The sequence below is a fragment of the Streptomyces sp. NPDC058157 genome (assembly GCF_042884105.1).
Taxonomy (GTDB): domain Bacteria; phylum Actinomycetota; class Actinomycetes; order Streptomycetales; family Streptomycetaceae; genus Streptomyces.
The window spans coordinates 1-102,302 of sequence record NZ_JBHVUQ010000006.1 but is presented as its reverse complement, the minus strand read 5'-3'; the positions used below and the strand labels follow the sequence as shown (position 1 = coordinate 102,302).

General features: G+C 73.2%; 89 protein-coding genes, 1 tRNA gene and 1 pseudogene. 30 read left to right on the top strand and 61 right to left on the bottom strand.

The annotated features are described in order from the left end of the window. The 6 genes and pseudogenes from ACFVXK_RS03235 to ACFVXK_RS03210 form a co-directional block, all read left to right on the top strand. A pseudogene (locus ACFVXK_RS03235) lies at positions 1–1,888 on the top strand (hypothetical protein); the annotation flags it as partial. Positions 1,889–2,082: 194 nt separating this feature from the next. After that, on the top strand, positions 2,083–3,021 hold the full coding sequence (locus ACFVXK_RS03230; protein WP_042811317.1) for a cellulose-binding protein: 939 nt from the start codon (positions 2,083–2,085) through the stop codon (positions 3,019–3,021). A gap of 138 nt (positions 3,022–3,159) precedes the next feature. Further along, positions 3,160–4,086 carry an ABC transporter ATP-binding protein gene (locus ACFVXK_RS03225; protein ID WP_389609835.1) on the top strand — a complete coding sequence of 309 codons (927 nt, stop codon included), beginning with the start codon at positions 3,160–3,162 and terminating at the stop codon, positions 4,084–4,086. Between the two features lie 2 nt (positions 4,087–4,088). Next, on the top strand, positions 4,089–4,868 hold the full coding sequence (locus ACFVXK_RS03220) for an ABC transporter permease subunit (RefSeq protein ID WP_389609838.1): 780 nt from the start codon (positions 4,089–4,091) through the stop codon (positions 4,866–4,868). Between the two features lie 166 nt (positions 4,869–5,034). Then, on the top strand, positions 5,035–6,156 hold the full coding sequence (locus ACFVXK_RS03215) for an ABC transporter ATP-binding protein (RefSeq protein WP_389609834.1): 1,122 nt from the start codon (positions 5,035–5,037) through the stop codon (positions 6,154–6,156). Beyond that, entirely contained in the window at positions 6,153–7,031 is an 879-nt protein-coding gene (locus tag ACFVXK_RS03210; protein WP_389609833.1) for an ABC transporter permease, read from the top strand. Before ACFVXK_RS03215 ends, ACFVXK_RS03210 begins: the two co-directional genes overlap by 4 nt. Positions 7,032–7,050: 19 nt before the next feature. Here the strand turns inward: ACFVXK_RS03210 and ACFVXK_RS03205 are convergent, their stop codons facing one another. Further along, positions 7,051–7,377 carry an ATP/GTP-binding protein gene (locus ACFVXK_RS03205; protein ID WP_389609832.1) on the bottom strand — a complete coding sequence of 109 codons (327 nt, stop codon included), beginning with the start codon at positions 7,375–7,377 and terminating at the stop codon, positions 7,051–7,053. A 251-nt stretch (positions 7,378–7,628) separates the two neighbouring features. Between ACFVXK_RS03205 and ACFVXK_RS03200 the strand changes: the two genes are divergently transcribed. Beyond that, positions 7,629–8,660, top strand: a complete 1,032-nt coding sequence (locus ACFVXK_RS03200) for an LLM class flavin-dependent oxidoreductase (protein ID WP_389609831.1) — start codon at positions 7,629–7,631, stop codon at positions 8,658–8,660. An 80-nt stretch (positions 8,661–8,740) separates the two neighbouring features. Here ACFVXK_RS03200 and ACFVXK_RS03195 read toward each other — a convergent pair whose 3' ends face one another. Beyond that, a complete protein-coding gene (locus ACFVXK_RS03195) occupies positions 8,741–9,133 on the bottom strand; it encodes an SCO5389 family protein (protein ID WP_030235830.1) in 393 nt (130 codons plus the stop codon). A 220-nt stretch (positions 9,134–9,353) separates the two neighbouring features. Between ACFVXK_RS03195 and nucS the strand changes: the two genes are divergently transcribed. Further along, the gene (nucS, locus tag ACFVXK_RS03190) at positions 9,354–10,025 is read left to right on the top strand and encodes an endonuclease NucS (protein WP_389609830.1); all 672 of its coding nucleotides are present in this window, start codon (positions 9,354–9,356) and stop codon (positions 10,023–10,025) included. 284 nt (positions 10,026–10,309) lie between these two features. Here nucS and ACFVXK_RS03185 read toward each other — a convergent pair whose 3' ends face one another. The 4 genes from ACFVXK_RS03185 to ACFVXK_RS03170 all read right to left on the bottom strand — a co-directional run bounded on the left by ACFVXK_RS03185 (position 10,310) and on the right by ACFVXK_RS03170 (position 16,281). Next, positions 10,310–13,384, bottom strand: coding sequence for an ATP-binding protein (locus tag ACFVXK_RS03185; protein WP_389609829.1), 3,075 nt, complete (start codon positions 13,382–13,384; stop codon positions 10,310–10,312). 837 nt (positions 13,385–14,221) lie between these two features. Next, entirely contained in the window at positions 14,222–14,863 is a 642-nt protein-coding gene (locus tag ACFVXK_RS03180) for a LysE family translocator (protein ID WP_389609828.1), read from the bottom strand. A gap of 62 nt (positions 14,864–14,925) precedes the next feature. Further along, positions 14,926–15,249: an STAS domain-containing protein gene (locus tag ACFVXK_RS03175; RefSeq protein WP_045948899.1), complete on the bottom strand. Its 324-nt coding sequence runs from the start codon at positions 15,247–15,249 to the stop codon at positions 14,926–14,928. 183 nt (positions 15,250–15,432) lie between these two features. Next, positions 15,433–16,281: a 3-hydroxyacyl-CoA dehydrogenase family protein gene (locus tag ACFVXK_RS03170; RefSeq protein WP_045948898.1), complete on the bottom strand. Its 849-nt coding sequence runs from the start codon at positions 16,279–16,281 to the stop codon at positions 15,433–15,435. Positions 16,282–16,479: 198 nt separating this feature from the next. Between ACFVXK_RS03170 and ACFVXK_RS03165 the strand changes: the two genes are divergently transcribed. After that, the gene (locus ACFVXK_RS03165; RefSeq protein ID WP_389609827.1) at positions 16,480–17,052 is read left to right on the top strand and encodes a cob(I)yrinic acid a,c-diamide adenosyltransferase; all 573 of its coding nucleotides are present in this window, start codon (positions 16,480–16,482) and stop codon (positions 17,050–17,052) included. Here the strand turns inward: ACFVXK_RS03165 and ACFVXK_RS03160 are convergent. Beyond that, complete coding sequence (locus ACFVXK_RS03160; protein WP_389609826.1) at positions 17,049–17,669, bottom strand: hypothetical protein; 621 nt, start codon at positions 17,667–17,669, stop codon at positions 17,049–17,051. The genes ACFVXK_RS03165 and ACFVXK_RS03160 overlap by 4 nt on opposite strands. Before the next feature lie 96 nt (positions 17,670–17,765). On the opposite strand from ACFVXK_RS03160, the gene ACFVXK_RS03155 reads away from it, so the two are divergent. The 3 genes from ACFVXK_RS03155 to ACFVXK_RS03145 all read left to right on the top strand — a co-directional run bounded on the left by ACFVXK_RS03155 (position 17,766) and on the right by ACFVXK_RS03145 (position 21,732). Further along, positions 17,766–19,031, top strand: coding sequence for a sensor histidine kinase (locus tag ACFVXK_RS03155; protein WP_389609825.1), 1,266 nt, complete (start codon positions 17,766–17,768; stop codon positions 19,029–19,031). Beyond that, positions 19,028–19,684, top strand: a complete 657-nt coding sequence (locus ACFVXK_RS03150) for a response regulator (RefSeq protein WP_389609824.1) — start codon at positions 19,028–19,030, stop codon at positions 19,682–19,684. Before ACFVXK_RS03155 ends, ACFVXK_RS03150 begins: the two co-directional genes overlap by 4 nt. A 179-nt stretch (positions 19,685–19,863) precedes the next feature. After that, entirely contained in the window at positions 19,864–21,732 is a 1,869-nt protein-coding gene (locus tag ACFVXK_RS03145) for a glycosyl hydrolase family 18 protein (protein ID WP_389609823.1), read from the top strand. A 59-nt stretch (positions 21,733–21,791) separates the two neighbouring features. On the opposite strand, the gene ACFVXK_RS03140 is transcribed toward ACFVXK_RS03145, so the two are convergent. The 25 genes from ACFVXK_RS03140 to ACFVXK_RS03020 form a co-directional block, all read right to left on the bottom strand. Then, positions 21,792–22,238 carry a DUF2550 domain-containing protein gene (locus tag ACFVXK_RS03140; protein WP_389609822.1) on the bottom strand — a complete coding sequence of 149 codons (447 nt, stop codon included), beginning with the start codon at positions 22,236–22,238 and terminating at the stop codon, positions 21,792–21,794. A gap of 128 nt (positions 22,239–22,366) precedes the next feature. Next, on the bottom strand, positions 22,367–22,741 hold the full coding sequence (locus ACFVXK_RS03135; protein ID WP_045948891.1) for a F0F1 ATP synthase subunit epsilon: 375 nt from the start codon (positions 22,739–22,741) through the stop codon (positions 22,367–22,369). A gap of 105 nt (positions 22,742–22,846) precedes the next feature. Continuing rightward, positions 22,847–24,289: a F0F1 ATP synthase subunit beta gene (gene atpD / locus ACFVXK_RS03130; RefSeq protein WP_389609821.1), complete on the bottom strand. Its 1,443-nt coding sequence runs from the start codon at positions 24,287–24,289 to the stop codon at positions 22,847–22,849. Continuing rightward, on the bottom strand, positions 24,289–25,206 hold the full coding sequence (locus ACFVXK_RS03125) for a F0F1 ATP synthase subunit gamma (RefSeq protein WP_389609820.1): 918 nt from the start codon (positions 25,204–25,206) through the stop codon (positions 24,289–24,291). Before ACFVXK_RS03125 ends, atpD begins: the two co-directional genes overlap by 1 nt. 20 nt (positions 25,207–25,226) lie before the next feature. Then, positions 25,227–26,822 (bottom strand): F0F1 ATP synthase subunit alpha, encoded by a 1,596-nt coding sequence (gene atpA, locus ACFVXK_RS03120; RefSeq protein WP_389609819.1) that lies wholly within the window; start codon positions 26,820–26,822, stop codon positions 25,227–25,229. A 134-nt stretch (positions 26,823–26,956) separates the two neighbouring features. Further along, entirely contained in the window at positions 26,957–27,772 is an 816-nt protein-coding gene (locus ACFVXK_RS03115; RefSeq protein WP_389609818.1) for a F0F1 ATP synthase subunit delta, read from the bottom strand. After that, positions 27,769–28,299 carry a F0F1 ATP synthase subunit B gene (locus tag ACFVXK_RS03110; protein ID WP_344165175.1) on the bottom strand — a complete coding sequence of 177 codons (531 nt, stop codon included), beginning with the start codon at positions 28,297–28,299 and terminating at the stop codon, positions 27,769–27,771. The genes ACFVXK_RS03115 and ACFVXK_RS03110 overlap by 4 nt, the downstream gene beginning before the upstream one ends. Positions 28,300–28,351: 52 nt before the next feature. Then, the gene (atpE, locus tag ACFVXK_RS03105) at positions 28,352–28,585 is read right to left on the bottom strand and encodes an ATP synthase F0 subunit C (RefSeq protein WP_007266589.1); all 234 of its coding nucleotides are present in this window, start codon (positions 28,583–28,585) and stop codon (positions 28,352–28,354) included. An 81-nt stretch (positions 28,586–28,666) separates the two neighbouring features. Further along, entirely contained in the window at positions 28,667–29,491 is an 825-nt protein-coding gene (atpB, locus tag ACFVXK_RS03100) for a F0F1 ATP synthase subunit A (RefSeq protein WP_389609817.1), read from the bottom strand. A gap of 225 nt (positions 29,492–29,716) precedes the next feature. Then, the gene (locus ACFVXK_RS03095; protein WP_358892376.1) at positions 29,717–30,154 is read right to left on the bottom strand and encodes a hypothetical protein; all 438 of its coding nucleotides are present in this window, start codon (positions 30,152–30,154) and stop codon (positions 29,717–29,719) included. Between the two features lie 286 nt (positions 30,155–30,440). Continuing rightward, positions 30,441–31,787, bottom strand: a complete 1,347-nt coding sequence (locus tag ACFVXK_RS03090; RefSeq protein ID WP_389609837.1) for an MraY family glycosyltransferase — start codon at positions 31,785–31,787, stop codon at positions 30,441–30,443. 104 nt (positions 31,788–31,891) lie between these two features. After that, positions 31,892–33,127, bottom strand: a complete 1,236-nt coding sequence (gene glyA / locus ACFVXK_RS03085) for a serine hydroxymethyltransferase (RefSeq protein WP_389609816.1) — start codon at positions 33,125–33,127, stop codon at positions 31,892–31,894. A 114-nt stretch (positions 33,128–33,241) separates the two neighbouring features. After that, positions 33,242–33,883: a protein-tyrosine-phosphatase gene (locus tag ACFVXK_RS03080; RefSeq protein WP_389609815.1), complete on the bottom strand. Its 642-nt coding sequence runs from the start codon at positions 33,881–33,883 to the stop codon at positions 33,242–33,244. Then, complete coding sequence (locus tag ACFVXK_RS03075) at positions 33,880–34,527, bottom strand: L-threonylcarbamoyladenylate synthase (RefSeq protein ID WP_389609814.1); 648 nt, start codon at positions 34,525–34,527, stop codon at positions 33,880–33,882. The genes ACFVXK_RS03080 and ACFVXK_RS03075 overlap by 4 nt, the downstream gene beginning before the upstream one ends. A gap of 55 nt (positions 34,528–34,582) precedes the next feature. Further along, on the bottom strand, positions 34,583–35,428 hold the full coding sequence (gene prmC, locus ACFVXK_RS03070; protein WP_042813202.1) for a peptide chain release factor N(5)-glutamine methyltransferase: 846 nt from the start codon (positions 35,426–35,428) through the stop codon (positions 34,583–34,585). Positions 35,429–35,477: 49 nt separating this feature from the next. Further along, the gene (gene prfA, locus ACFVXK_RS03065; protein ID WP_389609813.1) at positions 35,478–36,557 is read right to left on the bottom strand and encodes a peptide chain release factor 1; all 1,080 of its coding nucleotides are present in this window, start codon (positions 36,555–36,557) and stop codon (positions 35,478–35,480) included. 120 nt (positions 36,558–36,677) lie between these two features. Continuing rightward, positions 36,678–36,896: a 50S ribosomal protein L31 gene (rpmE, locus tag ACFVXK_RS03060; RefSeq protein ID WP_007266580.1), complete on the bottom strand. Its 219-nt coding sequence runs from the start codon at positions 36,894–36,896 to the stop codon at positions 36,678–36,680. Positions 36,897–37,070: 174 nt separating this feature from the next. Further along, positions 37,071–38,174 carry an LCP family protein gene (locus ACFVXK_RS03055; RefSeq protein WP_389609812.1) on the bottom strand — a complete coding sequence of 368 codons (1,104 nt, stop codon included), beginning with the start codon at positions 38,172–38,174 and terminating at the stop codon, positions 37,071–37,073. Positions 38,175–38,346: 172 nt separating this feature from the next. Continuing rightward, positions 38,347–40,440 carry a transcription termination factor Rho gene (gene rho, locus ACFVXK_RS03050; RefSeq protein WP_389609811.1) on the bottom strand — a complete coding sequence of 698 codons (2,094 nt, stop codon included), beginning with the start codon at positions 40,438–40,440 and terminating at the stop codon, positions 38,347–38,349. Positions 40,441–40,854: 414 nt separating this feature from the next. Continuing rightward, positions 40,855–41,796: a homoserine kinase gene (gene thrB / locus ACFVXK_RS03045; protein WP_389609810.1), complete on the bottom strand. Its 942-nt coding sequence runs from the start codon at positions 41,794–41,796 to the stop codon at positions 40,855–40,857. A 353-nt stretch (positions 41,797–42,149) separates the two neighbouring features. Further along, positions 42,150–43,220, bottom strand: a complete 1,071-nt coding sequence (gene thrC / locus ACFVXK_RS03040; RefSeq protein ID WP_389609809.1) for a threonine synthase — start codon at positions 43,218–43,220, stop codon at positions 42,150–42,152. 6 nt (positions 43,221–43,226) lie between these two features. Further along, entirely contained in the window at positions 43,227–44,516 is a 1,290-nt protein-coding gene (locus ACFVXK_RS03035; protein ID WP_045948872.1) for a homoserine dehydrogenase, read from the bottom strand. A 159-nt stretch (positions 44,517–44,675) separates the two neighbouring features. Further along, entirely contained in the window at positions 44,676–46,067 is a 1,392-nt protein-coding gene (gene lysA / locus ACFVXK_RS03030) for a diaminopimelate decarboxylase (RefSeq protein WP_389609808.1), read from the bottom strand. A 19-nt stretch (positions 46,068–46,086) separates the two neighbouring features. Continuing rightward, positions 46,087–47,016: an ArgS-related anticodon-binding protein NrtL gene (gene nrtL / locus ACFVXK_RS03025; protein ID WP_389609807.1), complete on the bottom strand. Its 930-nt coding sequence runs from the start codon at positions 47,014–47,016 to the stop codon at positions 46,087–46,089. A gap of 92 nt (positions 47,017–47,108) precedes the next feature. Beyond that, the gene (locus ACFVXK_RS03020; protein ID WP_389609836.1) at positions 47,109–47,630 is read right to left on the bottom strand and encodes a response regulator; all 522 of its coding nucleotides are present in this window, start codon (positions 47,628–47,630) and stop codon (positions 47,109–47,111) included. 52 nt (positions 47,631–47,682) lie between these two features. Here ACFVXK_RS03020 and ACFVXK_RS03015 point away from each other — a divergent pair. Both ACFVXK_RS03015 and ACFVXK_RS03010 read left to right on the top strand, forming a co-directional pair. Next, positions 47,683–47,754: transfer RNA gene (locus tag ACFVXK_RS03015), tRNA-Arg, on the top strand. A gap of 219 nt (positions 47,755–47,973) precedes the next feature. Next, entirely contained in the window at positions 47,974–48,282 is a 309-nt protein-coding gene (locus tag ACFVXK_RS03010) for a hypothetical protein (RefSeq protein WP_389609806.1), read from the top strand. Positions 48,283–48,325: 43 nt separating this feature from the next. Here ACFVXK_RS03010 and ACFVXK_RS03005 read toward each other — a convergent pair whose 3' ends face one another. The 5 genes from ACFVXK_RS03005 to ACFVXK_RS02985 form a co-directional block, all read right to left on the bottom strand. Beyond that, on the bottom strand, positions 48,326–48,685 hold the full coding sequence (locus ACFVXK_RS03005) for a DUF6083 domain-containing protein (RefSeq protein ID WP_389609805.1): 360 nt from the start codon (positions 48,683–48,685) through the stop codon (positions 48,326–48,328). Positions 48,686–48,860: 175 nt separating this feature from the next. After that, positions 48,861–49,928, bottom strand: coding sequence for a hypothetical protein (locus ACFVXK_RS03000; protein WP_389609804.1), 1,068 nt, complete (start codon positions 49,926–49,928; stop codon positions 48,861–48,863). After that, positions 49,925–51,856, bottom strand: a complete 1,932-nt coding sequence (locus tag ACFVXK_RS02995) for a hypothetical protein (protein WP_389609803.1) — start codon at positions 51,854–51,856, stop codon at positions 49,925–49,927. Before ACFVXK_RS02995 ends, ACFVXK_RS03000 begins: the two co-directional genes overlap by 4 nt. Beyond that, entirely contained in the window at positions 51,856–52,611 is a 756-nt protein-coding gene (locus ACFVXK_RS02990; protein ID WP_389609802.1) for a TIR domain-containing protein, read from the bottom strand. Before ACFVXK_RS02990 ends, ACFVXK_RS02995 begins: the two co-directional genes overlap by 1 nt. A gap of 83 nt (positions 52,612–52,694) precedes the next feature. Continuing rightward, positions 52,695–53,978 carry a helix-turn-helix domain-containing protein gene (locus ACFVXK_RS02985; protein WP_389609801.1) on the bottom strand — a complete coding sequence of 428 codons (1,284 nt, stop codon included), beginning with the start codon at positions 53,976–53,978 and terminating at the stop codon, positions 52,695–52,697. A gap of 317 nt (positions 53,979–54,295) precedes the next feature. On the opposite strand from ACFVXK_RS02985, the gene ACFVXK_RS02980 reads away from it, so the two are divergent. Both ACFVXK_RS02980 and ACFVXK_RS02975 read left to right on the top strand, forming a co-directional pair. Next, positions 54,296–55,276, top strand: a complete 981-nt coding sequence (locus ACFVXK_RS02980; RefSeq protein ID WP_389609800.1) for an XdhC family protein — start codon at positions 54,296–54,298, stop codon at positions 55,274–55,276. A 71-nt stretch (positions 55,277–55,347) separates the two neighbouring features. Further along, complete coding sequence (locus tag ACFVXK_RS02975; RefSeq protein WP_389609799.1) at positions 55,348–55,743, top strand: DUF6479 family protein; 396 nt, start codon at positions 55,348–55,350, stop codon at positions 55,741–55,743. A 61-nt stretch (positions 55,744–55,804) separates the two neighbouring features. Here ACFVXK_RS02975 and ACFVXK_RS02970 read toward each other — a convergent pair whose 3' ends face one another. Together ACFVXK_RS02970 and ligD are read right to left on the bottom strand one after the other, a co-directional pair. Continuing rightward, positions 55,805–56,713, bottom strand: coding sequence for an ATP-dependent DNA ligase (locus ACFVXK_RS02970; RefSeq protein WP_389609798.1), 909 nt, complete (start codon positions 56,711–56,713; stop codon positions 55,805–55,807). Continuing rightward, entirely contained in the window at positions 56,710–57,606 is an 897-nt protein-coding gene (ligD, locus tag ACFVXK_RS02965; RefSeq protein WP_389609797.1) for a non-homologous end-joining DNA ligase, read from the bottom strand. Before ligD ends, ACFVXK_RS02970 begins: the two co-directional genes overlap by 4 nt. 40 nt (positions 57,607–57,646) lie before the next feature. On the opposite strand from ligD, the gene ACFVXK_RS02960 reads away from it, so the two are divergent. Next, positions 57,647–58,723, top strand: coding sequence for a Ku protein (locus tag ACFVXK_RS02960; protein ID WP_389609796.1), 1,077 nt, complete (start codon positions 57,647–57,649; stop codon positions 58,721–58,723). Between the two features lie 241 nt (positions 58,724–58,964). On the opposite strand, the gene ACFVXK_RS02955 is transcribed toward ACFVXK_RS02960, so the two are convergent. Further along, a complete protein-coding gene (locus ACFVXK_RS02955; protein ID WP_389609795.1) occupies positions 58,965–59,771 on the bottom strand; it encodes a nuclease-related domain-containing protein in 807 nt (268 codons plus the stop codon). Between the two features lie 179 nt (positions 59,772–59,950). Between ACFVXK_RS02955 and ACFVXK_RS02950 the strand changes: the two genes are divergently transcribed. The 3 genes from ACFVXK_RS02950 to ACFVXK_RS02940 all read left to right on the top strand — a co-directional run bounded on the left by ACFVXK_RS02950 (position 59,951) and on the right by ACFVXK_RS02940 (position 62,696). Next, entirely contained in the window at positions 59,951–60,553 is a 603-nt protein-coding gene (locus tag ACFVXK_RS02950; RefSeq protein WP_389609793.1) for a hypothetical protein, read from the top strand. 125 nt (positions 60,554–60,678) lie between these two features. Further along, positions 60,679–61,458 carry a hypothetical protein gene (locus ACFVXK_RS02945; protein WP_389609791.1) on the top strand — a complete coding sequence of 260 codons (780 nt, stop codon included), beginning with the start codon at positions 60,679–60,681 and terminating at the stop codon, positions 61,456–61,458. Continuing rightward, positions 61,455–62,696 carry a histidine kinase dimerization/phospho-acceptor domain-containing protein gene (locus ACFVXK_RS02940; RefSeq protein WP_389609789.1) on the top strand — a complete coding sequence of 414 codons (1,242 nt, stop codon included), beginning with the start codon at positions 61,455–61,457 and terminating at the stop codon, positions 62,694–62,696. Before ACFVXK_RS02945 ends, ACFVXK_RS02940 begins: the two co-directional genes overlap by 4 nt. 81 nt (positions 62,697–62,777) lie before the next feature. Here ACFVXK_RS02940 and ACFVXK_RS02935 read toward each other — a convergent pair whose 3' ends face one another. The 3 genes from ACFVXK_RS02935 to ACFVXK_RS02925 are packed head-to-tail and all read right to left on the bottom strand — an operon-like array spanning position 62,778 to position 64,760. After that, the gene (locus tag ACFVXK_RS02935) at positions 62,778–63,053 is read right to left on the bottom strand and encodes a hypothetical protein (RefSeq protein ID WP_389609787.1); all 276 of its coding nucleotides are present in this window, start codon (positions 63,051–63,053) and stop codon (positions 62,778–62,780) included. Between the two features lie 10 nt (positions 63,054–63,063). Continuing rightward, complete coding sequence (locus tag ACFVXK_RS02930; protein ID WP_389609785.1) at positions 63,064–63,792, bottom strand: TetR/AcrR family transcriptional regulator; 729 nt, start codon at positions 63,790–63,792, stop codon at positions 63,064–63,066. Positions 63,793–63,830: 38 nt separating this feature from the next. Next, positions 63,831–64,760 (bottom strand): diiron oxygenase, encoded by a 930-nt coding sequence (locus ACFVXK_RS02925; RefSeq protein WP_389609783.1) that lies wholly within the window; start codon positions 64,758–64,760, stop codon positions 63,831–63,833. Between the two features lie 177 nt (positions 64,761–64,937). Between ACFVXK_RS02925 and ACFVXK_RS02920 the strand changes: the two genes are divergently transcribed. Continuing rightward, complete coding sequence (locus tag ACFVXK_RS02920) at positions 64,938–66,044, top strand: ferritin-like domain-containing protein (RefSeq protein ID WP_389609781.1); 1,107 nt, start codon at positions 64,938–64,940, stop codon at positions 66,042–66,044. A gap of 25 nt (positions 66,045–66,069) precedes the next feature. On the opposite strand, the gene ACFVXK_RS02915 is transcribed toward ACFVXK_RS02920, so the two are convergent. Both ACFVXK_RS02915 and ACFVXK_RS02910 read right to left on the bottom strand, forming a co-directional pair. After that, complete coding sequence (locus ACFVXK_RS02915) at positions 66,070–67,530, bottom strand: penicillin-binding transpeptidase domain-containing protein (RefSeq protein WP_389609779.1); 1,461 nt, start codon at positions 67,528–67,530, stop codon at positions 66,070–66,072. Beyond that, complete coding sequence (locus tag ACFVXK_RS02910; protein ID WP_389609777.1) at positions 67,527–68,915, bottom strand: FtsW/RodA/SpoVE family cell cycle protein; 1,389 nt, start codon at positions 68,913–68,915, stop codon at positions 67,527–67,529. The genes ACFVXK_RS02915 and ACFVXK_RS02910 overlap by 4 nt, the downstream gene beginning before the upstream one ends. A 110-nt stretch (positions 68,916–69,025) precedes the next feature. Between ACFVXK_RS02910 and ACFVXK_RS02905 the strand changes: the two genes are divergently transcribed. Further along, positions 69,026–69,418 carry a DUF6325 family protein gene (locus ACFVXK_RS02905; RefSeq protein WP_358892407.1) on the top strand — a complete coding sequence of 131 codons (393 nt, stop codon included), beginning with the start codon at positions 69,026–69,028 and terminating at the stop codon, positions 69,416–69,418. Beyond that, positions 69,418–69,852: an SHOCT domain-containing protein gene (locus ACFVXK_RS02900; protein WP_389609775.1), complete on the top strand. Its 435-nt coding sequence runs from the start codon at positions 69,418–69,420 to the stop codon at positions 69,850–69,852. The genes ACFVXK_RS02905 and ACFVXK_RS02900 overlap by 1 nt, the downstream gene beginning before the upstream one ends. 18 nt (positions 69,853–69,870) lie before the next feature. Here ACFVXK_RS02900 and ACFVXK_RS02895 read toward each other — a convergent pair whose 3' ends face one another. Next, positions 69,871–70,389, bottom strand: a complete 519-nt coding sequence (locus ACFVXK_RS02895) for a GNAT family N-acetyltransferase (protein WP_389609773.1) — start codon at positions 70,387–70,389, stop codon at positions 69,871–69,873. 204 nt (positions 70,390–70,593) lie between these two features. On the opposite strand from ACFVXK_RS02895, the gene ACFVXK_RS02890 reads away from it, so the two are divergent. Continuing rightward, on the top strand, positions 70,594–71,769 hold the full coding sequence (locus tag ACFVXK_RS02890) for an NlpC/P60 family protein (RefSeq protein WP_389609771.1): 1,176 nt from the start codon (positions 70,594–70,596) through the stop codon (positions 71,767–71,769). Here the strand turns inward: ACFVXK_RS02890 and ACFVXK_RS02885 are convergent. Genes ACFVXK_RS02885 through ACFVXK_RS02865 form a run of 5 tightly spaced genes read right to left on the bottom strand, consistent with a single transcriptional unit; the run spans position 71,715 to position 77,693 of the window. Next, on the bottom strand, positions 71,715–72,980 hold the full coding sequence (locus tag ACFVXK_RS02885) for a styrene monooxygenase/indole monooxygenase family protein (protein WP_389609769.1): 1,266 nt from the start codon (positions 72,978–72,980) through the stop codon (positions 71,715–71,717). The genes ACFVXK_RS02890 and ACFVXK_RS02885 overlap by 55 nt on opposite strands. Positions 72,981–73,026: 46 nt before the next feature. Beyond that, positions 73,027–73,680, bottom strand: coding sequence for an ATP/GTP-binding protein (locus tag ACFVXK_RS02880; protein ID WP_389609767.1), 654 nt, complete (start codon positions 73,678–73,680; stop codon positions 73,027–73,029). After that, the gene (locus tag ACFVXK_RS02875) at positions 73,661–74,047 is read right to left on the bottom strand and encodes a DUF742 domain-containing protein (protein ID WP_389609765.1); all 387 of its coding nucleotides are present in this window, start codon (positions 74,045–74,047) and stop codon (positions 73,661–73,663) included. The genes ACFVXK_RS02880 and ACFVXK_RS02875 overlap by 20 nt, the downstream gene beginning before the upstream one ends. Continuing rightward, complete coding sequence (locus tag ACFVXK_RS02870; RefSeq protein WP_389609763.1) at positions 74,044–74,520, bottom strand: roadblock/LC7 domain-containing protein; 477 nt, start codon at positions 74,518–74,520, stop codon at positions 74,044–74,046. The genes ACFVXK_RS02875 and ACFVXK_RS02870 overlap by 4 nt, the downstream gene beginning before the upstream one ends. Then, on the bottom strand, positions 74,517–77,693 hold the full coding sequence (locus tag ACFVXK_RS02865; RefSeq protein ID WP_389609761.1) for a nitrate- and nitrite sensing domain-containing protein: 3,177 nt from the start codon (positions 77,691–77,693) through the stop codon (positions 74,517–74,519). Before ACFVXK_RS02865 ends, ACFVXK_RS02870 begins: the two co-directional genes overlap by 4 nt. Before the next feature lie 346 nt (positions 77,694–78,039). Between ACFVXK_RS02865 and ACFVXK_RS02860 the strand changes: the two genes are divergently transcribed. Then, positions 78,040–78,813 (top strand): hypothetical protein, encoded by a 774-nt coding sequence (locus ACFVXK_RS02860; protein ID WP_389609759.1) that lies wholly within the window; start codon positions 78,040–78,042, stop codon positions 78,811–78,813. A 37-nt stretch (positions 78,814–78,850) separates the two neighbouring features. Here the strand turns inward: ACFVXK_RS02860 and ACFVXK_RS02855 are convergent, their stop codons facing one another. Both ACFVXK_RS02855 and lon read right to left on the bottom strand, forming a co-directional pair. After that, positions 78,851–79,291: a MarR family winged helix-turn-helix transcriptional regulator gene (locus ACFVXK_RS02855; protein ID WP_388951458.1), complete on the bottom strand. Its 441-nt coding sequence runs from the start codon at positions 79,289–79,291 to the stop codon at positions 78,851–78,853. A 134-nt stretch (positions 79,292–79,425) separates the two neighbouring features. Then, a complete protein-coding gene (gene lon / locus ACFVXK_RS02850) occupies positions 79,426–81,822 on the bottom strand; it encodes an endopeptidase La (protein WP_389609757.1) in 2,397 nt (798 codons plus the stop codon). Between the two features lie 125 nt (positions 81,823–81,947). On the opposite strand from lon, the gene ACFVXK_RS02845 reads away from it, so the two are divergent. Continuing rightward, positions 81,948–82,346, top strand: a complete 399-nt coding sequence (locus tag ACFVXK_RS02845; protein WP_389609755.1) for a RidA family protein — start codon at positions 81,948–81,950, stop codon at positions 82,344–82,346. A 60-nt stretch (positions 82,347–82,406) separates the two neighbouring features. On the opposite strand, the gene ACFVXK_RS02840 is transcribed toward ACFVXK_RS02845, so the two are convergent. The 3 genes from ACFVXK_RS02840 to ACFVXK_RS02830 form a co-directional block, all read right to left on the bottom strand. Then, complete coding sequence (locus tag ACFVXK_RS02840; RefSeq protein ID WP_389609753.1) at positions 82,407–83,153, bottom strand: DUF4097 domain-containing protein; 747 nt, start codon at positions 83,151–83,153, stop codon at positions 82,407–82,409. Positions 83,154–83,254: 101 nt separating this feature from the next. Then, the gene (locus ACFVXK_RS02835; protein ID WP_389609751.1) at positions 83,255–84,130 is read right to left on the bottom strand and encodes a sulfurtransferase; all 876 of its coding nucleotides are present in this window, start codon (positions 84,128–84,130) and stop codon (positions 83,255–83,257) included. A gap of 70 nt (positions 84,131–84,200) precedes the next feature. After that, positions 84,201–85,499: a hypothetical protein gene (locus ACFVXK_RS02830; RefSeq protein ID WP_389609749.1), complete on the bottom strand. Its 1,299-nt coding sequence runs from the start codon at positions 85,497–85,499 to the stop codon at positions 84,201–84,203. Positions 85,500–85,675: 176 nt separating this feature from the next. Between ACFVXK_RS02830 and ACFVXK_RS02825 the strand changes: the two genes are divergently transcribed. From ACFVXK_RS02825 to ACFVXK_RS02810, 4 genes are all read left to right on the top strand, one after another. Next, positions 85,676–86,236, top strand: coding sequence for a hypothetical protein (locus tag ACFVXK_RS02825; protein WP_389609747.1), 561 nt, complete (start codon positions 85,676–85,678; stop codon positions 86,234–86,236). A gap of 123 nt (positions 86,237–86,359) precedes the next feature. Beyond that, positions 86,360–87,100, top strand: coding sequence for a response regulator transcription factor (locus ACFVXK_RS02820; protein ID WP_389609745.1), 741 nt, complete (start codon positions 86,360–86,362; stop codon positions 87,098–87,100). Beyond that, a complete protein-coding gene (locus tag ACFVXK_RS02815; protein WP_389609743.1) occupies positions 87,097–88,176 on the top strand; it encodes an ATP-binding protein in 1,080 nt (359 codons plus the stop codon). The genes ACFVXK_RS02820 and ACFVXK_RS02815 overlap by 4 nt, the downstream gene beginning before the upstream one ends. A 258-nt stretch (positions 88,177–88,434) precedes the next feature. After that, entirely contained in the window at positions 88,435–92,316 is a 3,882-nt protein-coding gene (locus ACFVXK_RS02810) for a multifunctional oxoglutarate decarboxylase/oxoglutarate dehydrogenase thiamine pyrophosphate-binding subunit/dihydrolipoyllysine-residue succinyltransferase subunit (protein ID WP_389609741.1), read from the top strand. Positions 92,317–92,448: 132 nt separating this feature from the next. Here ACFVXK_RS02810 and fxsT read toward each other — a convergent pair whose 3' ends face one another. From fxsT to ACFVXK_RS02785, 5 genes are all read right to left on the bottom strand, one after another. Continuing rightward, the gene (gene fxsT, locus ACFVXK_RS02805; protein ID WP_389609739.1) at positions 92,449–95,451 is read right to left on the bottom strand and encodes an FxSxx-COOH system tetratricopeptide repeat protein; all 3,003 of its coding nucleotides are present in this window, start codon (positions 95,449–95,451) and stop codon (positions 92,449–92,451) included. A 117-nt stretch (positions 95,452–95,568) separates the two neighbouring features. Next, positions 95,569–96,918, bottom strand: coding sequence for an aKG-HExxH-type peptide beta-hydroxylase (locus tag ACFVXK_RS02800; protein ID WP_389609737.1), 1,350 nt, complete (start codon positions 96,916–96,918; stop codon positions 95,569–95,571). Continuing rightward, complete coding sequence (locus tag ACFVXK_RS02795) at positions 96,915–98,201, bottom strand: FxsB family cyclophane-forming radical SAM/SPASM peptide maturase (protein WP_389609736.1); 1,287 nt, start codon at positions 98,199–98,201, stop codon at positions 96,915–96,917. The genes ACFVXK_RS02800 and ACFVXK_RS02795 overlap by 4 nt, the downstream gene beginning before the upstream one ends. Before the next feature lie 162 nt (positions 98,202–98,363). After that, on the bottom strand, positions 98,364–98,564 hold the full coding sequence (gene fxsA, locus ACFVXK_RS02790; protein ID WP_358892429.1) for an FxSxx-COOH cyclophane-containing RiPP peptide: 201 nt from the start codon (positions 98,562–98,564) through the stop codon (positions 98,364–98,366). A gap of 95 nt (positions 98,565–98,659) precedes the next feature. Beyond that, positions 98,660–102,302 (bottom strand): SAV_2336 N-terminal domain-related protein (locus ACFVXK_RS02785; RefSeq protein ID WP_389609733.1); only part of this gene is annotated, 3,643 nt, incomplete at its 5' end.

Here is a 102,302-nt window from a genome sequence, read left to right as displayed (position 1 = left end):
CCGCCTGCGCACCGAGGCCGCCGAACAGGCCGACCGCCTCATCACCGAGGCCACCGCCGAAGCGGAACGCCTCACCGAGGAGACCCGCGCGGCCAGCGAGCTGACGGCCGCCGAGGCCGAAGCCGCCGCCGACGCCACCCGCGCCGAAGCGGCGTCCGTCCTGGACGAGGCCCGCGCCGAAGCCAACCGCCTGCGCACCGAGGCCGCCGAACAGGCCGACCGCCTCATCACCGAGGCCACCGCCGAAGCGGAACGCCTCACCGAGGAGACCCGCGCGGCCAACGAGGCGACCGTCGGCGAGGCCGCGGACGCCGCGGAGGCCCTGCGCGCCGAGGCGGCGCAGACCCTGGACGAGGCCCGTGCGGACGCGGGCCGGATGCGCACGGAGGCCGCGGAGCAGGCCGACCGCCTGACCACCGAGGCCATCGCGGAGGCGGACCGGCTGACGGCGCAGGCGGCGGCGACGCTGGCCGCGGCCGAGCGGGATTCCGCCACGATCCTGGTCGACTCCCGCGCGGAGGGCGACCGGCTGATCGAGGAGACCCGCGCGGCGAACGAGCTGACGGTCGGCGAGGCCGCGGCGGAGGCGGACCGGCTGCGCGCCGAGGCGGCGCAGACCCTGGACGAGGCCCGCGCCGAGGGCGGCCGGATCATCGGCGAGGCCACCGCGGAGGCGGAGCGCGTCACGGTCGCGGCGAACGAGACCCTGGCGAGCGCCGAGCGGGAGGCGGAGCAGACCCTCGACGAGGCGCGCGCGGAGGGCAACCGGCTGCGCACGGACGCCGCCGAGCAGGCGGACCGGCTCATCACCGAGGCCGTGTCGGAGTCGGAGAAGCTCACCGAGCAGACCCGCAAGGACAACGAGCGCACGGTCGGCGAGGCGGCCGGCGAGGCCGAGCGGCTGCGGGCGGACGCGGCGGAGGCGCTGGCCTCGGCGCAGGAGCACGCGACGCGCACCCGTTCCGAGGCGGAGCGGGTCAAGGCGGAGGCCGCGACCGAGGCGGACCGTACCCGTACGGAGGCCCGCGAGGAGTCCGAGCGGGTGCTGGACGAGGCGCGCGAGGAGGCCAACAAGCGCCGCCGCGAGGCCGCGGAGCAGGTGGACCGGCTGATCACGGAGGCGGCGGCGGAGGCCGACAAGCTGACCTCCGACGCGGGCCGGCAGGCCCTGGCCGCCACGACGGCGGCGGAGGAGCAGGCCGACGCGATGGTGGACGCGGCGCGCAAGGAGGCCGCGCGGATCACCTCGGAGGCGACTGTCGAGGGGAACTCCCTGGTGGAGAAGGCCCGTACGGACGCGGACGAGCTGCTGGTCGGTGCGCGCACCGACGCCTCCGCCATAAGGGAGCGGGCGGAGGAGCTCCGTTCGCGCGTCGAGTCCGAGGTCGAGGAGCTGCACGAGCGGGCCCGCCGGGAGTCGGCGGAGCAGATGAAGTCGGCGGGCGAGCGCGTGGACAAGCTGGTCCGTGCGGCGACCGAGCAGAGCGCCGAGGCGGAGGCGAAGGCCAAGGAGCTGGTGTCGGACGCGAGCAGCGAGGCGAGCAAGGTCCGCATCGCCGCGGTGCGCAAGGCGGAGACGCTGCTCAAGGAGGCCGAGACGAAGAAGGCGGAGCTTTCCCGGCAGGCTGAGAAGGTGCTCGCGGAGGCCCAGGCCGAGGCGGAGCGGATCGTGGACGAGGGCCGGCGCGAGCTGGAGGTCCTGGTGCGCAGGCGCGAGGACATTCAGGCGGAGATCTCCCGTGTCCAGGACGTTCTTGAGGCGTTGGAATCATTCGAGGCACCTTCGGGTGGCGGAAAGCCCGCATTGGGCGGCCAGGGCGCGGGGGGCGTGAAGGCCGGCGCATCAGCGGGGTCCACTCGTTCGGGTGGCAAGGCGTCGGAGGGGTAGTCAGAACGCAGGATGTGTGCTTCTGAGGGAGGTTCAGTCGAAGGAGTGACAATCATTCCGTCGCCTTGCCACTCAAAAGGGGTGTCATTGTCCAGGGCAAACGCGGATTGACTCGATGACACGCCGCCCGGGCGCCTAGGATTCCCCTCAACACCTCACGTAGCACCTCATCGGTCTCATTCGACAGGAACCCCATGAGCGACACTTCCTCCCCCTTCGGCTTCGAGCTCGTGCGGCGTGGTTACGACCGCGGTCAGGTGGACGACCGCATTACCAAGCTGGTCTCCGACCGCGACAGCGCCCTAGGACGTATCAACTCTCTGGAAAAGCGGATCGAGGAGCTGCACCTCGAAACGCAGAACGCCCAGGCCCAGGTGAGCGACGCGGAGCCGTCGTACGCCGGGCTCGGCGCCCGGGTCGAGAAGATCCTGCGGCTGGCCGAGGAGGAGGCGAAGGACCTGCGCGAGGAGGCCCGTCGCGCGGCCGAGCAGCACCGTGAGCTGGCCGAGTCCGCCGCGCAGCAGGTGCGCAACGACGCGGAGTCGTTCGCGGCGGACCGGAAGTCGAAGGCGGAGGACGAGGGCGTCCGCATCGTCGAGAAGGCGAAGGGGGACGCCGCGACCCTGCGCGCCGAGGCCCAGAAGGACGCCGCCTCCAAGCGCGAGGAGGCCGACGCCCTCTTCGAGGAGACCCGCGCCAAGGCCGCCCAGGCCGCCGCGGACTTCGAGACCAACCTGGCCAAGCGTCGCGAGCAGTCCGAGCGCGACCTGGCCTCGCGTCAGCAGAAGGCCGAGAAGCGCCTCGCGGAGATCGAGCACCGCGCCGAGCAGCTGCGCCTGGAGGCCGAGAAGCTCCGCACGGACGCCGAGCGCCGGGCCCGCCAGACGGTGGAGACCGCGCAGCGCCAGGCCGAGGACATCGTGGCCGACGCCAACGCCAAGGCCGACCGCATCCGCAGCGAGTCCGAGCGCGAGCTGGCGGCGCTCACCAACCGCCGCGACTCCATCAACGCCCAGCTGACCAACGTCCGCGAGATGCTGGCGACGCTGACCGGCGCGGCCGTGGCCGCCGCCGGCTCCCCGATCGACGACGAGCCGGTCACCCGCGGCGTCCCGGCGCAGCAGAGCCGCTGACAACTCCCGTACGTCCGCGTGCGGATACACCCCCGTACGCATGCGGAGCTACCTACCGGTAGTCGAAATCGGGCATCCAGGGCCGTACATCACCATTTCGAGGTGGCGTACGGCCCTCCGGCGTTCTAGCGTGGCTCCATGATCGAGCTAGAGGGCCTCACGAAACGATTCGGCGCGAAGACCGCCGTCGACAACCTCAGCTTCCAGGTCAAACCGGGGGCGGTGACCGGCTTCCTCGGCCCGAACGGGGCGGGGAAGTCGACGACCATGCGCATGATGCTGGACCTCGACAATCCGACCAGCGGCACGGTCCGGATCGACGGGAAGCACTACCGGGACCTCAAGGAACCGCTGAAGCACATCGGAGCGCTGCTGGACGCCAAGGCCATGCACGGCGGGCGCAGCGCCTACAACAACCTGCTCTGCCTCGCCGAGTCGAACCGGATCCCCAAGCGCCGGGTGGCCGAGGTGCTGGATCTGGTCGGGCTGACGCCGGTGGCACGGAAGAAGTCGAAAGGATTTTCGCTCGGAATGGGCCAACGGCTGGGAATCGCCGCTGCCCTGCTGGGTGATCCGGAGATCCTCATGTTCGACGAACCCGTCAATGGTCTGGACCCGGAGGGAATTCTCTGGATCCGAAATCTCATGAAGGGTCTGGCGTCGGAAGGAAGGACGATCTTCGTCTCCTCCCATCTGATGAGCGAAATGGCGCTGACCGCAGACCATTTGGTGGTGATCGGACAGGGAAGGCTCCTCGCCGACTTGTCGATGGCGGATTTCATCCACCAGAACTCCCGCAGTTACGTACGGGTGCGCTCCCCGCAGCAGGAACGCCTCAAGGACGTCCTGCACGAGGCCGGCATCGACGCGATCGGCGTCCCCGCCACCGGAGTCCTGGAAATCGACGGCGTCCCGAGCGAGCAGCTCGGCGAACTCGCCGCCCGGCACCAGATCGTGCTGCACGAACTCAGCCCCCAACGGGCTTCACTGGAGGAAGCGTTCATGCGCATGACGGCGGATTCCGTCGAGTACCACGCCCACGCCCCCCGAGAGGCCGGTGCGTGACCGTGGCCGCCTTCCCCGCCGTCCTCCGCTCCGAGTGGACCAAGATCCGCACCGTCGCCTCCACCACCTGGACCCTGGCCACCGCGCTGGTCGTCACGGTCGGGCTCGGCGCGCTGCTGTGCTCCTTCACCGCGGCCCGCTTCAAGGACATGACCCCCGCCGACAAGCTCACCTTCGACCCGATCATGATCAGCTTCGCCGGCATGTCCCTCGGCCAGCTCGCCATGATCGTCTTCGGCGTCCTCGTCGTCGGCACCGAATACGGCTCGGGCATGATCCGCACCTCGCTGGCCGCCGTGCCGCGCCGCGGGACCTTCCTGCTCGGCAAGCTCACGGCCGCCACGGCCCTCGCCCTCGTCGTGGGCCTGGCCACCAGCTTCCTGTCGTTCTTCGTCGGCCAGGCGCTCCTGGGCGACCACGGCACGGACCTCGGCCGCGAGCACGCCCTGCGCGCGGTGGTCGGCGCCGCCCTCTACATGGCGCTGATCGCCCTGTTCTCGATGGGCGTGACCACGCTCCTGCGCAGCTCGATCCTCGCGCTCGGCATCCTGATGCCGTTCTTCTTCCTGATCTCGAACATCCTCCACGCCTTCGCCGCGACCCGGAAGGTGGCCCAGTACTTCCCGGACCAGGCCGGCTCCAAGATCATGGAGACCGTCCCGGACGCCCTGAACCAGGTCCAGGCCCCGTACGGGCCCTGGGGCGGGCTCGGGATCATGGCGCTGTGGGTGCTCGCCGCCGTGGCCGGCGGCTACCTCGTCCTCAGGAGGCGGGACGCCTGAGCGCGGGTCCGCCTCAAGGCGGACGTCCCGCGTACTACGGGAAAACCCCGGGCCGGATCTCAGGGAGAGCTCAGGGATCCGGCCCCGGCGGGAACCGGCCGGGGCTCGATATCCTCTTAAGGAACAGGCGGACGAGAGCCGTCCGGGGCCGACAAGGGGCAGCACGATGATCGAGGCCGTCGGCCTGACGAAGCGATTCGGCAGCAAGACCGCCGTCGACCAGCTGTCCTTCCAGGTCAAGCCCGGCCACGTGACCGGCTTCCTCGGGCCCAACGGCTCCGGCAAGTCGACCACCATGCGCATGATCCTCGGCCTCGACCGGCCCACCTCCGGTCACGTCACGATCAACGGCCTCCCCTTCCGGGAGCTGCCGAACGCCCAGCGGCACGTCGGCGCCCTGCTCGACGCCAAAGCCGTGCACGGCGGCCGCCGGGCCCGCACCCACCTGCTGGCCATCGCCCAGCTCTCCGGGATCCCCGAGAAGCGGGTGGACGAGGTCCTCGGCGTGGTCGGCCTCCAGGCCGCGGCCCGCCAGCGGACGAAGGGCTTCTCGCTCGGCATGGGCCAGCGGCTCGGCATCGCGGCCGCCCTCCTCGGCGACCCGCAGGTGCTCCTCTTCGACGAGCCGGTCAACGGCCTCGACCCCGAGGGCATCCTCTGGGTCCGGAACCTGATGCGCCGGCTCGCCGCCGAGGGCCGCACCGTCTTCGTCTCCTCGCACCTGATGAGCGAGATGGCCCTGACCGCCGACCACCTGATCGTGATCGGCCGGGGCCGGCTGCTGGCCGACATGAGCACCCAGGAGTTCATCACCCACAACTCGGCCGGATTCGCGCGGGTCCGCGCCGCCGACGGGGACCCCGCGGCCCGCACGACCCTGGCGACCGCCCTGACCGCGGCGGGCGGCCGGGTGCTCCAGGAGTCCGACGGGGCACTGCGCGTCACCGGGCTGGAGCTCCCGCGGATCAGCGACCTCGCGCACGGGGCCGGCGTACGGCTGTGGGAGCTGTCCCCGCACCGGGCCTCGCTGGAGGAGGCCTACATGCGGATGACGCAGGCCTCCGTCGAGTACACCTCCCGCGAGGACCCCCGCGCCGAGCTGTGGGAGCCCGAGCCGCTGACCGTCCCCGCCTGGGAGGACGGGCCCGCCCCGGAGGTGGCCCCCGAGACCGCGGCGAGCTTCTTCGCTCCCCCGCCCCCCGGATCCGAGCAGCGGCCGTTCCTCATGCCGGACAGCGCCGCCGACCTGGCCCCCTCCCCCCAGCACACCCCCGAGGACCCCCGATGACCACCACCCCCGCCGGGAAGCCGACGGCGAGCGCGACCGCGCCCGACGGGTCCGGGCCGGGCGGGTCCGGCGCCTACAGTTCGCCGCTGCCCACCCCGCGCCCGCACCTGGGGCACGCACTGGCCTCGGAGTGGACCAAGCTGACCTCCGTGCGCTCCACCCTGTGGACGCTCGGCTCCCTCGTGGCCCTGGTCGTCGGCGTCGGCATGCTCGCCGTGGTGCAGACCGCCTCCCGGGACTACGCGAGCCTGCCCTACCCGGCCCCCGCCCTCTTCGGGCTGATGGTCGGGCAGATCGCCGTGATCGTGCTCGGGGTGCTGACGATCTCCTCCGAGTACGGCACGGGCCTGATCCGCACCACCCTCACCGCCGCCCCCGACCGGCTGCGGGTGCTCACCGCCAAGTACCTGGTCTTCGGCACCACCGCCTTCACCACCATCAGCTGCTCGGTGGGTTTCGTGGGCCTGTGGGCGGCCGTCCTGCACAGCGGGCCCGCCGCCGGGCCGCACGGCCTCGCCGAGTGGGCGGGGGCGCTGGCCGGCTGCTTCTACGTGACCCTGCTGGGCCTGCTCGCGCTGGCCGTCGGGGCACTCGTGCGGCACTCGGCGGGCGCCATCGCGGTGATGCTCGGCGTGGTCACCATGCCCCCGGTGCTCGGGGCGATACTGACGGCCTGGCCGGTGACCAGCGGGCTGGGCACGCTCGTGCTCCGCTACAACGCGCCCGTCGGGCTGTTCCAGCTGTTCGGGGTGCAGGACAGCGCGGTGGGCGGCGCGACCATGCCCAGCGACGTGGCCCAGTTCACGCTGATCCTGCTGGTGACGGCCGGGGCGATCGCCGCCTCCTACGCCGTCGTCGGCCGCCGGGACGTCTGAGCGCCGGGGGCCGCGCGGATCAGTACCGCGGCGCGTTGCGGGACCGCTGCACCTTCGAGGTGCGGCGGTCCTTCGCGTTCCAGCAGGCCTTGTGCCAGTGCCGGCGGTCGTCCACGCCGCCGTACTCGGGCCAGGCCACCACGTGCGGGGTGCCCGAGGGGATCTCCTGGTCGCAGCCTGGGCAGCGGTAGCGCTTGCCCGCCGCGCTGGCGCCCGCCACGTGCCGGACCTTCCACTCCTCGCCCAGGTACTCCTCGGTGCGCTCCAGTCCGTACCGGTCGTAACCGGAGGCGGGCCGTTCGTCCGGGGTCTCGCCGCCCCTGGGGCGGTTGTGGCGCGGTGACACGTATACCTCACGAAGGGGCGGCGGGCGGTGACTTTCTCCCAGACTACGCGCAGCGAAGCGGGGTACCCGCAGGGTGTTCGTGGAAGGCCCTCCTCCGAACGGAACTGGCCCGACTATCTCAATAACTTTCCTGTCAGGCCGTGCCTTTGGCACGTGTCAGACGTTGTTGCCAGGAGACGTCGACGCCGTCGACGAGCCACGAGCCGGTCCACCTGGGGGAGGCCGCGCCAGCCGCGAGGAGGCCAAGGGCGATGCGGGTAGGAGCGTTTGTACTGGCGGCCCAGTTCCCGGGCCAGGGGCAGGGGGAGGCGCTGCACCGGGCGGTGCGGACCGCCGAGGTGGCCGAGGAGGCCGGGCTCGACTCGGTCTGGCTCGCCGAACACCACTTCATCCCGTACGGGGTCTGCCCGTCGGCGGTGACGCTGGCGGCCCTGCTGCTGGGGCGGACCCGGCGGCTGCGGGTGGGGACGGCGGTGAGCGTCCTGCCGAACACGCATCCGGTGGCCCTCGGGGAGCAGGCGGCCCTGCTGCACGTCACCTCCGGCGGCCGGTTCACCCTCGGGGTGGGCAGGGGCGGGCCGTGGGTGGACCTGGAGGTGTTCGGGGGCGGGCTGGACGCGTACGAGAACGGGTTCCCCGAGGACCTCGACCTGCTCCGGCGCTGGCTGGCCGAGCCCCGGGTGGGGGGGGCCGGCGGGCGGCACGGCTTCCGCGAGGTGGCCGTCGTACCGCGCCCGGACGAGGCCCTGGACGGGGACGGGACGGGGCCGGAAGTGATCGTCGCCTGCACCTCCCCGGCCTCGGTGCGCATGGCCGCGCGGCGCGGGCTGCCGATGCTGCTGGGCATGCACTGCGGGGACGAGGACAAGGCGGGGATGGTCGCGCTGTGGCGCGAGACCGCCCTGGCGGCGGGGCACGCGCCGGAGGCCGTACGGGCGGCCGGGCACGTGTCGGCCGGGGTGTGCCAGCTGGCGGACCGGACGGCGGACGCCCGCGAGACGCTGCTCAAGGCGATGCCGGGCTGGCTCCGGCAGGGCCTCGACGCGTACGAGACGGTGGACGGCCGCCCCCGCGCGATGCGCGACCCGCACGCCTATACGGAGCTGCTGTGCGACCTGCACCCCGTCGGCACGCCGGAGCTGGCGGCGGACCGGCTAACGGCCACCTCGGAGCGCACGGGCATCACGCGGTTCGCGCTGCTGACGGAGGGGTCCGGCGACCTCGCCGCGACGGAGGAGAACGTCCGGCGCCTCGGCGCGGAGGTCCTGCCCCGGCTGGTGTGACCGGCCGGCCCGGCCTGGGCTGCCGCTCCGGCCTCAGTCGCACCTCCCGCGACACGGAGCGGCAGCGCGTACCGGTACCGCTAGCAGTCGCGCAGTTCCGGCGACTGGTTGAGCAGCTGGCCGCGGATCGAGGTGAACTTGGCCAGCCGGTCGTCCACCGAGGGGTCCAGCGGGAACACCGCGACGCGGTGGCAGTTCTGGAAGGCCAGGCGCACCCCGAAGTGCCGCTGCAGCGCACCCCGTATCGCGTCACTCGCGAGCGCGCGCAGCAGCTGGCCGCGCGCCTGCTCGTCCGGCGGCGGCGTCTGGTTGTCGGCGAACTCTCCGCCCTCAACCTCCAGCTGGGCCGTCAACGAGCTGATCATCTCCCATGCGTAAGGCAGGGAGGTCCGGACGCAGTCGACGAAGGCGGCTTCGTCGACCTCGCCTCGCTCGGCCTGTTCGAGTAGGGCCGGTGAGACGTCGAGCGACATGGGTTCTCCTCTCGTGACCCCGGCGTTCTGGGTCGCCGGAGTCGTACGGGCAGGGAAGGAGGCCGCGACGCAGTGTGCACGCTCGGCAACCTCCTGCTCACCACGGTAGGCGCCCACCGGGTGGCGCACCAGGAGAATGCGCATACAACGCGCCATCGGCGAACGGGGCTTTCAGGGGCGAATCGCGTGAAGGCCCGTCGGTCGAGTAGCGTTGCCGACCATGCGTCTCGTCATTGCCCGCTGCTCCGTCGACTACGCGGGTCGGCTCACCGCCCATCTGCCCTCGGCACCCCGTCTGATCCTCGTGAAGGCCGACGGCAGTGTCTCGATCCACGCGGACGACCGGGCGTACAAACCGCTCAACTGGATGTCCCCTCCGTGCACCCTCAAGGAGGGGAGCGGGGACGACGGACACGTCTGGACCGTCGTCAACAAGGCGGGCGAGAAGCTCATCATCACCATGGAGGAGGTCCTCCACGACTCCTCCCACGAGCTGGGCACCGACCCGGGCCTGATCAAGGACGGCGTCGAGGCGCACCTCCAGGAGCTGCTGGCCGACCGCATCGAGACGCTGGGCGAGGGCTACACGCTGATCCGGCGCGAGTACATGACGGCGATCGGCCCCGTGGACATCCTGTGCCGGGACGCCTCGGGCGCGACGGTGGCGGTGGAGATCAAGCGGCGCGGGGAGATCGACGGCGTCGAGCAGCTGACCCGCTACCTGGAACTGCTGAACCGCGACCCGCACCTGGCGCCGGTGCGCGGGGTGTTCGCGGCGCAGGAGATCAAGCCGCAGGCGCGGGTTCTGGCCAATGACCGGGGCATGGACTGCGTGGTCCTGGACTACGACGCCCTGCGCGGCATCGAGGACGACAAGCTGCGGCTGTTCTGACGGGCGCGGACGACGAAGGCCGGCGGGGCTGGATCGATCCAGCCCCGCCGGCGTCTTTTCCGGGGCACACCCCCAGCCCCGCCGACGCTTGATGTGCGCGGTCAGGGGCGGAGCCCACGCCACACCCCCAGCCCCGCCGGCGTTCGAGGCGCGGGGTCAGGGGCGGAGCCCACGCCACACCCCCAGCCCCGCCGGCGTTTGAGGCGCGGGGTCAGGGGCGGAGCCCCTGGGAACGGTGGAAGGGCGGGGAGGGGCAAGCCCCGCAGGGCCCCGCCCGGGAGGCGTCAGCTCGTCGTCGTCGTCGGGGATTGCGGGCCCGACGTGGGCGGCGTCGCGACCGCCGACGAAGCCGAACCCGACTGCGACTGGGACGGGCTCGGAGACGGCGGCGGGCTGACCGAAGCGGACGGACTCGGCGCCGACGAGCTCGGCGAGGGCCCGGGAGCGGGCGAGGACGCCGGGGGCTGGGACGAGGGGCTCCCGCTCGGCGTCGGGGCGGCGGAGGTGCCCCCGCTGTGACCCGGCTGCGGGCTGCCGGACCGGCCGGGGGTGGCCGCCGGGGCGGGGTCGGCCACCGCGTCGCCGCCGCCGGTGCCGGGCACCTGCGGGACGCGCGGGGACACCTGGGCCGAGGGGCTCGACGACACCGAGGGGGCCTCGGGGTCCTGCGTGCCGTCCGAGGCCAGGGCCAGGCCGATGACCGTGCCGAGCGCCGCGACCGTGAGCACCCCGGCCGCCCCGAGCAGTGCCGTGCGGCGCCGCCGGGCCGGACCGGGCGGGGCCGGGCGCGGACCGGTGAGGCGCGGGGGCGCCGGCCGGGTGGGCGCGGGCGGCGGGAAGGCGCTGCCGAAGACCGCCGCGAGGTTCTTGGGAGTCTCCGGCGGCGGCAGCTGGGCCCGCCGGATCACCGGGTTGACCTGGGTGACGGCCTCGGAGCCGCGCGCGGGGGTCGTGGCGGCGGGCTTGGTGCGCTTGGTGGGCGCGGCCGCAGGTGACTTCGCCAGGGACGCCGCGGCCCCGGCCACGGGAGCCGCCGCCGCCTCCTTCGCCCCGGTGGCGGACGGACGCACCGCGGACGAGCCGGCCCGACCAACGGGCGGGAACGGCGCACGGGCATCCGTCCCGGCGGCGGGCAGGGGCTTCACGGGGGTGTCCGTCCGCCCAACCGGCGGGAATGGCACGCGGGCATCCGCACTGGCGGCCGGCAGGGGCGTCGCAGGCGTGTCCGTCCCCCCAAGCGGCGAGAACGCCGCACGGGCATCCGCACCGGCGGCCGACGGAGGCGTCACGGGAGCGCTCGCCCCGCCGACCGACGGGAACGGCGCACGCGCCTTCGCACCGGCGGCCGGCAAGGGCGTCGTCGGGTCGGACGACCCGACGGCGGGCAGAGGCGTCGCAGGCGTGTCCGTCCCCCCAAGCGCCGGGAACGCCGCACGGGCATCCGCACCGGCGGCCGGCAAGGGCGTCGTCGGGTCGGACGACCTGGCGGCAGGCGGGAACGGCGCGCGCGCGTTCGTCCCGGCGGCCGGCAGGGGCGTCGTGGGATCGTTCGTCCCCGCGACGGCCGGGAACGGCGAGCGCGCCTTCGCACCGGCGGCCGGCAAGGGCGTCGTCGGGTCGGACGCACCGGCGGCGGGCGGGAACGGCGTGCGGGCCTTCGTGCCGGCGGTCGGCAAGGGTGTCGTGGGGGCGGTCGCCCCGGCGGCGGGGTGCGGGGGCTTGCCCAAGGGGAGGGGGCGGGTGGGGCCGTCGGGGTCAGGGGTCGGTGGGGCCTCCAGGCGCAGGGGCGGGGAGGCGGCCGGGCCGAGGGCCTCGCGGTCGGTGACCAGGGCCAGCGCGCGCCGCCCGGCGACGGTCCCCCGCTTGTCCGCGAGCGCGCCCCGCAGCCCGATCGAGGCCTCCAGCTCGGCCCGGGCCCGGTCCAGGCGCCCCTCGCACAGCGCGAGTACGCCCAGCTCGTGGTGGAAGTACGCCTGTTCGGCGACCTCCCCCGCCTTCCGCGCGGCCTCCGCCCCCGCCCGCAGCACCCGCTCCCAGGCGTCCCAGTGCAGCGAGGCCTCGAAGGCCGGGGCGGCCGTGCGGGCCAGGAGGACGGCGGCCACCACATCGGCCCCGGCCAGCGCCGCGAGCACCGCGTCGGCCTCGGCCGCGACCCGCTCCGGGGTGACCGAGGAGTGGCCGGTCCACCAGGCGTAGTGCCGGGCGGCGGTGCGCGCCTCCTCGGCGCCCGAGCCCCCGTACCCGGCCTCCTCCAGCTGCCGCGCGACCCCCTCGGCGAGGCGGTAGCGCGGTCCGGCCGGGCTGATCAGCCCGCAGGCGAGCAGCTCGGCCACGGCCGTGTCCGCGTGGGTGTCGCCGACCAGCGCGGGCAGGTGCGCGGGGTGCGGGAGTTCCCCGCCCAGCGCGCAGGCCGTCCGCAGGGCGGCCCGGGCCGACTCGCTCACCCGGGAGGCCAGCAGCGCGGCGGGGGCGGCCGCCTGGGCCAGGGTGGGCAGCGGTACGGGGGCCGGGTCGCGCGGGCGCTCCTCGAAGACCCCGGGCTCCTCGTCCTCGTCCCCGGCGGCGGCGCTCCCGTTCAGCTCGTCGCGCTGGCGCAGCAGCGCGGCCGCCTGCACGAAGCTCAGCGGCAGCCCCTCGGAGGCGAACCGCAGGTCCCCGGCCCAGGCCGTCTCCGCCTCGGTCAGGGGGCGCCCGGTGAGCGCCTCCAGCAGCTGTGTGGCGCCGGTGCGGCCGAGGCCGCCGAGGAACACCTCGTCCAGGTGGGAATCGTCCGAGGGCGCCTTGGCGTCGGGGGTGGCGGCGAGCAGGTAGGCGCACTCGGGGGTGGCGCGCAGCAGCTCGTCCAGTGCGGGGCCGCCCAGCTCCAGGTCGTCGAGGAGGACGATGGCGCCGATCTCCCGGACCCGGGCCAGCAGGGCCGTCCGGTCGGGGCGGCGGCCGGCGGTGTCGTACACGGTGGCGTAGAGGGCGTGGAGCAGCTCGGCCGGCTGCTGCTGGCCGTACCCGCTGAGCCGGACCACGCCGTCGGGCGCGAGGTCGGCGCAGGCCCGGGCGACGGCGTCGAGCAGCGAGGTGCGGCCGGATCCGGCGGGCCCGGTCAGGCGGACCGAGCGGCCGCGCTGGAGCAGCCGTACGAGCCGCTCCAGCTCCTCGGCCCGCTCCAGCAGCGGCCGGTCGGGAACGGGCGGCCCGGGCAGGGCGGGGGGCCGCGCGGCACTGTCACGGGCGGCACGGGAGGCGGCGTCGCGCTTGGCGGGACGGCGGTCGGGGTCCGGGCCGGTACCGGGCCGGTGGGGTTCGATCTCGCTGCCGTCGACGGGGTTGACGGTGAGGGTGAACTCCCCGGCGGTCAACGTCACGACCCTCGCGGGCCCGACGGGCAGCGACGGCACCCCCGCCCCGGCGGACACCCCGCCACCCGGGCCGGAAGTGCGCGCATCGGCCCGGCCGCCCGCGGCGGGGGTCCCGACCACGGCAGAGCCGACAACGGGCGCGGCGGCGGCACTCCCGGCACCGGACGCCCCGGGGTCGGCCGCAGCCGAGGCGGAAGCCCGGCCGGGCGCACCCGCCGCGGGCGGACCGGCGGGCGCAGCCGCCGTGGGCCTCCCGGCCTCCGGCGTACCGTCGGCCGCCGCATCCGGGGCCGTACCGGCCCCAGGCGTCGCGGCGACCGTACCCGCCGTCGGCGTACCGGCGTCGGGCAGGGGCTCGGAGGTGGCGGCAGGCGCGGCATTGGCCGGGCGGGGGCCGGAGGCGGAGGCGTCGGCCGTCGGCGTCACGGCCTCAGGGGTCCCGGCCGTCGGCGGAATGGCCTCAGGGGTGCCGGTCGCGGGGGTGGCGGCCCTCGGGGTGGCGGTCGGTGTGCCGACTCCCGGGCCGCCGATGCCCGCCGCGCCGGCGGGCCGGCGCTTCCGGCCGGCCGCGGGCGCGGTGCCGGGTCGCCGGTCCTCGCCGGGCTGCCCCTCTGTACGGTCCATGACCACGTCCCCCCGCCTCGCGTCGCGCGCTCCGGCGCCGTCTTTCCTACCGCCCGGCCCCGCTCGCGCCGCTTGTCGCGACTGGTCCGGTTTCCGCCCGACCCTAAACGCTGCCGGGTCGCGCCGGTACCACAGGGGTGCCTCCACCATCGGACCGTTACGTTTCCCGCGCGTCCGTGCGGAAGCGGGAACTCCGCAGCTACCGCACGGTATCCGGCGTCAGTCCTTGCGGCCGGTCGCGGCCACCGCGACGCCCAGACCGATCATGGTGAGCCCGCCCACACCCCCGATGAGGGAGAGCCGCCGCGGAGACCCGGCCAACCAGCCCCGGGTGGTGGCGGCGACGAGCCCCCACGCACTGTCGGACACGATCGCGATGAGGTTGAAGACCAGGCCGAGCAGCAGCATCTGCAGGACGACGTGACCGCGCTCGCGGTCCACGAACTGGGGCAGCACGGCGGCGAAGAAGACGATCGTCTTGGGGTTGGCCACACCGACCACGAACCCCTCCCCCAGCGTCCGCAGCGAGCCGTGCGCCACGGGGGCCGCCTCCGCGAGGGCCGCCTGCAGGGAGCCGCGCCGACGCACGGCCTTGACGCCCAGGTACACCAGGTACGCGGCGCCGACCAGCTTCAGCGCGGTGAAGACGAGGACCGAGCGCTCGACGACCGACCCGACCCCGAGGGCCACGGCCACGACGAGCACGTACGCCCCGAGCGTGTTCCCGGCCACCGTCGTCAGCGCGGCCCGGCGGCCCTGCGCGAGGGCCCGGCCGATCACGAAGAGCACGCTCGGGCCGGGGATCACGATCAGCAGGAGCGACATGGCCGCGAAGGCCAGCAGTCTGTCGGTGGACACCATGCGTCCATGTAAACCGAGCCCGGCCCGCCGCCGCAGCCCCTTTTTCTCCCGCCCGCCCCGGTTCAGACCCGGGGCAGGGACTCCGCTTCCAGCCCGCCCTCGATCGCGAGGATCCGGTGCAGCCGGGTGGCGACGAGCAGCCGCTGCATCCGGTCCGGGACGCCGCGCAGGACCAGCCGCCGGCCGGTGCGGCCGGCCCGCCGGTGCGCCCCCATGATCACGCCGAGTCCGGTCGCGTCCCAGGAGTCGAGTCCGGTCAGGTCGAGCACGAGGTCGCCGTGGCCGTCGTCGAGGGCGGTGTGGAGGGCCGTACGGGCGTCCGCCGCGCTGCGCACGTCGAGGCGGCCCCCGACGGTGAGTTCGGCGTGGTCGCCCCTGATGTGCATGTGTGCTCCCCGGCTGTACTGCGTGCGTGTGGTCCGACGGTCCGTGGCGGCTCGTGATCGGCGTCGGCTCGTGGTCGGCAACTCTCACCGCAACTGACTGCCCGGCGGGCGGTGAAGTTGCCGACCGTGAGCGAACCGATACCTAATTCACCCCGTAGGGTGCGGGGATTCGAACGGCCGTGCTCAGTGCTTGTAGAAGCCCTGGCCGCTCTTGCGGCCGATGTCACCCGCGTCGACCATGCGGCGCATGAGCTCCGGCGGCGCGAACTTCTCGTCCTGCGACTCGGTGTAGATGTTGCTGGTGGCGTGCAGCAGGATGTCCACGCCGGTGAGGTCGGCGGTGGCCAGCGGGCCCATGGCGTGGCCGAAGCCCAGCTTGCAGGCGATGTCGATGTCCTCGGCGGAGGCCACGCCCGATTCGTAGAGCTTCGCGGCCTCGACGACGAGGGCGGAGATCAGGCGGGTGGTGACGAAGCCGGCGACGTCGCGGTTGACGACGATGCAGGTCTTGCCGACGGACTCGGCGAACGCGCGGGTGGTGGCGAGGGTTTCGTCGCTCGTCTTGTAGCCGCGGACCAGCTCGCAGAGCTGCATCATCGGGACGGGCGAGAAGAAGTGCGCGCCGACGACCCGCTCCGGGCGCTTGGTGACCGCCGCGATCTTGGTGATCGGGATGGCGGAGGTGTTGGAGGCGAGGACGGTGTCCTCGCGGACCAGCTCGTCCAGGGTGCGGAAGATCTCGTGCTTGACCTCGATCTTCTCGAAGACGGCCTCGACGACGATGTCCACGTCGGCGACCGCGTCGAAGTCGGTGGTCGTGGTGATGCGCGCGAGGGCCGCCTCGGCGTCCTCGGCCGTCATCTTGCCCTTGGAGACGAACTTGTCGTACGAGGCCTTGATCCCGTCGGTGCCCCGGGTCAGCGCGGCGTCGGTGACGTCCCGCAGGACGACGTCCCAACCCGCCTGAGCGGAGACCTGAGCGATCCCGGAACCCATCAGTCCCGCGCCGATGACGGCGAGCTTCCCAGCCACTGCACACCCCTCGTTGTTCTCAAGTACGACGTTCTCAAGTACGACCCGGCCTCGTAGCCTCTCCGGCGGAGACTAGCGTCCGTGAGGGGCCCAGTGACCGCGAAGTAACACGCGTCACGTCTCAGATGACGGACATCACACCGGCACGGCCCAGCAGTGCGCGGGCCGCCCGCAGTTGGGCCGCACTACCCTGGCGGCATGGTGAACCTCACGCGCATCTACACCCGCACCGGCGACCAGGGCACGACCGCCCTGGGCGACATGAGCCGTACGCGGAAGACGGACCTGCGGATCTCCGCGTACGCCGACGCCAACGAGGCCAACGCCTCGATCGGCACGGCGATCGCGCTGGGCTCGCTGCCGGAGGAGGTCGTCAAGGTCCTGGTCCGCGTGCAGAACGACCTCTTCGACGTGGGCGCCGACCTGTGCACCCCGGTGGTGGAGGACCCGCAGTACCCGCCGCTGCGCGTGGAGCAGTTCTACGTCGACCGGCTGGAGGCGGACTGCGACGTCTTCAACGAGCGGCTGGAGAAGCTGCGCAGCTTCATCCTCCCCGGCGGCACCCCCGGCGCCGCGCTCCTGCACCAGGCGTGCACGGTGGTGCGGCGGGCCGAGCGCTCCACGTGGGCGGCGCTGGAGGTGCACGGCGAGGTGATGAACCCGCTGACGGCCACCTACCTCAACCGCCTCTCCGACCTGCTGTTCATCCTGGCCCGCACGGCCAACAAGGAGCTCGGCGACGTCCTGTGGGTCCCGGGCGGGGAACGCTAGCGGCCGCCGCCGGCACGCTCCGCTTCCGCTTCCGCGCCGGCGTCCGCGCCCGTCCCCGCGCCCGTGCCCGCGCCGGCGTCCGCGCCCGCCGGTGCCTTGCGCGGCCAGACCGTGTAGCCGGCGGCGACCAGGGCCTGGATGCCGAGCACCCGCAGGGCGGCGAACTGCCAGGACCGGAGGCCGCCGGTGTCCGCCGCGTCGCCGACGTACCAGATCGCGCCCTGGAGGAGGGCGACCGCGACGGCGGCGCCCGCCAACGTCCGGATCCAGAGCTGCCACTCGTGGACCGCCCGGGCCCGGCCGTACTTCGGGCCCGGCGGCTTCGGCCCCCCGGCGAACCGGTGGGCGGCGTGCCGGTCGAGCCACTGCACGGTGTAGTGGCCGTACCCGACGGTGTACCCGATGTAGAAGGCGGCGACCCCGTGCCGCCAGCTCGGCTCCCCGCCGTTCTTCAGGTCGACGACGCCGACGACGAGCAGCACCAGCTCCAGCAGCGGCTCGCACAGCAGGAGCGCGGCCCCCAGCCGCGGCATGCCGGCCAGGTACCGCAACGCCAGCCCGCCGGCCAGCAGCACCCAGAACCCGACCTCGCAGGCGATGATCAGCGCGATGAGCACGGCCCGCCCTCCTTCCCCTCGTGGACTCCCTCCAGGGTTGCGGCCGCCGGGCCCGGATGCCTCGTCACCGGTGACGAAACCCGGCTGCACCCTTCGATGTACCGCCGTCTCCGCCCGGGTGCCGAGGCCGCGCCGCCGGACGGCGTGTTGGATGGGACCGTGACCCCCGCGATCCCCCGCCCCCACCGTGACGACGTCCTGATCGCGGTGATCAGCACCCTCACCGGTCTCCTGCTGTGGTCGCTCGGGGTCCACAGCACCGGCCCCGGGGGCACCGGCTACCGGCACGACCTGCCCGCCTGGGCGGCGCTGGTCCCGATGCTGACGGTCGGCGGCATGGAGCTGCTGCGCCGCACCGCGCCCCGCCTGACCCTGGTCGTCGGCACCCTCGCGGTGATCGCCGACCAGTTCACGGTGGGCAGCATCGCCACCGTCGTGATGTTCACCGACCTGATGTACGCGGCCGTCGTCTACGGCACGCCCTCCATGGCCCGGCGGCTGCCCGTCAGCACCGGTCTGATCACCCTCGTCGTCACCATCGCGACCCTGGCCTGGCTGCGCTCCCCGCAGGCCCTGATGATCGGCGTGCTCACCGGCATCGTCAGCTTCGCACCGGCCCTGACCGGCGCCACCCTGCGCAACCACCGGGAGGCCGCCGACGCCGCCCGGCTGCGGGCCGAGCAGACGGCGCTGCTGGCCGAGATGGACCGGGCGCAGGCGGTGGCCGCCGAGCGGGCCCGGATGGCCCGGGAGCTGCACGACATGGTCGCCAACCACCTCTCCGCGATCGCCATCCACTCCACGGCCGCGCTGTCCATCGACTCCCCCGCCACCAGCCGCGAGGCGCTCGGGGTGATCCGCGAGAACAGCGTGCAGGGGCTGGCCGAGATGCGCCGGCTGATCGGGCTGCTGCGCGACGCCGGGGCCGGGCAGGAGGCCGCGCCGGTGCCGTCACTGGACGGGTTGGAGGCGCTGCTCGGGCAGGCCCGCACGAACGGGGCCGCGAGCGGGCTGGACTTCGTCCTGGACGACGCGCGCCCGGCCGGGCGGCCGCCGCTGCCGGCCCCGGTGGAGCTGGCGGCGTACCGGATCGTCCAGGAGTCGCTGACCAACGCCCTCAAGCACGCGGCCCCCGGCACGGTCGCGGTCCGGCTGGCCCGACGGGACGGGCTGCTGACCGTGGCGGTGGACTCCCCGTACGGGGACCGGCCCGGCCCGCGCGCGCCCGGCTCGGGGGCGGGGCTGATCGGCATGCACGAGCGGGCGGAACTGCTCGGGGGGACGTTCACGGCGGGCCGCCAGGGGTCCGTCTGGCAGGTGCGGGCGGAGCTGCCCGCCGAGGAGAAGGCGGTACGGGCGTGAGCATCAGGGTCGTGGTGGCCGAGGACCAGCGGGCGGTACGGGCCGGGCTGGTGCTGATCCTGCGCAGTGCGGGGGACGTCGAGGTGGTCGGGGAGGCGGCCGACGGCGAGGAGGCGGTGCGCCTGGCCCGGGAGCTGCGGCCGGACCTGGTGCTCATGGACGTGCAGATGCCGCTCCTCGACGGGGTCGAGGCCACCCGGCGGGTGGTCGCGGAGGGGCTGGCCGACGTGCTCGTGCTGACCACCTTCGACCTGGACGAGTACGTGTTCGGGGCGCTGCGGGCGGGGGCGGCGGGCTTCCTGCTGAAGGACGCGGAAGCGGCGGAGCTGATCGCGGCGGTGCGTACGGTGGCGCGCGGCGAGGGGTTGATCGCCCCGGCGGTGACCCGGCGGCTGATCGCCGAGTTCGCCGCGCCGAAGGCGGTACGGGCGCCCGTGCGGCCGGAGGCGGCCGCGGCGGTGGAGTTGCTGACCCGGCGCGAGCGGGAGGTGCTGGGGGCGTTGGGCGAGGGGCTGTCGAACGCGGAGATCGCCGTCCGGCTGGACATGGCGGAGGCCACGGTGAAGACCCACGTCAGCAGGCTGCTGGGGAAGCTGGAGCTGCGCAGCCGGGTCCAAGCGGCGGTCATGGCAAGGGAGTTGGGGATCCGGTAGACCCGCTTGAGATGAGGTCTGGACCTCTTGACGCTTGGTACAGACCTTTCTAGTCTCACCGCATCACTGTGGTGAGCGTGCCATGACAAAGATCGCTTCCGGCGTGCTCACGGGCGGCGCAGGTCCCATCCCCAGTGCCGGTCGGCCCCCGACCGCCACGGACCTCCGGAGGAGCACCCTTGAGCACAGCACCCCCACGACGCACCCGCCTCTTGAGGAAGCTGGCCGCCACCGCGGCCGTCCTCGCCCTGCCCGTCGCCGGCCTCGTCGGCCTGGCCGGGCCCGCGCAGGCCGCCGCCTCCGCGAGCGCCACCTACACCAAGGTCTCCGACTGGGGCACCGGCTTCGAGGGCAAGTGGACGGTGAAGAACACCGGCACCACCACCCTCAGCAGCTGGACCGTGGAGTGGGACTACCCGGCCGGCACCCAGGTCACCTCGGCCTGGGACGCCACCGTCACCAGCTCCGGTACCCACTGGACCGGCAAGAACGTCGGCTGGAACGGGACCCTCGCCCCCGGCGCCACCATCAGCTTCGGCTTCAACGGCACCGGCCCCGGCGCCCCCACGGGCTGCAAGGTCAACGGCGGCTCCTGCGACGGCACCACGACCCCCACCGACAACCCGCCCTCGGCCCCCGGCACCCCCACGGCCGGCGGCCTCACGGAAACCGCGGTGACCGTCTCCTGGCCCGCGGCCACCGACGACAAGGGCGTCAAGAACTACGACGTCTACCGCGACGGCGCCAAGCTGGCCACCGTCACCGCCACCACCTACACCGACAGCGGACTGACCAAGGGCACCACCTACACCTACACGGTCACCGCCCGCGACACCGCCGACCAGACCGGCCCCGCCTCCGCCCCCCTCTCCGTCACCACCCCGGGCGGCGGCACCGACCCCGGCCCGGGCCCCGGCCCCGGCCCCGACCCGGGTGCCAAGGTCAAGCTCGGCTACTTCACCGACTGGGGCGTCTACCAGCGCAACTACCACGTGAAGAACCTGGTCACCTCCGGCAGCGCCGCGAAGATCACCCACATCAACTACGCCTTCGGCAACGTCCAGAACGGCAAGTGCACCATCGGCGACTCCTACGCCGACTACGACAAGGCCTACACCGCCGACCAGAGCGTCGACGGCGTCGCCGACACCTGGGACCAGCCCCTGCGCGGCAACTTCAACCAGCTGCGCAAGCTCAAGGCCAAGTACCCGGGCATCAAGGTCGTCTACTCCTTCGGCGGCTGGACCTGGTCCGGCGGCTTCGGCCAGGCCGCCCAGAACCCGGCCGCGTTCGCCCAGTCCTGCTACGACCTGGTCGAGGACCCGCGCTGGGCGGACGTCTTCGACGGGATCGACATCGACTGGGAGTACCCGAACGCCTGCGGCCTGTCCTGCGACACCAGCGGGGCCGCCGCCTTCAAGAACCTGATGTCGGCCCTGCGCGCCAAGTTCGGCTCCTCCAACCTGGTCACCGCCGCCATCTCCGCCGACGGCTCCAACGGCGGCAAGCTCGACCTCGCGGACTACGCGGGAGCGGCCCCGTACGTCGACTTCTACAACGTGATGACGTACGACTTCTTCGGCGCCTGGGACGCCAAGGGCCCCACCGCCCCGCACTCCCCGCTGACCTCCTACGCCGGCATCCCGATCGCCGGCTTCAACTCCGAGGCCGCCATCACCAAGCTCAAGGGCAAGGGCATCCCCGGCTCCAAGCTCAACCTCGGCATCGGCTTCTACGGCCGCGGCTGGACCGGCGTCACCCAGGACGCCCCCGGCGGCACCGCCACCGGACCCGCGCCCGGCACCTACGAGCAGGGCATCGAGGACTACAAGGTCCTCAAGACCAGCTGCCCCACCACCGGCACGGTCGCCGGCACCGCCTACGCCAAGTGCGGAAGCAACTGGTGGAGCTACGACACCCCCGCCACCATCGCCGGAAAGACGAGCTGGCTGAAGAACCAGGGGCTCCGCGGAGCCTTCTTCTGGGAGTTCAGCGGCGACACCGCCAACGGCGAGCTCGCGAACGCCATCCACACCGGTCTGCAGTAGCCGGACACGACGAAGCCGGGAGGACGGGTCCGCCCCCGTCCTCCCGGCTTCTTCACGCGTCAGGCCACATTCACCCGTTGGCCCGGAGGCGCCGCCTCCAGCCAGGCCAGGAAGCCGGTCAGCGCGTCCTCGCTCATCGCCAGCTCCAGGTGCGTCCCCTGGTGGGAACAGCCGAGCACGACGGAGTCGGACAGCAGCGCCAGCTCCTCCTCGCCCTCGGGCGCACGCCGGGCGAGCACCTCGATGGAGGAACGCTCCAGCAGCCGGCGCGGCCGCGGCGAATAGCTGAACACGCGGAACCACTCGATGCGGTCACCGCTGTAGCGGGCGACCCCGTAGACCCACCCCTTGCCGGAGACGTCGGGCTCCTCGGCCACGCCCCAGCGCAGGCTGCAGTCGAAGGTCCCGCCGGAGCGCTGGATGAGTCTGCGGCGCAGCCCGAACACGAACAGCCCGATCACCACCAGGGCTACGACCAGGCCGCTCACAAGCAGAGCGAGGAGCATCTTCACCGACCTCCTCGCTCATCGAAAACCGCACAAACAAAAAGTACGTACATCGCCTCAGCCGCGACCCGCTCCGGAAAATTCCGGAACGGACCGCGGCTGAGGTTTCAAACTCTTCGGTACGGGGCTCAGTGCCCCGCGACCGCACGCAGCCGGACATCGGCGCGACGTTCGGCGGCCGCGTCGGCGTCCGCCTTCGCGCGCTCCAGTGCCCGCTCCGCCCGCTGGACGTCGATCTCGTCCGCGAGCTCGGCGATCTCGGCCAGCAGGGACAGCTTGTTGTCCGCGAACGAGATGAAACCGCCGTGCACCGCGGCGACGACCGTGCCGCCATCGCTGGTACGGATGGTCACCGGGCCCGATTCCAGCACACCGAGAAGCGGCTGGTGACCGGGCATGACGCCGATGTCGCCGGACGTGGTGCGGGCGACGACCAGGGTGGCCTCGCCGGACCAGACATTGCGGTCCGCCGCGACCATCTCGACGTGCAGCTCAGCAGCCAAGGTGGCTCCTCGGGTCACCACCCGGCGGGTCCGCCGGGTGTTGGGTCAAATTCTAATGGGCGTGGAGAGAGGGGCGGGACACACCCGCCCCTCTCCTGCGGAGCGTCAGGAGACGCCCAGCTCCTTGGCGTTGGCCTTCAGGTCCTCGATGCCACCGCACATGAAGAACGCCTGCTCGGGGAAGTGGTCGTACTCACCGTCGCAGATCGAGTTGAACGCGGCGATCGACTCGTCGAGCGGAACGTCCGAACCGTCCACGCCGGTGAACTGCTTGGCGACGTGGGTGTTCTGCGACAGGAAGCGCTCGACGCGACGGGCACGGTGGACAACGAGCTTGTCCTCCTCGCCCAGCTCGTCGATACCGAGGATCGCGATGATGTCCTGGAGGTCCTTGTACTTCTGCAGGATCCCCTTGACACGCATGGCGGCCGCGTAGTGGTCCGCCGCGATGTAGCGGGGGTCCAGGATGCGGGACGTGGAGTCCAGCGGGTCCACGGCCGGGTAGATGCCCTTCTCGGAGATCGGACGGGAGAGAACCGTCGTCGCGTCGAGGTGGGCGAAGGTGGTCGCCGGCGCCGGGTCGGTGAGGTCGTCGGCGGGGACGTAGATCGCCTGCATCGAGGTGATCGAGTGACCACGGGTCGAGGTGATGCGCTCCTGGAGGAGACCCATCTCGTCGGCCAGGTTCGGCTGGTAACCCACCGCGGAGGGCATACGGCCGAGCAGGGTCGACACCTCGGAACCGGCCTGGGTGTACCGGAAGATGTTGTCGATGAAGAAGAGGACGTCCTGCTTCTGCACATCGCGGAAGTACTCCGCCATGGTCAGACCGGCCAGGGCGACGCGCAGACGGGTGCCCGGGGGCTCGTCCATCTGGCCGAAGACCAGCGCGGTCTTGTCCAGAACGCCGGAGTCCGACATCTCCTCGATGAGGTCGTTGCCCTCACGGGTACGCTCACCGACACCCGCGAACACCGACACACCGTCGTGGTTGTTGGCGACGCGGTAGATCATTTCCTGGATCAGAACGGTCTTGCCGACACCGGCACCACCGAACAGACCGATCTTTCCACCCTTGACGTACGGGGTGAGGAGGTCGATGACCTTGACGCCGGTCTCGAACATCTCGGTCTTCGACTCGAGCTCGTCGAAGTTCGGGGCCTTGCGGTGGATCGCCCAGCGCTCGGTGACCTCGGCGTTGGCCTCGGGGTAGTTCAGCACCTCACCGAGGGTGTTGAACACCTTGCCCTTGGTGAAGTCACCGACGGGGACGGTGATGCCCTCGCCCGTGTCGGTCACCGGGGCCTGGCGGACCAGACCGTCGGTGGGCTGCATGGAGATCGTGCGGACCATGCCGTCACCCAGGTGCTGGGCGACCTCGAGGGTCAGCGTCTTGAGCGCGCCCTCCTCGGCCGGGTCGGCGACCTGGACCTTCAGCGCGTTGTAGATGTCGGGCATCGCGTCGACGGGGAACTCCACGTCGACGACCGGGCCGATGACCCGGGCGACGCGGCCCGTGGCGGCGGCCGTCTCAACAGAGGTCGTCATTACTTGTCACTCCCCGCGGTCGCGTCGGCCATGGCGCTGGCGCCACCGACGATCTCGCTGATTTCCTGGGTGATTTCGGCCTGGCGGGCCGCGTTGGCAAGCCGGGAGAGGCTCTTGATGAGCTCACCGGCGTTGTCGGTGGCCGACTTCATCGCGCGGCGGCGGGCGGCGTGCTCGGAAGCGGCCGACTGCAGCAGTGCGTTGTAGATGCGGCTCTCGACGTAGCGCGGCAGAAGGGCGTCGAGGACGTCCTCCGCCGAAGGCTCGAACTCGAACAGCGGAAGGATCTCGCCCTTCTTGCCGTCCTCTTCCTGAGCCTGGTCGAGGCTGAGCGGCAGCATCCGGCCGTCCACCGCGTTCTGCGTCATCATCGACACGAATTCCGTGAAGACGATGTGCAGCTCGTCGACGCCGCCCTCGGCCGTGGCCGTCTGGATGGCCTCGATCAGCGGCGCCGCGACGCGCTTGGCGTCGGCGTAGGCCGGGCTGTCGGTGAAGCCGGTCCACGATTCCGTGACCTTGCGCTCACGGAAGCCGTAGTAGGCGACACCCTTGCGGCCGACGATGTAGTGGTCGACCTCCTTGCCCTCAGCGCGCAGCCGCTCGGTGACCCGGTCGGCCTGCTTGATGGCGTTCGAGGAGTAGCCGCCGGCCAGACCGCGGTCGCTCGTGATGAGCAGGACCGCGGCGCGGGTCGGCGCCTCGACCTCGGTGGTCAGGGCGTGCTTGGTGTTCGAACCGGTCGCCACCGCGGTCACCGCACGGGTGAGCTCGGTCGCGTACGGCATCGACGCCGCCACCTTGCGCTGCGCCTTGACGATGCGCGAGGCGGCGATCATCTCCATCGCCTTGGTGATCTTCTTGGTCGCCGTGACGGCACGGATGCGACGCTTGTAGACCCGGAGCTGCGCTCCCATGAGTCAGGTCCCTTCCGTCGTCACTTGGAGACGTTGACGGCCGGCGCGTCCTCGCCCAGGAGCTTGCCGTCCGAGGTCTCGAACTGCCGCTTGAAGCCGGCGATGGCGTCGGCGATGGAGGACAGGGTGTCGTCCGACATCTTGCCGCCCTCGGCGATGGAGGTGAGGAGGTCCTTGCGCTCGCGGCGCAGGTGCTCCAGCAGCTCCGACTCGAAGCGACGGATGTCGCCCACCGGGACGTCGTCCATCTTGCCGGTGGTGCCGGCCCAGACGGAGACGACCTGCTCCTCGACCGGCATCGGCTGGTACTGGCCCTGCTTCAGGAGCTCCACCATGCGCTTGCCGCGCTCGAGGGAGTTCTTCGACGCGGCGTCCAGGTCGGAACCGAAGGCGGCGAACGCCTCGAGCTCGCGGTACTGGGCCAGGTCGACGCGGAGGCGGCCGGAGACCTGCTTCATCGCCTTGTGCTGGGCGGAGCCACCGACGCGGGAGACCGAGATACCGACGTTCAGCGCCGGGCGCTGGCCCGCGTTGAACAGGTCGGACTCCAGGAAGCACTGGCCGTCGGTGATGGAGATGACGTTGGTCGGGATGAACGCCGAGACGTCGTTCGCCTTGGTCTCGACGATCGGCAGACCGGTCATCGAGCCGGCACCCATGTCGTCGGAGAGCTTCGCGCAGCGCTCGAGCAGACGGGAGTGCAGGTAGAAGACGTCACCCGGGTAGGCCTCACGGCCCGGCGGGCGGCGCAGCAGCAGCGACACGGCGCGGTAGGCGTCGGCCTGCTTCGACAGGTCGTCGAAGATGATCAGGACGTGCTTGCCGGCGTACATCCAGTGCTGGCCGATGGCGGAACCGGTGTACGGCGCCAGGTACTTGAAGCCGGCCGGGTCGGACGCCGGGGCGGCGACGATCGTCGTGTACTCGAGCGCGCCGGCCTCTTCCAGGGCGCCGCGCACGGACGCGATGGTCGAGCCCTTCTGGCCGATGGCGACGTAGATGCAGCGGACCTGCTTGTTCACGTCGCCCGAGCGCCAGTTGTCGCGCTGGTTGATGATCGTGTCGACGGCAAGAGCGGTCTTGCCGGTCTGACGGTCACCGATGATCAGCTGACGCTGGCCGCGGCCGATCGGCACCATGGCGTCGACGGCCTTGTAGCCGGTCTGCATGGGCTCGTGCACCGACTTACGGACCATGACGCCCGGGGCCTGCAGCTCGAGGGCGCGGCGGCCCTCGGTCGCGATCTCGCCGAGGCCGTCGATCGGGTTGCCGAGCGGGTCGACAACGCGGCCGAGGTAGCCCTCGCCGACACCTACGGAGAGAACCTCACCGGTGCGCTGCACCGGCTGGCCCTCCTCGATACCGCTGAACTCGCCGAGGACGATCGCACCGATCTCGCGCTCCTCGAGGTTGAGGGCGAGACCGAGGGTGCCGTCCTCGAACTTCAGCAGCTCGTTCGCCATGGCGGAGGGCAGGCCCTCCACCTTCGCGATGCCGTCGCCGGCAACGCTGACCGTTCCGACCTCCTCGCGCGAGGCCGCGTCCGGCTGGTACGACTGGACAAAGGTCTCCAGTGCGTCCCGGATCTCCTCCGGCCGGATCGTGAGCTCCGCCATCTGGGTTCCCTGCTCTCCTTGTTGGGCCTGAAGCTTCTTAGGGGTCTGGGGGCGACCCCCAGGAATCTTCTGCAAGTTCTGCACGGCCCAACCGGGCCGCTAGGAATGCTTTGTATCTGTGTGGTGGCGGCTGGTCAGCCGGCCATGCGGCGGGACGCCTCGGAAAGGCGCTCCGCGATGGTGCCGTCGATGACCTCGTCGCCGACCCGCACCGAGATCCCGCCGAGGACCGTGGGGTCCACGTCGAGGTTCAGGTGCATCTGGCGGCCGTACAGCTTGGCCAGCACCGCGCCGAGACGCTGCTTCTGCACGTCGCTGAGCGGAACCGCGCTGGTCACGGTGGCGACCATGCGGTCACGGCGCGCAGCGGCGAGCGTCGAGAGGGACTCGAGGCCCCCCTCAAGGCTACGTCCACGCGGGTGCGTGACGAGCCGGACGACCAGGCGCTCGGTGACGGCGTTCACCTTGCCGCCGAGCAGGCTGCGCAGCAGCTCGCTCTTGGCGGAGGCGGTGGCCGCGCGGTCGGTCAGCGCGGAGCGCAGCCCGGTGTTCGAGGCGACGATCCGGCCGAACCGGAACAGCTCGTCCTCGACGCCGTCGAGCGCGCCCGCCTGCTGGGCGGCGGTGAGGTCGGCGGTGGCCGCCAGCTCCTCCAGCGCGTCCACCAGGTCGCGGGACTGCGACCAGCGGGACCGGGCCATGCCGGACACCAGGTCGAGGGTCTCCCCGCCCACCTGGCCGGACAGCAGCCGGCCGACCAGCTCGGCCTTGGCCTCGCCGGACTGCGCCGGGTCCGTGATGACCCGACGCAGCGAGACCTCACGGTCGAGCAGCGCGGTGACGGCTGCCAGCTCACCGGCGAGCTTCGCCGCGTCGACGGACGTGTTGTCCGTCAGCGCGTCGAGACGCTCGCGCGCGGAGGCCAGCGCCTCGCGGCTCGCTCCGTTCATCGGGCCGCCTCGGCCTTCTCCTCGAGCTCGCTGAGGAAGCGGTCGATGGTGCGGCTCTGCCGGGCGACGTCCTCGAGGGACTCGCCGACGAGCTTGCCGGCCAGGTCGGTGGCGAGCTTGCCCACGTCCTGACGCAGCGCCTGAGAGGCGGCCTTGCGGTCAGCGGCGATCTGGGCGTGACCGGCAGCGATGATCTCCTCACGCTGCCGCTGGCCCTCTGCGCGCAGTTCTTCCTTGAGCGCAGTGCCCTGCTCCAGCGCTTCCTGGCGCAGGCGCGCGGCCTCGTGCCGGGCCTCGGCGAGCTGGGCCTTGTACTGCTCCAGCACGCTCTGGGCCTCGGTCTGAGCGGCCTCAGCCTTCTCGATACCGCCCTCGATGGCCTCGCGACGCTCGTCCAGAACCTTGTTGATGTTCGGGAGGAGCTTCTTCGAGAGGAAACCGAAGACGATGACGAAGGCGATCAGACCGATGACGAGCTCGGGGATCGGCGGGAAGAGCGGGTTTTCCGTCTCTGCCGCGAGAACCATGAGGTTCACATCAGTGCCTTTCGTCTAATGGCTGTTCGTCGAGGACCGAGGATCAGGAGCTCGGGTAGACGAACGGCATGACCAGACCGATCAGGGCGAGCGCCTCACAGAAGGCGAAGCCGAGGATCTGGTTGGCGCGGATCAGACCGGCAGCCTCGGGCTGGCGGGCGAGGGCCTGGGTGCCGTTACCGAAGATGATGCCGACGCCGACGCCGGGGCCGATGGCCGCGAGACCGTAACCAACGGAGCTGAGGGAGCCAGTGACAGCGGCAAGGGTCTGGGACATGCCAGTTCTTCCTTCTCTTTCACGGACCGGTGGGGGTTGGCCACCGGACGAATACGGGGGGCTGAGCGGGGGCGGGCTGGCTCAGTGGTGCTCGGCGACCGCGCCCTGGATGTAGCTGCAGGCCAGGAGGACGAAGACGTACGCCTGGACAGCCTGGATGAACAGCTCGAAGGCGGTCATCACGATGACCATGATGAACGAGACGCCGGCGTAGGCGATGCCGATGCCGTTCAGCAGGTACCAGCTGGCGATCGTGAAGAGCAGCAGCAGGGTGTGACCGGCGAACATGTTCGCGAAGAGTCGGACCGCGTGGGTGAACGGGCGCACCAGGACGTTCGAGAAGAACTCGATCACCATGACGAGCGGCAGGACGCCACCGAGGCTCTTGTCGTAGCCGGTGAGGTTCTTCAGACCGCCGACGAAGCCGTGGCGCTTGAAGGTCAGCGGCAGCCAGACGACGTAGACGGACAGGGCCAGGATGGCCGGGTACGCGATGATCGAGGTCACCGGGAACTGTGCCACCGGGACGATCGACCAGACGTTCAGGATCCAGACGAAGAAGAACAGGGAGACCATGAAGGGGACGTACTTCTCGCCCTCCTTCTTGCCGAGCGTCTCGTACACGATGCCGCGGCGCACGAAGTCGTAACCGGCCTCGCCGACCATCTGGAGCTTGCCGGGGACGAGCTTCGGCTTGGCGAAGGCGGCCCAGAAGAAGGCCACGATGATGATGGAGCCCAGGAGGGCCAGCAGCATCGGCTTGTTGAAGTAGACGCTGGTCAGACCAGCTTCGCCCCACAGCGGCTCGAAGAGGAACGAGTGCAGGCCCGGGCCGGGGAAGCCACATCCGGAGAAGATGTGACAGTCGGTCTCGAAGGCGAGGACCTGCGTCGGGTCAGCACTCACCGCGGGCTCCTTCAGCGTGGCGCATAGGTACGGCAACCTCATCGTGTCGGCGCGGCGCACGGCCGCGGTTCGGCACTGGACTGGTGTAACGGGTGTGGGGGCGGCAGTCAGGCATCGAGCCTCGCGATGGACCAGGCGTCAGCTCAGATGCCCGTGCCCGCAGTGCCGCAGTTTGAACCGGACGATAGCAGCATCTCGAACGCACACTTATCCCGGCCCTACCCCTCACGACTTCGGCCCCGGATTTTCGGGCTTTCGGGCCTCGGTCGAGTCCGGCTCGACGTAAAGGATCTTGGCCTTCATGTGCGCACGCGTCTGCGCGCCGATCCACACGAGGGTGGTGGCGACGAGCGTGATCGCGAACGCCCGGGGGTGGAACAGCGTCGTGTTCTTGAACACGGCGAGAAAGACGAAGAGCAGCAGGATCTGAGCCGCGTAGAGCATGAGGCCCATCGCCTGGAACAGATGCGGCAGGGATTTCGCCGTGCGCTGCAGAACGACGAATCCGATGCCCATGAACAGGATCACGACCACGGTCGCGACGATCGAGCCGACCGCGCCCTTGCCACCGACGACCAGACCGCTGATCACCGCGGCGATGGCGCCGGCGGCAGCGGTGGGTACGGCGGTTTGCAGGAGGGATCGGACGTCGTTAGACCGCATGGCGGTTTGCTCCGCGTGGTGGTGGGGGCACGGACTCGTACGGGAACTCGTACGGGGACGAGCGTAAGCCCGGTCCGAGTGATCGCCTCGGGCCAATGGACCGTCGCACTACGGTCCTTCGGCTCTGTCGCCGGGTTTAGTGAACGGTATCACAAACTATTTGATGAGAGCTTTACCTGTGCGGTGTGCTGACTGTCACACATGAGGGCTAATCCGCCCGTGTGTGCAAGACAGGGCTACAGCTTGTCTGGTAAAGGGCGTTCATGTCGGACATGCGCCAGGCGCGTCAGCGCGCCGAACCCGCCTTACGCCGGTCGGGGAAGCGCGAACGGGGGCCTACCGCTGTCGCTCCGTTGACGCCGGACACCCCGGCCGCGATCGGCCGCGCGGGGTCCGGCTCCGTCCCCGGCGCCTCCCGTACCGCCGCCTCGGCCGCCGCCTCCGCGGCCCGCCTGGTGTGCCGGTAGCGGGGCGGTACGAGGCCCTCCGCCCAACGCGGCGCGCGCGGGGTGAACCTCGGCAGGAGCAGCAGGACCAGGCCCAGGGCGCTCAGCGCGGCGATGGCCAGGACGATCCACATCGAGGCGGAGTTCACCGAATAGGCCACCGTCCCGAAGGCGATCAGCCCCGACCAGAAGTACATGATGAGTACAGCGCGGCTGTGCGAATGCCCGAGTTCCAGAAGCCGGTGGTGGAGGTGGCCGCGGTCCGCGGCGAAGGGCGACTGCCCCTTCCAGGTGCGCCGCACGATGGCCAGGACGAGGTCCGCCATCGGGATCGCGATGATCGTCAGCGGCAGCAGCAGCGGGATGAAGACCGGCAGCATCGCGTGCGTCGCGTTGCGCTCGCCGCCGACGAAGAGGGCCATCGTGTCCGGGTCCACCTGCCCGGTGATCGAGATGGCCGAGGCCGCCAGCACCAGGCCGATGAGCATCGAGCCCGAGTCGCCCATGAAGATCCGCGCGGGGTGCATGTTGTGCGGCAGGAAGCCCAGGCACATGCCCATCAGGATGGCGGCGAAGAGGGTGGCCGGGGCGGCCGCCTCGATGCCGTAGCCGAACCAGATCCGGTAGGCGTAGAGGAAGAACGCGCAGGTGGCGATGCAGACCATGCCTGCGGCCAGGCCGTCGAGCCCGTCGACGAAGTTCACCGCGTTGATGGTGATCACCACCAGCGCCACGGTGAGCAGGGTGCCCTGCCACTGGGTCAGCGCGACGGTGCCGATGCCCGGGACCGGGATCCACAGGATGGTGAGGCCCTGGATGACCATCACGCCGGCCGCGATCATCTGGGCGCCGAGCTTGATGAGCGCGTCGAGTTCGAACTTGTCGTCGAGGACGCCGACCAGCCAGATCAGCGCGGCTCCGGAGAGCAGCGCCCGCGGCTCGTTGGAGCGTTCGAAGACCCCGTTGAGGCTCTGCAGGTGGTCGGCGATCAGCAGGCCCGCGCACAGTCCGCCGAACATCGCGATGCCGCCCAGCCGGGGGGTGGGCTCGCGGTGGACGTCGCGGGCGCGGATCTCCGGCATCGCGCCCGCCGCGATCGCGAACTTCCGGACGGGCCCGGTCAGCAGGTAGGTCACCGCGACCGTGACGCAAAGCGTCAGCAGATATTCACGCACTGGCTGCCCCAGATGTATCGCCGGCCATCTCAGCCCCACACATTAGCCGCGATGTACACGGGGACGAGGACGCGCGGAGTCCTCGTTCCGGTTGCACTAAGGGACACTCGTCCCGGTTACGCCCCGTAAGGGGGAAATCGCCCGGTCAGTTCGGCGACCGCGGTCCGTGTACCGGCCGCCTCGGCGCCGGTCAGGGCGGCGGCGAACAGCTCCGCGACCAGGGCCATCTCGGGCTCCCCCATCCCCTGCGTGGTCACCGCCGCGGTGCCCAGGCGGATCCCGCGCTGGTCCCCGTACGGCAGGGCGCAGGTGTCGAGGACGATCCCGGCGGCGGCCAGCCGTCCGCGCGCGGCCGGTCCGTCGATGCCGAGGGGGGCGGGGTCGGCGGTGATCAGGTGGGTGTCGGTGCCGCCGGTGGTCACGGCCAGCCCGTGCGCCCGCAGGGCGGTGGCGAGGGCGCGGGCGTTGGCGACGACCTTGTGCGCGTACCGGGTGAAGGCCGGGCCCGCCGCCTCCCCGAAGGCCACCGCCTTGGCGGCGATGGTGTGCATCTGGGCGCCGCCCTGGGTGAAGGGGAACACCGCCCGGTCGACGCGCTCGGCGAACTCGGCCCCGCACAGCACCATCCCCCCGCGCGGGCCCCGCAGCACCTTGTGGGTGGTCGCGCAGACCACGTCCGCGTAGGGCACGGGGCTGGGCGCGGCCCCGCCGGCGACCAGGCCGATGGGGTGGGCGGCGTCGGCGATCAGGTAGGCCCCGACCTCGTCGGCGATCTCCCGGAAGGCCGAGTACTCCAGGTGCCGGGGATAGGAGATGGACCCGCACACGATGGCCTTGGGCCGGTGCGCCCGGGCCAGGCGCTGCACCTGCTCGTAGTCGACGAGCCCGGACTCGGCGTCGACCCCGTACCCCACGAACTCGAACCACCGGCCGGAGAAGTTGGCCGGCGAGCCGTGGGTGAGGTGCCCGCCGTGCGCGAGCCCCATCGCCAGGACGGTGTCCCCGGGGCGCAGCAGCGCGGCGTACGCGGCGAGCACGGCGGCGGAGCCCGAATGGGGCTGCACGTTCGCGTGCTCGGCCCCGAACAGCGCCGTGGCCCGCTCCTGGGCCACCCGCTCGGCCAGGTCCGCGTACTCGCAGCCGCCGTGGTGGCGGGCGCCGGGGTAGCCCTCGGCGTACTTGTTGGCGAGCGGGGAGCCGAGCGCGGCGAGCACGGCGGGCGAGGTGAAGTTCTCGGCGGCGCTCAGCTGGAGGGTGGTGGCCTGGCGCTGCCGCTCCCCGTCGAGGATGTCGGCCAGTTGCGGGTCCTGCGCCCGCAGCACGTCGATGGCCCGCTCAGTGGTGACGCTCATGGCGCGACTCCCGCGCAGTGGGGGTACCGGTACCAGCCACTGTAGGCCGGACCCGCCGTTCACGCCCGGGCGGCTCCGCGGGCACGCCCCCGCCCCTCCCTGGGAGGGAGGGGGTCAGTGGTGGGGGGCCGTGACGCCCGTCAGGGCCGTGACGACCGGGTCCAGCGCCTGGTTGATCTCGTCGCCGATCGAGCGGAAGAAGGTGATCGGCGCCCCGTACGGGTCGTACACCTCGTCCGCGTCGGCGGAAGGGGCCAGCAGCCAGCCCCGCAGGGCGGCGGCGGCCCGTACCAGCGCCCGGGCCCGCTCGGCCATGCCGTCGTCCAGCGGGGGCAGGGTCGCCGGGTCTATGGCCCGCACCAGCCGGGTGAACTCCTTCAGCGTGAAGGTCCGCAGACCGGCCGAGTGGCCCATGGAGATGACCTGCGCGCGGTGGTCGCGGGTGGCGGTCAGCACCAGGTCGGCCCGTATGACGTGCTCGTCGAGCAGCTCGCGCCCGGTGAACCCCGTCGAGTCGGCCCCGAAGTCGGCGAGCACGGCCGCCGCGTTGGCCTCCATCGGCGCGCCCTCGTGGCCCCAGGTGCCCGCGCTCTCCACGATCAGGTCGCCCGTGGCCAGCCCCAGCGCACCCAGCCGGTGCGCCAGCGCGTGCCGCGTCAGCCGCTCGGTGATGGGCGAGCGGCACACGTTCCCGGTGCTGACGTGGAGTATGCGGAAGCTGTCTTCCTTGGCTATGCCACGCCCCTGAGGGCTCACGGAGCCACCTCGAGGTCGGGTACGACCTCCCGCAGCTGCTCCGCGGTCAGCGCGCCCTCGCGCAGCAGCACGGGAACCTTCCCGGTGACGTCGACGATCGACGACGGCAGCGTGCTCGGGGTCGGGCCGCCGTCCAGGTACACGGAGACGGAGTCGCCCAGCATGGCGCGGGCCGCGTCGCAGTCCTCCGGCGCCGGGTGCCCGGACAGGTTCGCCGAGGAGACGGCCATGGGGCCGACCTCGGTCAGCAGCTCGATCGCGACGGGGTGCAGCGGCATGCGCACGGCCACGGTCCCGCGGGTCTCCCCGAGGTCCCAGGCCAGCGACGGCTGGTGCTTGGCGACGAGGGTGAGCCCGCCCGGCCAGAAGGCGTCGACGAGCTCCCAGGCGTGCTCGGAGAAGTCCGTGACGAGGCCGTGGAGGGTGTTCGGGGAGCCGATGAGCACCGGGGTGGGCATGCTGCGGCCGCGGCCCTTGGCGGCGAGCAGGTCGCCGACGGCCTCGGCGCTGAAGGCGTCCGCGCCGATCCCGTACAGGGTGTCGGTGGGCAGCACGACGAGCTCTCCGCGGCGCACGGCGGAGGCCGCTTCGCGCAGGCCCGTCTTGCGGTCCGTCGCGTCGTTGCAGTCGTATCGCCGGGCCATCAGCGGGCCTCCTCGTGCAGCGGGGTGGTGTCGTGGGCGGTCGGGGTCGTGGGCGTCACGGCATGGCCTTGCGGGCGGTCGCGAAGCGCGGGCGGTTGTTCAGGTCGGGGTGGTCGGCGGCGTCGGCCCAGCCCCGTTCGTCGGCGAAGATCCACGGCACCTGGCCGCCCTGGGTGTCGGCGTGCTCGATCACGACGATGCCGCCGGGCCGCAGCAGCCGGTGGGCGGTGCGCTCGATGCCGCGGATGGTGTCGAGGCCGTCCTCGCCGGAGAACAGCGCCATCTCCGGGTCGTGGTCGCGGGCCTCGGGGGCCACGTACTCCCACTCGGTGAGCGGGATGTACGGCGGGTTGGAGATGACGAGGTCGACCTGGCCGTCCAGCTCGGGCAGCGCGGTCAGCGCGTCGCCCTGGTGGACGGTGACCCGGGAGCCCTCGGCGTTCTTGCGGGTCCAGCGCAGGGCGTCCTCGGACAGCTCCACGGCGTGCACGCGCGAGCGCGGCACCTCCTGGGCCATGGCGAGGGCGATGGCGCCGGAGCCGGTGCACAGGTCCACGATCAGCGGCTCGACCACGTCCATGGCCCGGACGGCCTGTATGGCCCAGTCCACGACCGACTCGGTCTCGGGCCGGGGCACGAACACCCCGGGGCCGACCTGGAGCTCCAGGTAGCGGAAGAAGGCGCGGCCGGTGATGTGCTGGAGCGGCTCGCGCGCCTCGCGGCGGGCGACGGCCTCCCAGTAGCGGGCGTCGAAGTCCGCGTCCTTGACGTGGTGCAGTTCCCCCCGCTTGACGCCGTGCACGAAGGCCGCGAGCTCCTCCGCGTCGAAACGCGGTGAGGGCACGCCGGCGGCGGCCAGCCGCTGGGTGGCCTGGGCCACCTCGGCAAGCAGCAAGTTCACGCTGGTCCTCCGGGCTGCTGTCGTACGAGGGGGGGTGGTGCGGGGTTCGTCAGTGCGCGGCCGCGAGCTTGGCCGCGGAGTCGGTGTCGACGCAGGCCTGGATGACCGAGTCGAGGTCGCCGTCGAGCACCTGGTCCAAGTTGTACGCCTTGAATCCGGTGCGGTGGTCCGAGATCCGGTTTTCCGGGAAGTTGTACGTACGGATCTTCTCGGAACGGTCCACGGTGCGCACCTGGCTGCGGCGCACGTCGGAGGCCTCCTGCTCGGCGGCCTCCTGGGCGGCGGCCAGCAGGCGGGAGCGCAGGATGCGCATGGCCTGCTCCTTGTTCTGGAGCTGGCTTTTCTCGTTCTGGCAGGAGGCGACCACACCGGTCGGGAGGTGCGTGATGCGCACGGCCGAGTCGGTGGTGTTGACGGACTGGCCGCCGGGGCCGGAGGAGCGGTACACGTCGATGCGCAGGTCGTTCGGGTTGATCTCGACCTCGACCTCCTCGGCCTCCGGGGTGACGAGCACGCCGGCGGCGGAGGTGTGGATGCGGCCCTGGGACTCGGTGGCCGGGACGCGCTGGACGCGGTGGACGCCGCCCTCGTACTTCATCCGGGCCCAGACGCCCTGGCCGGGCTCGGTGGCGCCGTTGCCGCCCTTGGTGCGGACGGAGACCTGGACGTCCTTGTAGCCGCCGAGCTCGGACTCGGTCGAGTCGATGATCTCGGTCTTCCAGCCGACGCGCTCGGCGTAGCGCAGGTACATGCGCAGCAGGTCGCCCGCGAAGAGGGCGGACTCGTCGCCGCCGGCGCCGGCCTTGATCTCCAGGAGCACGTCCTTGTCGTCGCTGGGGTCGCGCGGGACGAGCAGCAGGCGGAGCTTCTCGGTGAGCTCCTCGCGCTGCGCGCTCAGCTCCTTGACCTCGGCGGCGAAGTCGGGGTCGTCGGCCGCCAGCTCCTTGGCCGTCTCGATGTCCTCGGCCGACTGCTTCCAGGCGCGGAAGGTCGCCACGATCGGGGTCAGCTCCGCGTAGCGCTTGTTCAGCTTGCGCGCGTTCGCCTGATCGGAGTGGACCGAAGGGTCGGCGAGCTTCTTCTCGAGGTCGGCGTGCTCGCCGACCAGGTCCTCGACCGCTTCGAACATCGGGTGCTCCTGGGGTGAAAAAGTCAAAAGTGGGCTGGGCTGTCGGTACGACGACAAAGGCGCCGGTCCGGCCGCCCCCGCATGGTCAGGGGGCGGCCGGAGACCGGCGCCTGGGTCGCGCTACTTCTTGGCCGCACCCTTGCCGAAGCGGGCCTCGAAGCGGGCCACACGGCCACCGGTGTCGAGGATCTTCTGCTTGCCCGTGTAGAACGGGTGGCACTCGGAGCAGACCTCGGCACGGATGGTGCCCTCGGTCAGGGTGCTACGGGTGGTGAACGACGCGCCACAGGTGCAGCTGACCTGGGTCTCGACGTACTCGGGGTGAACATCGCGCTTCAAGGTGTCTCCTAGATTCGGGAGGGCGCCGGGTCGCAGGAGCCGAATTGCGCACTGCGTGAACCGGGGCCGACAGACCAGTCTGCCAGGACCGGCCCGCCTGTCAAAATTCTCGGAACGCTCCCCTCAACGGGGCGGGGCCGGCATCTATTCCTGCCGGGTCCCGGCAGGGAAGGGCTACTGGACGATCGAGCCCGCGGTGCTCTTGTCCCCGTTGGAGTGCTCGGTGGCCGCCGCCGGGATGGGCTGGTCGGCCAGCAGGGCGTCCCAGACCATCTTGGAGTCCTTGGGCAGGAGCGCGACGCGGTCCTTGTCGAGCGGGTCCTGGGTCACCGGCACGGTGATCATGTGCATGTTCTCGGCGCCGATGCCCTGGAGCCCCTGGGCGAAGCTCGCGAGGGACTTCACGTCGCCGAGCGCCTTGTCGGTGGTGATCGCCTTGGTCGCGGAGTCGGCGAGGCCGTAGAGCTTCGCCGGGCTGTCGAAGACCCCGACGCCCTTGACCTGCTTGATCAGCGCCTTGATGAAGGCCTGCTGGAGCTGTATTCGGCCGAGGTCGCCGCCGTCACCGACGGTCTTGCGGGTGCGGACCAGGCCGAGGGACTGCTCGCCGTTGAGCTTGTGGGAGCCGGCCGGCAGGTCGAGGTGGCTGCCGTAGTCCTTGATCGGCTTGGTGGTCGTGAGCTGGACCCCGCCGAGGTTGTCGATGATCTTCTTGAAGCCGGTGAAGTCGACCTCGATGTAGTGGTCCATGCGGATCCCCGACATCGCCTCGACGGTCTTGACCGCGCAGGCGGCCCCGCCGATGGTGAAGGCCTCGTTGAACTGGGCGCGCTGCCGGGGGGCGCTGTTCTTCCCCTTGCCGATGGGGCAGGCGGGCCGGGGCAGCATCGTGTCCCGGGGGATCGACACCACGCTGGCCTGCTTGTGGCCCTCGTAGAGGTGGACGATCATCGCCGTGTCGGAGCGCGCCGAGCCGCCGTCGTCGGAGCCGTACTCGCTGTTCGCCCCGTCGCGGGAGTCGGAGCCGAGGACGAGGATGTCCATCGAGCCGTTGTCCACGTTCGGCGGGCGGTCCTTGCCCAGCGCCTGGTCGATGTCGACGCTGTGCAGGTTGCTGTTGAGCTTGAAGTAGAACCAGCCGAGGCTCCCGCCTCCCAGCAGGACCACGCCCGCGGCGGTCCAGGCGGCCACTCTGAGGCCCTTGCGGCGCCGCGGCTCCCCCCTGCGCCGGCCCCCGCGTGCGGCTCGCCGGCCGCGCCCCCTGGTGTCCTCGCTCATGCTCTCCTCAGTCCTGGCTCCGTGGCCCGTCTTCCTTCACTCAGACGGAGCAGCGCGTTCCAGGGTTCCACGGCTTCCTGTGCGAGCCGTACGCCTGTGGCGAAGGTCGCATAAAACGGAACCGCCCCCGCCGCGGGTGCGGCGGGGGCGGTTGCGTCTACGGGCGACCCGGTCAGTCGTCGTTCTTGCCGGCCGGGGTCGTCTTGGCGATCTGCATCAGGAACTCGGCGTTCGACTTCGTCTGCTTCATCTTGTCGAGCAGCAGCTCGATCGCCTGCTGCGAGTCGAGCGCGTGCAGCACCCGGCGCAGCTTCCAGACGATGGCGAGCTCCTCGCTGTTGAGGAGGATCTCCTCCTTGCGCGTACCCGACGGGTCGACGTCGACGGCCGGGAAGATGCGCTTGTCGGCGAGCTTGCGGTCGAGCTTGAGCTCCATGTTGCCGGTGCCCTTGAACTCCTCGAAGATCACCTCGTCCATGCGCGAGCCGGTGTCGACGAGCGCGGTGGCCAGGATGGTCAGCGAGCCGCCGTCCTCGATGTTGCGCGCGGCACCGAAGAAGCGCTTCGGCGGGTAGAGCGCGGTCGAGTCGACACCACCGGACAGGATGCGGCCGGAGGCGGGCGCCGCGAGGTTGTACGCGCGGCCCAGACGGGTGATGGAGTCGAGCAGGACGACCACGTCGTGACCCAGCTCCACGAGGCGCTTGGCGCGCTCGATGGCCAGCTCGGCGACGGTGGTGTGGTCCTCGGCCGGACGGTCGAAGGTCGAGGAGATGACCTCGCCCTTGACCGACCGCTGCATGTCGGTGACCTCTTCCGGACGCTCGTCGACCAGGACGACCATCAGGTGGCACTCGGGGTTGTTGGTGGTGATCGCGTTGGCGATCGCCTGCATGATCATGGTCTTGCCGGTCTTCGGCGGGGCCACGATCAGACCGCGCTGGCCCTTTCCGATCGGCGACACGAGGTCGATGATGCGGGTGGTCAGCACGCCCGGGTCGGTCTCCAGACGGAGCCGGTCCTGCGGGTAGAGCGGGGTCAGCTTCTGGAACTCGGGGCGGCCGCGGCCCGATTCGGGCGCCATGCCGTTGACGGAGTCCAGGCGCACGAGGGCGTTGAACTTCTCGCGGCGCTCGCCGTCCTTGGGCTGGCGGACCGCACCCGTGGTGTGGTCGCCCTTGCGCAGACCGGCCTTGCGGACCTGGGCGAGGGAGACGTACACGTCGTTCGGGCCGGGCAGGTAGCCGGAGGTCCGGATGAACGCGTAGTTGTCGAGGATGTCGAGGATGCCCGCGACGGGGATCAGGACGTCGTCGTCGGCGACCTGCGGCTCGCCCGGGGCGAACTCGTCACGGCCGCGGCGGCCACGGCGGTCGCGGTAGCGGCCGCGCCGGCCGCGCCGGCCGTCCTCGCCGTCGAAGTCGTCCTGCGGACCGTTGTCCTGACGGCCCTGCTGGCCCCGGCCGCCGCCCTGCTGCTGGCGGTCCTGACGGTCCTGGCGGTCCTGGCGGTCGGCACGGTCCTGACGGCCGCCCTGCTGGCCCTGGCCGCCGCCCTGCTGCTGCTGGCCGCCCTGCTCGTCGGCCTTGGCGCCGCGCTCGCGGCGGCCCTGGCGCTCGCCCCGCTCGCCGCGCTCGCCGCGGTCACGGCGGTCACGGCGGCTGCGGCCCTCGCCGGCCTCCTGCGCGGGGGCCTGGCCCTGCGCCGGGGCGGACACGGCCACGGCCTGCTCCGCCTTGGCCTCGGCCTGCGGGGCGGCCGCGGGGGCCTCGGTCTTCTGCTCGACCTGCACGACGGCGGGGGCCGAGGACTCGGGGCTGCCCGAGGGGGCGGTGGCGCGGCGGCGGCGGCGCTCGCCGGCCGGGGCGTCCTCGCTGATCGGCTGGCCCGGGATCTCGATCTGGGCCGGTGCGGCGGCGGGCTTCTCCGCGGGCGCGGCGGCGGCCGCCTCACCCGTGCGGGCCTTGCTGGTGGCGCGGCGCTTCGGCTTGGCCTCGGCGGCGTCGGCGGCGGGGGCCGCGGCCTTGGGGGCGCTGCCGCCCTGCGCCTCCTTGATGACCTCGATCAGCTGGCTCTTGCGCATCCGCGCGGTGCCCCTGATACCGAGGCCCGACGCGACCTGCTGCAGCTCGGCCAGGACCATGCCCTCGAGGCCGGTGCCGGAGCGGCGGCGCCGGGTGGCGGTGGCAGCTGCGGCGCCCGCGGCGGGGGCACTGGTGTCGACGTTGGTGTCGGCAGCGCCCATCAGATCGGTGGTGTCGCTCACGAAGGGTCCTTCCCTGGAGCGGACGTCGGCCTGTCTGGCTCGGCGACCGGTTGTGCTGTCCGACAACAGTCCTAGGTGTGTGAACTGTGCCGGGGCGGTGGTCCGCCGGTAGAGGTACGGCGGAGAGAAACGTGCATGGGTGGTTCCGGCGAGAAGCCCCCGAGCTGGAAGCGTGGGAATGTCACGCCGATTCCGGAGCGTGCTCGAAACTGCTGGAAGCGATCAAAGCAGTCGGGGAGGCTCCCGGAAGAAAGGTGGTCCCGGATGGGGACACTGAGCACCGAGCCATGGCGGCTTCGGTTGCGTACTTGAGATTAACACTACCGGATCCAACAGACATTCCCCCTCTCAATCACCGGCAATCGCCCTTCCGGGGCGGGCGGCCTGCCCGGCCGCCCGCCCCGGAGGGCCGTGTCACGAGGACACGGACTGACCGCCCTGGGCGCCCAGCGGAAGGACGCTCGCACCCGCGGCGTCGAGGGCGAGCCGGTTCGCGGCCCACCCCTCGCCCGCGAGCTGCGCGACCTTGTCGGCCGCGTCGTTGTCGACCAGCGCGAGGACCGTGGGGCCCGCGCCGGAGATGACCGCGGGGATGCCGTCCGCCCGCAGCCGGTTGACGAGCGCCACGCTCTCCGGCATCGCCGGGGCGCGGTACTCCTGGTGCAGCCGGTCCTCGGTGGCGGGCAGCAGGAACTCGGGACGCCTGGTCAGGGCCTCCACGAGCAGGCCCGCGCGCCCCGCGTTCACGGCGGCGTCCACGTGCGGAACGGAGCGCGGCAGCAGGCCGCGGGCGGTCTCGGTCAGGACCGGCTTCGACGGGACGAAGACCACCGGAACGATGGAATCGGCGGGGTCCATACGGATCGCCTTGGCACTCCCGCCCTCCATCCAGGCGAGGGTGAAGCCGCCGAGCAGACAGGCGGCGACGTTGTCCGGGTGGCCCTCGATCTCGGTGGCCAGCTCCAGCAGCGCCGTGTCGTCGAGCTTCGCCTCGCCGCCTATGGTCACGGCGCGCGCGGCGACGATGCCGGCGCAGATCGCGGCCGAGGAGGAGCCGAGGCCCCGCCCGTGCGGGATGCGGTTGGCGCAGACGACCTCCAGGCCGCGCGGCTGTCCGCCCAGCAGGTCGAAGGCGGTGCGCATGGAGCGTACGAGGAGGTGGCTCTCGTCACGCGGGAGGGTGTCGGCGCCCTCACCCGCGATGTCGATGTTCAGGCCGGAGTCGGCGACGCGGACGACCACGTCGTCGTAGAGCCCCAGGGCCAGGCCGAGGGCGTCGAAGCCGGGGCCGAGGTTGGCACTGCTGGCGGGCACGCGCACTCGTACGGCGGCGGCGCGGAACGCTGGACCTGCCATCGGTCGATGACACTCCTTGTGACTGTGCGGGATCCGGCGGGCTGTGCGGGATCTTCGCTGCGAAATGTACTGGAGAACGTACGACACCCGAAGGCCCTCGGGGCAGCACCGCGGTCATATGCGCGGTGGCGGATGTCAGTACAGCGTATCGAAGGAAGGTTCTCCCGCGACATAGGGCGCACAGGAGGCGCACGATGCGTGTCGCCGTCTTCCGGTGGATCGACGCTGAATTGCCGTTGGCTTCCGGTGTCGTACGGGCCGGGTTGCCGGATTCCGGAAGGTTTCCGGAATCCGGCAACGCCGGTCGCGGGCCGCTCCGCGCGGCCCAGGGGGCTGCCGGGTCGGGCCCGGGGTCAGACCAGGCCGAGCCGGACGGCCGCGGCCTCGGCGTCCACCGGAACGGTGACGGGCTGCGGAGCGCCCGCGACCGCCCAGTCGGGGTCCTTCAGGCCGTTGCCGGTGACGGTGCACACGATCTTCTGGCCCGGGTCGACCAGGCCCAGCTCGGCGGCCTTGAGCAGACCGGCCACGGACGCGGCCGAGGCGGGCTCGACGAAGACGCCCTCCTGGGAGGCCAACAGGCGGTAGGCGGCCAGGATCTGGCGGTCCGTCACCTCGTCGATGAAGCCGCCCGACTCGTCGCGCGCGGCCAGGGCGTAGTCCCAGGAGGCCGGGTTGCCGATGCGGATCGCGGTGGCGATGGTGTGCGGCTCCTTGACGACCTCGCCGCGCACGATCGGCGCGGAGCCGGAGGCCTGGAAACCCCACACGCGGGGCGTACGGGAGGCCAGGCCGTCGGCCTTGTACTCCTTGAAGCCCTTCCAGTACGCGGTGATGTTGCCGGCGTTGCCGACGGGCAGCACGTGGATGTCGGGGGCGTCGCCGAGCGCGTCCACGATCTCGAACGCGGCCGTCTTCTGGCCCTCGATGCGCACCGGGTTGACGGAATTGACCAGCGCCACCGGGTAGTTGTCGGACAGCGCGCGGGCCAGGTCCAGGCAGTCGTCGAAGTTGCCGTCAACCTGCAGGATCTTGGCGCCGTGCACGAGGGCCTGGCCCATCTTGCCGAGCGCGATCTTGCCGCGCGGCACGAGGACCGCGGACACCATGCCGGCGCGTACCGCGTACGCGGCGGCGGAGGCGGAGGTGTTGCCCGTGGAGGCGCAGATGACGGCCTTGGCGCCGTCCTCCTTGGCCTTGGTGATGGCCATGGTCATGCCGCGGTCCTTGAAGGACCCGGTGGGGTTCGCTCCCTCGACCTTGAGGTGCACCTCACAGCCGGTGCGCTCGGAGAGCACCTGGGCGGGAACGAGGGGAGTGCCGCCCTCCCGGAGCGTGACCACGGGGGTCGTCTCGGTGACCGGCAGGCGGTCCCGGTACTCCTCGATGATGCCGCGCCACTGGTGGGTGCGATTGCTGCTCATGGGTCCTTACTCCCCTTCAACACGCATGATGCTGGCGACACCGCGCACGGTGTCCAGCTTCCGCAGCGCCTCGACGGTCCCGGAGAGGGCGGCGTCGGGTGCGCGGTGGGTGACGACGACGAGGGAGGCCTCACCGTCCTTGCCCTGCTGCCTGACCGTGTCGATCGACACGCCGTGCTCCGCGAAGGTGGTCGCCACCTGGGCGAGGACGCCCGGCTTGTCCGCCACATCGAGGCTGATGTGGTAGCGGGTGACGACGTCCCCCATGGGGCTGACGGGCAGCTGGGTGTACGCCGACTCGCCGGGCCCCGTTGCCTCGGCGAGCTTGTTGCGGCAGACGGCGACGAGGTCGCCGAGCACCGCGGACGCGGTCGGCGAACCGCCCGCGCCGGGCCCGTAGAACATCAGCCGCCCGGCGGCCTCCGCCTCGACGAAGACCGCGTTGTAGGCCTCGCGGACGGAGGCGAGCGGGTGGCTGAGCGGGATCATCGCCGGGTGGACGCGGGCCGTGACGGACTCGCCGTCGGCGGCGCGCTCCAGGATGGCGAGGAGCTTGATGGTGCAGCCCATCCGCTTGGCGGAGGCGAAGTCCGCGGCGCTGACCTCGGTCATGCCCTCGCGGTACACGTCGTCGAGGCGGACGCGGGTGTGGAAGGCGATGCCGGCCAGGATCGCGGCCTTGGCGGCGGCGTCGTAGCCCTCGACGTCGGCGGTCGGGTCGGCCTCGGCATAGCCGAGGGCGGTGGCCTGGTCGAGCGCCTCCTGGTAGCCGGCGCCGGTGGAGTCCATCTTGTCGAGGATGAAGTTCGTCGTGCCGTTGACGATGCCCATCACCCGGTTGATCTTGTCGCCGGCGAGGGACTCGCGCATCGGGCGGACCAGCGGGATGGCGCCGGCGACGGCGGCCTCGTAGTACAGGTCCAGCCCGTGCGTCTCGGCCGCGGCGTGCAGCGCGGCGCCGTCCTGGGCGAGCAGCGCCTTGTTGGCGGAGACGACGGAGATGCCGTTCTCGAAGGCGGTGGTGATCAGGGTGCGGGCGGGCTCGATGCCGCCGATGACCTCGATGGCCACGTCGATGTCGCCGCGTTTGAGCAGCGCGGTGGCGTCGGTGGTGACGAGCGCGGGGTCGATGCCCTCGCGCACCTTGGAGGGGCGGCGCACGGCGACGCCGGCGAGCTCGACGGGCGCGCCGATCCTGGCGGCCAGATCGTCGGCGTGCGTCGTCATGATGCGCGCCACCTCTGAGCCGACCACGCCACAGCCCAGCAGCGCCACCTTCAGCGGACGCGTACGCATCATTCGACCTACGCCTTTCGATCTTTCTTCGCTCCCGGCGCGCGGGTTACGCGCCAGGTATGAACCAGTCTCACTCAATGGACAGCAGTTTCCATCTTCGGTCCATTGAGTGAGACGTCTATTTTCGGGGCCGGACGCCCGGTCCCGAAAATATGGGAATCACCCGAGGTCGAGTGACAGGAGATCTTCCTCCGTCTCACGCCGGACGATCACCCGCGCGGCCCCGTCGCGCACGGCGACGACGGGCGGGCGGAGCGCGTGGTTGTAGTTGCTGGCCATGGAGCGGCAGTACGCCCCGGTGGCGGGTACGGCGATCAGGTCGCCGGGGGCCAGGTCGGCGGGGAGGAAGGCGTCCCGCACGACGATGTCGCCGCTCTCGCAGTGCTTGCCGACGACGCGGACGAGCATGGGCTCGGCGTCGGAGACGCGGGAGACGAGGGTCACGGCGTACTCGGCGTCGTACAGGGCCGTCCGGATGTTGTCGGACATGCCGCCGTCGACGGAGACGTAGGTCCGCAGCCCTTCGAGCGGCTTGATGGTCCCGACCTCGTAGAGCGTGAACGCCGTCGGCCCCACGATGGCGCGGCCCGGCTCGACGGAGATCCGGGGGGCCTTCAGCCCCGCGCTCTCGCACTCGCGCGCGACGATCTCGGTGAGCGCCTTGGCGATCTCGTGCGGCTCGCGCGGATCGTCGGCCGACGTGTAGGCGATGCCCAGCCCGCCACCGAGGTCGATCTCGGGCAGCTCGACCCCGTGCTCGTCGCGGACGGCGGCCAGCAGCTGCACGACCCGCTTCGCGGAGACCTCGAAGCCGGCCATGTCGAAGATCTGGGAGCCGATGTGGGAGTGGACGCCGAGCAGCTCCAGGCTGTCGTGCCCGAGCGCCCGCCGCACGGCCTCCGCGGCGGACCCGTCGGCCACGGCGATGCCGAACTTCTGGTCCTCGTGGGCGGTGGCGATGAACTCGTGGGTGTGCGCCTCCACGCCCACGGTGACGCGGATCTGCACGGGCTGGCGCACGCCCAGCTCGGCCGCGATGTGCGCGACCCGTGCGATCTCCTGGTACGAATCGAGCACGATCCGCCCCACCCCGGCGGAAACCGCGCGCCGGATCTCGTGCTCCGACTTGTTGTTCCCGTGGAAGGCGATCCGCTCGGCGGGCATCTCGGCGGCGAGCGCGGTGGCCAGTTCCCCGCCCGAACACACGTCGAGGTTCAGCCCCTCTTCCTTCAGCCACTTCACGATGGCCTTGGAGAGGAACGCCTTCCCCGCGTAGAAGACGTCGGCGTCCTTGCCGAAGGCGTGCGCCCACGCGCGGCAGCGGGCCCGGAAGTCCTCCTCGTCGAGGAAATACCCCGGGGTCCCGAATTCCTCGGCGAGGCGGGTCACTTCGATGCCGCCGACGGTGACGACCCCGTCCTCGTTCCGGGTGACGGTCCGCGACCAGACCTTCTCGTCGAGCGCGTTCAGGTCGGCGGGCGGCGGGGCGTGGTGGCCCTCGGGCAGGACGTCGGCGTGGCGGGGTCCGGCAGGGTGCGCGGAGCGGCTCATCGGAATCTCTCTTCGGGAGTCACAAAGAATCTGGGGCGTCTATGCCGAGGAGGGCGAGGCCGCCGGCCAGCACCGCCCCGGCGGCTTCGGCAAGGGCCAGCCGGGCGCGGTGGGCGGCCGAGGGTTTCTCGTCCCCGAGGGGCAGGACCTGGTGCTGGAAGTCGAGGAGCGCGTCGGCGACGGCGACGAGGTGCCGGGCGAGCCGCTCGGGCGCGCGGTGGTGCGCGGCGGCCTCGAGGGCGAGGGGCTGGTCGGCGAGGGCGCGCAGCAGGGCGGGCGCGTCGACGTCCCCGGGCTCGGCGCGGAAACCGAGGTCGCGGGCGTTCCGCGTCAGCGCGCGGGCCCGGGCGTGGGCGTACCGCACCCGGAAGACCTCGTTCTCCTCTGTCTGGAGGAGCAGCCCGTCACCGAACACGGGCGTCTCCCGCCCCGGCACGACGACCATGGCCCAGACGGCGGCCGCGGCCCCGTACCGCGCGAAGACGTCCCCGTCCCGCCGGGCGACGGGCGCGACCTGCGCCTCCCCGTCCGCCTGGGGGAACCCCTGGCTCTCCCGGATCCGCGCGACGGCCGCGTGCACGACCTCCCGGCGCGTCCCGGCGGGGGGCTGCGGGGAGACGGAGAGGCATCCGTACCGCCCGGCTCGCCCGGCCACGTCCCTCACGAGCTCGGCGGCGGAGAGGGGGTCGAGGGTGAAGTTCAGGAATCCGGGCCCGGTGACGTCGACGGTCGCGATGCCGGGCTCCTGGGCGAGCGCCTCGGCGAGCACGAGGGCCCCCTCGGCGCCCCTGCCCATCCGCAGCGCGACGGGGCTGGCGTACTCCCCCGCCCCTCCGGGCCGGGTCCGCTCGACGACCACCCGCCCGGGCGCGGGCCCGTCCAGCTCTCCGGCCTCGACGGCACGGCGTACGGCGCGTACGACGGCACGAGAGAGGTCGGCGGGGATCACGGCACCCAGCCTAGGGGAGAAGCCCGCCCCCCATGCATCGGGTTTCGCCATGTGGAATACCCGGCCCCGGGCACCCCGCCTGCGGTGTTCCCCTACACCCCTCTACCGGCGGAGGCACCCTTGCGCTCCCGCCGGTCCCGGCGCTCGACGAGCCGGCGTACGACCTTCACCAGCTCGGCGGGCTCGAAGGGCTTGGCGAGGAAGGCGTCCACGCCGGCGGCGAGGGCGGCCTCGACCTCGTGCTGGGTACAGGCGCTGACGATGGCGAGCGGCACGTGCCGCGTCCGCGGATCGGCCCGCAGCCGCGCGGCGGCCCCGAACCCGTCCAGCCGGGGCATGACCACATCAAGGGTGATCGCATCGGGGCACACCCGGTGGACCACGTCCAGGCACTCGGCACCATCGTTCGCGGTCACGACCTCGAAGCCCTCCAGCTCGAGATTGACCTTGATCAGCTGCCGGATGACCTTGTTGTCGTCGACAACGAGGACCCGGCCCGAGGCGCCTGGCACAACTCGAGGGTAGGTCGCCCTAAGCCCCCGCGTCCGGGTTTTTGCCACTTCCACCCCCTCCGGGCGACCGGCCTCCCTCCTCCGCCAGAATCCGTTCCTGATCACCCCGTGGGAGCTGGTAGTGTTCAACCCGTCGCCGCAACGCGAACGACACGCCCCCGTAGCTCAGGGGATAGAGCAACGGCCTCCGGAGCCGTGTGCGCAGGTTCGAATCCTGCCGGGGGCACTTCGCATGAAGTGCCCGAAGACCCCGCCATCAGCGGTCACGCTGAGGACGGGGTCTTGGCGTATGTACGGCCAGGGGCGGATGCGCACATCCCCCTGATGTGTCAAGACACGTGAATCCGGGGCCTGACCCGGTGGGGGTCCCGAGGGCCTACTGGAGGTGCGGTCGAGAGGAGCACGAGGCTCCCGCCCGGCCCGTACCTACCGGAGGAGGACTCCCATGACGACCCAGCCGTTCTGGACCCGCCGCATCTTCGTGTTCGCCGCATCGACCATCGTGGCCGCCGGGAGCGCCTTCCTGAACGTCGCCGCGTTCGCCGCCGTCCACGGGACGCCGCACGCGGCCGTGGCCGACCACCAGTGGGAGTGCTTCCGGGCCCCCTGCGGTCCGCCCGACGGCGGCGGGTCCTTGCCCGGGCCCGGGCATCCCTCCCCCCACGTCTGGGAATGCTTCGCGGCCCCCTGCAACCCGCCGGGCGACGGCTTCCCGCCGCCCAATCCCGCTCCGGTGGGGACAGCGGTCGCGTAGTTGCAGGGGCACGGCCCGCCGGGTGTCCGGCGGGCCGTTTCCGTCAGCCGGCGTGGGGCCAGTCCCGGGCCGTGCGCCGGGTGCGGCGGTCGTTCTCGGTGCGGAGGGCGGTGAGCCAGGGCCAGAGGTCCGGCAGGGGCTGCGCCGCGCAGGCGAGGCGGTGTTCCACGCGGCAGCGCTGGGCCGGGTCCGGTGGGCTGACCCCGTAGACGGTCACACGGCCGTCGGACCGTTCTATCCAGCGGTGCTGCGGCGGCACGACGTGGGCCAGGGGCGCCATGCCCGGCTCCAGCAGCACCCAGTCGTGCTCCGGCGTGGCCACCCGGTCCACCGGCAGGCCACAGTACGGGCAGTGCGGCTGCCCGGCGCGCAGCCGGGGCGGTTCGTCCTGGTAGTCCCCCATACCGTGAGGGTCGACAGTCAGGCGGCCCGTGCAAAGGGCGCGAACCGGCCAGGACGGGTGGGGCGGGCGAGTACGGGTGGGGCAGGACGCGACGCAGGGGGCGAATTTCGCCCCCATACGTCCACCCGCCATCGGCCGGGAATGGGTGGGAGACCCGTGCCGTACGCCGATGCGGCTAGGAACTCGCGGGGTCGGGTTCCCAGTGCGGGGGCTCGGAACCAGCCGCCGGTGGTTCGTCGGCGGGATCTTCGGGCGCGGACTCCTCCGGGGTCTGGTCCGGCCAAAGGTGCGAACGTACCTCCTCGGCCTCCCCCCGACGGCCGGCTCCTTCCAACCCGCGGATGATGCGGTGCAGCAGCGTCCAGCGCTCGGGCGAGGGATCCTCCAGGCCGGCCGCGTCCAGAAGCCTCGCCACACAGTCGACCGTGGACAGCGGCAGGTCCTGAGGGTGGTCCCGGGGCAGGCTGTCGTCGTCCCAGGGGGCGGAGCCGGCATCGGAAGGCCCCTCCACCAGGTGCCGGAACAGCTCCGCCACCTCCGTGTCGTTCGACGCCGCCGAGAGCTGGGCCAAGGGACCCAGGAGGTTGACGGTGCCCTCCACGTCGTCCTCGTGGCGCGCCAGCCACCACACCGCCGCGCTGCCCGGGGTCTTCAGGATCTCGTCGGCGAGATACTTGCGCTTGCTCCGCTCGTACTGGCGTTCCTGCTCCCAGGTGCCCTCCTCCTTGCGCAGTCCCGCGAGCTTCCGCAGCCGCTCGCCGTCCTCGGCGGCGAGGGTGAGGGTGACGTCCGTGACCATGACGACCAGCGTCGCCGAGTCGTCAAGGGCATGGGAGCCGAGTTGCTCCTCCAGGCGGTACTGAACGGATCCATAGCGGTCCGGGGGCTCGTGCAGGGTCAGTTCCTGCGCCCTTCTGAGAACAGTGGCCGCGGCCAGACCGGACAGGCTGCCGTGTGTCGGCGCGTCGCCCGCGGTCGTGGCGGGGCGCCACCAGACGGATGCCGAGAAGAGGAAGTCGTAGTCGGGGAGGGCACTGCGCAGGGCCACCCGGTCCAGATGGGTCTCCTGGAACGGTGCTTCGGCCGGACGCTCGGGCCCGGCGTCCGCCCGAGCGGCGGCCTCCTCGTAGCGGGCCCGGTCAGCGGCCCGTCGGCGGACCCTTTCCGCCCGCTTCATGGAGATCAGTCCGAGCGCCGCAGCGAGCGCGGCCGCCAGGAAGATCCAGGTCAGGTAGGTGCTCACCAGCCACCTCCGGAACCGGCCGCAGCGAGGTCGAGGGTCCTGTCGATCCGCTCCCAGAGCCAGGTCGCGATGGACTCCCGCTCCGGGCGGCCCGCCTCCCAGGTGCAGGTGATCGCGTAGAGCCGATTGGTGTGATCGCCGCTGCCGGCAGCCGCCCGGACCAGCACGTCGAGCGCGGGGTCCCTGCGGGCGGGGAGCATGAGCGAGACGGCGTCCAGCCAGCTCTGCACGAGCGGGCCCCAGGCCTCCGGTGCGCTCTGGAACATGGCCGCGCGCCATACGTGGGCCAGTTCCTGCCAGGGAAGGTCGGATGGCAGCGCGGCCTGCGGGATCAGGGCGCGCAGCAGTCCGAGGTTGCCCAGGGACCGGGGTCCGGCGTGTGTGGTGAGCCGGTTGATCAGGAAGCGTCGCAGCCTCGGGTCTCCTGCGACCAGGTCGAACAGCGCGGTGCGGGCGTACTCCCCGTTCCGTTGCAGCGCCAGGTGGTGCAGCCGGACTACCGCCTGATGAGGGTGTGTACGGGCGAGCACGTCCCGGCAGACATCGGTCAGCACGCGGAAGAGTCCCGGGGCGAGTTCCGGCGACTTGGACCAGTCCCAGATCTGCCGTCGGATGAGCGAGCTCTGCCGTTCGTCACGCAACCCCAGAGCCAAGGCGGTCGCCGCCTCCGCGTAACGGGCGCGCGGAGGACCGGTTCCGGCCCAGCGCTCGGCCTTCTCCAGGAGATCGCCGGGGCGGCCCACTCCGAGGACCTGTTCGGTGAAGCGGATGACGAGGTCGGTGCGATCGTCCGACGTGAGCCCGTCGCGCCTGATCGTCCCGTCGACCCAGGAGCTCAGTGCGTCTCGAAGGTCGGGGAAGTGGAGCCAGAAGTGCCTGCGGATCGCGGCGTCGTAGGCCAGCTTCGCGAAGGAGATCCGGCCGGCCTCGTTCCGGAGGACGCCGAGCGTCGTCAGCTGGTCGAGAAAATCGCGCTGCGCCAGGCCGTGCGCGGCGGCATCTCCGTGTCCGAGTGCGCGCAGCAGGAGGTTACGGCTGTGGAAGACAGCGTCCGCCGGCGCTCCGTGCAGCATGGCGGCGGTCAGCAGGAGGGCACGGTCCTCTACGGCCGTCAGCCTGGCAACCTGCTTCGCCGCCTCGGCCGTTCGGTCGTTGACAGCCCGGCGTGCCTCTTCGCGCCAGGTGTCGAACCCACCGTCGTGGTGGCCGCTGTCGCGGGCACGCAGGACCATGGCGCAGAACCGTACGAGCTCGCTCATCGGGGCGTTGGCGAAAAAGCCTGCCAGTGCCGGAGTCCTCAGCTGCTCCACCTCGCAGGGGACGCCGGCGACGCGCAAGGCTCGGCGCACCACGGCGAGGGGGCGGGGCCGGCGCAGCAGCACGACGAGAGGGGCGAGCTGCGGGTCCAGAAGGGGGTCCGCGCAGGCCGGAAGTACGACGACCAGCCGCGCCTTGGCCCGCTCCACGACTCCGCGGTGGAGGGCGAGGATCTTCTGGACTTCGGGAAAGTCCTCGTAGGAGGTTCCGGAGAGATCGAGGAGGAACCGGTCCCGGGGGTCGGCGTCCAGCAGCCCGCGCTCCGACGGGTCCGCTGACGGGTCCGCCGTCAACTCCTCGAACCGCCCCTCCTCCCCAGCCCCTGGGGCAGGAGCCTCGTGGAGGAGCATGATTGCGGCCGCGCTACGGCCGCTGCCGGCCGGACCCTGGAGCAGGACGACAGCGCCGGGGACTTCGAGCCGGCGGGCCGCTTCCCCGTAGTTGCCCGGGCGGATGAACCGCTTGCACAGATCCGCACGTCGTTCCCAGCCGATGTGGAGGCGGTCACGGGCCTTGCCGGTCGACGTGACCCACACGTTGTACTGCGGGCCGGGCCCTTGGTTGACCGGGCCCGTGGCGCCGAAGAAGGAGCTGCTGAAGTCCCCCGGCATCACTCGCCGTCCTTGCGGTGGTCGGCGCGCTCGCTGTGCTGACGCATGTCGCCGGAGTTGTCGCCCGCCACGTAGTTCACCCCCATGCCGTCGCCGGAGAACGTCGGGGCGTTGTACTGGGCGCCCGAGCCGGTGTTCACGGGTCCGCGCGGCTCGTTGACGAAGGTCCCGAGGCCGCCGTGCAGGTTGCCGATGCCGCCGCGTACGTCCCGGGCCTTCATACGGACGGAGCCGGTGTCGTCCCGCGCGGATCCACCGTCCCGCTGCTGCGGCGACCGGTCGGCGTCGGCGAGCTGCGGAACCAGGTCGGCCAGGTCGTCGCCGAGCCGCCTCAGGTCGGCCTCGGCGTTGCGGTGGTCGAGTCGGCGGTACTGGTGATCGGCGAGCTCCTCCAGCTCCCGGGGCAGCGCCGTCCGGTCGAGCCGGGTCGTACGGCCCACGAGGACGGGGATGACGTGGGCGCCGGTGTCCAGGGCCTCCAGGATTTCGCGCCGGGTCCAGTCCTCGGGGTCCTCGAGCGCCCGGCGTCCGTCCTTGTCGGTGTACTCCGCCCAGCGCGGCCCGATCACCACGAGCAGGACGCTGCAGCGGCGCACGGCCGTGAGGAGTTCCTGGGGGAAGGCCCGGCCGGGGCGGATGGACTTGCCAGCGCGGAAGACCTGCTCGTCGCCGAAACGGGCGGAGAGCTCGCGTTCGATGACGGTGGCGGTGGCTTCCTCGTCGCCGGTGCGGTAATTGACGAAGATTTCGGGCATGGCTGATTCCCCTCCTGGCTCATGAATGCGATGACTGGTGATGGCGGCCCGGCCAAACCGGGTTGCCGGTGGGTGGGCCCGTATCAGATTCGGGCGGGCCTGAGGGCCCAGGCGAATGCGGGCTGCAGATCGCGTACGGCACGATGGGTGCGATAGCGGCCGAGTTCACCGGCGAGGCGGCGGATATCGGTCCGCACGGTGGCAGAGGGTACGGCGGTGTTGACGTCGAGGAGTTCCCGAGCCAGGGCGCAGGAATACTCGAGATCACCCGCGGCCGCATGCGCGAGGGCCCGACGGAATCCGTATCTCGTACGCGTCCGCAGTGCGTGCGGTGGGATGCCGAGGAATTCCCGGTCCAGCACCTGGGCGGCTTCGCGGGGACTGCCGAGGTCGTACAGGCACCAGCCGGTGACCATGGCCGAGGGATCGGCCAGGTTGGTGGTACCGATGACGGGTCCCGCACTGGGGTCCGCGTCCCCGGCGGCTGCGGCGAAGCTCCGGCGTGCCAGTTCGAGGGCGCGCATGCAGGCGAGTTCGTCACCGGCGAGGGCGTGCCCCTGGGCCTCGCGCTGGGCGGCAAGGCCCCTGATCCGGGGCGGCAGGCGCCTGTCGGACCGGGCCTGGGCGGCGAGACCCGTCGTGGCGGCCGCGTCGCCGTCGTAGAAGGTGACGAGTGCGCGCCGCACCAGGGCGTACGAGGCAAGGTGCGGGTCCCCGCCTGCCTGGGCCAGCAGGACGGCGTCCGCGGTCCAGGCGAGGGCCGCGCGGCTGCTGCCCGCCTCCTGCGCCATCCATCCGGTGAACTCCGCGAAGCGGGAGGCCAGGAGCAGGAGTGGCGGCCGATTGTGGGGATCGCTCTTGGATACGAGCGCGACGACCGCCCGTGTCTGGGCTTCCAGCAGGGGCAGGAGGACTGCCGGGTCGGTGCACTGGCCGAGCCGGCGGGACTGGTCGAGCTGAGTGGCCAGCGAGTCCGGCAAGGCGGTGCCGGCCGGAGCCGGGGTGGCGCCCGGGCGCTTGGGGACGCGGCCCGGAAGCACTCCTTCCCGCGATGCGCGGATCGCGTCGAGGAATGCCCGCCGGTCGAGCTCGGACCGTCGCTCGTCCGCTTCCTGGGCGCTACGGCGGGCTGTTTTCTCCTCGGTTTCGGGTGACACGGGTTCGGCCAGTCTGCGCAGGGCACCGTCTGCCCTGAGAAACCTGTCGACCCGCTGGACGAGTTCTGGTGAGGGCCGGACCTTACCCAGCTCGACCTTGCTGAGATAACCCTTGGTGTAGTTCACCCCCAAGGCCAATTCCGTAAGGGTGTATCCGGCCCGATGCCGTAATCGGCGCAGTTCCGGTCCCCATTCGGGCGAGGTGCCCATGAAGCTCAACTCCCCGAAGTCGTGAAGTTCTTGGAGATCGATTCAGTGGTGAGTGTGGCATGCGGTCCGGGTTTACGGGCGTCATCGCCGAGGTTTCCTGTTGCCAGTACGGATCGTGACGTTCCAGCGCCGGATCCGTCACCGTGCGTATCCTCCCGCCTGTCGGTCCGGTGGACCGTACGAGGGGGTGGGGGCAGGGTCTGTGTGTTCGGGGGGTGGTGGGGGGACGGGGGGTGCGTAGGGTTGATTTGAGGCCGCTTTGTGCCGTTGACCTGGTGCTTTGCGGTGTGATGGCGCATAGAGGATGGGGCGACGAGATGCGTGAGCTGGCGGAGACCGCGCGGCAGTGGGTGGCCGAGGGGCGGGTGGCCTTCCTGGCGCGGCCGGTGACCGAGCAGGGGTTCGGGCCGCGGGACCCTGCCGGGGCCGTGCTCGTGGACGCGCGGGGCGAGTGTGTCGGGGCGCTGTACCGCGGGGTGTTCGACGCCGAGCTGGTGGCCGAGGCCGGGGCCATGGGGGCCGGGGGCGGGGCGCGGGTGTGCGAGGTGTCGGTCGGGGCCGGGGAGGCCACCGAGGCGAAGCTGACCTGTGGCGGGCAGGCCGAGGTGCTGTTGCAGCCGCTGGCCGCGATCCCCGCCGAGTGGTGGGAGCTGCTCGGGACGGGGGCCGGGGTGGCGCTCGTGACGCGGCTGAACGAGGGGGCGGACGCCGCGGTGAGCGAGGTCGTGCGGGCCGGGGGCGTGCCCGCCGACGACGCCGCGCGGCGGGCCGGGGAGCTGCTCGGGACGCGCCGGCCGGGGCGGGACGCGCTGTACGGGGGGTCCGGGCTGGTGCTCGTGGAGGCGTATCCGTCGGCTCCGTACCTGGTGGTCGGCGGCGGCGGGGAGCTGGCCGAGGTGATCGGGGCGCAGGCGGCGCTGCTGGGGTGGGAGTCGGTGACGGTCGAGAGCGCCGGCGAGGCGGAGAAGGTGCTGGACCGGCACCGGGACGCCGCCTGTCTGGTGCTGCTCAGTCACGACCCGGACTTCGACGTGCCGACGCTGCGGAACGCGCTGGCGCTGGGGATCCCGTACGTGGGTGCGCTGGGGTCGCGGCGGACCACCGCGCGGCGGCGGGAGGGACTGCTCGCCGACGGGGTGGCCGAGGCCGAGCTGGCGCGGGTGCACGGGCCGATCGGGCTGGACCTGGGGGCGAAGACCCCGGCCGAGACCGCGCTGGCGATCTGCGCGGAGATCCTCGGGGTGCTCGGGGGGAGGGACGCCCGGGGGCTGCGGGATTCCGACGGGCCGCTGCGGTGACGGCCGTGCGCCGTTCATGATTCTTTGGGCCGGGCGCGTGAAAATGGTGCGAAAACGGGAAAATGAGACTCATGGACATGATCCTGAGCGTGGACGCGACTCTCTCCCGTAGCGCGTGGTTCTTCATCGTCGGAATCGTCATCGTCGGGTTCCTGCTCGCCGGGTTCAAGCTGGGGCAGCGGGTGCGCGCCAAGGAGCCGCCGCCGCCCACCCCCGAGAGCCAGCCGCACCTGCCCGAAGGGGGTGCCGTCCACGAGGTCCGGGAGGAACGGGACCACGTGGAGATCCCCGAGGGCGGCCTGAGGCCGCACGAGATGCAGGGGTACGGGAACTTCGGGTCCACGACCTCCGCGCACCCCGACGAGGTACGGGCCGAGCGGGAGTCCGGGTACAAGCCCGTGAGCGGGCCCGGCCCGCACCCGCAGCCCGGGGCACCGCCGGACGCGGGACGCGGGGCGCACGCCTAGCCGCCGCCCTCCGGAGTCCACGGAAGCCTCCCCCTCTGACCCGCGCCGTCGGCGGCGCGGGTCAGAGGTCCGTCCGGAGCCGGAGCACTTCGGGCGGGGGGTGGCGGGTCGAGGCGTGGCGGACCTCGGCCGTGAGGGGCGGGTCCAGGGGGGTGTAAGGGGTCTCGCCCAGGCCGATCGCCGTGGCCGTCGGCAGCCGCGGGGGCGGGGGCGGTGGCGGGGCGGTACGCAGGGCCGCCGCGAGGTCGGCGCGGAGGGCGGCCGGCAGGGGGCTCGACACCAGGGGGGTCTCCTCGTCCTCCCCCGGGAGGAGCAGGACCAGGGCGAGCGGGCGGCGCGCCGTGCCGGTGTAGCCGATCACCGCCGCGTCCCGGACGTCGGTGTGGCGGAGCTTGCGCCAGGCGCGGCGGCCGGAGGGGTAGGGCTGGTCCAGGCGTTTGACGACCAGCCCCTCGATGCCGCTCGCGGGCAGGGTCTCGTACCAGGTCTCGGCCAGTTCCGGGTCGGTGGTCATCGGCACCGGCTGGAGGGGCGGGCCGAGGGGGGCGAGGAGGTCGACCAGCAGGGCGCGGCGGCGTTCGTAGGGTCGGGCGCGCACGTCGAGACCGGACAGCTCCAGCACGTCGAAGGCCGCGTACGAGGCGGGGAGGGTGCGCGCCAGGGCGGCGGCGCGGGCCGGGGTGGCGGCGGCCCTGCGCTGGACCAGGGCGAAGTCCGTCCGGCCGGCGTGCCAGACGACCACCTCCCCGTCCAGGACGGTTCCGGCCGGCAACCGCCGGGCGGCCTCCGCGAGATCGGGGAACGCGGCGGTCACGGTGCGGCCGGAGCGGGCCTGGAGGACGACGCCCTCGGCCGTGCGCAGGACGACCATGCGGTGGCCGTCGAACTTCGGCTCGTAGGCCAGTCCCGGGCCGCGCGGGAGGCTGCGTACGGAGGCGGCCAGGGCCACTCGGACGGGGGGCGGGGTCATCGGCGGGCGCCGGGCAGGGGGGCGGCCCGGGCGGGGTCGAGGAGGGGGGCCAGGAGGTCGCCGTCGCGGGCGAGGCGGGGCGGCACGTCGTCGGCGAGGAACACCAGGTCGGCGGGGTCCCGGCAGGACCGGAGCTCCGTCCAGGTGACGGGGGTCGAGGCCGTCGGCAGGGCGCGGGCGCGCAGGGTGTAGGGGGCGGCGGTGGTCTTGGCGGCGGCGTTCTGGCTGTGGTCGACGAAGACCTTGCCGGGGCGCAGCGCCTTGGTCATGCGGTGCACGACCAGGTCGGGGAGGGCCGCCTCGGCCTCCTGCGCGAGGTGCTTGGCGTAGGCGGACACCCGGGCGGACGGGGTCGGCTCGACGGGGACGGACAGGTGCAGGCCCTTGGAGCCGGAGGTCTTGGCGTACGCGTGCAGCCCGTCGGCGGCGAGGCGGTCGCGCAGCCAGAGGGCGACGGCGCAGCACTCGACGACGGTCGCGGGCGGGCCGGGGTCCAGGTCGAGGACGATGCGGTCGGCGACGGCGGGGGTGGCGGCGGGCCACTGGTGGACGTGGAACTCGACGACCAGGTTGGCGGCCCAGATGAGGGACGGCAGGTCGGATACGAGCACCTGTTCGGCCCTGGGGTCCTCGGAGCGGGGCACCGGGGCGGTCTTCACCCAGGCGGGGGTGCCGGGCGGCGGGTTCTTGGTGAAGAACAGCTGGCCGTCGGGGCCGTCCGGATAGCGAAGGAAGGAGACCGGGCGGTCATGGACGTGCGCGAGGAGGGCAGGCGCGACGGTGGCGTAGTAGTGCAGCACCTCGCCCTTCGTGAAGCCGGTCCGCGGGTACAGGACCTTGTCCAGGTTGCTGAGGGCGATGCGACGCCCCTCCACCGATGTGATCGGCGTCATACGATGAGATTGCCACGAATCAGGCGAATCTGGAGGAACCGTGCGATCCATTTGGAACGGGGCGATCTCCTTCGGCCTGGTCAGCATCCCGATCAAGCTCGTGAACGCCACCGAGAGCCACTCCATCTCCTTCCGCCAGATCCACGTGACGGACGGCGGACGCGTCCGCTACCGCAAGGTGTGCGAGCTGGACGGGGAGGAGGTGTCCTCGGACGAGATCGGCAAGGGGTACGAGGAGGCGGACGGGTCGATCGTGCCGATCACGGACGAGGACCTGGCGCAGCTGCCGATCGCCACGGCGAAGACGATCGAGATCGTCTCGTTCGTACCGGCCGATCAGATCGATCCGCTGCAGATGGATTCCGCCTACTACCTCGCGGCGAACGGGGCCACGGCGGCGAAGCCGTACACCCTGCTGCGGGAGGCGCTGAAGCGGAGCCGGAAGGTGGCCATCGCGAAGTTCGCGCTGCGGGGGCGGGAACGGCTGGGGATGCTGCGGGTCGTGGACGACGTGATCGCCATGCACGGACTGCTGTGGCCGGACGAGATCCGGGCGCCGGAGGGCGTGGCGCCGGAGGCGTCGGTCTCGGTGCGGGAGGCCGAACTGGATCTGGCGGACGCGCTGATGGCGACGTTGGGGGAGGTGGAGATCGACTCCCTGCACGACGACTACCGGGAGGCCGTGGAGGCGATGATCGCGGCGAAGTCGGGAGGCGCGTTCGAGCCGTCGGAGGCGGTGGTGGAGCCGGCCGGCGGGCAGGTCATCGACCTGATGGCCGCGCTGGAGAACAGCGTGCGGGCGGCGCGGGCCTCGCGGGGCGGGGCCGGCGCGGAAGGCGGGGAGGCGGAGGTCACGCCCATCCGGCGGAAGGCGACGGCTGCTGCGGCCGCGCCCAAGGCGGTGGGCGGGAAGAAGTCGACCGCGGCGGGGGCTCGCGGGGCGGCGGCGAAGAAATCGGCCGCCGCGAAGTCGACTTCGAAGGCGGCGGCCGCCAAGTCGACGGGGAAGAAGGCGACTTCGGGTACGAAATCCACGGCTTCGGCGGCTGCGAAGAAGACGGCGGCGGCGGGCGGGGCGGCGAAGAAGGCGGCGCCGCGGAAGCGGAGTTCCGCCTGAGGGGTGGGGTGGGGGCGCGGGTGCGGGCGCGGGCTCGGGTGGAGGCGCGGGCGCGGGCTCGGGCTCGGGCTCGGGCTCGGGCTCGGGCTCGGGCTCGGGCTCGGGCTCGGGCTCGGGCGCGGGTGGGGGCGCGGGTGCGGGTGGGGGCGCGGGCTCGGGTGCGGGTGCGGGCTCGGGCTCGGGCTCGGGTGCGGGCTCGGGCGCGGGCTCGGGCGGGGGCGCGGGCGGGGGCCGGACGCCCTCAGCGGTCCGGGAGCCAGGTCGAGGTGGTGCGCGCCGCGGTGAACAGGGTTTCCACGTCCGGGGGTTTGAGGGTCGGGGGGATGGTGCCGAGGGCGGTCGTCAGGGTCGGGGGCTGAAGGATCAGGACGTCCCTGAGGGTGGGGGCCACTTCCACCCGGGAGGCGTCCGTGAGGGACAGGGCCGGGGTGACCGGGCAGGCCAGGGCGCGGGAGGCCCGGGCCGCCGCGCGCCGGATCCAGCGGGGGTCGGGAGTGGGGGCCGCGCGCCCCACCGTCAGGAGCAGGTCGCCCACTTGGGCCCGCTGGCGGCGGCCCGGGACCGTGCGCAGGGCGAAGACGCCCGGCGGTCCGACGAGCAGGTGGTCCAGCAGTCCGAGACCCGGCAGCGGGACGTCGTGGACCACCCGCCAGTCCTCGGCCTCCAGCAGGTCGAGCTCCGCACCCGTGCGCAGGGACGCCGCCAGTTGCCGCCGCATGCGGTGCCGGGCCCGGCCGCCGGCCTGTGCCCCGTACGCCAGTTCGCCGAGGAGCGCCTCGCCGGGGCGGTTGGGGGCGAGGTCCCGGTCCGGCGCCAGGTGCAGGCGGCGCAGTTCGGCGGCGGTGGGGACGGGGGGCGGGCCGATGGTCCAGTCGCCGCTCAAGTACGGGCGCAGCGCGGCCAGTACGGCTTCGCGCTGGTCGTCCGAGAGGACGCTGATCCGGTTGGTCCGCCGGTCGTACCAGGCCACCGCCAGGCCGTCGGGCCGGTTGACGTAGAGCCGGCCGCGGCCGGGCCGGCCGCTCGGAAGCACCTTGAGTCCGGACATCGGCCTCACCCCCGCCGTCCATGTGAGCAGGCGCCGCCGCCCTCGGCAATCCCTCGAACATGTAACAGCTCCGTCGGCTCGCTGCTGCCTTTCTGTTACAAGGCCAGCGCTGTACCGCAACAGCCCGCCCCTACGTTGGTGCCGTACCTGCCCGCACCACCCGTACCGAATGGACCCCCGTGGACACCGTCAGCCGCCGCACCATCGTTCGCGCCACCGCCGTGACCGCATGCGCCGCGGCCCTGCTGGCGCTGCCCACCGCCGCCGCGCTCGCCGACGGGGTTCCGGCCGCGTCCGCCGCCGGCGCCCAGCGGACCCTGGTCAGCAGCCTGTCCCTCGCGGACGGGCAGTCGACCGCGAAGGTGTACCGGCTCGCCAAGGACGCGTACCAGGCGGAGATCCTGCGCGCCGGCGCCACGGTGGCGACGCTGACCAGCCGTGACGGAAGCACCGGCACGGGCGGGGCGGGCGAGCTGCACGCCGCGCTGCGGCCGGACGGGCGGCTCTCCTCCTGGGTCGACGACACCCTCCCGCGCGACGGCTCGCACGCGGTGGCCGGCGACGGCCACAAGACGGCGACCCGCCGGGGCGCCGGGCAGGTCGTGCCGGCCGTCGCCGAGACGCACCGCACCGCCGGCACCGCCGAGGCGCTGCGGCTCAACACCCTGGCCGACGGTCCGGGCGGCGGGGTGCTGCTGCTCGCGGCGGGCGGCGGGATCGCGGCCGTGGGCGCGGCCGGGCTGGGCTTCGCGATGCTGCGGCGGGGCCGTACCGACGGCTGACCGTGCGGGGAGCGCTCCCCCGGTCACCGGAAATCCGAAAACGGGCTTATCTCCGCATAAGGTGGTCGGGACCGGTTCCCTGACGACGACTGCCCGATCCACGCCCGGAGAGGAGGGCCCGCGCCGTGCGCACGCCTTCCTCCCCTGCCCGTGCCGGCTCGCGCGCGGGTGCGGCCCCGCTGGCCCTCCTGGTCCTGGCGGCCGTGCTGCCGCTGGCCGCGGGCTGCGGGAACACCGGCGGGCTGACCTCGGCGGGGCCCACCCCCACGGCGATCGGGCCGGTCCACCTGTGGCCGGAGCGCAAGGGCGCGGACGTGCCGCCCGCCGATCCCGGGGGCGCGCCGCCGGAGTACGTGCCGGGCCTGGCCCCGGTCGTCGGCCAGGACGTGCACTCCGTCGATCCGGTGGCCCTCGTGCAGGCGGAGCTGCGCGCGCACCCGGACATCACCGTCGGCCCGGACGGGATGCCCCCGGAGACCGCCGCCGCGATCCGGGCGTGCGGGCGGGAGGGCCAGGCGCCCGGGGCGTGTCCGGTGCGGGCGCCGTACTACCGGGACCTGACGGGGAACGGCAAGGACGAGGTGGTGGTCGGGATCGAGTTCCCCGACCGGATGATGTCCGTACGCGTGTACACGGCGGACGCCGACGGGCGCCTCAACCGGATCATGGCGACGACGCAGACCGTGATCAGCGTGGAGCTGGCCGGGCAGGACGTGATCCTGCGGGTGCCGAGCGGCAACCCGGGGTACGAGCTGATCACCGCGTGGTCGTGGGACGCGAAGCAGCGGACCATGCTGCCGGCGCGGGAGGAGATCGTCCGGGTGCCCGCGGGTGCCGTGGGCGCGGCCGGGGCCGCGGGGACGGCCGGGGTCAGGGCCGCGGTGCCTGCGCCGGGTGCGCCGTGAGACGGCTGCTGCCCGCCTGGACGGCCACGCTGACCTGGAAGTCCGTGTGCTTCATCGTGGGGATGTGCTGCTCGCTGGCCGCGGTGCTGGGCGTGCTCGTGCACGTCGAGGTGACCCGGCAGACCGTCGCCACGGCCCGTGACAAGGCCCTGGGCAAGCTGCACGACGTCTCCCTCGCGTACGAGGCCGGCGAGGCCCTGCCGCCCGAGTCGGGGATCGACCCCCAGGGGCTGCCGCCGTCGCTGCGGGCGCTGGCGGTGGGCGGGGAGCGCGGGACGGTCGTGGCCGAGGACCGGCGGGGCCGGCCGGTGATGTGGGCGGCGGCGCCGGCCGACGGGCGGGCGCTGGCCACGTCCGTCGACTACGGGCAGAGCGCCCGCACCATCAGGGGGCTGGACAACGCGATCATCGGCTCGTCGGTGCTGGCCATCGGCGGGACGCTGCTGGTCGGCGCCTTCGCGGTGACGCGGGTGACGCGGCGGCTGCACCAGACCGCGACGGTCGCCCGGCGGATCGCCCGGGGGGACCTGGACGCGCGGGTCGAGGACCCGCGCGCGGAGGACCCCTCACGGCACCCGGACGAGGTGTCGACGGTGGCGGGCGCGCTGGACACGATGGCGGGGACCCTGCAGCGCAAGCTGCAGAGCGAGCAGCGGTTCACGGCCGACGTCGCGCACGAGCTCCGCACCCCGCTGACCGGCCTGCAGGCGGCGTCGGAACTGCTGCCGGAGGGCCGGCCGACGGAGCTGGTGCGGGAGCGGGTGCGCACGATGCGGCAGCTGACCGAGGACCTGCTGGAGATCTCGCGGCTGGACTCCGGGAACGAACGCGTGGACACCGACCTGCACCAGCTGGCGCGGCTGGCGCGGAGGGTGGTCCGGGCCTCGGGGACGGACACGGAGGTGGTGGTCGTCCGCGACGCCCACGTGGAGACGGACCGGCGGCGGCTGGAGCGGGTCCTGGGCAACCTGGTCGCGAACGCGCACAAGCACGGGCGCGGGCCGGTGCTGCTGACGGTGGACGGCCCGGTGGTGTCGGTACGGGACCACGGGGACGGCTACCCCGACTACCTGCTGGACGGCGGCCCGCAGCGGTTCCGCAGCGGCGGCAAGGGCCACGGGCTGGGCCTGACCATCGCGGCGGGCCAGGCGGAGGCGATCGGCGCCCGCCTGGAGTTCCACACGGCGCCCGACGGCGGAGCCCTCGCGGTGCTGAGGCTGCCGGGGGACGCCCCGTAGTCCCGCCCGGCGGCGGGTCCTGTGTTCGGTTACCCGCCTCCCCGGGTGCGGGGCGGGGGGTGGACCGCTCCCCGCCCGGCGTCACGCCCCCCGGCGGGGGCGTCTGCGCCAGGGGAGGCCGAGTTTCGGTTTTTCGCCCGTCGGGCGGTACTCGTACTTCCAGCCCTTCTGGAGGCCCAGCCGCTTCGTGTAGCCCGACGGGACCCGTTCGTACAGCAGGACCGTCGGGGGGCCGCCGTCCGCCGCCGGGACGGGGATCTCGTACCACTTCGGGGGGTGGCCCGTCGGGCCGAGGAGGATCGGGAGGACCCGGCCGTCCATCGGGCCGCCCTCGAAGGGGGTCGGTTCGCTTTTCACCCCACCAGTGTCACAGCAGGTGGGCCGCCTCGGAGACCACCGGGATCACGCGCCGTGCGAGGACGCCCGCCGGGCCGTCCGGGCGCTCCAGGGCCAGGGCGGCACGGGCGGCGGCGGCCGTTTCGGGGTCCGTGGCGGCGGTGGCGGTCAGGAGGGCGATGAACTGGTCGACCAGCCAGTCGCGGAGCGTGGCGGCCTCGGGCTGCTTGCCCTCGTCCAGCCAGATCAGGGAGGCCGCCTCGACCGCCGTGATCCAGGTGCGGACCATCATCCTCAGCCGGGGTCCGGGCCCGGGAGCAGGGACGTCGAGGTGGAGGAGGATCTGTCCGGCGGCCGCGCGGCGGATGCCGTCCACCGTGGCGGTGGTGCGGGAGGTCTCCACGACGCTGCCGCCCTGGAGCAGGGCGGCGAAGCCGGCGTCGTGTTCGTCGACGAAGGCCAGGTAGCGGTCGAGGACGCGGGAGAGCCGTCCGGTGAGCGGTCCGGCCTGGGGTTCGGCGAAGCAGAGTTGGAGGACGTCGGCCGCCGAGCGCAGCGCGGCCTCGTACAGCTGCTGCTTGCCGCCGGGGAAGTAGCGGTAGACCAGCGGCCGCGAGACGCCCGCGGCCTCCGCGACCTCGTCGAGGGAGATCTCCTCCGGGGCCCGGTGCGCGAACAGCGACAGGGCCGCGTCGAGGAGTTGGGCCCGCCGCTCCTCGACGCTCAGCCGGCGGTAGGCACGTACGGTGCGTACGGTCATGTCCGCAGCGTAGACGTACGGTGCGGCGCGCGGGGGGCTTACGCGAGGAGGCCGGAACTCTTCCAGAGGCGTCGGCCGGCTCCGCGCAGGACGCCGATGTCGTCGAGGAAGTCGGTGAGCCGCTTGGCGCCGGTCTGCATGACCTCACGGCGGTGGCCGCTGGCTTTGACCTGGGCGACGGCCTCCCGCCGGTCGAGGCCGACGTTGTCGTAGACGGCCGGGTTGACGAAGGCCAGGGAGAAGACGCGGGCGGCCTCGCCGCAGCTGATCCGGGTGAGTTCGCGCTCCCAGCGGGGGGCGGTCAGCATCTGGCGGCGCAGTTCCTCGCGGGCGTAGCGGACGTGCCGGGCCTCCTCGACGACGTGGATGCGGGTCACGCCGCGGACGAGGGGCTGGATGCGCTCGTCGGGGAAGGTCAGGCGCTGCATCCAGTCGAGGATCTCCTCACCGAGGAGGGTGCAGGCGAAGGAGCCGGGGGTGGTGGAGACGGTCTTCAGGATCCGGGCGAGGTTGTGGTTGGCGCGGGAGACGGGGTAGGCGGGCGCGCCGCCCGTCTGGATCATGCGGGCGAACATCATCGAGTGGCGGCACTCGTCGGCGATCTCGGTGAGGGCGTAGCGGACGTGGTTGCTGGTCAGCGGCTTGTCGTAGATGTGCCGGACGAGGAGCTGCATGAGGATGATCTCGAACCAGATGCCGAGCGAGGCGAGTGCGGCGGCTTCGTGGCGGGAGAGTTCGATGCGCTGCTCCTCCCCCATCTTCTTCCACAGCGGGGTGTCGTAGAGGGAGAGCAGCTCGGGCGGCCAGTAGTACTTGCCGTCGACGGGCGGGGCCTCCCAGTCGAGTTCCTTGTCGGGGTCGAAGGAGTGCTTGGCGGAGGATTCGAGCAGGCGCTCGGCGATCTGTTCGCGGTCCTTGAGGAGGCCGAGGGCGTCCCTCAGCGCGGCTCGCTGCGTCACGGTCGTCATGGCTCGGTGCACCTCGGCGGTCGGGTTACCAGCGGTCACCTCTTATAAGACTGCTTGTCAGCAAGGTCGTCAATCCCTCGCGCACGACTTGTTGACCCCGTGTCTACCAACGTGTGACGCTGCCAACTGTCCAGTCCTGTACGGCAGTACGGCAGCACGTGAGACGAGGAGGCGTCAGTGTCGACGCACGAGCTCTACACCACGGCCCCGGGCGAGGGCGTCTGGCAGGTGCCCGCCAGCGGCTCGGCCCGCTTCAGCTGGGAGTACGACGAGGGCCGCGAACGCCTCCTCGCGCTCTACCAGAAGGGCAAGGACAAGCAGTGGGACGGCGCCAAGCGCATCGACTGGGACATCGAGGTGGACCCGTTCGACCCGCTCGGCACCCCCGACGAGGTGCTGACCCTCTACGGGACGCGGCACTGGGCCAAGCTCACCGAGAAGGACAAGGGCGAGCTCCGGCAGCACTACACCGCATGGAACTTCAGCCAGTTCCTCCACGGCGAGCAGGGCGCCATGGTGTGCGCGGCGCGCATCGTGGAGTCCGTGCCGGACCTGGACGCCAAGTTCTACTCCGCCACCCAGACCATGGACGAGGCCCGGCACGCCGAGATCTTCGGCCGGTTCCTGCACGAGAAGGTCGGGATGCTCTACCCGGTCAACGACAGCCTCCAGGGGCTGCTCGGCGACACCCTGCGCGACTCCCGCTGGGACATGCCGTACCTGGGCATGCAGGTGCTGATCGAGGGGCTGGCGCTGGCCGCGTTCGGGATGATCCGCGACACGACGGACAAGCCGCTGCCGAAGCAGATCCTCGCGTACGTGATGCAGGACGAGGCCCGGCACGTCGCCTTCGGACGGATGGCCCTGCGCGACTACTACCGCCAGCTGACGGACGCCGAGCTGCGCGAGCGCGAGGAGTTCGTCATCGAGGGCTGCCACCTGATGCGGGACCGGCTGCGCGGGGTGGAGGTGCTGGAGAACTTCGGGATCCCGCGGCGGGAGGCGGAGGAGTTCTCCGAGCAGTCGGAGTTCCTGCACCTGTTCCGCAGGCTGCTGTTCAGCCGGATCGTGCCGTGCGTGAAGGACATCGGGCTGTGGGGCGAGCGGCTGCAGAAGGCCTACCTGGACATGGGGGTCTTCGAGATGGGGGACTCCAACCTCGACCTGCTGATGACCCAGGACGAGGAGATCGCCGAGGCCCTCGACCGCGAACGGTTCGCGCACGAGGAGCGGGAGCGGGTGGCGGAGGTGGAGGCGGCCGTCCAGGAGGGGGCCGAGGCCTGAGCACCGGCTCCGGGGTCACCGGGGGTCACCGGGCGGCCAGGGCGGACTCCATCATCGCGCGGGCGATCGGGGCCGCCGCGCCGTTGCCGCTGATGTCGCCGCGCACCGCCGAGGCGTCCTCGACCACCACCGCGACCGCCACCGCCGGCTGCGGCGCACCGGCCGCGGCCGCCCAGCCGATGAACCAGGCGTAGGGCGTGCCGGTGTTGCCGACTCCGTGCTGGGCCGTGCCGGTCTTGCCGCCCACCCGGGCCCCCGGGATGGCCGCGTTGCGGCCCGTGCCCTCCTCCACCACCTTCACCATCAGCTCCTGCAGCCGCTGCGCCGTGGGCGGGCTCATCGCCCGGCCCAGGGTGTGCGGGGCCGCGCGGCGGACCAGGCCGCCGCCGTGCCGGGTGGTGCGGTCCACCAGACTGGGGGTCTCGACCTCGCCGCCCTGGGCCACGGCCGCCGCCACCATCGCCATCTGCAGGGGCGTGGCCTTGGTGTTGAACTGCCCGATCGAGGACAGCGCCAGCTGGTCCGGGCTCATGTCGGTGTCGAAGTTCGACCGGGACACCCAGGACGGCACCCGCAGCCCCTCGTCGTTGAACCCGAACCGCTCCGCCGCCGCGACCATCCCCTCCAGGCCGACCTGCACCCCGACCTTCGCCATCACCGTGTTGCACGACCACTGCACCGCCTCGGCCATCGAGGCGTCCTCGCAGCCCGTGCCGGCGTTCGGCAGCAGGGTGCTCGTGCCCGGCAGCGGGTACGGGTCCGGGGTGCGGGTGGGGGCGTCGACGTCGGTGACCACGCCCGCGTCCAGGGCCGCCGCCGCCGTCACGATCTTGAAGGTGGAGCCCGGCGGATAGGTCTCGCGCAGCGCCCGGTTGAGCATCGGCTTGGCGGGGTCCGCGTTCAGCCGCGCCCAGGCCGCCTTGACCTTCGCGCCGGTCCCGGAGAGCAGGCCCGGGTCGTACGAGGGGCTGCTGACCAGGGCCAGGATCCGGCCGGTCGCCGGCTCCAGGGCCACCGCCGCCCCGCGCCGGCCGCCGAGCCCCTGGTAGGCGGCCCGCTGGACGGCGGCGCGCAGGGTGGTCACGGCGTCCCCGCCCGCGGGGCGGCCGCGCGAGAGGTCGTACCAGAGGGGGAAGGCGGAGAGCCCCGGGTCGGTGCCGGCCAGCAGCGCGTCCTCGGCGCGTTCGGCGAAGCTGGTCCCGTACGTCTGGGAGGAGAAGCCGGTCACGGGGGCGTAGAGGGGGCCGTCGGTGTAGGTGCGCTCGTAGCGCAGCAGCTGGCCGCTGTCGCGGGAGCCGGTGACGGGGCGGCCGTCGACCAGGAGGTTCCCCCGGGGCTGGGCGTAGCGCTCGATGGCGGGGCGCTTGTTGGCCGGGTTCGCCCCGTAGCCGGCGGACTCCCAGACCTGCACGCGGGCCACGTTGACGAGGAGGGCGGCGAGGAGGAGCACGCAGGAGTACGCGCACCAGCGGATGTAGCGGATCACGCGGGCCCCCCGGTCCCGCCGCCGGCGCGGGCGCTGTCGCTGAGCCGGACCAGCAGGGCCACGATGATCCAGTTGGTGACGACGGACGAGCCGCCCTGGGCCAGGAAGGGCATGGCCATGCCGGTGAGGGGGATCAGGCCGGTCACGCCGCCCGCGATGACGAAGACCTGGAGCGCGACGATCGAGGCGAGCCCGGTGGCGAGGAGCCGTCCGAAGGGGTCGCGCAGGTCGAGCCCGGCGCGGAAGCCCCGGGAGACGAGCAGCCCGTAGAGCAGCAGGAGGGCGGTCAGGCCGACCAGGCCGAGTTCCTCGCCGGCGGTGGCGAGGACGAAGTCCGACTTGGCGGCGAAGCCGATGAGGAAGGAGTGGCCGTGGCCGAGGCCGGCGCCGAGGAGGCCGCCGGCGGCGAAGGCGAAGAGGGACTGGGCGAGCTGGCCGGGGCCCTCACCGCGGTCGATGGAGGCGAAAGGATTCATCCAGTCCTCGACGCGACTGTGCACGTGCGGTTCGAGGGTTCCGACGGCGTACGCGCCGAGGGCGGCCAGCAGCAGCCCGACGGCGATCCAGCCGATCCGGCCGGTGGCGGTGAACAGCATGATCACGAAGAGGCCGAAGAAGAGGAGGGACGTGCCGAGGTCGCGCTCCAGGACCAGCACCCCGACGCTGAGCAGCCAGATCGTGAGGATCGGCCCGAGGACCCGGCCGGGCAGGAGCCGCAGTTTCCACAGCAGCCGGCGGCCGGTGAGGGCGAGGGCGGTGCGGTTGGCGGCGAGGTAGGAGGCGAAGAAGACGGCGAGGAGGATCTTGGCGAACTCCCCCGGCTGGAAGGAGAGCCCGGCGAAGCGGATCCAGATGTGGGCCCCGTTGACCGCCGGGAAGAACACGGGGACGAGCATCAGCGCGAGGGCGGCGGTGACGGAGAGGTAGGCGTACCGCTGGAGCACCCGGTGGTCGCGCAGCCCGACCACGACCAGCGCGAACAGCCCCACCCCCAGTCCCGACCAGCGCAGCTGGTCCCCCGCGCCGGCCTCGCCCGGGGTGGCGAGGTCGAGCCGCTCGATGAGCACCAGGCCGAGGCCGTTGAGCAGGACGGCGATGGGGAGCAGGACCGGGTCGGCGTACGGGGCCCGCAGGCGCACGGCGAGGTGCGCGAGCAGCGCGGCCACGGCGAGGGCGGCGGCGTAGTGCGGGGTGGAGGTCGAGACCCGGGGGGCCGCGGCGCCGGCCGCGAGGCCCACGTAGGCGTGCCCCAGCGCGGAGATCAGGACGGCTCCGGCGAGGAGCGTCAGCTCGACTCCCCGGCGCTTGGGGGCACGGACGCCGGGTGGCGGGGGCGGAGCGGGCTCGGGCTCCGTCACCTTCGCCGTCAGGGCTGGCGGGGGCATACGGGAAACGTAGCAAGCCAACCACCCCTATGTCCGGTTATGCCATAGTCTGCCGAAGAGTCGTCAGAAACGGTCGAGATTGCCGTCGCGAGGAGCGGGAGCCGAGCCTTATGGGACCTGTGGAATTCATCGTCCTCGCCTTTCCGGAGGAGCAGCTCCGGGTCCCGGCGGTCGAGGCCGTGATGGGGCTGCGCAAGACCGGGGTGGTGCGGCTCATCGACGGGCTGGTCACGACGAAGACGGCGTCGGGGGAGGTCCTGGCGGCGGAGTTCGACGAGTTCGTGGAGCTGCGGGGGCTCCTGGCGGGCCGTGACGTGGCCCGGCTGATCGGCCCGGAGGACGTCCGCGAGGCGGCGGAGCTCCTGGACCGGGGGAGCTGCGCGCTGCTGCTGGTGGTCGAACACGTCTGGGCCCAGGACGCGGCCGTCGCGGTACGGGCGGCGGGCGGGCGGATCGTGGGCTCGGTCCGGATCCCGGCGGAGCGGGTGGAGGTGGCGGTCTGATGTTCATCCGCCCGGTGAACGTGACGGTGACGGCGGCGACCCGCCCGCCGGGCCACCCCCTGCTGCGGGGCCTGCTGCGGCGGGCGGCGGGGGCGGCGGAGTGGAGCCAGGACGTGAGCCAGGACGTGGGGCCCGGGGAGGACGGGGAGGCCGGCGAGGAGGCCCTGGCGGAGGCCTTCGCCGAGGACGAGGCCGAGGCCCTGGCCGAGGCGGCGGGGGCCGTGGGACCGGCGGCCCGGGCGGAGGCGGTCGACGAGGCCGACGCGATGGCCCGCCCGCTTCCGCGGCCGGCCGCCGGACCCCGGCCGCCGACGGCCCCCTCCGCACACGGGACCCTGGTCCAGGAGCTCACCCAGCTGGCCGACCTCGCCCGGGAGGGGCTGCTGACGCCGGAGGAATTCGCCCGGGCCAAGGGGCAGCTGCTGGAGGGCTGACCGCGGCTCCTCGGGGGGCTAGCCCTCCTCGCCCAGCGTCTTCTGGAACCAGGCGACGTCCCAGAAGACGCCGAACTTCCGGCCGACCCCCTCGAAGCGGCCGACGGGGCGGAACCCGAACCGCTCGTGGAGCCGCCGGGAGGCCTCGTTGGGCAGGGTCATCCCGGCGAGGGCCAGATGGACGTCCTCCCGCTCCAGCACCTCGAACAGCGCGGTGTACAGGAGGCTGCCGACGCCGCGGCCGACGTGCTCGGGGGCGAGGTAGACGCTGGTCTCCACGGAGGTCGCGTAGGCCGCCTTCGGACGGAACGCGCTGCTCGTGGCGTAGCCGAGGAGCTTTCCGCCCTCCTCGGCGACGAGGAGCCGGTGCGGGCCGGAGTCCGGATGGGCCAGCAGCCACGGCCGCCGCTGCTCGACGGTGAGCGGCTCGACGTCGAAGGTGACCGGCGTCTCGGCGACGTAGTGGTTGTAGATGCGGGTCAGCTGTTCGAGGTCGTCCGCGACACCGGGCCGGACCAGGATCACCGTCTTGTCCATGCGGGTGACGGTAACGGGAGGGCGTTACAGGGGGGTTACGTCACTCCGGTGGTGTGGACCGGCCCCCGTCGTCGAGGGGATCCGCACGCACGGGGGCCGTCGCCCCCGTGGACCCCCACCCGGGTGACCCCCCGCTCCCCCGCCGCGCCGCCTCGCCGGCCCCCGCCCGCCCCCGTGGCAGCATCAGCCAGCGGAGGTGATTACATGACAAAACGACTGCACCGCCCCCTCGGCCTCGGCCTCAGCTGTCTCGCCGCCGCCACCCTCCTCGTCACCGCCGGCCCCCCGCCCCCCGCCCGGGCCGAGCCCGTCGGGGAGTTGCTCACGCGGCTGCAGGGGCTGTACCAGCAGGCCGAGGAGGCCGCCGAGGTCTACAACGCCGCCGAAGCAGCCCTCAAGGCCCGCCGGGCGGAAGAGGGGCGGCTCAGCTCCGCCCTCGGCAGGGCCCGCTCCGCGCTGGACTCCGAGCGCGCCGGCGCCGGACGGCTCGCCCGGGAGCAGTACCAGGGGCTCCAGAACGGCGGCCTCTCCCCCTACCTGAGGATGCTGCTCTCCGGCGACCCCCAGCAGGCCCTCGACCAGCGGCGCCTCGCCGCCCGCGAGGGGGCCCGGCGGGCCGGGGTCGTGGCACGGCTGGAACGGGACCGCGAGCAGGCGGGTGCGCTCGCCGACGCCGCCCGCAAGGCCCTCGACGCCCAGCAGTCCCTCGCGGCCCGGCAGAAGGAGGCCCAGCGGGAGGTCACCGGCCGGCTCAAGGAGGTCGAGCGGCTGCTCGCCGCGCTGACCCCCGCCGAACTCGCCGGGCTCGGCGCGCGGGAGGCGGCCGTCACCGCCGGGGCGCAGCGCAGCCTGCTGGACTCGGGCCGGCTGCCCGCCCGTACGACCCCGCCCACCGCCGCGGGCGACTCCGCCCTGCGCTACGCCGCCGCCCAGATCGGCAAGCCGTACGTGTGGGGCGCCGAGGGACCGGCGAGCTTCGACTGCTCCGGGCTGACCTCGCAGGCCTGGGAGCACGCCGGCCGGTCCATCCCCCGGACCAGCCAGGAGCAGTGGGCGCAGCTGCCCAGGGTGCCGCTGGACCGGCTGCGCCCCGGTGACCTCGTCGTCTACTTCCCCAAGGCCACGCACGTGGCCCTCTACATCGGCGACGGCAAGGTGATCCAGGCCCCCCGTCCGGGGGCGAAGGTCAAGGTGTCCCCGATCGCGGCGAACCCGCTCCTGGGCGCGGTCCGCCCCGACCCGGACGGGACCCCGCTCACCCACTTCACCCCGCCGCCGCTGCCGGAGCCTTCGGCGACGGGCGACGGCGCCGCGGACGACCGGGGCTACGACACGGACGGGGAACCGGCCTCGGCCGCCTCCGCGACCTCCGCCAGGTAGTCCTCCGCGTCCTCGGGATCGTAGAAGTACGCGTCGAAGTCGGCCGGGTTGTCGAAGCCGTTGGCGAATCGATCCGCCACCCGCTGGTACCGCCCGGCCGCCCCGATCAGGTCCAGCACGTGCTCCGGCGGGGCGCCCAGCATGGCGTTGCTCCACTGGGTGACCGGCTTGCCCGTGGTGAACCAGTACTTGTCGAAGGTGGCCTTCATCCAGGACTCGTCGAACGGCTTGTCGCCGTGCATCAGGATCGACGACAGGTAGGAGGCCGCGCACTTGGCGGCGGCGTTCGCGCCCTGCCCGGTGATCGGGTCGTTGGCGACGACCACGTCCGCCACCCCCAGCACCAGCCCGCCGCCGGGCAGCCGCCCGACGGGCTTGCGCACCACGGGCGCGTACCGGCCGGCCAGCGTGCCGCCGGCGTCCGTCAGCTCGACCTTCGTGGCGCGCGCGTACTCCCACGGCACGAACTTCTCCATGAGCTCCAGCGTGAGCTCCAGGTGCTCGCCCGGGTCGTTGACGCCCCGGAAGGCGTCCAGCGGCCCGCCCGGCAGGCCCTCCCAGAACAGGATGTCCGCCCGCCCCGAGGTGGTCAGCGTCGGCATGACGAACAGCTCGCCGACGCCGGGCACGAGGTTGCAGCGCACGGCGTCGGTGTCCGGGTGCTCGGGGCGGGGCCCGAGCCCGTGCACGTACGCCACGGCCAGGGCGCGCTGGGGGCTGTCGTACGGGGAGCGGGCCGCGTCCCGGCCGAACATGGAGACGAGCTCGCCCTTGCCGGCGGCGACCAGCACCAGCTCGTACGCCCGCGAGAAGTAGTCCAGGTCGGCGACCGACGCGCCGTGGATGACCAGCTGCCCGCCGCGCTGCACGAACACGTCGAGCCAGCCGGCCATCTTCACGCGCTGGTCCACGGACTGCGCGTAGCCCTTGAGGCGGCCGAGCCAGTCGACGGCGCGGCCGCCGTCGGGAGCGGCGACGGAGACGCCGAGCCCCTCGATCCTGGGGGCCTGCCGCTCCCAGAAGTTCAGCTGGAGGTCGCGCTCGTGCCGGAGCGCGGAGTCGAACATGCACTGCGTGGACATGACCCGCCCGGTGCGGATCTCGTCCGCCGTCCGGTTGGACATGAGGGTGACCTCGTAGCCCTTCGCCTGGAGGCCGAGGGCGAGCTGGAGGCCGGACTGCCCGGCCCCCACGACAAGTATCCTGCGCATCTCACGTTCTCAATCTGGGCAGTACGGGCACAACGGGCTCGGCCGGCTACGCGGGAGTGGCGTCCAGCGCGTGGCCCACCAGGGTCAGCAGGGACTCGACGACCGTGTCCCGGCGCCGCGCGTCCATGATCACGACGGGGACGTCCGGCGGGATGGTGAGCGCCTCCCGCACGTCCTCCGGCTCGTACTCCTTCGACCCCTCGAAGTGGTTGACGGCGACGGCGTAGGGCAGCCCGCAGCTCTCGAAGTAGTCGAGGGCGGGGAAGCAGTCGCGCAGCCGGCGCGTGTCGGCGAGCACCAGGCCGCCGATGGCGCCGCGCACCAGGTCGTCCCACATGAACCAGAACCGCTCCTGGCCCGGGGTCCCGTACACGTAGAGCACGAGGTCGTCGGCGAGGGTGATGCGGCCGAAGTCCATCGCGACGGTGGTGGTGTTCTTGTCCGGGGTCCCGGTCAGGTCGTCGGTGGGGACGCTGGCCTGGGTCATCACCGCTTCGGTGCGCAGCGGGGTGATCTCGGAGACGGAGGAGACGAAGGTGGTCTTGCCGACCCCGAACCCGCCCGCGACCAGCACCTTGACGGCGACGGGCGCGCGCGAGCGGTCGTACTGCCACGGCTGGACGGGTTCGTCGTCCAGCAGGAGCGCGGTGTCCGGACCGGTGACGGTGTCGGGGACGGCTTCAGAGACGGCGAAGGCCATCGAGCACCCTTTCCAGCAGCGCGCGGTCGGGGCGGCCGGTGCCGTGCCCCGTGCCGTAGACGCGGATCCGGCCCTGGTCGGCGAGGTCGCTGACCAGGACCCGGACCACGCCGAGCGGCAGTTTCAGGAGCGCGGATATCTCGGCGATGGTCCGCATCCGCCGGCATACCTCGACGATGGCGGCCATCTCGGGCATCCGGTCGGGCGTCTTGGCCGGTGCGGCGTCCAGGGTGGCGACGAAGGTCTCCACGAGCAGCACCTGCGTGAAGCGGGTGCGGCCGCCCGTCAGGGAGTACGGGCGGACGCGGGCGGGGCGCCGGTCGGCCCCGCGTATCGGAAGTCGGTCGGAGGCGGCCGGGCTCCTCACGAGGTGTTCTCCATCGACTGGCGCAGCTCGCTGCGGACTTCGGGGGTCAGGACGTGGCCGGCCCGGCCGACGAACAGGGCCATGTGGTAGGCGACGACGCCCATGTCGCAGTCGGGCGTGGCGTGCACGCCCAGCAGGGAGCCGTCGCTGATGGACATGACGAAGACGGAGCCGTTCTCCATCGCCACCATGGTCTGCTTGACCGAGCCGAACTCCATGAGGGCGGCCGCGCCGGTGGTGAGGCTGCCGAGACCGGACACGATGGTGGCGAGGTCGGCGGAGGCGCCGCGGGGGCCCTTGGGGCGGGCGGCCTTGCCGGACTCCGGGGCGGCCTCGGAGGAGAGCAGCAGCAGACCGTCCGAGGAGACGACGGCCACGGAGTTGACCCCGGGCACCTCCTCCACCAGGTCGGTCAGCAGCCACTGCAGGTTGCGGGCCTGGCTGCTCAGTCCGTACGTACTGGGCGCGGTCATGTGCGTGCCTCCTGTGCGGTGTCCCCCTGATCGGTGTGTCCCTGTCCGTGGGCCTCCTGGGCCCCCGGACCCCCCGGGGTCTGCCGCTGGTCCTGCGCGAGTTCGGCGGCGACGACCCGGCGCCCGTCCTGGGCGCCCTGGTAGAAGCCGCCGAGACGGCGGCGCAGTTCCTCGGCGTCGACCCGGCGCGGCTCGGGGCGGGCCGCGGCGGGGCGTCCGGCGCCGCCGCCGGGGGCGGCCACGGCGCGCGGGGTGCGCTTGGGAAGGCCCTTGGCGGTGACGGCTTCGGTGCCGCCGGGCTCGGGGTGGCTGCCCTGGCGGGGGACGAAGCCGTCCTCGGCGTCGGGGGCCCGTCGGTGTCCGCCCTGGTCGGCGTCGCTGCGTTCCCGGCGCGGCAGTCCTGCCTTGCGTACGGGGCCACCGGGCGCGGTGCCCGGCTCCCCGGCGGCGTCCCCCTCGGCGGGGTCGGCCACCGCGAAGGCGTCCGCATCGGCGTCGGCCACGACCCGCGCGAGGAGTTCCTCCTCGGGACGGCCCCCGCCCGGCGCCTCCGCCGCGGGGGCGGAGGCGGTGAAGACCTGGTCGGCCGGGGGCAGCTGGGCGTCCTCGAAGGCTTCGGCCAGCGGGACGACACGGGCGGGCTGCTCGGCGTCGTCAGCGGTGGCGTCCGCATCGGCGGCGGCATCGGCGGCGGCGCGCTTCGTGAAGGCACCGGCCCCGAAGGCCTCCGCCACCAGGTCGGCGGCGGCGTACTCGGTGGAATCGGAGTCGGAATCGGCGTCGGCGTCGGCCGCGTACTCCGAGTCGAACGCAGACGCGGACTCGGACGCGGACTCGGACGCGACGGAGTCCACCCCGCCCCCGGCTTCCCCGGACGCGGCGGCGCCCTCCTCCTCGGCGGGGGCACCTATCCCGGCGTCCTCGCCCACCGCCGACTCCCCCGGCTCCGCCTCGAAGGCCTCGGCCAGCGTGACCACCCTGGCGGCCTCTTCGGGGGCCGGGGCGTCCGTCGGCTGGGGGCGCAGGCGGGGCGGGAGGGTGTGCTCGTTCGCCTCGGCGATCACGCCGGGCAGCTGGTACGCGGGCGCACCGGCGGAACCCAGGCTGTGGACCGGGGAGGCGGGCGGGGCGTCCGGGAGCAGCGCGGCCGGGATGACCACGAGGGCCTCCGTGCCGCCGTGGGCGGCGGTGCGCAGCTCGGCGGTGACGCCGTGGCGGGCGGCGAGGCGGCCGGCCACGTACAGGCCGAGGCCCAGGCCGTGTTCGGCCTCGGGCTCCTCGTCGTAGGCCTCGGGGGTGGAGAGGCGCGAGTTGAGGGAGTCGAGCCGGTCTCCGGTGACGCCGATGCCTTCGTCGACGACGGACAGCACCACGTCGCCGGCGTCGGTGAGGTGGCCGGAGACCTTCACCTTGGCTTCCGGCGGGGAGAAGGTGGTGGCGTTCTCCAGGAGCTCGGCGACCACGTGCGAGATGTCGTCGGCGGCGTGCCCGGCGACCTGCGTGTAGGAGGGCAGGGTGGTCAGGTCGACGCGTTCGTAGCGCTCGATCTCGCTGACGGCGGCGCGCATGACGTCGACCAGCGGCACGGGCAGGCTCTGGCCGTGGCCGTGCTCCTGCCCGGCGAGGACCAGGAGGTTCTCGTTGTGGCGGCGCATGACCGTGGCGAGGTGGTCGAGCTTGAAGAGGGTGGCGAGCCGGTCGGGGTCGCCCTCCTTGGACTCCAGTTCCTCGATGACGGCGAGCTGGCGCTCGACGAGGCCGAGGGTGCGCAGGGAGAGGGAGACCGAGGTGGTCGACATGATGCGGCGGTGCTCTTCGAGCCCGGCGCGCAGCTCGGCCAGTTCCCCTTCGAGGGCCTTGCGGGTGGTGGCCAGCTCCTGCTCGCGGGCTTCGCGGCTGGTGGCGAGGGCCTCGTTGCGGCCGATGAGCCGGCGCCGGTCGGCGTCGAGTCCGGCGACCTTGGTGTGGAGGGCGACGGTCTGCTCGCGGACGGCGTTGAGGTGGCGGACGACCTCGGCGAACTCGTCGTTGCGGCCGGTGAAGCGGACCGGTTCCTGGGAGCCCTCGGGGGTGGCCAGCCGCTCGGCGCCGCGGCGCAGTACGGACAGGGGCCGGGTCAGGGAGCGGGCGACGCCGGTGGTGAAGCCGACGACGAAGAGGAAGAGGACGCCGAGTCCGGCGACCATGAGCTCCAGCCGGGTGACGTCGTCGTCGCGCAGGGTGGCGAGGGCGGCGGCCCGCTGGCCGGCGAGGGTGGCCTCGACGGAGCGCATGCGGTCGAGGCGGGCGGTCAGCGCGGAGGCGAGGGCGCCCGGGTCGGTGGCCTTGCGTTCGGCGGCGGTGAGGGTGGGCCGCTCGGTGAGGCGCTTGAGCTGGTCCTCGGCGGTCTTGACCTCGGGGCCGGTGACGGTGGCGGCCAGGGTCTGGCGCACGTCGGGGCGGGCGGACCGGTTGAAGTCGTCGAGGGCGGCCTGTTCGCGGACGCGGGAGCGCTGGGCGGCGGCGCTGAGCTCGTCGGCGGCGGCGTTGCCCGGGGCCTGTTCGGCGCGGGGGACGGCCAGGGCGGCGAGGAGCAGTCCGCGCGTGGCGGAGGCCTGGTCCACGGCCTGGCTGAGGGGGGCCATGGGCCGGGTGACGGCGAGGGCGGCGTCGGCGCGCGGCGGGGTGAGCTCGGCGAGCCGGTCGCCGGGGGCGAGGAGTTCGGTGAGGAGGCCCGTGTAGGCCTGCTGGGCGGCCACGGCGGTGCCCTTGCCGTCGACGGCCTCGGCGCGGGCGGCCTTGATGTGGCCGAGGGCGCGGGCGAGGTCCTCGTCGGCCTCCGGGCGGAGTTCGGCGAGCGTCCGGTCGGTGCGCGCGGTGCGCTCGTCGACGGGCGCCTTGGCGCTGCCGGGGCGGCCCTTGGCCACGTACTCGACGACGGCGTCGCGCTCGTCGCCGAGGAGGTGGACGAGGGTGAGGGTGTGCTGTGTCTGCTCGGCGAGGGTGACGAGTCGCTGGGAGTCGTCCAGTTCCCTGGTGGCGGAGACGACGGCGGGGGTGCCGGCCGCGAGGACGGTGAGTCCGGCGACTGCTACTCCGACGACCAGCCTGCTGCGGACGCGCACGCGGCGTCCTGCCTTGGCGGGTCCGTCGGCGCTGGCGGTGCCGTTCTTCCGAGACCGCTTCTTCTGCACCGGTGCTCGCAATCCTGTACGTGGGGTCGTGCTCGTCTACTCGTGTGGCCGAGGTAACGGCCGGTCAACAAGTAAACGCCCCCTGCCCCCTCGTACCGCCTCAGACCTTCGCAGTGTGTTGGGAGGAGAGCCGCACATCGCCCACCCGGCCACTCGAAGGAGTGAACATCACGGAGGAGTGGCCGACCAACTCGGGCACGGCGTGCCAGGGGCCGTCCGTGGACGGGCGGTTGAAGGTCGGGGCGGGCTTTGGCAATATGCCCGCCCACATTTACCGGCGGTACCCATTCCGGCATTGGTACGGACCTGACCGGCGGCACAGGGGCCCGAAGGGCAGGATGTCCGTATGCGCATCGACCTGGCTTCGGCCCCCGGCAGCGCCGAACGCCCCAACGAGGACTGGGTGTCGGCGTCGACACCTGCGGCGGGAGGGGGTGTTGTGGTGGTCCTGGACGGGGTCACTCCGCCCCGGGGGGACGACGGCTGCGCGCACGGAGTGCCCTGGTTCGCCACCCGCCTGGGTGGTCGATTGACCGAACTGTCCGGATCGCGGCGGGACATGCCGCTCGACCGGATCCTGGCCCGGGCCATCGGGGACACGGCCGACGCCCACCGCCACACCTGTGACCTTTCTCACGTCCGGACGCCGCAGGCGACGGTGGTGATGGTCCGCTGGGACGCGGTGGGCGTGGAGCACCTCGTGCTCTCGGACTCCGTGCTCCTGCTGCGGGCCCCCGGCGGCGGGGTCACGGCGGTGCTCGACGACCGGCTGGACCGGATCCCCGACGGGGTGCGCCGCTCGGTGGCGGCCACGGACGCGCTGCGCAATGCCGAGGGCGGCTTCTTCACCGCCGCCGCCGACCCCTCGGTGGCGGCCCGGGCGGTCGTCGGGCGCACCCCGCGCCGGGAGGTGGGTGCGCTGGCCGCGCTGACGGACGGGGCCAGCCGGTGGACGGACACGTTCGGGGAGGGCGACTGGGCGGCCTGCCTGGACGTGCTGCGCGAGGAGGGGGCGCGGGGGCTGATCGGCCGGGTGCGGGCCATCGAGTCCGACCCGCTGCGCCCGCCGGCCCGCCACAAGCGCCACGACGACGCCTCGGCGGTGTACGCGGAGCTGTGAGCGTCGACGCCTTGCGGCGGGCGCGGCTGCGGGGGTCCTACTCCTCGCCGGAGTTCAGCTGGTTGAGCAGCCGGGCCAGCTCGGCGACCTCGCCGCGGTCCCAGTCGGCCAGCTTGCGCATGTACTGCTCGCGCCGGGCCCCCCGGACGCGCAGGAACCGGGCCCGGCCCTCTTCCGTGAGGCCGACGAGGAAGGCGCGGCCGTCTGCGGGGTCCGGCTCGCGGGCGACCAGGCCCAGCAGCTCCAGGGCGCGCAGCTGGCGGCTCATGGTGGCCTTGCCCACGCCGAAGTAGGCGGCCAGCTCGGTGGCCCGCTGGCGGCCGGCGGCCTCCAGCCGGACCAGCAGCCCGTACGCGGCGGGCTCCAGCTCCGGGTGCAGGGCGCGGGCCATCTCGCCGGAGGAGGCCCGGGCCCGCCGGAGGAAGACGGACAGCTCCCGCTCCAGCGCGAGGAACTCCTGGTCTTCACTGCCGTGCACGTGCCGCTCCCATCGGTGATGGGGTGCGAGCCTGGCACCCCGGTACGGGACCAGTATTTCCCAGGGCGCGCGCCGCAGGCCCGGGGCCCCGCCGATACGGGGTCCCGGGCCTGGCGGCGGTGCGGCCGCGCCGGTCAGGCGGCCTTGGTGAAGGAGACCACCGCCGGGGCGAGGGCCAGCTCCAGCACCTGGCGCACGTCGGTCACCGGGTGCACCTCCAGCCCCTCCAGCACCTCGCCGGGGACGTCGTCCAGGTCGGCCTCGTTGCGCTTCGGGATGATCACCGTGGTCAGCCCGGCCCGGTGGGCGGCGAGCAGCTTCTGCTTGACCCCGCCGATGGGCAGTACCCGCCCGGTCAGCGAGACCTCGCCGGTCATGGCCACGTCCGTGCGGACCTGGCGGCCCGAGAGCAGGGAAGCCAGCGCCGTGGTCATCGTGATGCCCGCGCTCGGCCCGTCCTTGGGGACGGCGCCCGCCGGGAAGTGGATGTGCACGCCCCGGTCCTTGAGGTCGGCGACCGGGAGCTCCAGCTCGGCGCCGTGCGAGCGCAGGAAGCTGAGCGCGATCTGCGCCGACTCCTTCATCACGTCGCCCAGCTGCCCGGTCAGGGTCAGCCCGGCCGCGCCCGTCTCCGGGTCGGCGAGGGAGGCCTCGACGAAGAGGACGTCCCCGCCGGCGCCGGTCACGGCGAGGCCCGTGGCCACGCCGGGGACGGCCGTGCGCCGCTCCGCCGGGTCCTGGGCGGACTCCGGCACGTGGTGCGGCCGACCGATCAGGCCGCGCAGCTCGCCCGCGCCGATGGAGAACGGGAACTCCCGCTCGCCCAGCTCGTGCTGCGAGGCGACCTTGCGCAGCAGCCGCGCGATGGACCGCTCCAGGGTGCGCACGCCCGCCTCGCGGGTGTACTCCCCGGCGAGCTTGCGCAGGGCCTCCTCCTCCAGGACCACTTCCTCACCGGTCAGCCCGGCCCGCTCCAGCTGGCGGGGCAGCAGGTGGTCGCGGGCGATGACGACCTTTTCGTCCTCGGTGTAGCCGTCGAGGCGGACCAGCTCCATCCGGTCGGCCAGGGCCTCGGGGATGGCTTCCAGCACGTTGGCCGTGGCCAGGAAGACCACGTCGCTCAGGTCGAGCTCCACCTCCAGGTAGTGGTCGCGGAAGGTGTGGTTCTGCGCCGGGTCCAGGACCTCCAGCAGGGCGGCCGCCGGGTCGCCGCGGAAGTCGGAGCCGACCTTGTCGATCTCGTCCAGGAGCACGACCGGGTTCATCGACCCGGCCTCCTTGATCGCCCGGACGATCCGGCCCGGCAGGGCGCCGACGTAGGTCCGGCGGTGGCCGCGGATCTCGGCCTCGTCCCGTACGCCGCCGAGGGCGACGCGGACGAACTTGCGGCCCATGGCGTGGGCCACGGACTCGCCGAGCGAGGTCTTGCCGACGCCGGGGGGCCCGACGAGCGCGAGCACGGCGCCGCCGCGCCGGCCGCCGATGACGCCCATGCCCCGCTCGCCGCGCCGCTTGCGCACGGCGAGGTACTCGGTGATGCGGTCCTTCACGTCGTTCAGCCCGGCGTGCTCGGCGTCGAGGACGGCCCGGGCGCCCTGGATGTCGTACCGGTCCTCGCTGCGCTCGTTCCAGGGGAGCTCCAGCACCGTGTCCAGCCAGGTGCGGATCCAGGAGCCCTCGGGGCTCTGGTCGCTGGAGCGCTCCAGCTTGTCGACCTCCTTGAGCGCGGCCTCGCGGACCTTCTCGGGCAGGTCGGCGGCCTCGACGCGGGTGCGGTAGTCGTCGGACTCCTCGCCCTCCTTCTCCCCGCCCAGCTCGCGCAGCTCCTTGCGGACGGCCTCCAGCTGGCGGCGCAGCAGGAACTCGCGCTGCTGCTTCTCGACGCCGTCCTGGACGTCCTTGGCGATGGACTCGGCCACGTCCTGCTCGGCGAGGTGGTCGGAGAGCGCCTTGACGGCGAGCCGCAGCCGGGCGACCGGGTCGGCGGTCTCCAGCAGTTCGACCTTCTGCGCCACGGTCAGGAACGGCGAGTACCCGGAGTTGTCGGCGAGCGCCGACACCCCCTCGATCTGCTGCACCCGGTCCACGACCTGCCAGGCGCCGCGCTTCTTGAGCCAGCTGGTGGCGAGCGCCTTGTACTCCTTGACGAGCTCGGCGACCGCCCCGGGCAGCGGGTCGGGCACCTTCTCCTCCACGGTCTCCCCCTCGACCCAGAGCGCCGCCCCGGGCCCGGTGGTCCCGGCGCCGATCCGGACGCGGCCGCGCCCGCGGATCAGCGCCCCGGGATCGCCGTCGGAGAGCCGTCCGACCTGTTCGACGGTGCCGAGCACGCCGATCCCGGCGTACTTCCCGTCGACCCGCGGCACGAGCAGGACCCGGGGCTTCCCGCTGCCGCGCGCCGCCTGCGCGGCCTCGACGGCGGCGCGTACCTCGGCGTCGGACAGGTCCAGCGGGACGACCATCCCGGGCAGCACGACCTCGTCGTCGAGCGGCAGCACGGGCAGGGTGAGCGTTACGGACGTCGAAGCCATGATCTTCCCTCCGGCAGTGAAGTTGAGCTATGCCGACTCAATGCTTCTGCGCCCGGCAATGTTCCCCAACTTCCGTTCGCCTGGGGCGAACACCCCCGCACCCCCCCTCGTAGCACCATGACGCCATGGCAGACATACGACGAACCGTCAGCTCGGGCTCCCCCCTGGAACCCCGGATCGGCTTCTCGCGCGCGGTGCGCCTGGGGCGGCACGTGGCCGTCGCGGGCACGGCGCCCATCGGGGACGACGGCTCCACCGTCGGCCCGGGCGACGTCCACGCCCAGACGGTGCGGTGCCTCGACATCGCCCAGCGGGCCCTGGAGGAGGCGGGCGCCTCCCTGGAGCACACCGTGCGCACGCGGATCATGCTGACCGACATCACCCGCTGGGAGGAGGCCGCCCGGGCCCACGGCGAGCGCTTCGCCGGAATCCGCCCGGTGACCACCTTCGTGGAGGTGTCCCGCTTCATCGACCCCGCCTGGCTGGTCGAGGTGGAGCTCGACGCGATCCTCGACGAGGACTGAGGACGGGACCAGGACCGGGACCGGGGCCGGGGCCGGGACCGGGGCCGGGGCCGGGGCCGGCTACGGCGCCGAGAGGCGGACGTCCCCCGAGGCGGTGCGGACCGTCATCCGGGACGGGGCGTCCTGGCTGCCGTCCAGGCGGACGTCCCGGCTCCCGGAGCCCGTGTCGACCGACAGCCGGTACGGGCCCTGCGGGGCCGTCACGCCGATGTCGCCCGAACTGGTGGTGACGGACACCGAGGCCGGAGCCTTCACGAACCCCGCCTGCACGTCCCCCGAGGCCGCGCGCAGCTCCGCCTCGGCCCCTTCCAGGCCGTCGGCGGTGATCCGTCCCGAGGCCGTACGGATCTTCACCGGGCCCGTGATCCGCTCGGCCCGGACGTCCCCGGACGAGGAGGTCAGGTCGGCCCGCGCGACCCCCCGCACGGTGATGTCCCCGCTGCTGCTCTCGACCCGCACGGCGGCCGCCGCGGGCACCTCCAGGCGGTAGTCGATCCAGCAGTCGTCCCCGCACCCGTCCTGGAACCTCAGCACCCCGTCGGACACCCGCTGCCGCGGCGCGGGGGCCGTGCCGCCCCGGTAGTGGACGACCCGGCGGACGGTGACCCCCGTGCCGGAGCCCGTGGTGACCTCGACGTCACCGCTGCGGACGCCGGTCAGCTCCACCGCCGTGACCGGCTCGGAGACGGTCGCGTCGGCGTCGAGGGTCTTCACCGGGCCCACGCCCGTCAGGCCGCAGCCGGACAGCAGCAGGGCGGCCCCGAGGGCCGTGACGACGAAACGGGCTGACGCGGTGTGAGATGCCATACGGACGAGTCTGCCGAGCGGCGGCGCCCGGCGCGCGGGTGCAGGCCTCCGAAACGGGGGTGGAGCCAGCACCACCCCCGGCCGCCCCCGGTCGCCCCCCGTCAGCCCCCGACGGCCACCGGGCGGTCCGAGGGCAGCCCCCACTCGCTCCACGAACCGTCGTACACCGCGGTCTCCCCGTACCCGGCCAGGGTCGCCCCCAGCGCGAGCACGCACGCCGTGACACCGGAGCCGCAGCTGAAGTAGAGCCGCTCCCGCTCCCCGGCCAACGCCTCGAAGGCCGCCCGGAGTTCCCCGGCCGGACGCATCAGCCCCCCGGGCCCCTGGAGCTCGCCGAACGGCAGGTTCAGCGCGCCCGGCATGTGCCCCCCGCGCAGCCCCGGCCGGGGCTCGGGAGCGGTGCCGGCGAACCGCTCCCGGGTCCGGGCGTCGAGCACGGCGGCGTCCGGGTCGGCCAGGGCCCCGGCCACGGCGGCGGCGTCCACGAGCAGGCCGGGGCGCGGCCGCGCGGTGAAGGAGCCCCGCGGCCCGTCGTACGCCGCCGGCCCGTCCTCGACGGGCAGCCCCGCGGCGGCCCAGGCGGGCAGCCCGCCGTCGAGCACGGCGGCCCGGTCGAAGCCCATGGCCCGCAGCATCCACCAGGCCCGGGCGCTGGAGTAGACCCCGGCGGCGTCGTAGACGACCACGCGGGCGTCCTCGTCCACCCCGAGCCCCCGCATCGCCTCCTCGAACGCGGCCGGCGCCGGCATGGTGTGCGGGGCGGGGGCGTCGTGGTCGGACAGGTGCCCGTCCAGGTCGAAGGGACGCGCCCCGGGGATCCTGCGCCCCCCGCCCCGGTGCGCCCCGACGGAGGCGTCGAACACCACGACCCGCCCGAGGTGCGCGGCGAGCCAGCCGGAACCGACCAGCGGGGCGGGTATCCCGGGTACGGACGCGGACGCGGATGGGGATGCGGATGCGGATGCGGGCGCGGACATACGGAGCCTCCGGGAGGACGTCGGAAACGATCTCCCGCCCATCCTCCCCCCGCGGCGGTCCCCCTCGCCCTCACCCGCACCCCCCGCCCCGTCGCGCGTACACCGCCACCCGCGCGCCCCTGACCTCCGTCACCGAGCAGCGGTCGAAGCCGGCCGCCAGGGTGGTGCGCTTCGCCGCCTCCGCCGGGTACGGGTCCAGCGGCTGGTCCGCCGGGTCCGTCAGGGCCAGCACCCGCGGGGACGACAGCAGGGCCCGCCGGATCCCTTCCGGGGCGAGTTCCGTGCCGTGGAGGGTGTGCGTGGCGGCCGGGGAGCCGGCCAGGGCCACGTCGCGCAGCCCGCCGTACACCCCGGGCGAGGACAGCAGCCACTCCCGCCTCCTCGACGGCATGAACAGCACGGCGTCCCCCGGCCGGGCCCGCTCGCGCACCACCGCCGCCACCGCGAGGACGTCGTCCCGGCGGCTCTCCGGCGTGCGCAGCCATGCCGACCACGCCCCCACCGGCACCAGCAGCGCGCCCGCCACCGCCCACGGCAGCCAGCCCCGGGCCCCCGCCCGTCCCCCCTGCGCCAACCGGACCCCGGCCAGGAGCGCGAGCCCGCCCAGGGCGTAGAGGACGTACCGGTCGACGTACCAGGGGTGGACCAGCGAGACCGCCATCAGCAGCCCGGGCGGCAGCAGGGCCAGGGGCACCGCGACCCGGACCACCTCCCGACGGCCGCCCCGGGCCAGCAGGAGCACCGCCCCCGACAGCACCCCGTACGCCACCCAGTCCTGCCACCCGGGCCGCCCCAGCCAGCCCAGCTGCCGCTGCGCCTGCCCCGCGCTCACCACCGCCAGCGGCAGCAGCCCGGCGGCGACCGCCCCGGCCGCCCACCGCCAGCCCCGCTCCCGCCAGGCGGGGACCCCGTGGGCGAGCAGCGCCAGGGCCGCGAACTCGTGCAGCCAGCAGCCCACCAGCAGCACCACCGCGTACGGGACCCAGCGCCGCAGCACCATCAGGTGGGTCGCCCAGGCCACGGCCGCCGCCACCAGGGCGTACGAGCGCCCCTCCTGCCCGTACATCTGGACGGGCGGGAGCAGGACGTACACCACCCCCGCCCACAGCGCGGCCCGCTCCCCCGCCAGCCGGTGCGCCACGGCGGCCACCCCGCCGGCGGCGAGGGCCGTCCCCGCCACGGACGGCAGCCGCAGCGCCCACAGCCCGCCACCGCCACCGGCGTCGCCCCCCACGGCGGACGCGGCGAAGACCGCGTGCATCACCCCGTAGTACAGCCCGTGCACCGCGTCGACCTGTCCGAGCAGGCCCCACAGCTCCCCGGCCGGCCGGTGCGCGACCTGCCAGGTGGTCGATTCGTCGCGCCACATGCCGCCCCGGCCCGGCCCCCGCTCCAGGCCCCACAGGCCGAGCAGGAGGACGGCGAGCAGCGGAGGGAACCAGCGCCAGGCGGCCGAGCGGTGGATGACGTCCTCCGGGGTGCTTTCGGTGGCGGGTCGGCGCCTCCATACTCGGATGCGGTACCGGTGTCCCGCAGGAGGTCGGAGTGCGAGCGATGCGAACGGCCGCGGCCGCGGCGGCGGTCCTGCTGGCCGCGGTGTCCCTGGCGGGGTGCGACCACGACGGCGCCTCGGCCCCCCAGGGGCCGGCCGGCGCCACGGCCCCCGCCACCCCGTCCGTACCCGCCACGGCCCCCGCCACCGCGTCCGTACCCGCCACGGCCCCCGCCACCCCCCGCACCACGCCTCCCCCGACGGCGGACCCGTCCACCGAGCGCCTCCTGCGCGTCACCCGCAGCGGCGGTTTCGCCGGCCGGACCAGGACCCTCCTCGTCAACGGCGACGGCTCCTGGACCCTCCTGGGCGAGCAGGCCCAGGACCTGCGCAAGGGGCGTCTGAGCGCGACCGGGCTGGAGGATCTGCGCACCGCGCTCCGCGCGGCCGACTTCGCCCGTCTGCCCCGCACCGCGACCGCCGATCCGCCGGTGTACGACGGGTTCACGTACTCCTTCGTGCACGGCGGTTTCGAGGTGGCGGCCGACCAGACGGCGCTGTCGGCGGCCCTGTCACGGGTGCTGGAGGCCCTCCCCGGATTCGACGCCGCCTGAGGAATCCGGGATGAATCTCTGATTCCGGATGCTCCCGGGTCCTGTCCGAACCCTCCATGGCCGCGGGCCGGTGCCTCCTCTACGCTGCACCCCAGCCATCACGCGGATCATCAGGGGCGGGACATGGAACAGACGCACACCGGCCACCACGGCGCCGCGGCCACCCCAGGTGCCCAGCGGCGCGTGCTGGTGGTCGAGGACGACCGCACCATCGCCGACGCCATCGCGGCCCGGCTGCGGGCCGAGGGCTTCCAGGTGCAGACCGCCTACGACGGGCCGGCCGCCGTCGCGGCCGCCGAGAGCTGGCTGCCCGAGCTGCTGGTGCTGGACGTCATGCTGCCCGGCTTCGACGGACTGGAGGTGTGCCGGCGGGTGCAGGCGCAGCGGCCGGTCCCGGTGCTGATGCTGACCGCCCGCGACGACGAGACCGACATGCTGGTCGGTCTCGGGGTCGGGGCGGACGACTACATGACCAAGCCGTTCTCCATGCGCGAGCTGGCGGCGCGGGTGCACGTGCTGCTGCGCCGGGTGGAACGGGCCACGCAGGCCGCGACGGCCCCGCGCGGGGCGACCCTGCGGCTGGGGGACCTGGAGATCGACCACGCGCAGCGGAGGGTGCGGGTGCAGGCGGAGGACGTGCACCTGACGCCGACCGAGTTCGACCTGCTGGTGTGCCTGGCGGGGACCCCGCGGGCGGTGCTGTCGCGCGAGCAGCTGCTGGCGGAGGTGTGGGACTGGGCGGACGCCTCGGGCACCCGTACGGTCGACAGCCACATCAAGGCGCTGCGCCGGAAGATCGGCGCGGAGCGGATCCGTACCGTCCACGGCGTCGGGTACGCCCTGGAGACCCCGGCGCAGGCGTGAGCGGCGGGCGCCCCGACGGGGGGCTGCGCCCGTTCTCGCCGTTCTCGATCAAGACGAAGCTGGGCACGCTCGTCGTGGTCTCGGTGTTCATCACCACCGGTCTGCTGATGGTGGCGCTGCGCACGGACACGGAGGTGCGCTTCATCACCGTCTTCTCAGTGATCGCCTCGATGCTGATCACCCAGATCGTGGCGCACGGCCTGACGGCCCCGCTGGACGAGATGACCACGGTCGCGCGGGCGATCTCGCACGGGGACTACACGCGCCGGGTGAGCGGGGCCGGACGGCGGGACGAGCTGGGCGATCTGGCGTCCACGATCAACCGGATGGCCGGTGATCTGGAGGCCGAGGACAGACATCGTCGAGAGCTGGTCGCGAACGTCTCGCACGAGCTCCGTACTCCGATCGCGGCGCTGCGGGCGGTGCTGGAGAACGTGGTGGACGGGGTCTCGGAGGCCGATCCGGAGACCATGCGGACGATGCTGAAGCAGGCGGAGCGGCTCGGCCGGCTGGTGGAGACCCTGCTGGACCTGTCCCGGGTGGACAACGGGGTGGTGCCGCTGAAGGCGCGCCGCTTCGAGGTCTGGCCGTACCTGTCGGGGGTGCTGAAGGAGTCGGGGCTGGCGGCCTCCGGGCGGCCGGGTCTGGCTTCCGGTTCGGGCGGGCACACCCGCAACGACGTGCACCTGCACCTGGACGTGCATCCTCCGGAGCTGACCGCCTACGCGGACGCGGAGCGACTGCACCAGGTGGTGGCGAACCTGATCGACAACGCGGTGAAGCACAGTCCGGCGCACGGCCGGGTGACGGTGCGGGCCCGTTCGGGCGACACGCCCGGCAGCCTGGCGCTGGAGGTCGTGGACGAGGGGCCGGGGATTCCGGAGGCGGAGCGGCACCGGGTCTTCGAGCGGTTCAACCGCGGGGCCGCGGGCGGCGGCGACGGGGGCACGGGACTGGGGCTGGCGATCGCCCGCTGGGCCGTGGGCCTGCACGGAGGCGAGATCCGCGTGGCCGAATCGTCACGTGGTTGCCGAATCCTTGTCACCCTTCCGGGCAGCTCGCCGGCGCTGTCTTGACGTAGGGTTCGAGTGGGAAGGACATGATCTCGGCCACACGTGCCCGGGGTCGGCAAGGGTGCGAGGCCACGGGGGTCGCAACCTGGCTGTCCCCTACCCGAACCACGCTTGTTTCCCGCCATTCCACGTGGCGAAACCCGCCGTTCGGTGTGACCTGCGCGACGGAAGTCCCGCCCGGCCTGCATTGCACCGCCCGGGAGGCGTAGCCTTTATTCCCGCTGTCCATACCTTGTGAAGCGGAAGAGGGCGGTTGCCGCCGTGTCGCCACAGTCCCCCAGTAACCCGAGCACCACGACCGACGCAGCAGAGGGCGGGAAGAACCCCGCCTCAGGCTTCGGCGCGAATGAGTGGCTCGTCGACGAGATCTATCAGCAGTACCTCCAGGACCCGAACTCGGTCGACCGGGCCTGGTGGGACTTCTTCGCCGACTACAAGCCGGGGGGCGCTGCCGCTCCGGTGAAGTCGGACGGTCCCGGTCCCGAGAAGTCCGCGACGACGGATGGCGCCTCCGCACAGGCCGCCACCGCCCCCGTCGTGATCCCGCAGGCCGCCGACGCCGCCACGGGGGCGGCGCCCGCCGCGCCTGCCCCCGCCGCGACCACACCCGTGTCAGCTCCTTCCCCTGCTCCTGCCACCCCCTCTGGTGCCCCTGCTGTGACTGTCACCTCCCAGGCCCCGGCCGCCGCACCGGCCGCGCCCGCCCCTCAGGCTGCGGCTCCGGCCGCCACCACCCCGGCTCAGAAGGCCGCGCCCGCCACCGAGGCCCCCCAGGGCCCCGAGCTGGTGACGCTCCGCGGCCCCGCGGCCGCCGTGGCCAAGAACATGAACGCCTCCCTCGACGTCCCGACGGCCACGTCCGTCCGCGCCGTCCCGGTGAAGCTGCTGTTCGACAACCGCATCGTCATCAACAACCACCTCAAGCGCGCCCGCGGTGGGAAGATCTCCTTCACCCACCTGATCGGCTACGCGATGGTGCAGGCCATCAAGGCCATGCCGTCGATGAACTACTCCTTCCAGGAGAAGGACGGCAAGCCGACCCTGGTCAAGCCGGAGCACGTGAACTTCGGCCTCGCGATCGACCTGGTCAAGCCGAACGGCGACCGCCAGCTCGTCGTCGCCGGCATCAAGAAGGCCGAGACCCTGAACTTCTTCGAGTTCTGGCAGGCCTACGAGGACATCGTCCGCCGCGCCCGCGTCGGCAAGCTGACGATGGACGACTTCACCGGCGTCACCGTCTCGCTGACCAACCCCGGCGGCCTGGGCACCGTCCACTCCGTGCCCCGCCTGATGCCCGGACAGTCGGTCATCATGGGCGTCGGCTCCATGGACTACCCCGCCGAGTTCCAGGGCACCTCGCAGGACACCCTGAACAAGCTGGGCATCTCCAAGGTCATGACCCTGACCTCGACCTACGACCACCGGGTCATCCAGGGCGCGGCCTCCGGCGAGTTCCTGCGCATCGTCGCGAACTTCCTCCTCGGCGAGGGCGAGTTCTACGACCAGGTCTTCGAGTCGCTGCGGATCCCGTACGAGCCGGTCCGCTGGATGCGCGACATCGACGCCTCGCACGACGACGACGTCACGAAGGCCGCCCGCGTCTTCGAGCTGATCCACTCCTACCGGGTCCGCGGCCACGTCATGGCCGACACCGACCCGCTGGAGTACAAGCAGCGCAAGCACCCCGACCTCGACATCACCGAGCACGGCCTCACCCTGTGGGACCTGGAGCGCGAGTTCGCGGTCGGCGGGTTCGCCGGCAAGTCGATGATGAAGCTGCGCGACATCCTCGGCGTGCTGCGCGACTCGTACTGCCGCACCACCGGCGTCGAGTTCATGCACATCCAGGACCCGAAGCAGCGCCGCTGGATCCAGGACCGCATCGAGCGCGCGCACTCCAAGCCGGAGCGCGAGGAGCAGCTGCGCATCCTGCGCCGGCTGAACGCGGCGGAGGCCTTCGAGACCTTCCTGCAGACGAAGTACGTCGGCCAGAAGCGCTTCTCGCTGGAGGGCGGCGAGTCCGTCATCCCGCTGCTCGACGCCGTGATCGACTCGGCCGCCGAGGCCCGCCTCGACGAGGTCGTCATCGGCATGGCCCACCGCGGCCGCCTGAACGTCCTGGCGAACATCGTCGGCAAGTCGTACGCGCAGATCTTCCGTGAGTTCGAGGGCAACCTCGACCCGAAGTCCATGCACGGCTCCGGCGACGTCAAGTACCACCTGGGCGCCGAGGGCACCTTCACGGGCCTGGACGGGGAGCAGATCAAGGTCTCGCTCGTCGCCAACCCCTCGCACCTGGAGGCCGTGGACCCGGTCCTGGAGGGTGTCGCCCGCGCCAAGCAGGACGTCATCGGCAAGGCCGGCACGGACTTCACCGTCCTGCCCGTCGCCCTGCACGGCGACGCCGCGTTCGCCGGCCAGGGCGTGGTCGCCGAGACGCTGAACATGTCGCAGCTGCGCGGCTACCGCACCGGCGGCACCGTCCACGTCGTGATCAACAACCAGGTCGGCTTCACCGCCGCCCCGGAGTCCTCGCGTTCCTCGATGTACGCGACCGACGTGGCCCGCATGATCGAGGCGCCGATCTTCCACGTGAACGGCGACGACCCGGAGGCCGTGGTCCGCGTCGCGCGGCTCGCCTTCGAGTTCCGTCAGGCGTTCAACAAGGACGTCGTGATCGACCTCATCTGCTACCGCCGCCGCGGTCACAACGAGTCGGACAACCCGGCGTTCACGCAGCCGCTGATGTACGACCTGATCGACAAGAAGCGCTCGGTGCGCAAGCTGTACACCGAGTCCCTCATCGGTCGCGGCGACATCACGCTGGAAGAGGCCGAGCAGGCGCTGCAGGACTTCCAGGGCCAGCTGGAGAAGGTCTTCGCGGAGGTCCGCGAGGCCGCCACGCAGCCCGCCGTCCCCGCCGCGCCGGCGCAGACCGCGCAGGAGTTCCCGGTCGCGGTGAACACCGCGATCTCGCAGGACGTCGTCAAGCGGATCGCCGAGTCCCAGGTCAACATCCCCGAGGGCCACACGGTCCACCCGCGTCTGCTGCCGCAGCTGCAGCGCCGCGCGGCGATGATCGACGACGGCACCATCGATTGGGGCATGGGCGAGACCCTGGCCTTCGGTTCGCTGCTGATGGAGGGCACCCCGGTCCGCCTGTCCGGCCAGGACTCGCGCCGCGGCACCTTCGGCCAGCGCCACGCGGTCCTCATCGACCGGGAGACCGGCAAGGACTACACGCCGCTGCAGTACCTCTCGGACGACCAGGCCCGCTACAACGTCTACGACTCGCTGCTCTCCGAGTACGCGGCCATGGGCTTCGAGTACGGCTACTCGCTGGCCCGCCCGGACGCGCTGGTGCTGTGGGAGGCCCAGTTCGGCGACTTCGTCAACGGCGCGCAGACCGTCGTCGACGAGTTCATCTCCTCGGCCGAGCAGAAGTGGGGCCAGACGAGCGGTGTCACGCTGCTCCTCCCCCACGGCTACGAGGGCCAGGGCCCGGACCACTCGTCCGCCCGCCCGGAGCGCTTCCTGCAGATGTGCGCGCAGGACAACATGACGGTCGCCATGCCGACCCTGCCGTCGAACTACTTCCACCTGCTGCGCTGGCAGGTCCACAACCCGCACCACAAGCCGCTCATCGTCTTCACCCCGAAGTCGATGCTGCGCCTGAAGGCCGCGGCGTCGAAGGCGGAGGAGTTCACGAGCGGTACCTTCCGTCCGGTCATCGGGGACTCCACGGTCGACCCGAACGCCGTGCGCAAGGTCGTCTTCTGCGCGGGCAAGGTCTACTACGACCTGGAGGCCGAGCGGGAGAAGCGCGGCATCACCGACACCGCGATCATCCGCATCGAGCGGCTGTACCCGCTGGCGGGTGCCGAGATCCAGGCGGAGATCGCCAAGTTCCCGAACGCGGCGAAGTACATCTGGGCGCAGGAGGAGCCGGCGAACCAGGGTGCGTGGCCGTTCATCGCGCTGAACCTGATCGACCACCTCGACCTGGCGGTCGGCGCGGACGTCCCGGCGGGCGAGCGCCTGCGGCGCATCTCGCGCCCGCACGGTTCGTCCCCGGCGGTGGGCTCCGCGAAGCGCCACCAGGCGGAGCAGCAGCAGCTGCTGAACGAGGTCTTCGAGGCGTAGTCGCCGACGCGACCTGCACGGAGGAGGAAGGCCCGGCCCCGATCACCTGGGGGCCGGGCCTTCCGGCTTTCCCGCCGCTGCCGGGGCTCCGCCCCGGACCCCGCGCCTCAAACGCCGGCGAGGCTGGTTTCGCTACGGCTGCGGCTCGAAGTCCCAGTAGGGGCGGGTCTGCTGGCGGGCCGAGACCGTGTGGACGTGCTGGGGGCCGAGGGTGCGGGTGAGGGCCTTGAGGCCGGCGTCCTCGTGTTTGGCGGCCTCCGCGTCCTCCCGTACCGAGCGGAGGTCGGCGGCCAGGGCGATCTGGGCGCTGAGGGCCATCGGGTGGTCGGGGCCGAGGACCTGTTCGGTGGCGCGGAGGGTGTCGCGGCTCAGTTCCAGGGCGGAGTCCAGGCGGCCGGTGATGTTGCGGTGGCCGGTGGCGTTGAGGGCGCAGCCCAGGGTCCAGGGGTGGCGTTCGCCGAGGGCGCCGCGCATGCCGACGAGGGCCTGCTCGGCCAGGTTGAGGGCCTCGGTGCGTTCGCCCTGGGCGCGCAGGACCAGGCCGAGGTTGCCGACCGTGCCGATGCTGTACGGGTGGGCGAGGCCGAGCTGTGACTGGTAGCCGCGGACGACCTCCTCGGAGATCCGGCGGGCCTCCTCGATGTCCCCGTACTCGCGCAGGTAGGTGGCGTAGTCGGAGGCGACCATCAGGGTCCAGGGGAACTCGGCGCCGAAGACCCGGGTGGAGCGTTCCAGGACGCTGCGCAGGCGGGCGCCGGCGCCGGGGATGTCGCCGGTGCGGCGCAGGCACTGGCCGAGGTTGTGCTCGGCGCGCAGGGTCTGCGGGTGGTTGGAGCCGAGGACCTGGAGGTGGAGTTTGAGGCCCTGTTCCTGGCGGGCGAGGGCCTCGCGGTAGCGGCCCATCAGGCGCAGGCCCATGGCGCAGCCGATGCCCGAGGAGAGGGTGGCGATGTGCCGGACGCGCAGGACGCGTTCGCGGCGGCGCAGGGTGTCCAGGTCGGTGTCGTAGGCCTCCTGGTAGCGGCCGAGCAGGCGCAGGGCGACGGCGACGTTGTTCTGGGCGTTGAGGGTGGTGGTGTCGTCCTCGCCGAGGAGTTCGCGGTAGCTGGCGAAGGCGTGTTCGAGGAGTTCGCGGGCCTGGTCGAACTTGGCGGTGCTGAGGAGGACGCCGGCGTAGGTGCTGGTGGCGCGGAGGGTCTCCAGGTCGCGGTCGCCGCGTTCGGCGGTGAGCCGGTCGGCGACCTGGCGGGCGAGGGCCTCGGCCTGGCGGAAGTGGCCGAGCATGCGCAGGGCGCCGCCGTAGTGGTAGCTGAGTTCGCGGACCTGGTCGTGGTCGTCGCCGAGCATGGCCCGCCAGACGTGGTCGGTCTGTTCGGACAGGCGCAGGCAGGTGCGGTATTCGCCGGCGAGGATCAGGAAGCGCAGGCAGTGCAGGAGGAAGTTCTGGATGCGGGGGTTGCTGCTGGTCAGCACCCCGGCGGGTTCCAGGTGGGGGATGAGTTCGGCGTAGCGGGGCCAGAGCCGGGAGTCGGTGGGGCGGCCGGGGTCGGCCGCGGCGAGGACCTGGCGGACGGCGCGGGAGAGCTGGCCTGCCTCGTCCTCGGCGAGGTTCTCGCGGACGATGTTGTGGACCATGCGGTGGAGCTGGACGGTCTCCAGGCCGCCGCCCTCCTCGACGGACAGGTCGGAGTACTCCAGGCGGACGACGGAGAACTGGACGAGTTTGTTGAGGGCGGCGTTCCAGCGGATCTGGTCGTTGACGATGCCCGCGAGGTCCTCGGGGACGTCCTCGGCGGGGAACTCGCGCAGCAGCCGCAGCGGGACCCGGCCGGGGGCGAAGAAGACGAACAGCCGCAGCAGGGCGAGGGCGTCGGGGAAGTTCTCGCGGACGTTGTTGAGGAGTATCGCCAGGGCGGTCGGGAAGGGCAGCGGGTAGTCGTCGGAGAGGGTGACGGCCTCGTGGGAGTCGAGGCGGCGCTGGAGGAGGGCGAGGTACTCGCCGACGCCGAGGGGTGAGTCGGCGAGCCAGCCGGCGGTCTGGTCGAGGGCGAGGGGGTAGTCCTCCAGGGCCTCGGCGAGCTGGTCGGCCTCCTCGCCGGTGAGGCGGCGGGCCCGGCGGCGGATGAAGGTGACGGACTCGGGGCGGGCGTAGAGGGGGACCTCGACGAGGCTGGTGTGGCGGGCGGCCCACTCGCGGTTGCGGGAGGTGATGATGACGTCGCCGGCGCCGGAGGGCAGCAGGTCGGTGAGGTCGTCGGGGTTGTCGCAGCCGTCGAAGACCATCAGCCAGCGGTGGTAGGGGTTTCCGCGCCGCAGGGCCTCCAGTACGGCGCGGATCTGCTCGCCGTAGCTGCCGGCGCCGCGGGGCAGGCCGAGTTCGGGGGCGAGGTCGGCGAGGCGTTCGCGCAGGGTGGGGCGGTCCTCGGCGGGGACCCACCAGACGACGTCGTACTCGGAGGCGAACCGGTAGGCGTACTCGGTGGCGACCTGGGTCTTGCCGACACCGGACAGTCCGAGGAGGGTGACGGTGGAGGCGCCGGGCGGGGCTTCGGTGAGGGCGTCGCGGAGCCGGCCGATGACGTCGTTGCGGCCGGTGAAGCGGGGGTTGCGGCGCGGGACGCGGCCCCAGATCTCGGGCGGGTCGTTGGGGAAGCGGGGGCCGCGGCGGCCGCTCTCGGTGCCGATCCGGTCGGTGGGCAGGTCCAGGCGGCGCAGGACGCGGTACTCGGCCTCGTAGGCGTCCAGGCCCCACAGGTCGGTCTTCTCCAGGGTGGCGACGGCGCTGGGCAGCGGGGCGTCGGTGAGGCAGACGGCGGCGAACCGGTCGGGGTGGGCGGCGGTGACGGTGCGCAGGGCGGTGTTCCACTCCTCGTCCGTGTGGGTGCCGGCGGAGAAGTAGCGTTCGCTGAGGACGACGAGGACCTTGCCGCCCGCGCGGGCGAGGTCGTCGAGGGCCTCGGTGATGCCGGGGCCGGTCTGCGGGTCCCAGCGCTGGAGGGCGACGCGGTGGCCGTGCTCCTCCAGGCGGTGGGCGATCCACGCCGCCCAGGGGCGGTTGAAGCCGGCGAAGCTGATGACGAAGCGCTGGGGCTGGGCGGCTCCGTCGCGGTCGTGGCGCGTACCGGTACCGGTCATGCGGCCGTCTCCCTGGGGTGTCCGGGCGGTGGACGGGTGCGGGCGGTGCGGGGGCGCTGCCGCGGCCGGGGGGTGCCACGGCGGCGGGGCTTGAAAGGTACCGCAGCGGACGGCCCGTCAGGCCCCTGTGAACGCGGCGAGTTCGGGGTGCGCCGCGCACCAGGCGAGGCGTTCGCGTTCGAGGGCGCGGCGGGCGGTGGCGTACCGGTCGGCGGGCGGCGGGAGCTCGTCCATGGCCCGTTCGGCGCCGGCCATGGAGTCGACGAACTCCCGCCCTGCGAGGGTCAGTCGGGGGTGGTCGCGCAGGACGGGCAGGACGGCTTCCACCTGGGCGCGGATCCGGGCGTGCCGGGCCCAGGCGCCGCGGGCCCCGTAGAGGGCGGCGCGCTGCCAGTAGCCGGCCAGGGCCAGGTGGGCGTACGTGCCGTGCAGCAGCCCCTCCAGGGGGCGCGGGTCGGCGCGCCAGGGGGCCCAGTGGCAGGGGGTGCGGTCGGCGGTGTGGAGGGTGAGGACGTCGGTGAGGGCGGCGAGCTTGCCGTGCTGCACCTCGTGGACGAGGGTCGCGGCGAGGGCGGGCGGGGCCTGGCCGCGGGCGAGGACGGCGCCCGCGGCGGCGGGGAGGGTGGCGCCGCTGGAGCGGGAGCCGCCGCCGAGCGGGACGACGGAGCGCAGCAGGCGGGCCGTCTCGTCGGCGCGGGCGGAGTCGTAGCGCTCCAGGAGGGTGAGGGCGGCGGCCCACTGGGTGTCCCAGCGCTTGTGCCCCTTGGGGGTGAGCCGCCGGGCGGGGCGGACGGGGGCGGGGTGTCCGGTGGCGGGGGCCCGGTAGGGGTCGAGGTCGTCGAGGGAGGCGCGGCCGCCGGGCAGGGGGTGCAGGGGGAGCACCTCGGAGGTGTCCCAGGAGCGTTCGGTGAGGGCGAGGGGCCCGGGGCGTTCGGGGAGCAGCAGGCCGAGCGTGGGCAGGGCGAGGCGGCCGTGGGCGGGGCGCAGGGTGGTCTTGAAGCCGATCCCGGCGCGCAGAGCGGCGGCGACGGCGAGGGCCCCGAGGTGTCCGAGGTCGGGGGCGGGGCCCTGCGGGGCGTGCAGCCGGCGCAGCGTCTCCTCGGCCCAGACCCCGGTGGAGGGGTAGTGCAGGACGTCCCGCACGGCGCCGGGGTCCTGCCGCTCGGCCTCCTCCAGCAGCCCCCACCACTCCCCGGCCTCGGGCCCGGGGGCGGCGTCGAGCACGGCCCGCAGCAGGAGCAGCCGCTTGGACCGCCGGACGTCGGCGACGAGCCGCAGCCCTTCGGGGGCGGGCTCGGTGGTGGCGAGGGCGCGCAGGACGTGGGAGCTCACGCTGAACCGGGGGAGGCCGGCGGGGGCGGTGCTCCCGGCCTGCGGGGGCGGGCCGGTCCGCTGGGCGGCGACGGTCGGGCGGGCCTCGGGGGCGCTCCCGGGGTGTGCGGGGCCGCTGCGGCGGGGGTGGGTCATGAGGCGGCCCGCCGGGTCGTGGCGGCCGTGTGGACCGCGCGGGCGATGTGGCGGATCAGGGCCTGGAGGTCCGCGCAGTACACGGACGGCTGGCGGAAGCCCTCCCCTTCGCGGTAGCGGTGGGGGTAGTGGCCGCCGCCGCAGACCTCCACCAGCTCGCAGGACCGGCAGCCGCCGGCGAGGGCCTCGCGGCCCAGCTGGCGGGCGGCGAAGCCGGGGTGGTCGAGGAGGTCGTCGAAGCTGTGGGTGTCCAGGGTCATGCCGGTGGCCGCGGCCCCTTCGTAGGCGGACTTCAGGGAGTCGGCCTGCTCGATGCTGCCGTCGGTCTCCACCACGGCGGTGCCGGCGGGTGCCAGGCCGAGGCTCTCGGTGGCGGCGGGGAGGCCCAGCAGCAGCGCGATGACCTCCTCGAAGATTCGGATCCGGGTGCGCCTGGTCCCTTCGTGCCACCACCGTTCGAAGACGGCGGTCAGCCAGTCCGCGTACGGGGTGCCGGGGGTCCGTCCGGTGCGGCCGGGCGGCGGGGTGCTCCAGTTGGCCAGGGGCAGCAGCAGGCCGATGGCGGGCGGGGCGAAGGCGAGGAGGGACTCGTACGTCTCCACCGGGTCCTGCGCGAGGTCGACGACGCACAGCACCCCGGCGTAGCCGGCCGGGTGGCGGGCCAGCAGCCGCAGGCCGCGGGCGGCCGCGCCGAAGCCGGGCCGTCCGGCGTGGTCCACGCGGCGGGCGTTGTGGGCGGGGAGCCCGCCGTCGAGGCTGACGCCGACGCGGATGCCGGCGGCGCTCAGGGCGGCGATCCGGCCCCGGGTGAGCAGGGTCGCGTTGGTCTGGACGCTGGCGGTGACCCGGGTGCGGGGCGAGCTGCGGGCCAGGGCGGCGCGTACCGCCTCGACGGGGGCGGCCAGTTCGACGGGGGCCGCGAGGAGGGGTTCGCCGCCGTGCAGGACGAGGTCGACGCGGGGCAGTTCGTGGGCGGCGGCGTGTTCGGCGATGCGTTCGGCGGCGCGCAGGGCGGTGGCGGGGGCCATGGCGGCGGGGCGGGTGCGCCAGCTCTGGTCGGCCATCTCGTAGACGTAGCAGTAGGTGCAGGCGAGGTTGCAGCGGCTGTGGGTCTTGAGCACGAACTGCCGTACGGGGTGCGGGCGGTGGCCTGCGGCGCGCAGGGCAGGGACGTCGAGCCGGGCGTAGGGCCAGGGGGCGTGGAGGGCGTGGGCGCCGGCGGGGTCGCGGGGCGCGGGCGGCGGGTGCGGCGGCGGGGGGCCGTCCGTGCTCGCTCGGTTCATCGCCCGTGCCTCCTCCCCCGGCCACCGCTGGGGGATCCGGCCCCCGGGACGGTCCATCCCTGCCCTCCGCGGGGGGCCGGCTAACGGCGGAAAGTGGTCAACTCCGGGCGGTCCGGACCTGTACGGGACGGCCGGCGCGGGGACGGCCGGCGCGGGGACGGGTCAGGCGACGCCGGAGTCGAAGGCGTTGAGGATCTCGGCCGGGTGGGTCACCCGTTCCACGAGCCCCTCGACGACCTCGGCGAGCACCGGGTGGGCGATGCCGCGCAGGGCGGCGAGGTCGAGCCCGGAGAGGTCGGGGAGCTGCCCGGCGCAGGGGCGGGGGTCGGGGGGTGCGGCCACTTCCTGACGTCCGGTCACCATGGGCTTCCCGTCCCCCTGTCGCACCGTGGAATGTGGAATGTCGTGGAATGCCGTGGTCCACTGCCCTTTCCCCCGGTCCGGCGGGGGGAAACGGCTCATCCGCCGCTCTCCAGGGCGTGGATCCGCGTCCGGACGGCCACGGCGCGCTCGCCGTCCGGCAGTCCCTGGCGCTGCCACAGCTCCAGGGCGGCCCGGTAGGCGTCGAGGGCCGCGCGGGGGCGGGCCAGGCGCTCCAGGACCCCGCCGCGCAGTTCCTGGACGCGGGCGGCGAGGCGGAGGGCGGCGCCGGTGTCGTCGGGCTCCTCGCGGGCCGCCTCCAGGGCGGCGCGCCAGGCCCGGCGGTAGGAGTCGGCCGCCCGGTCGAGGCGGTCGGTGGTGCGGGTGTGGGCGTGGATCTCCTGCTGGACGTCGCCGTGGTCGCGCCAGGCGCGGGCCCGCTCCAGGGGGTGGTGGCCCTGCCGGACGGCCAGCTCCAGCAGGTACTCGGCCTCCCGGAGGTCGACGAGGTCCCCTTCGTAGCCGTGCCGCAGCCGCAGCCCGGTGGCGAGCCGCAGCAGCCGGTACGCGGCCCCGGGGTGGGACTGGGCCACCGCCGAACGACTCTCGCGCAGCACCCGTACGGCGGTGGAGGCGAAGCGGCGGCCGTCGGCGGCCCGGGCCCGCTCCAGGAGCACGTCGCCCCACTCGGGCAGCAGTCCGGCGTAGGCGTCGCCGTCACGGGGGATCAGCCGCCGGGCCCGCGCGTACGCCTCGGCCGCCTCCTCCAGGGCCGCGGGGTCCCCGTCACGGTCGTAACGCGCCCGGTGCACGCGGGCGAGGCACAGCAGCGCGGCCAGCCGCAGCTCGGGCTCCCCGACGCCCTCGTCGAGCGCCCGCAGCAGCTGGGCCCGCGCCTCTTCGAGCCGCCCCGGCAGGTACCGCAGCGCCCCGGCCAGCTCCACCCGCACCCGCGCGACCCGCCGCCGACCGGCCCCGCCGCTCCACCGGCCCGCGCCCGCCCCGGCCCGCGCGCCGTCCGCCGTCCCGGTACCGGCCGGGGTCCCGGTACCGGCCGCCGTCCCGGTACCGACCGGGGTCCCGTCCGTGACACGGGCGGGCGCCCCGGAAGGGGATCCGTCGCCCCTCGCGGCCCCGGTCACGGCGGCGCTCCCGTCAGGGGCGGCCGCCCCGGGCCCGCTTCCGTCGGACCGCCCGGCTCCGCCGGAGGTCCCGTCCGGGGCCCGGTCGGCCGCCGCGCCGCGTCCTTCGTCGGGCCGCCCGGCCCCCACCGGAGCGGAACCTCCACTGCCGTCACCGTTGCCGGTTCCGGCCGGTGCGGCGTCCCCGGCCGTCCGGGCGTCCTCGTCGGGGTGGGACCGCCCGTCCCGGGTCCCGCCCGCGCTGCCCGCCGACGGGCCGGACCCGGCGGGGTCCTGCGTCCCGCCGGACCGGCCGGGACCGGACGGGGCCCCGGAGCGGGGCGCGGCGGCGGGTTCCGGGGCCGGGGTCCGCGTCGCTCCGGGCCGGGTCGCCGCAGGGGGACGGTCCGACGGTCCGGGTCCGTCCGGCGTCGACGGGCGGGGCGGCCCCGCCGGCCACTCCCCCGGTTCGGCCTCCAGCAGGGCCAGGGCCCGCTCCAGGGCCGCCGCCGCCCGTTCCGCCAGGGCCGTGCGGTCGGACGGGGACGGGGTGCGGGTCAGGAGGGCCAGCAGGGTCGCGCCCAGGGCCAGCAGGACGTCCGGGTGCGTGGCGGCCGGCGGGTCGGGGGCCAGGGGTTCCAGGGCGGCGAGGGCCTCGTGCAGCGGGCCGGTGTCCGAGCGGACCTCGCCCAGCCGGATCAGGGTGCGGGCCCGGCGCACGGCGCACTCCGCCCGCAGCTCCGCGTCCTGCGCGGCCGCGGCCGCGGCCCCGGCGGCGGCGAACTCCCGCGCGGCGGCGGCCAGCAGCGCGTCCCCGTCGGGGCCCGCCACCAGGGCCCGCTCGTACAGCACCCGGCCCAGCGCCGCCCGGCCCGCGGCGGTCCGCAGCCCGGTGACGGCCCGTTCGGCCTCCTCCAGCAGCTCCGGGTCCCGCTGGGCCGCCCACAGCCGCAGCAGCACCCCGGCCAGCTCGGTCTCGGCCTCCTCCGGCGGGTCCCCGGGCCCGGCCGGGACCGCCGCGGCCCGCCGCAGCAGGGCGGCGGCGTCGTGGAGGTGGCGGGTGTCGCCGTCGGCCTCGGCGAGCCGGAGGCGTTGGCGGGCCGCCCGTACCGAGGGGGCCCGGCCGGGCGGTACGGGGGCGGGGACCGGCTCGGGGTCCTCCTCCGGGGGCCCGGGCAGGTAGCGGCGTACGACCCTCGCGGAGACCTGCGCGAAGGCCTGCGGCAGCGGCCCGGCCCCCTCGGCCCCCTCCGCGCCCTCCACGGCCGGCTCCCCCACTTCCCCCACCTCCCCCGCCTCCGCGGCCGGGACCCCGGTCAGCTGGGAGACGGCGAGCGCGGGGAAGTTGCGCACTCCCCGGCCGAAGTGCGCCAGGACGTACTCCGAGCAGTGCTTGAGGACCAGCGCGGCCTCGTCCCGCCCCAGCGGCCCCAGCAGCACGTCCCGCACCCCGGGCACGAACTCGTACCACGGCCCGGGCGATGCGCCGGAGCGCCGCAGGAGCCCGCTGAGCAGCACCTCCGCGAGGTCGGACGGCTCCGAGTCGGGCAGCATCGTCCGCTGCACCAGCCGCATCACGGGCAGGGTCAGCGGCGCCGCCGACAGGTACACGGCGAGCTGGACGGCGCCGGGCGCCGCGGAGGAGCGGAAGCGGCGCACCAGCTCGCCCGGCGGCCGTGCGGTGCGGGGCAGCGGTACGGGGGCGGCGGGGTGGCGGGCCAGGACCCGGCCCACCTCGGCCGGTACGGGCCCCGAGCCGAGACCCGCGACGAGCCGGGCCCAGGCGCCGAGCGCGGTCGCGTTCGGCGGGAGCACGGGCACGGTGATCCCGCCCGTGGGCCGCCCGGGCCGGGCCGGCCGGTCCGCGCGGAACCGCAGCCCGGACCCGCCGCCGGAGCCGCCCCCGGGCCCGCGCCCGGAGCCCGCGCCGCCCGGCCCGGCACCGCCGCCCGAGGCCCGTTCCAGCACCCCGCGCTCGGTCGGCAGCCAGCTGCGGTTCCACAGCCGCTGCGGCAGGGGCTGGACCACCGCGCAGGGGGCGCACTCGGCCCAGCGGTGCAGCAGCCGCTGCGCCTCGCCCTCCCGCCAGACCGGCCCGGCGCAGTCGGAGACCACCATGGTCAGCGCCCGACCGGTGGGGTCGCGCAGCTGGTCGCCGGAGCGCACCCCGGCGCCGGGCGCGGGGCCGCGTCCGACGGCGGCGGTGCCGTCGGGGAGCCGGTGCAGGTAGTGCACCTGGACGTCCCGGAAGGCGCCCAGCCGCTCGCACACCGCCCGCAGTTCGTCGAACATGTCCTGCCACACCGCCATGGACGGGGAGGCGTCCATCACCAGCCGTACGGTCGCCTCGCGCCGGCTCTCGGGCCGGAAGACGGGCAGGACCAGCCCGAGGGCGCGGGCGCTGGCCTCGGCGGTGGCCGTCTCGTCGAGGACGGTGCGGGTGGGCGGGCCGGGCGGCCGGTGGCGCTGGAGGGCGCGCAGGGCTCGCTGGATGTCGAGGATCCGGGGCAGGGCGGCCGCCCCGGGCACCCGTACGGGGACCCCGGCGGCGACGGGGACCTCGGCGGCGGGCGCGCTGTCGGAGGCGAGGGTTCCGGCGGGGTGGAGCGCAACGGGGTCC

Excerpts from the sequence above, each read along its gene's own strand:
- ACFVXK_RS02980 (WP_389609800.1), top strand. The coding sequence starts at position 54,296 with ATGCGTGAGCTGGCGGAGACCGCGCGGCAGTGGGTGGCCGAGGGGCGG.
- atpE (WP_007266589.1), bottom strand. The coding sequence starts at position 28,585 with ATGTCCCAGACCCTTGCCGCTGTCACTGGCTCCCTCAGCTCCGTTGGT.
- ACFVXK_RS02845 (WP_389609755.1), top strand. The coding sequence starts at position 81,948 with ATGGCAGACATACGACGAACCGTCAGCTCGGGCTCCCCCCTGGAACCC.
- ACFVXK_RS02900 (WP_389609775.1), top strand. The coding sequence starts at position 69,418 with ATGTTCATCCGCCCGGTGAACGTGACGGTGACGGCGGCGACCCGCCCG.
- ACFVXK_RS03195 (WP_030235830.1), bottom strand. The coding sequence starts at position 9,133 with ATGTCGCTCGACGTCTCACCGGCCCTACTCGAACAGGCCGAGCGAGGC.
- lon (WP_389609757.1), bottom strand. The coding sequence starts at position 81,822 with ATGGCTTCGACGTCCGTAACGCTCACCCTGCCCGTGCTGCCGCTCGAC.
- ACFVXK_RS03125 (WP_389609820.1), bottom strand. The coding sequence starts at position 25,206 with ATGGGAGCGCAGCTCCGGGTCTACAAGCGTCGCATCCGTGCCGTCACG.
- ACFVXK_RS02930 (WP_389609785.1), bottom strand. The coding sequence starts at position 63,792 with ATGACCGTACGCACCGTACGTGCCTACCGCCGGCTGAGCGTCGAGGAG.
- ACFVXK_RS03115 (WP_389609818.1), bottom strand. The coding sequence starts at position 27,772 with ATGAACGGAGCGAGCCGCGAGGCGCTGGCCTCCGCGCGCGAGCGTCTC.
- ACFVXK_RS03210 (WP_389609833.1), top strand. The coding sequence starts at position 6,153 with ATGACCACCACCCCCGCCGGGAAGCCGACGGCGAGCGCGACCGCGCCC.
- ACFVXK_RS02820 (WP_389609745.1), top strand. The coding sequence starts at position 86,360 with ATGGAACAGACGCACACCGGCCACCACGGCGCCGCGGCCACCCCAGGT.
- ligD (WP_389609797.1), bottom strand. The coding sequence starts at position 57,606 with ATGACGCCGATCACATCGGTGGAGGGGCGTCGCATCGCCCTCAGCAAC.
- fxsA (WP_358892429.1), bottom strand. The coding sequence starts at position 98,564 with ATGGTGACCGGACGTCAGGAAGTGGCCGCACCCCCCGACCCCCGCCCC.
- ACFVXK_RS02895 (WP_389609773.1), bottom strand. The coding sequence starts at position 70,389 with ATGGACAAGACGGTGATCCTGGTCCGGCCCGGTGTCGCGGACGACCTC.
- thrB (WP_389609810.1), bottom strand. The coding sequence starts at position 41,796 with ATGGCAGGTCCAGCGTTCCGCGCCGCCGCCGTACGAGTGCGCGTGCCC.
- ACFVXK_RS03075 (WP_389609814.1), bottom strand. The coding sequence starts at position 34,527 with ATGGCCCGGCGATACGACTGCAACGACGCGACGGACCGCAAGACGGGC.
- ACFVXK_RS03180 (WP_389609828.1), bottom strand. The coding sequence starts at position 14,863 with ATGGTGTCCACCGACAGACTGCTGGCCTTCGCGGCCATGTCGCTCCTG.
- ACFVXK_RS03215 (WP_389609834.1), top strand. The coding sequence starts at position 5,035 with ATGATCGAGGCCGTCGGCCTGACGAAGCGATTCGGCAGCAAGACCGCC.
- nucS (WP_389609830.1), top strand. The coding sequence starts at position 9,354 with ATGCGTCTCGTCATTGCCCGCTGCTCCGTCGACTACGCGGGTCGGCTC.
- ACFVXK_RS02880 (WP_389609767.1), bottom strand. The coding sequence starts at position 73,680 with ATGGCCTTCGCCGTCTCTGAAGCCGTCCCCGACACCGTCACCGGTCCG.
- atpD (WP_389609821.1), bottom strand. The coding sequence starts at position 24,289 with ATGACGACCTCTGTTGAGACGGCCGCCGCCACGGGCCGCGTCGCCCGG.
- ACFVXK_RS02905 (WP_358892407.1), top strand. The coding sequence starts at position 69,026 with ATGGGACCTGTGGAATTCATCGTCCTCGCCTTTCCGGAGGAGCAGCTC.
- ACFVXK_RS02985 (WP_389609801.1), bottom strand. The coding sequence starts at position 53,978 with ATGGGCACCTCGCCCGAATGGGGACCGGAACTGCGCCGATTACGGCAT.
- ACFVXK_RS03165 (WP_389609827.1), top strand. The coding sequence starts at position 16,480 with ATGGTGAACCTCACGCGCATCTACACCCGCACCGGCGACCAGGGCACG.
- ACFVXK_RS03175 (WP_045948899.1), bottom strand. The coding sequence starts at position 15,249 with ATGCACATCAGGGGCGACCACGCCGAACTCACCGTCGGGGGCCGCCTC.
- ACFVXK_RS02800 (WP_389609737.1), bottom strand. The coding sequence starts at position 96,918 with ATGACCCACCCCCGCCGCAGCGGCCCCGCACACCCCGGGAGCGCCCCC.
- ACFVXK_RS02890 (WP_389609771.1), top strand. The coding sequence starts at position 70,594 with ATGACAAAACGACTGCACCGCCCCCTCGGCCTCGGCCTCAGCTGTCTC.
- ACFVXK_RS02860 (WP_389609759.1), top strand. The coding sequence starts at position 78,040 with ATGCGCATCGACCTGGCTTCGGCCCCCGGCAGCGCCGAACGCCCCAAC.
- ACFVXK_RS03140 (WP_389609822.1), bottom strand. The coding sequence starts at position 22,238 with ATGCTCCTCGCTCTGCTTGTGAGCGGCCTGGTCGTAGCCCTGGTGGTG.
- ACFVXK_RS02885 (WP_389609769.1), bottom strand. The coding sequence starts at position 72,980 with ATGCGCAGGATACTTGTCGTGGGGGCCGGGCAGTCCGGCCTCCAGCTC.
- thrC (WP_389609809.1), bottom strand. The coding sequence starts at position 43,220 with ATGAGCAGCAATCGCACCCACCAGTGGCGCGGCATCATCGAGGAGTAC.
- ACFVXK_RS03010 (WP_389609806.1), top strand. The coding sequence starts at position 47,974 with ATGACGACCCAGCCGTTCTGGACCCGCCGCATCTTCGTGTTCGCCGCA.
- ACFVXK_RS03005 (WP_389609805.1), bottom strand. The coding sequence starts at position 48,685 with ATGGGGGACTACCAGGACGAACCGCCCCGGCTGCGCGCCGGGCAGCCG.
- ACFVXK_RS02830 (WP_389609749.1), bottom strand. The coding sequence starts at position 85,499 with ATGTGGCGCGACGAATCGACCACCTGGCAGGTCGCGCACCGGCCGGCC.
- ACFVXK_RS02970 (WP_389609798.1), bottom strand. The coding sequence starts at position 56,713 with ATGACCCCGCCCCCCGTCCGAGTGGCCCTGGCCGCCTCCGTACGCAGC.
- ACFVXK_RS02840 (WP_389609753.1), bottom strand. The coding sequence starts at position 83,153 with ATGGCATCTCACACCGCGTCAGCCCGTTTCGTCGTCACGGCCCTCGGG.
- ACFVXK_RS02795 (WP_389609736.1), bottom strand. The coding sequence starts at position 98,201 with ATGAACCGAGCGAGCACGGACGGCCCCCCGCCGCCGCACCCGCCGCCC.
- ACFVXK_RS03155 (WP_389609825.1), top strand. The coding sequence starts at position 17,766 with ATGTACCGCCGTCTCCGCCCGGGTGCCGAGGCCGCGCCGCCGGACGGC.
- ACFVXK_RS02925 (WP_389609783.1), bottom strand. The coding sequence starts at position 64,760 with ATGACGACCGTGACGCAGCGAGCCGCGCTGAGGGACGCCCTCGGCCTC.
- ACFVXK_RS03055 (WP_389609812.1), bottom strand. The coding sequence starts at position 38,174 with ATGAGCGAGGACACCAGGGGGCGCGGCCGGCGAGCCGCACGCGGGGGC.
- ACFVXK_RS03230 (WP_042811317.1), top strand. The coding sequence starts at position 2,083 with ATGAGCGACACTTCCTCCCCCTTCGGCTTCGAGCTCGTGCGGCGTGGT.
- ACFVXK_RS02870 (WP_389609763.1), bottom strand. The coding sequence starts at position 74,520 with ATGACCGCGCCCAGTACGTACGGACTGAGCAGCCAGGCCCGCAACCTG.
- ACFVXK_RS03035 (WP_045948872.1), bottom strand. The coding sequence starts at position 44,516 with ATGCGTACGCGTCCGCTGAAGGTGGCGCTGCTGGGCTGTGGCGTGGTC.
- glyA (WP_389609816.1), bottom strand. The coding sequence starts at position 33,127 with ATGAGCGTCACCACTGAGCGGGCCATCGACGTGCTGCGGGCGCAGGAC.
- ACFVXK_RS03200 (WP_389609831.1), top strand. The coding sequence starts at position 7,629 with ATGCGGGTAGGAGCGTTTGTACTGGCGGCCCAGTTCCCGGGCCAGGGG.
- lysA (WP_389609808.1), bottom strand. The coding sequence starts at position 46,067 with ATGAGCCGCTCCGCGCACCCTGCCGGACCCCGCCACGCCGACGTCCTG.
- ACFVXK_RS03225 (WP_389609835.1), top strand. The coding sequence starts at position 3,160 with ATGATCGAGCTAGAGGGCCTCACGAAACGATTCGGCGCGAAGACCGCC.
- ACFVXK_RS03095 (WP_358892376.1), bottom strand. The coding sequence starts at position 30,154 with ATGCGGTCTAACGACGTCCGATCCCTCCTGCAAACCGCCGTACCCACC.
- ACFVXK_RS02975 (WP_389609799.1), top strand. The coding sequence starts at position 55,348 with ATGGACATGATCCTGAGCGTGGACGCGACTCTCTCCCGTAGCGCGTGG.
- ACFVXK_RS02835 (WP_389609751.1), bottom strand. The coding sequence starts at position 84,130 with ATGTCCGCGCCCGCATCCGCATCCGCATCCCCATCCGCGTCCGCGTCC.
- ACFVXK_RS02910 (WP_389609777.1), bottom strand. The coding sequence starts at position 68,915 with ATGCCCCCGCCAGCCCTGACGGCGAAGGTGACGGAGCCCGAGCCCGCT.
- ACFVXK_RS02955 (WP_389609795.1), bottom strand. The coding sequence starts at position 59,771 with ATGTCCGGACTCAAGGTGCTTCCGAGCGGCCGGCCCGGCCGCGGCCGG.
- ACFVXK_RS03110 (WP_344165175.1), bottom strand. The coding sequence starts at position 28,299 with ATGGTTCTCGCGGCAGAGACGGAAAACCCGCTCTTCCCGCCGATCCCC.
- fxsT (WP_389609739.1), bottom strand. The coding sequence starts at position 95,451 with ATGACCGGTACCGGTACGCGCCACGACCGCGACGGAGCCGCCCAGCCC.
- ACFVXK_RS02995 (WP_389609803.1), bottom strand. The coding sequence starts at position 51,856 with ATGCCGGGGGACTTCAGCAGCTCCTTCTTCGGCGCCACGGGCCCGGTC.
- ACFVXK_RS02990 (WP_389609802.1), bottom strand. The coding sequence starts at position 52,611 with ATGCCCGAAATCTTCGTCAATTACCGCACCGGCGACGAGGAAGCCACC.
- prfA (WP_389609813.1), bottom strand. The coding sequence starts at position 36,557 with ATGTTCGAAGCGGTCGAGGACCTGGTCGGCGAGCACGCCGACCTCGAG.
- atpA (WP_389609819.1), bottom strand. The coding sequence starts at position 26,822 with ATGGCGGAGCTCACGATCCGGCCGGAGGAGATCCGGGACGCACTGGAG.